Source organism: Aeromicrobium sp. JJY06 (genome assembly GCF_044069275.1).
GTDB classification, from domain to species: Bacteria; Actinomycetota; Actinomycetes; order Propionibacteriales; family Nocardioidaceae; genus Aeromicrobium; species Aeromicrobium tamlense.
The window spans coordinates 1,778,816-1,892,600 of sequence record NZ_JBIMRD010000001.1 but is presented as its reverse complement, the minus strand read 5'-3'; the positions used below and the strand labels follow the sequence as shown (position 1 = coordinate 1,892,600).

The 113,785-nt window shown below is 71.8% G+C and carries 101 protein-coding genes (1 of these 101 only partly in view); 33 read left to right on the top strand and 68 right to left on the bottom strand.

Features of this window, described 5'->3' with window-relative positions; genetic code table 11:
* The 3 genes in view from fabG to ACGWYL_RS09170 are tightly spaced (at most 20 nt apart) and all read left to right on the top strand, a layout consistent with a single transcriptional unit that may run on beyond the window.
* Positions 1–606, top strand: partial view of a 3-oxoacyl-ACP reductase FabG gene (gene fabG, locus ACGWYL_RS09180; protein WP_179426104.1) — the 3' portion only. It extends 150 nt beyond the left edge of the window; the window shows 606 of its 756 coding nt (coding positions 151–756); the start codon falls outside the window, past its left edge; its stop codon occupies positions 604–606.
* 1 nt (position 607) lies between these two features.
* Positions 608–1,645, top strand: a complete 1,038-nt coding sequence (locus ACGWYL_RS09175) for a phosphotransferase family protein (RefSeq protein WP_269305533.1) — start codon at positions 608–610, stop codon at positions 1,643–1,645.
* Between the two features lie 20 nt (positions 1,646–1,665).
* Positions 1,666–2,289 (top strand): TetR/AcrR family transcriptional regulator, encoded by a 624-nt coding sequence (locus ACGWYL_RS09170; RefSeq protein WP_269305531.1) that lies wholly within the window; start codon positions 1,666–1,668, stop codon positions 2,287–2,289.
* Between the two features lie 78 nt (positions 2,290–2,367).
* Here the strand turns inward: ACGWYL_RS09170 and ACGWYL_RS09165 are convergent, their stop codons facing one another.
* The 5 genes from ACGWYL_RS09165 to ACGWYL_RS09145 form a co-directional block, all read right to left on the bottom strand.
* Positions 2,368–3,333 carry an NAD-dependent epimerase/dehydratase family protein gene (locus ACGWYL_RS09165; protein WP_395487004.1) on the bottom strand — a complete coding sequence of 322 codons (966 nt, stop codon included), beginning with the start codon at positions 3,331–3,333 and terminating at the stop codon, positions 2,368–2,370.
* Positions 3,334–3,466: 133 nt separating this feature from the next.
* Positions 3,467–3,712, bottom strand: coding sequence for a hypothetical protein (locus tag ACGWYL_RS09160; RefSeq protein ID WP_395487245.1), 246 nt, complete (start codon positions 3,710–3,712; stop codon positions 3,467–3,469).
* Positions 3,713–3,848: 136 nt separating this feature from the next.
* Positions 3,849–12,833, bottom strand: coding sequence for a fatty acid synthase subunit beta domain-containing protein (locus tag ACGWYL_RS09155; RefSeq protein ID WP_395487003.1), 8,985 nt, complete (start codon positions 12,831–12,833; stop codon positions 3,849–3,851).
* A 272-nt stretch (positions 12,834–13,105) separates the two neighbouring features.
* Entirely contained in the window at positions 13,106–13,861 is a 756-nt protein-coding gene (locus ACGWYL_RS09150) for an SDR family oxidoreductase (RefSeq protein WP_269305525.1), read from the bottom strand.
* The gene (locus tag ACGWYL_RS09145; RefSeq protein ID WP_179426116.1) at positions 13,858–15,075 is read right to left on the bottom strand and encodes an acetyl-CoA C-acetyltransferase; all 1,218 of its coding nucleotides are present in this window, start codon (positions 15,073–15,075) and stop codon (positions 13,858–13,860) included. The genes ACGWYL_RS09150 and ACGWYL_RS09145 overlap by 4 nt, the downstream gene beginning before the upstream one ends.
* Before the next feature lie 89 nt (positions 15,076–15,164).
* Between ACGWYL_RS09145 and ACGWYL_RS09140 the strand changes: the two genes are divergently transcribed.
* Positions 15,165–15,767: a TetR/AcrR family transcriptional regulator gene (locus tag ACGWYL_RS09140; protein WP_179426118.1), complete on the top strand. Its 603-nt coding sequence runs from the start codon at positions 15,165–15,167 to the stop codon at positions 15,765–15,767.
* A gap of 12 nt (positions 15,768–15,779) precedes the next feature.
* On the opposite strand, the gene ACGWYL_RS09135 is transcribed toward ACGWYL_RS09140, so the two are convergent.
* Together ACGWYL_RS09135 and ACGWYL_RS09130 are read right to left on the bottom strand one after the other, a co-directional pair.
* Complete coding sequence (locus ACGWYL_RS09135) at positions 15,780–17,003, bottom strand: MFS transporter (protein WP_395487002.1); 1,224 nt, start codon at positions 17,001–17,003, stop codon at positions 15,780–15,782.
* 138 nt (positions 17,004–17,141) lie between these two features.
* On the bottom strand, positions 17,142–17,678 hold the full coding sequence (locus ACGWYL_RS09130; protein WP_179426122.1) for a YceI family protein: 537 nt from the start codon (positions 17,676–17,678) through the stop codon (positions 17,142–17,144).
* Positions 17,679–17,789: 111 nt separating this feature from the next.
* Between ACGWYL_RS09130 and ACGWYL_RS09125 the strand changes: the two genes are divergently transcribed.
* A complete protein-coding gene (locus tag ACGWYL_RS09125) occupies positions 17,790–18,278 on the top strand; it encodes a MarR family winged helix-turn-helix transcriptional regulator (RefSeq protein WP_179426124.1) in 489 nt (162 codons plus the stop codon).
* Between the two features lie 85 nt (positions 18,279–18,363).
* On the opposite strand, the gene ACGWYL_RS09120 is transcribed toward ACGWYL_RS09125, so the two are convergent.
* Positions 18,364–20,463, bottom strand: coding sequence for a TolB family protein (locus ACGWYL_RS09120; RefSeq protein WP_395487001.1), 2,100 nt, complete (start codon positions 20,461–20,463; stop codon positions 18,364–18,366).
* Positions 20,464–20,587: 124 nt separating this feature from the next.
* Between ACGWYL_RS09120 and ACGWYL_RS09115 the strand changes: the two genes are divergently transcribed.
* Positions 20,588–21,235, top strand: a complete 648-nt coding sequence (locus ACGWYL_RS09115) for a hypothetical protein (protein ID WP_395487000.1) — start codon at positions 20,588–20,590, stop codon at positions 21,233–21,235.
* A 78-nt stretch (positions 21,236–21,313) separates the two neighbouring features.
* Here the strand turns inward: ACGWYL_RS09115 and ettA are convergent, their stop codons facing one another.
* The 5 genes from ettA to ACGWYL_RS09090 all read right to left on the bottom strand — a co-directional run bounded on the left by ettA (position 21,314) and on the right by ACGWYL_RS09090 (position 27,059).
* Positions 21,314–22,996, bottom strand: a complete 1,683-nt coding sequence (ettA, locus tag ACGWYL_RS09110) for an energy-dependent translational throttle protein EttA (protein WP_179426130.1) — start codon at positions 22,994–22,996, stop codon at positions 21,314–21,316.
* 50 nt (positions 22,997–23,046) lie between these two features.
* Positions 23,047–24,645, bottom strand: a complete 1,599-nt coding sequence (locus ACGWYL_RS09105; protein ID WP_395486999.1) for a GTPase — start codon at positions 24,643–24,645, stop codon at positions 23,047–23,049.
* 79 nt (positions 24,646–24,724) lie between these two features.
* Positions 24,725–26,452, bottom strand: coding sequence for a dynamin family protein (locus ACGWYL_RS09100; protein ID WP_395486998.1), 1,728 nt, complete (start codon positions 26,450–26,452; stop codon positions 24,725–24,727).
* Between the two features lie 83 nt (positions 26,453–26,535).
* Positions 26,536–26,712, bottom strand: a complete 177-nt coding sequence (locus ACGWYL_RS09095) for a Trm112 family protein (protein WP_179426142.1) — start codon at positions 26,710–26,712, stop codon at positions 26,536–26,538.
* The gene (locus ACGWYL_RS09090) at positions 26,709–27,059 is read right to left on the bottom strand and encodes a DUF3499 domain-containing protein (protein WP_179426144.1); all 351 of its coding nucleotides are present in this window, start codon (positions 27,057–27,059) and stop codon (positions 26,709–26,711) included. Before ACGWYL_RS09090 ends, ACGWYL_RS09095 begins: the two co-directional genes overlap by 4 nt.
* Positions 27,060–27,107: 48 nt before the next feature.
* Here ACGWYL_RS09090 and ACGWYL_RS09085 point away from each other — a divergent pair, with 48 nt between their 5' ends.
* Positions 27,108–27,560, top strand: coding sequence for a metallopeptidase family protein (locus tag ACGWYL_RS09085; RefSeq protein WP_179426146.1), 453 nt, complete (start codon positions 27,108–27,110; stop codon positions 27,558–27,560).
* Positions 27,561–27,573: 13 nt separating this feature from the next.
* Here the strand turns inward: ACGWYL_RS09085 and ACGWYL_RS09080 are convergent, their stop codons facing one another.
* From ACGWYL_RS09080 to ACGWYL_RS09070, 3 genes are read right to left on the bottom strand one after another with little or no spacing between them, the layout of a single operon-like run.
* Complete coding sequence (locus tag ACGWYL_RS09080) at positions 27,574–28,896, bottom strand: DUF5719 family protein (RefSeq protein ID WP_179426148.1); 1,323 nt, start codon at positions 28,894–28,896, stop codon at positions 27,574–27,576.
* Positions 28,893–31,700 (bottom strand): glycosyltransferase, encoded by a 2,808-nt coding sequence (locus tag ACGWYL_RS09075; protein ID WP_395486997.1) that lies wholly within the window; start codon positions 31,698–31,700, stop codon positions 28,893–28,895. The genes ACGWYL_RS09080 and ACGWYL_RS09075 overlap by 4 nt, the downstream gene beginning before the upstream one ends.
* 55 nt (positions 31,701–31,755) lie before the next feature.
* A complete protein-coding gene (locus ACGWYL_RS09070; protein ID WP_179426152.1) occupies positions 31,756–32,007 on the bottom strand; it encodes a WhiB family transcriptional regulator in 252 nt (83 codons plus the stop codon).
* Positions 32,008–32,110: 103 nt separating this feature from the next.
* Between ACGWYL_RS09070 and ACGWYL_RS09065 the strand changes: the two genes are divergently transcribed.
* The 3 genes from ACGWYL_RS09065 (at position 32,111) to ACGWYL_RS09055 (ending at position 34,488) form a co-directional block, all read left to right on the top strand.
* Positions 32,111–32,779: a TIGR03089 family protein gene (locus ACGWYL_RS09065; RefSeq protein ID WP_395486996.1), complete on the top strand. Its 669-nt coding sequence runs from the start codon at positions 32,111–32,113 to the stop codon at positions 32,777–32,779.
* Between the two features lie 88 nt (positions 32,780–32,867).
* Positions 32,868–33,731, top strand: coding sequence for an ABC transporter permease (locus ACGWYL_RS09060; RefSeq protein WP_179426156.1), 864 nt, complete (start codon positions 32,868–32,870; stop codon positions 33,729–33,731).
* A gap of 4 nt (positions 33,732–33,735) precedes the next feature.
* Complete coding sequence (locus ACGWYL_RS09055) at positions 33,736–34,488, top strand: ABC transporter ATP-binding protein (RefSeq protein ID WP_269305503.1); 753 nt, start codon at positions 33,736–33,738, stop codon at positions 34,486–34,488.
* 57 nt (positions 34,489–34,545) lie between these two features.
* Here the strand turns inward: ACGWYL_RS09055 and ACGWYL_RS09050 are convergent, their stop codons facing one another.
* Both ACGWYL_RS09050 and ACGWYL_RS09045 read right to left on the bottom strand, forming a co-directional pair.
* On the bottom strand, positions 34,546–35,991 hold the full coding sequence (locus tag ACGWYL_RS09050; protein WP_269305501.1) for an LCP family protein: 1,446 nt from the start codon (positions 35,989–35,991) through the stop codon (positions 34,546–34,548).
* A 109-nt stretch (positions 35,992–36,100) separates the two neighbouring features.
* Positions 36,101–37,543 (bottom strand): LCP family protein, encoded by a 1,443-nt coding sequence (locus ACGWYL_RS09045; RefSeq protein WP_269305499.1) that lies wholly within the window; start codon positions 37,541–37,543, stop codon positions 36,101–36,103.
* 130 nt (positions 37,544–37,673) lie between these two features.
* Between ACGWYL_RS09045 and ACGWYL_RS09040 the strand changes: the two genes are divergently transcribed.
* Complete coding sequence (locus tag ACGWYL_RS09040) at positions 37,674–38,747, top strand: LCP family protein (RefSeq protein ID WP_179426164.1); 1,074 nt, start codon at positions 37,674–37,676, stop codon at positions 38,745–38,747.
* Positions 38,748–38,750: 3 nt separating this feature from the next.
* On the opposite strand, the gene ACGWYL_RS09035 is transcribed toward ACGWYL_RS09040, so the two are convergent.
* The 13 genes from ACGWYL_RS09035 to ACGWYL_RS08975 form a co-directional block, all read right to left on the bottom strand.
* Positions 38,751–39,941 carry a lipase family protein gene (locus ACGWYL_RS09035; RefSeq protein WP_395486995.1) on the bottom strand — a complete coding sequence of 397 codons (1,191 nt, stop codon included), beginning with the start codon at positions 39,939–39,941 and terminating at the stop codon, positions 38,751–38,753.
* Positions 39,942–40,050: 109 nt separating this feature from the next.
* Positions 40,051–40,245 (bottom strand): hypothetical protein, encoded by a 195-nt coding sequence (locus ACGWYL_RS09030; RefSeq protein WP_179426168.1) that lies wholly within the window; start codon positions 40,243–40,245, stop codon positions 40,051–40,053.
* Entirely contained in the window at positions 40,242–40,433 is a 192-nt protein-coding gene (locus ACGWYL_RS09025) for a hypothetical protein (RefSeq protein WP_395486994.1), read from the bottom strand. The genes ACGWYL_RS09030 and ACGWYL_RS09025 overlap by 4 nt, the downstream gene beginning before the upstream one ends.
* A gap of 91 nt (positions 40,434–40,524) precedes the next feature.
* Complete coding sequence (locus ACGWYL_RS09020) at positions 40,525–40,680, bottom strand: hypothetical protein (protein WP_395486993.1); 156 nt, start codon at positions 40,678–40,680, stop codon at positions 40,525–40,527.
* A 14-nt stretch (positions 40,681–40,694) separates the two neighbouring features.
* The gene (locus tag ACGWYL_RS09015; protein WP_395486992.1) at positions 40,695–41,594 is read right to left on the bottom strand and encodes a hypothetical protein; all 900 of its coding nucleotides are present in this window, start codon (positions 41,592–41,594) and stop codon (positions 40,695–40,697) included.
* A 108-nt stretch (positions 41,595–41,702) separates the two neighbouring features.
* Positions 41,703–42,452 (bottom strand): phosphatase PAP2 family protein, encoded by a 750-nt coding sequence (locus tag ACGWYL_RS09010; RefSeq protein ID WP_395486991.1) that lies wholly within the window; start codon positions 42,450–42,452, stop codon positions 41,703–41,705.
* A gap of 77 nt (positions 42,453–42,529) precedes the next feature.
* Complete coding sequence (locus ACGWYL_RS09005) at positions 42,530–43,735, bottom strand: acyl-CoA dehydrogenase family protein (protein WP_269305484.1); 1,206 nt, start codon at positions 43,733–43,735, stop codon at positions 42,530–42,532.
* A 59-nt stretch (positions 43,736–43,794) separates the two neighbouring features.
* Positions 43,795–44,496: an alpha/beta fold hydrolase gene (locus ACGWYL_RS09000; RefSeq protein WP_395486990.1), complete on the bottom strand. Its 702-nt coding sequence runs from the start codon at positions 44,494–44,496 to the stop codon at positions 43,795–43,797.
* A gap of 101 nt (positions 44,497–44,597) precedes the next feature.
* Positions 44,598–45,092: a 5-(carboxyamino)imidazole ribonucleotide mutase gene (gene purE / locus ACGWYL_RS08995; protein WP_395486989.1), complete on the bottom strand. Its 495-nt coding sequence runs from the start codon at positions 45,090–45,092 to the stop codon at positions 44,598–44,600.
* The gene (locus ACGWYL_RS08990) at positions 45,089–46,225 is read right to left on the bottom strand and encodes a 5-(carboxyamino)imidazole ribonucleotide synthase (RefSeq protein WP_179426184.1); all 1,137 of its coding nucleotides are present in this window, start codon (positions 46,223–46,225) and stop codon (positions 45,089–45,091) included. Before ACGWYL_RS08990 ends, purE begins: the two co-directional genes overlap by 4 nt.
* Before the next feature lie 46 nt (positions 46,226–46,271).
* The gene (locus ACGWYL_RS08985) at positions 46,272–47,258 is read right to left on the bottom strand and encodes an adenylate/guanylate cyclase domain-containing protein (protein WP_179426186.1); all 987 of its coding nucleotides are present in this window, start codon (positions 47,256–47,258) and stop codon (positions 46,272–46,274) included.
* Complete coding sequence (locus tag ACGWYL_RS08980) at positions 47,245–47,757, bottom strand: PH domain-containing protein (RefSeq protein WP_179426188.1); 513 nt, start codon at positions 47,755–47,757, stop codon at positions 47,245–47,247. Before ACGWYL_RS08980 ends, ACGWYL_RS08985 begins: the two co-directional genes overlap by 14 nt.
* Before the next feature lie 35 nt (positions 47,758–47,792).
* Positions 47,793–48,575 (bottom strand): biotin--[acetyl-CoA-carboxylase] ligase, encoded by a 783-nt coding sequence (locus ACGWYL_RS08975; RefSeq protein ID WP_395486988.1) that lies wholly within the window; start codon positions 48,573–48,575, stop codon positions 47,793–47,795.
* A gap of 77 nt (positions 48,576–48,652) precedes the next feature.
* Here ACGWYL_RS08975 and ACGWYL_RS08970 point away from each other — a divergent pair, with 77 nt between their 5' ends.
* The 5 genes from ACGWYL_RS08970 to ACGWYL_RS08950 are packed head-to-tail and all read left to right on the top strand — an operon-like array spanning position 48,653 to position 53,708.
* The gene (locus ACGWYL_RS08970; protein ID WP_269305473.1) at positions 48,653–50,257 is read left to right on the top strand and encodes an acyl-CoA carboxylase subunit beta; all 1,605 of its coding nucleotides are present in this window, start codon (positions 48,653–48,655) and stop codon (positions 50,255–50,257) included.
* On the top strand, positions 50,254–50,502 hold the full coding sequence (locus tag ACGWYL_RS08965) for an acyl-CoA carboxylase subunit epsilon (protein WP_218845867.1): 249 nt from the start codon (positions 50,254–50,256) through the stop codon (positions 50,500–50,502). The genes ACGWYL_RS08970 and ACGWYL_RS08965 overlap by 4 nt, the downstream gene beginning before the upstream one ends.
* 52 nt (positions 50,503–50,554) lie before the next feature.
* On the top strand, positions 50,555–51,214 hold the full coding sequence (locus ACGWYL_RS08960) for a hypothetical protein (RefSeq protein ID WP_269305472.1): 660 nt from the start codon (positions 50,555–50,557) through the stop codon (positions 51,212–51,214).
* Positions 51,211–51,789 carry a nucleoside triphosphate pyrophosphatase gene (locus ACGWYL_RS08955; protein WP_179426194.1) on the top strand — a complete coding sequence of 193 codons (579 nt, stop codon included), beginning with the start codon at positions 51,211–51,213 and terminating at the stop codon, positions 51,787–51,789. Before ACGWYL_RS08960 ends, ACGWYL_RS08955 begins: the two co-directional genes overlap by 4 nt.
* 47 nt (positions 51,790–51,836) lie before the next feature.
* Positions 51,837–53,708, top strand: coding sequence for a VWA domain-containing protein (locus ACGWYL_RS08950; protein ID WP_395486987.1), 1,872 nt, complete (start codon positions 51,837–51,839; stop codon positions 53,706–53,708).
* Here ACGWYL_RS08950 and ACGWYL_RS08945 read toward each other — a convergent pair whose 3' ends face one another.
* Entirely contained in the window at positions 53,709–54,650 is a 942-nt protein-coding gene (locus ACGWYL_RS08945) for an SPFH domain-containing protein (protein ID WP_395486986.1), read from the bottom strand.
* Positions 54,651–54,779: 129 nt separating this feature from the next.
* Here ACGWYL_RS08945 and ACGWYL_RS08940 point away from each other — a divergent pair, with 129 nt between their 5' ends.
* Positions 54,780–55,001, top strand: a complete 222-nt coding sequence (locus ACGWYL_RS08940) for a hypothetical protein (RefSeq protein ID WP_179426200.1) — start codon at positions 54,780–54,782, stop codon at positions 54,999–55,001.
* 6 nt (positions 55,002–55,007) lie between these two features.
* On the opposite strand, the gene ACGWYL_RS08935 is transcribed toward ACGWYL_RS08940, so the two are convergent.
* Positions 55,008–56,174, bottom strand: coding sequence for an acyl-CoA dehydrogenase family protein (locus tag ACGWYL_RS08935; protein WP_395486985.1), 1,167 nt, complete (start codon positions 56,172–56,174; stop codon positions 55,008–55,010).
* A 111-nt stretch (positions 56,175–56,285) separates the two neighbouring features.
* On the opposite strand from ACGWYL_RS08935, the gene ACGWYL_RS08930 reads away from it, so the two are divergent.
* Entirely contained in the window at positions 56,286–58,040 is a 1,755-nt protein-coding gene (locus tag ACGWYL_RS08930) for an acetyl/propionyl/methylcrotonyl-CoA carboxylase subunit alpha (RefSeq protein ID WP_395487244.1), read from the top strand.
* A 60-nt stretch (positions 58,041–58,100) separates the two neighbouring features.
* On the opposite strand, the gene ACGWYL_RS08925 is transcribed toward ACGWYL_RS08930, so the two are convergent.
* A complete protein-coding gene (locus ACGWYL_RS08925) occupies positions 58,101–58,262 on the bottom strand; it encodes a hypothetical protein (protein WP_269305467.1) in 162 nt (53 codons plus the stop codon).
* Positions 58,262–58,651 carry a carboxymuconolactone decarboxylase family protein gene (locus tag ACGWYL_RS08920; protein ID WP_395486984.1) on the bottom strand — a complete coding sequence of 130 codons (390 nt, stop codon included), beginning with the start codon at positions 58,649–58,651 and terminating at the stop codon, positions 58,262–58,264. Before ACGWYL_RS08920 ends, ACGWYL_RS08925 begins: the two co-directional genes overlap by 1 nt.
* A 94-nt stretch (positions 58,652–58,745) precedes the next feature.
* Here ACGWYL_RS08920 and ACGWYL_RS08915 point away from each other — a divergent pair, with 94 nt between their 5' ends.
* Together ACGWYL_RS08915 and ACGWYL_RS08910 are read left to right on the top strand one after the other, a co-directional pair.
* Positions 58,746–59,168, top strand: a complete 423-nt coding sequence (locus tag ACGWYL_RS08915) for a DUF302 domain-containing protein (RefSeq protein WP_395486983.1) — start codon at positions 58,746–58,748, stop codon at positions 59,166–59,168.
* Positions 59,152–59,412 (top strand): metal-sensitive transcriptional regulator, encoded by a 261-nt coding sequence (locus tag ACGWYL_RS08910; RefSeq protein ID WP_179426208.1) that lies wholly within the window; start codon positions 59,152–59,154, stop codon positions 59,410–59,412. The genes ACGWYL_RS08915 and ACGWYL_RS08910 overlap by 17 nt, the downstream gene beginning before the upstream one ends.
* 7 nt (positions 59,413–59,419) lie before the next feature.
* On the opposite strand, the gene ACGWYL_RS08905 is transcribed toward ACGWYL_RS08910, so the two are convergent.
* The 8 genes from ACGWYL_RS08905 to ACGWYL_RS08870 all read right to left on the bottom strand — a co-directional run bounded on the left by ACGWYL_RS08905 (position 59,420) and on the right by ACGWYL_RS08870 (position 70,945).
* A complete protein-coding gene (locus ACGWYL_RS08905) occupies positions 59,420–59,857 on the bottom strand; it encodes a phage holin family protein (protein WP_179426211.1) in 438 nt (145 codons plus the stop codon).
* A 26-nt stretch (positions 59,858–59,883) separates the two neighbouring features.
* Positions 59,884–62,847, bottom strand: a complete 2,964-nt coding sequence (locus ACGWYL_RS08900; RefSeq protein ID WP_395486982.1) for a SpoIID/LytB domain-containing protein — start codon at positions 62,845–62,847, stop codon at positions 59,884–59,886.
* Between the two features lie 162 nt (positions 62,848–63,009).
* Complete coding sequence (locus ACGWYL_RS08895) at positions 63,010–64,380, bottom strand: NAD(P)H-quinone dehydrogenase (RefSeq protein WP_395486981.1); 1,371 nt, start codon at positions 64,378–64,380, stop codon at positions 63,010–63,012.
* A gap of 46 nt (positions 64,381–64,426) precedes the next feature.
* Complete coding sequence (locus ACGWYL_RS08890; RefSeq protein WP_179426217.1) at positions 64,427–65,086, bottom strand: heme oxygenase (biliverdin-producing); 660 nt, start codon at positions 65,084–65,086, stop codon at positions 64,427–64,429.
* Between the two features lie 49 nt (positions 65,087–65,135).
* Entirely contained in the window at positions 65,136–65,927 is a 792-nt protein-coding gene (locus ACGWYL_RS08885) for a heme ABC transporter ATP-binding protein (protein ID WP_269305459.1), read from the bottom strand.
* Positions 65,924–66,964, bottom strand: coding sequence for an iron ABC transporter permease (locus ACGWYL_RS08880; RefSeq protein WP_269305457.1), 1,041 nt, complete (start codon positions 66,962–66,964; stop codon positions 65,924–65,926). The genes ACGWYL_RS08885 and ACGWYL_RS08880 overlap by 4 nt, the downstream gene beginning before the upstream one ends.
* Before the next feature lie 7 nt (positions 66,965–66,971).
* Positions 66,972–68,078 (bottom strand): hemin ABC transporter substrate-binding protein, encoded by a 1,107-nt coding sequence (locus ACGWYL_RS08875; RefSeq protein ID WP_395486980.1) that lies wholly within the window; start codon positions 68,076–68,078, stop codon positions 66,972–66,974.
* Positions 68,075–70,945 carry an HtaA domain-containing protein gene (locus tag ACGWYL_RS08870; RefSeq protein ID WP_395486979.1) on the bottom strand — a complete coding sequence of 957 codons (2,871 nt, stop codon included), beginning with the start codon at positions 70,943–70,945 and terminating at the stop codon, positions 68,075–68,077. Before ACGWYL_RS08870 ends, ACGWYL_RS08875 begins: the two co-directional genes overlap by 4 nt.
* A 125-nt stretch (positions 70,946–71,070) precedes the next feature.
* Between ACGWYL_RS08870 and ACGWYL_RS08865 the strand changes: the two genes are divergently transcribed.
* Positions 71,071–72,759, top strand: a complete 1,689-nt coding sequence (locus ACGWYL_RS08865; RefSeq protein ID WP_395486978.1) for a hypothetical protein — start codon at positions 71,071–71,073, stop codon at positions 72,757–72,759.
* 206 nt (positions 72,760–72,965) lie between these two features.
* Here ACGWYL_RS08865 and ACGWYL_RS08860 read toward each other — a convergent pair whose 3' ends face one another.
* Positions 72,966–73,529, bottom strand: coding sequence for a TetR/AcrR family transcriptional regulator (locus tag ACGWYL_RS08860; protein ID WP_395486977.1), 564 nt, complete (start codon positions 73,527–73,529; stop codon positions 72,966–72,968).
* Positions 73,530–73,659: 130 nt separating this feature from the next.
* On the opposite strand from ACGWYL_RS08860, the gene ACGWYL_RS08855 reads away from it, so the two are divergent.
* From ACGWYL_RS08855 to ACGWYL_RS08845, 3 genes are all read left to right on the top strand, one after another.
* The gene (locus ACGWYL_RS08855; protein ID WP_269305448.1) at positions 73,660–74,451 is read left to right on the top strand and encodes a purine-nucleoside phosphorylase; all 792 of its coding nucleotides are present in this window, start codon (positions 73,660–73,662) and stop codon (positions 74,449–74,451) included.
* A 105-nt stretch (positions 74,452–74,556) separates the two neighbouring features.
* Positions 74,557–75,813, top strand: a complete 1,257-nt coding sequence (locus tag ACGWYL_RS08850) for a DUF222 domain-containing protein (protein WP_395486976.1) — start codon at positions 74,557–74,559, stop codon at positions 75,811–75,813.
* Between the two features lie 35 nt (positions 75,814–75,848).
* Positions 75,849–77,465 (top strand): phospho-sugar mutase, encoded by a 1,617-nt coding sequence (locus ACGWYL_RS08845; RefSeq protein WP_179426234.1) that lies wholly within the window; start codon positions 75,849–75,851, stop codon positions 77,463–77,465.
* A 175-nt stretch (positions 77,466–77,640) separates the two neighbouring features.
* Here ACGWYL_RS08845 and ACGWYL_RS08840 read toward each other — a convergent pair whose 3' ends face one another.
* From ACGWYL_RS08840 to ACGWYL_RS08815, 6 genes are read right to left on the bottom strand one after another with little or no spacing between them, the layout of a single operon-like run.
* Positions 77,641–78,705 carry a Gfo/Idh/MocA family oxidoreductase gene (locus tag ACGWYL_RS08840; RefSeq protein ID WP_395486975.1) on the bottom strand — a complete coding sequence of 355 codons (1,065 nt, stop codon included), beginning with the start codon at positions 78,703–78,705 and terminating at the stop codon, positions 77,641–77,643.
* Positions 78,702–80,108 (bottom strand): xylulokinase, encoded by a 1,407-nt coding sequence (locus ACGWYL_RS08835; protein ID WP_395486974.1) that lies wholly within the window; start codon positions 80,106–80,108, stop codon positions 78,702–78,704. The genes ACGWYL_RS08840 and ACGWYL_RS08835 overlap by 4 nt, the downstream gene beginning before the upstream one ends.
* A gap of 10 nt (positions 80,109–80,118) precedes the next feature.
* The gene (locus ACGWYL_RS08830; protein ID WP_179426240.1) at positions 80,119–81,030 is read right to left on the bottom strand and encodes a sugar phosphate isomerase/epimerase; all 912 of its coding nucleotides are present in this window, start codon (positions 81,028–81,030) and stop codon (positions 80,119–80,121) included.
* Positions 81,027–81,809, bottom strand: coding sequence for an ATP-binding cassette domain-containing protein (locus ACGWYL_RS08825; protein WP_179426242.1), 783 nt, complete (start codon positions 81,807–81,809; stop codon positions 81,027–81,029). Before ACGWYL_RS08825 ends, ACGWYL_RS08830 begins: the two co-directional genes overlap by 4 nt.
* On the bottom strand, positions 81,806–82,783 hold the full coding sequence (locus ACGWYL_RS08820; protein ID WP_395486973.1) for an ABC transporter permease: 978 nt from the start codon (positions 82,781–82,783) through the stop codon (positions 81,806–81,808). Before ACGWYL_RS08820 ends, ACGWYL_RS08825 begins: the two co-directional genes overlap by 4 nt.
* 60 nt (positions 82,784–82,843) lie before the next feature.
* On the bottom strand, positions 82,844–83,890 hold the full coding sequence (locus tag ACGWYL_RS08815) for a substrate-binding domain-containing protein (protein WP_218845880.1): 1,047 nt from the start codon (positions 83,888–83,890) through the stop codon (positions 82,844–82,846).
* Between the two features lie 164 nt (positions 83,891–84,054).
* Here ACGWYL_RS08815 and ACGWYL_RS08810 point away from each other — a divergent pair, with 164 nt between their 5' ends.
* The 7 genes from ACGWYL_RS08810 (at position 84,055) to ACGWYL_RS08780 (ending at position 92,572) form a co-directional block, all read left to right on the top strand.
* A complete protein-coding gene (locus ACGWYL_RS08810) occupies positions 84,055–85,248 on the top strand; it encodes an ROK family transcriptional regulator (RefSeq protein WP_179426246.1) in 1,194 nt (397 codons plus the stop codon).
* Between the two features lie 50 nt (positions 85,249–85,298).
* Positions 85,299–86,450: an ROK family protein gene (locus tag ACGWYL_RS08805; protein WP_179426248.1), complete on the top strand. Its 1,152-nt coding sequence runs from the start codon at positions 85,299–85,301 to the stop codon at positions 86,448–86,450.
* Between the two features lie 68 nt (positions 86,451–86,518).
* Positions 86,519–88,627 (top strand): transketolase, encoded by a 2,109-nt coding sequence (tkt, locus tag ACGWYL_RS08800; RefSeq protein ID WP_179426250.1) that lies wholly within the window; start codon positions 86,519–86,521, stop codon positions 88,625–88,627.
* Positions 88,624–89,529 carry a deoxyribose-phosphate aldolase gene (deoC, locus tag ACGWYL_RS08795; RefSeq protein ID WP_395486972.1) on the top strand — a complete coding sequence of 302 codons (906 nt, stop codon included), beginning with the start codon at positions 88,624–88,626 and terminating at the stop codon, positions 89,527–89,529. Before tkt ends, deoC begins: the two co-directional genes overlap by 4 nt.
* A gap of 6 nt (positions 89,530–89,535) precedes the next feature.
* Complete coding sequence (locus ACGWYL_RS08790) at positions 89,536–90,975, top strand: aldehyde dehydrogenase family protein (protein ID WP_395486971.1); 1,440 nt, start codon at positions 89,536–89,538, stop codon at positions 90,973–90,975.
* Complete coding sequence (locus ACGWYL_RS08785; protein WP_179426256.1) at positions 90,972–91,826, top strand: aldehyde dehydrogenase family protein; 855 nt, start codon at positions 90,972–90,974, stop codon at positions 91,824–91,826. Before ACGWYL_RS08790 ends, ACGWYL_RS08785 begins: the two co-directional genes overlap by 4 nt.
* A 170-nt stretch (positions 91,827–91,996) precedes the next feature.
* A complete protein-coding gene (locus ACGWYL_RS08780; RefSeq protein ID WP_269305426.1) occupies positions 91,997–92,572 on the top strand; it encodes a uridine kinase in 576 nt (191 codons plus the stop codon).
* Positions 92,573–92,590: 18 nt separating this feature from the next.
* Here the strand turns inward: ACGWYL_RS08780 and ACGWYL_RS08775 are convergent, their stop codons facing one another.
* The 9 genes from ACGWYL_RS08775 to ACGWYL_RS08735 all read right to left on the bottom strand — a co-directional run bounded on the left by ACGWYL_RS08775 (position 92,591) and on the right by ACGWYL_RS08735 (position 102,141).
* Positions 92,591–93,676 carry an adenosine deaminase gene (locus ACGWYL_RS08775; RefSeq protein ID WP_269305424.1) on the bottom strand — a complete coding sequence of 362 codons (1,086 nt, stop codon included), beginning with the start codon at positions 93,674–93,676 and terminating at the stop codon, positions 92,591–92,593.
* A 1-nt stretch (position 93,677) separates the two neighbouring features.
* The gene (locus ACGWYL_RS08770) at positions 93,678–94,133 is read right to left on the bottom strand and encodes a MaoC family dehydratase (RefSeq protein WP_395486970.1); all 456 of its coding nucleotides are present in this window, start codon (positions 94,131–94,133) and stop codon (positions 93,678–93,680) included.
* A gap of 64 nt (positions 94,134–94,197) precedes the next feature.
* Entirely contained in the window at positions 94,198–95,487 is a 1,290-nt protein-coding gene (locus tag ACGWYL_RS08765) for a thymidine phosphorylase (RefSeq protein WP_395486969.1), read from the bottom strand.
* Complete coding sequence (locus tag ACGWYL_RS08760) at positions 95,484–96,662, bottom strand: cytochrome P450 (protein WP_179426266.1); 1,179 nt, start codon at positions 96,660–96,662, stop codon at positions 95,484–95,486. The genes ACGWYL_RS08765 and ACGWYL_RS08760 overlap by 4 nt, the downstream gene beginning before the upstream one ends.
* Positions 96,659–97,081 carry a cytidine deaminase gene (locus tag ACGWYL_RS08755; RefSeq protein ID WP_179426268.1) on the bottom strand — a complete coding sequence of 141 codons (423 nt, stop codon included), beginning with the start codon at positions 97,079–97,081 and terminating at the stop codon, positions 96,659–96,661. Before ACGWYL_RS08755 ends, ACGWYL_RS08760 begins: the two co-directional genes overlap by 4 nt.
* Positions 97,078–98,340: an ABC transporter permease gene (locus ACGWYL_RS08750; RefSeq protein WP_179426270.1), complete on the bottom strand. Its 1,263-nt coding sequence runs from the start codon at positions 98,338–98,340 to the stop codon at positions 97,078–97,080. Before ACGWYL_RS08750 ends, ACGWYL_RS08755 begins: the two co-directional genes overlap by 4 nt.
* The gene (locus ACGWYL_RS08745) at positions 98,337–99,437 is read right to left on the bottom strand and encodes an ABC transporter permease (protein WP_269305418.1); all 1,101 of its coding nucleotides are present in this window, start codon (positions 99,435–99,437) and stop codon (positions 98,337–98,339) included. The genes ACGWYL_RS08750 and ACGWYL_RS08745 overlap by 4 nt, the downstream gene beginning before the upstream one ends.
* Positions 99,434–100,996, bottom strand: coding sequence for an ABC transporter ATP-binding protein (locus ACGWYL_RS08740; RefSeq protein WP_269305416.1), 1,563 nt, complete (start codon positions 100,994–100,996; stop codon positions 99,434–99,436). Before ACGWYL_RS08740 ends, ACGWYL_RS08745 begins: the two co-directional genes overlap by 4 nt.
* 98 nt (positions 100,997–101,094) lie before the next feature.
* Entirely contained in the window at positions 101,095–102,141 is a 1,047-nt protein-coding gene (locus ACGWYL_RS08735) for a BMP family protein (RefSeq protein ID WP_269305414.1), read from the bottom strand.
* Between the two features lie 161 nt (positions 102,142–102,302).
* Here ACGWYL_RS08735 and ACGWYL_RS08730 point away from each other — a divergent pair, with 161 nt between their 5' ends.
* The gene (locus ACGWYL_RS08730) at positions 102,303–102,776 is read left to right on the top strand and encodes a universal stress protein (protein ID WP_179426274.1); all 474 of its coding nucleotides are present in this window, start codon (positions 102,303–102,305) and stop codon (positions 102,774–102,776) included.
* Between the two features lie 19 nt (positions 102,777–102,795).
* Here the strand turns inward: ACGWYL_RS08730 and ACGWYL_RS08725 are convergent, their stop codons facing one another.
* Positions 102,796–103,962 carry an amidohydrolase gene (locus ACGWYL_RS08725; RefSeq protein WP_179426276.1) on the bottom strand — a complete coding sequence of 389 codons (1,167 nt, stop codon included), beginning with the start codon at positions 103,960–103,962 and terminating at the stop codon, positions 102,796–102,798.
* A gap of 145 nt (positions 103,963–104,107) precedes the next feature.
* Complete coding sequence (locus ACGWYL_RS08720) at positions 104,108–104,620, bottom strand: CGNR zinc finger domain-containing protein (protein ID WP_395486968.1); 513 nt, start codon at positions 104,618–104,620, stop codon at positions 104,108–104,110.
* Between the two features lie 56 nt (positions 104,621–104,676).
* Here ACGWYL_RS08720 and ACGWYL_RS08715 point away from each other — a divergent pair, with 56 nt between their 5' ends.
* Positions 104,677–105,681, top strand: a complete 1,005-nt coding sequence (locus tag ACGWYL_RS08715) for a DMT family transporter (RefSeq protein WP_179426280.1) — start codon at positions 104,677–104,679, stop codon at positions 105,679–105,681.
* Here ACGWYL_RS08715 and ACGWYL_RS08710 read toward each other — a convergent pair.
* The 7 genes from ACGWYL_RS08710 to ACGWYL_RS08680 form a co-directional block, all read right to left on the bottom strand.
* The gene (locus ACGWYL_RS08710; RefSeq protein ID WP_395486967.1) at positions 105,613–106,911 is read right to left on the bottom strand and encodes an MFS transporter; all 1,299 of its coding nucleotides are present in this window, start codon (positions 106,909–106,911) and stop codon (positions 105,613–105,615) included. The two genes, ACGWYL_RS08715 and ACGWYL_RS08710, sit on opposite strands and share 69 nt — an antisense overlap.
* On the bottom strand, positions 106,908–107,324 hold the full coding sequence (locus ACGWYL_RS08705; protein WP_179426284.1) for a MarR family transcriptional regulator: 417 nt from the start codon (positions 107,322–107,324) through the stop codon (positions 106,908–106,910). Before ACGWYL_RS08705 ends, ACGWYL_RS08710 begins: the two co-directional genes overlap by 4 nt.
* A 103-nt stretch (positions 107,325–107,427) precedes the next feature.
* Positions 107,428–108,765: a hypothetical protein gene (locus tag ACGWYL_RS08700; RefSeq protein WP_395486966.1), complete on the bottom strand. Its 1,338-nt coding sequence runs from the start codon at positions 108,763–108,765 to the stop codon at positions 107,428–107,430.
* 18 nt (positions 108,766–108,783) lie between these two features.
* Positions 108,784–109,845 carry a hypothetical protein gene (locus tag ACGWYL_RS08695; RefSeq protein ID WP_395486965.1) on the bottom strand — a complete coding sequence of 354 codons (1,062 nt, stop codon included), beginning with the start codon at positions 109,843–109,845 and terminating at the stop codon, positions 108,784–108,786.
* Between the two features lie 15 nt (positions 109,846–109,860).
* Positions 109,861–111,198 (bottom strand): hypothetical protein, encoded by a 1,338-nt coding sequence (locus ACGWYL_RS08690; RefSeq protein WP_395486964.1) that lies wholly within the window; start codon positions 111,196–111,198, stop codon positions 109,861–109,863.
* A gap of 13 nt (positions 111,199–111,211) precedes the next feature.
* The gene (locus tag ACGWYL_RS08685; RefSeq protein WP_395486963.1) at positions 111,212–112,291 is read right to left on the bottom strand and encodes a hypothetical protein; all 1,080 of its coding nucleotides are present in this window, start codon (positions 112,289–112,291) and stop codon (positions 111,212–111,214) included.
* 72 nt (positions 112,292–112,363) lie between these two features.
* Positions 112,364–113,707: a hypothetical protein gene (locus ACGWYL_RS08680; protein WP_395486962.1), complete on the bottom strand. Its 1,344-nt coding sequence runs from the start codon at positions 113,705–113,707 to the stop codon at positions 112,364–112,366.
* Positions 113,708–113,785: the final 78 nt, after the last annotated feature.

Genomic DNA, 113,785 nt, shown 5'->3' with positions numbered 1-113,785 from the left:
AACGGTGGCCAGGCCCTCGCCGTCGGCGCCAACGTGGCCGACGCCGACGCCGTCGAGGCGGCCGTGAGCAAGGTCGCCGAGGAGCTCGGCGCGCCGACCGTGCTGGTCAACAACGCCGGTGTCATCCGCGACAACCTGCTGTTCAAGATGACCACCGACGACTGGGACCTGGTCATGGACGTGCACCTCAAGGGCTCGTTCCTCATGACGAAGGCCGTCCAGAAGCACATGACCGAGGCCAAGTACGGCCGCATCGTCAACCTGTCGAGCACGTCGGCGCTGGGCAACCGCGGCCAGGCCAACTACTCGGCCGCCAAGGCCGGCCTGCAGGGCTTCACCAAGACCCTCGCCATCGAGCTGGGCAAGTACGGCGTGACCGCCAACGCGATCGCCCCGGGCTTCATCCAGACCGACATGACCGCCGCGACCGCCGAGCGCATCGGCGTGCCGTTCGACGACTTCATCGAGTACGCCTCGAAGGAGATCCCGGTGCAGCGCGTCGGCCAGCCCGAGGACATCGCGAACACCGCGGCGTTCCTGTGTGGCGAGGCCGCCGGCTTCGTGTCGGGCCAGGTCATCTACGTCGCCGGCGGACCGAAGGACTGACGTGACCGCTCCTGACGTCGTCAAGGGCCTCGACCTCGAGGCACTGCGCACGTGGCTGGACGCCGAGGCCCCCGGGGAGCTCCCGGGGGCGCTCAGCGCCAGCCTGATCACCGGTGGCAAGTCCAACCTCACGTACGCCGTCACCAACGGCGAGCGTGACGTGATCGTGCGCCGTCCGCCGCTGGGCCACGTGCTGGCCACCGCCCACGACATGGGCCGTGAGCACCGCGTGATGGCGGCGCTGGCCGGCACCTCCGTGCCCGTCCCGCGGATGATCGCCGAGTGCACCGACGAGTCGGTCATCGGCGCCACGTTCTACGTCATGGAGCGCATGTCGGGCACCGCCTTCCAGCGGGCGTCCGACCTCGAGGTGATCGGAGCCGAGCGCACCCGCGCCGTCACCGAGCGCCTCGTCGACACCCTCGCCGACCTGCACGCGGTGGACTACCAGGCGGTCGGCCTGGGCGACTTCGGTCGCCCCGACGGCTACCTCACCCGCCAGGTCGCGCGGTGGAAGAAGCAGCTCGACTCCTCGCGATCGCGCCAGATCGACGGCATCGACGAGCTGGCCGACCGCCTGACCGCTTCGGTCCCCGAGACCGGCGAGAGCACGATCGTCCATGGCGACTACCGCCTCGACAACGTGCTGGTGGACACCGAGGACGGCGACCGCATCACCACGGTCCTGGACTGGGAGATGAGCACGCTCGGCGATCCGCTCACCGACGTGGCCGTGATGCTGGCCTACCAGCACCTGGCCCTGGACGCCGGACCGTCGAGCGGTCAGGTCACCGACGCCCCGCAGGCGCCCGGCTACCTCTCCCCCGACGAGTCGGTCGAGCGCTACGCGAAGCGCTCGGGCCGCGACGTCAGCGAGCTCGGGTTCCACCTGGGTCTGGCCTACTTCAAGCTGGCCGTGATCCTCGAGGGCATCCACTTCCGCCACTCGGCCGGCCAGACGGTCGGCTCGGGCTTCGACGGGATCGGCGCCATGATCGATCCGCTCGTCCAGCACGGACTTGCGGCTACTTCCAAGTAAGTAAGGGTAGTCTGGCGCGCGTGACGGCCCAGATCCTCGAACCTCGCCGGCGTCCCACGCAGGAGCGCAGCAAGGTCAAGTTCGACAGCCTGCTCCAGGCGTCGCGCGACGTGCTGCTCGAAGCAGGCTTCGAGTCGTTCACGTGCGAGGAGGTGGCTCAGCGCGCCGGACTGCCCATCGGCACCCTGTACCAGTTCTTCGCGAACAAGTACGTGATCGTGTGCGAGCTCGACCGCCAGAACGCCGTCGCGATCCAGTCCGAGCTGGACAAGCTGGCGTCCGAGCTGCCCACGCTCGACTGGCTCGTGCTGCTCGACCGACTGGTCGACCACATGGCTGCGCTGTGGCTGAACGACCCGTCACGCAGCGCCGTCTGGTACGCCGTGCAGTCCACGCCGATCACCCGCGCGACGGCCGAGGTCACCGAGCAGCAGCTTGCGGCCCGCGTCGCCCACGTGCTCGCGCCGCTGACCCCCGGCACCCCGCGCGAGCGCCGCAAGATCATGGCCGAGGTCCTCGTGCACATGTCCTACTCGATGCTCAACTTCTCGGTGCGCGACCTGCAGGAGCACGCCGAGGCCATCATCGAGCTCAAGCGCCTCCTGGGCACCTACCTGCTGGCCGCCGAGGCCGGCGCCACCTGAGCCGACCGCCCCTCCCGAGATGTGCTCCGGTTTCCACCTTTCAGCCGTGCTGAAAGGTGGAAACAGGAGCACATCTCGTCAGAGGGCGGCCAGGACGCGGCGCTCCTCGTCGTCGGTGAGGCCGCACCGGCGCGGCTCGGTGCGGGTCTCCTCCCACGCGAGCGTGTCGGCGAGCGTGTCCTCGAGCGGCCGGGTGACCAAGCCCTCGGCGCGGGCGCGCCGCGTGTCCAGGGTGGCGAAGCCGCGCCACTTCGGGTCGTCGATCCACAGCGGCAGCGACGCGGGCCCCATCCAGTGGCCGATCCCCAGCTCGCGCAGTCGCTCGACCGGCACGCGCCGCCGGGTCGCCGCCGAACCTGCCACGCGCGCCGCCACGTCGAGCACCGATCCCAGGTCGGTCGTCGGGCCCGTGGCGTTGAAGACGCCCCCGACCTGCCGCTCCGCGAGGTCGACGATCCAGACCGCGAGGTCGCGGACGTCGACCATCGCGCAGGGGAAGTCGAGCTCGTCCGGCACGACGACCTCCGGGCCGACGGGGTGCGCGAGCCTCCACGGCCAGTAGCCCGTGCGGCCCGACCAGTCCCCCGGTCCGGCGATGAGGCCCGAGCGCACCACGGCCGCCGGGCCCGCCGCCAGCACCGCCTGCTCGCAGGCCACCTTCGCGGCGCCGTAGTCCTCGTCCGAGGCCATCGTGTCGGCCTCGAGCGGCGGCAGCGTGGCGGCGTCCTCCGACTGCTCGATCGAGGAGAAGTCGGCGTACGCGTTGCCGCTGGAGACGAGGACGCGGTGGTCGGCCCCGACGTCGCGCACCGCACGCCGCACGTGCCCGGGCTGGCGCGCCACGTCGATCACGCCGTCCCAGCGACGGCCGGCGAGCGGCGCGAGGCCGTCCTCCTCGTCGCGGTCCACGCGGACGAAGGCGGCGCCGTCGGGAGGCGCGGACGAGCCTCGAGCCGCGCACGTGACGCGGTGCCCGCGCGCGAGCGCCGTCCGCGCGATCTCACGACCGAGGAACGCGGTACCGCCCAGCACGAGGAGCTCCATCGCCCCAGCCAACCCCCGCCGCCGGGCGGTGGGAAGCCCTGTTCGCCGACGGCACCATCCCCGCCGGCCCCGAGATGTGCTCCCTTATCGACGTCTCAGACGTGCTGAAAGGTGGAAATCGGAGCACATCTCGCTAGGGACGGGACAGCGTCACCATGGCGATCGCGGCCGGGCCGTCGTGGCTGAGGCTGACGTGCACCGTGACGTCCTCGAGGTGCTTCGCGACCTCGCCGAGGAGACGGATGCGGGGCCTACCCCAGGCATCGCGGATGATCTCGATCTGGTCGTGCACGTGCTCGCCGACCGGCGGCGGACTCCCCCACAGCGACTCCGACCAGGCCTTGATGAACGCCTCCTTGGGGGGCCAGAGGGCCGCCAGGGACGCCCGGAGCCAGAAGGAGAGCTCCGGGCGTCGCGGCGCTCGGCAGCAGTGAAGGCGCTGCCCGCGCGGGTACCCGGCTGCCGATGCTGCTCGGCGAATCCGGGCACGTCCACGAGGTCGATCCCCGTGCCGATCACCGGCACGCGTACACCCCGTCCTCGCCGAGGCGACCGCTGTCGTCGAGCAGCAGCGCGGCCTCGCGCTCCCGCACGCCCGAGTCGCCCAGGCGGCGGTCCGCCGGGCGCCGGTACAGCGCGTCGCCTCCGTACATCGCGTCCACCAGGCGCGTGCGACCCTCGATGCGGCGACGCTCCGCCGCCTCGAGGTAGCGGTCGCGCTCGTCGGCCGCGAGCGACTCCACGAACGCCTGCGCGTGCACCACGGCGATGAGGCCGGCCACGTGGCCGAAGCCGAGGCTGGTCAGCAGGCCCGCCTTGAGCGGACCGGTCGCCAGCGGCTCGCGCAGCCACACGAGGTGCTCGTGCTCGGCCAGATCGTCCATGACGCAGTCCAGGCTCCGGTTCGGCGGCACGACGCCGCCCTCCAGCACCTGGCACAGGCCGATGAGCTGGAACGCCGCGGCGCCGCCCTTCGCGTGGCCCGTGAGCGTCTTCTGGCTCATGACGTACAGCGGGTTGCCGTCGGAGCGACCCAGCGCCGCCGCGAGCCGCTCGTGCAGCTCGGACTCGTTGCGCTCGTTGACGCCCGTCGACGTGTCGTGCTTGGACAGCACGCCGATGTCGTCGGCTCCCACGCCCAGCGCGGACAGCGACCGGGCCAGCTGCGACTCGCGCCCACCGCGGCCCGCGGCCAGGGCACCGAGGCCCGGCGCCGGGATCGAGGTGTGCACGCCGTCGGCGAACGACGCCGCGTAGGCGACGACGCCCAGCACCGGCAGGCCCATCCGCGCGGCCAGGTCGCCGCGGGCCAGCAGGATCGTGCCGCCGCCCTGCGACTCGACGAACCCGCCGTAGCGGCGGTCGTTGGCCCGGCTGAAGTAGCGGTCCTCGAGGCCCTTGGCGGCCATCGCCGCGGAGTCCGCCGTGGCCGACATGTCGCCGAAGCCCACGATGCCCTCGACCGAGAGGTCGTCGAAGCCACCGGCCACGACGAACTCGGCCTTGTTCAGGCGGATCTTGTCGACGCCCTCCTCGACCGACACGGCGGTCGTGGCGCAGGCGGCCACCGGGTGCACCATCGCGCCGTAGCTGCCCACGTAGGACTGCACCACGTGCGCGGCGATGACGTTCGGCAACGCCTCCTGCAGGATGTCGTTCGGCTTCGCCTCGCCCAGCAGCGTGTCGATGTACAGCGAGTGCATCGACGTCATGCCGCCCATGCCGGTGCCCTGGGTGTTGGCGACCAGCGTCGGGTGGGTCCAGCGCATCAGCTCGGACGGGGTGAAGCCCGACGAGAGGAACGCGTCCACGGTGCAGACGAGGTTCCACAGCGCCACGCGGTCGACGGCCTCGACCATCTCGGCCGGCACGCCCCACACCGTCGGGTCGAAGCCCGTCGGGATCTGGCCGCCGACCGTGCGGGTCAGCTTCATCTTGCGCGGCACGCGGACCTGCGTGCCCGCCTTGCGGGTGACGGTCCACTCGCCCTCGGCGTCCTGCGCGATCACGGTGTGCTCGGGGTCGGCGTCGCGCATGGCCTGCGCCTCCGCCTGTCCCGAGACCGTGAAGGTCAGGTCCTGGTCGAGGTAGACCGACGCCAGCAGCGGGGCGCTGTTGTCGACCATGTCGCCGTCGTCGGCGTACCGGCGCACGCCGACCCGCTCACGGACGGCGTCCTCGTAGCGGTCGGCGATCTCGTGCTCGGGCACGGCCTCGCCGGACTCGGCGTCGTACCAGCCGCGGTTCGTCGCGTCCCAGCTGAGCAGGCCCGTGGACCACGCCAGCTCGAGCACGCCGGCGGCCGAGAGGGTGTCCTCCACCTCCATCTCGAAGCGCGTGCGCGCCGAGCCGTACGGGCCCAGCTCGCCGGCGCCGACGATGACCACGAGGTCCTCGGGGCGGGCGGTGACCTCGGCCCACTCGGGCGTCTCGACCCGGTCGAGGCGCGACGGCGGCGCGGGCAGCGCCGGGATCGTCGCGGTGTCGTCGGACGAGGGGTCGTCCTTCTCGAGCACGACCTGACCGGCGAGGGCCTTCATGTCGAGGTCGGCCTCGCCGAGACCGCCGGTGAGGTCGAGCGTCAGCGGACCCTCGGTCGCGCGGACGCGGGCCTCGGGCGTGCAGGCCTCGAGCAGCGCGGCGGCCATCTCGTCGGGCGACCAGGTGCGGACGCCGGCGGCCTCGACGGCCTCGACCAGCGGGTCGTTGCCGCCCATGAGGCCCGTGCCGCGGACCCAGCCGATGATGGCGTGGGCCAGCGTGACCTTGTCGGCCCAGCGCTTCTCCGAGCCCCACTTCGTGACGAGCGCGTCGAGCGCGGCCTTGGCCTCGCCGTAGGCACCGTCGCCGCCGAACATGCCGCGGTTGGGCGAGCCCGGCAGCAGCACGTGCAGGCGGGCGTCGAGGTTGCGGTCGGTGACCGACGACGACAGCGCGCCGACGAGTCGCTCGACCGACCACAGCAGGATGCGCATCTCGAGCTCGGCGCGCGGGCCGGCCTCGGTCGCGTCGCCCATGACCCGGCCGGCCGCGAACGGCACCAGCAGGGTCGGGGTCAGCGACGGCTTGGACACCGTCGTGACACCGGCGGCGGTGCGGGACTGCTCGGCCCCGATCCACTCGACCAGCGCGTCCACGTCGGCGAACGACGCCAGGTTGGCGGGGACGACCCACAGCGTCGCGCCGGCGCGGGCCGAGCGGCGGTAGAGGTCCTTGAAGAACGCGAGCTTCCGCGGCGCGAGCGACGAGGTGGTCGCCACGACCGTGGCGCCGCCGGCGAGCAGCTCGCCCACGACGGACCCCGCGATGGAGCCGTCGGCGGCACCGGTCACGACCGCGACCTCGCCGGCGAACGCTCCCGGCGTGGTGTCGCGGGCGTCCTCGGCGATGCGGGCGAAGCGCTCGTCGCCGGTCCGCGCGAGCCAGTGCTCGGCCTGCTTGGCGACGACCTCGCCGGTGCCCGCGAAGGAGCCCGTGACCTCGTCGCCGTGGGCCAGGCGCGCGAGGTCCTCGCGTGCCGACGCCCAGCGGTCGTCCAGGACGACGGCGTGCTCGGCGTCGAAGACGCCCGCCGTGGCCTTGATCCAGTCCGAGCCCAGCTCGGCCTCGACGCGCACGACGACCGCGGCCGCCTGCTCGTCGGGCTCGACGGCCTCGGGCACGTCGACCAGGTCGAGGTGCTCGAGCACGAGGCGCGCGGCCGAGGCGAGCACGCCGTCGCGACCGGTGATGGCCGCCGTGAACTCGCCGAGCGCCGCCGCGTCGATCGTGGCGCCGTCTCCGCCGCCGGCGGACGGCATCTGCACCGTCACGCCGTGGCGCGCGGCCACCGCCTGGACCGCGGCGTCGATCGCCGCGTCGACGTCGCCGGCCGAGGCGATGGTCGCCTCGCCGAACGCGCCACCGCGGACGCTCTGGCCCTCACGGGTGACCATGGCCAGCTCGGCCAGGACGTGCGACGCCCAGCCGGCGCCGAGCTGCCACGCACCCGTGACGCGCTCGGCGACCGCCGACTGCTTGCGACCCGTCGGGCCGAGCACCTTCTTGAGGTGGTCGCCGAAGGCCTCGCCCAGGACGGGGCCGAAGGGCTTGTAGGTGCGCGCGAGGGCGTCGACCTGGCCACCGAGGGTGGTGAGGTCGGCCTCCGCGGCGCCGTCGATCGCGCCGAGCGACAGCTCGCCGCCGAGGTCGATCAGCAGCTGGTTGCGGCGGCTGGAGGCGCCGTCGGTCAGCGACTCGATCGTGTCGGCCGCGCCGAGCTGGTCGAGACGCAGCTTCGTCCACCAGGCGATGAGCACGCGGGTCGCGTCGGCCGCCGAGAACGGCAGGTCGGCGGCGGTCTGCGTGGCCGGTCCGCCGGCGGGAGCCGCGGCCGGGGCGGCCGCCTGCGGGGCCGTCTCGGTGGCGGTCGCCTCGGGAGCCTCCGGGGCATCGTCCTCCACCGGCGCCGGGTCCTCGTCGGTCCCGTAGACGGCGGCGGCGTCGCGCTCGACGTTGAGCACCTCGACGCGCGGGTAGCCGGGCAGCTTGAGAGTGCCGGAGGCGAGGTTCGCGACGGTCGGGGCCGAGCCGACGCCGACCTCGACGAAGCGCTCGACGCCCAGTCCGCCCTCCTCGACGGGGGTGAACATGAGGTCCTGCGTCTCGATCCAGCGCACGGGGCTGGCGAACTGCCAGGCCAGCAGCTCGATCAGCAGGTCGCGGCACAGGCGGCCCGGGTCGTCCGACCGCGGGACCGTGGTGCCGACGTACTGCTCGACCTCGCGGATGAACTCCTCGTCGAGGCTGAACGGCCGCGGTACGAGGTTCGGCACGTAGCGGCCCTCGAGGATCGACGGGTCGATCGTGGGCGGCAGCAGGTCCTGCAGCTTGTGGCGGAAGTCCGGCACGCCGCCGTGCAGCACGCGGCTGTGGAACGGCACGTCGATGCCGGGCACGAGGATGAACGCGGCCTTGCCGCCGAAGCGGTCGCGGCGCTCGGCCACGTCCTTCTCCAGCGCCTCGAGTCCACGCACCGTGCCGGCGATCGCGTACTGCGAGCCGCGCAGGTTGTAGTTCACGATCTGCAGGAACTCGCCCGACGCCTCGCCCACACCCTCGACGTAGTCCTTGACCTCGTCGTCGGCCAGGCCGATCTGCGAGGGACGGATGGCCGCGAGACGGTAGTCGCTGCGGCCCTTCTCGTCGCGCGGGACCAGCGTGTGCATGACCGAGCCGCGCTGGAAGACGACCTCCACGACGGCCTCGAGGCTGATGACGCCCGAGACCGCGGCGAGCGCGTTGTACTCGCCCACCGAGTGGCCGGCCAGCACCGCGCCGTCGACGAACGCGCCGCCCTCGCGCAGCTCGGCCATCTGGGCGGCGCCCAGCACGGCCATCGCGACCTGCGTGAACTGCGTCAGGTAGAGCACGCCCTCGGGGTGGTGGTGCGTGACGCCGCGGACGGTCAACTCGGTCGGGTTGTCGCGCACGACCGTGAGGATCGAGAAGCCGAGCGCCGCCCGCGTGTGCTTGTCGGCGCGGTCCCAGACCTCGCGCGCCGCGGGGCAGCGCTGGTAGCCGGCCATGCCCATGCCGGGGCTCTGGATGCCCTGGCCGGGGAACGCGTACGCGGTGCGGGGCGCGTCGAGCACGGCCGAGGCGGCCATGACGATCTCACCATCGGCGCGCACGGTCACGTCGAGCACCTCGCGGCCGTGCGAGAGGCCCACGCGGTCGGCGCGGATCTCGACGTCGGCACCGGGGCGGACGGGCGCCATGAAGCGCGTCGTCCAGCCGGCGATGCGTCGGCCGGTCTCGTCGGCCACGGCGTGCTGCGCGGCGGCCGAGGTCCACATGCCGTGGACGATCGGCTCGCCCAGGCCCGCGAGGCGGGCGGCGGCGACGCTCGTGTGGATCGGGTTGTGGTCGCCCGTGACCGCGGCGAAGGCGCCGAGGTCGGACGGGGCGGTCACGGTCACCTTGGCACGCGTGCGACGCGGGGTGTCCTTGAGCTCGTCGTCGCCCAGGGCGCCGCCGGCGCGCGCCGGGTCGGCGAGGGCCGCCGCGCCCGTGCGGCCGCGGATGGCGAACCGCTCGCGCATCGTGGCGACGTCGCCGACGGTGACGTCGACGGTGACGACGCGACCGTACTGCGACTCCTCCACGTCCACGAGCGCGGCGCGGACCGCGAGCGGGGTGCGCTCGGTGGGGAGGACCTGCGTGGTGATCGCGTGGTCGAGGTGGACCAGGTCGAGCATGCCCTCGACGACCGGCAGGCCGTCGGCGTTGCGGGCGGCGCCGATGACGGCGAACACGGCCGGCCAGGCGAGCCCCACGAGCACGTCGGGCACGCGGTGGCGGCCCAGCACGAGCGGGCCCGCGCTGACGGCGGCGTGGTCGGCGGCGAGGTCCGGGTCCCAGTCGACGTCGAGGTGGGCGACGCCGTCGGAGACCTCGGGCAGCTCGCCGGCGACGGCGCCGCTGACGATCTGCGCCATGGCGGCGTCGGCGGCATCGGTGGAGACGACCGGGGCGTGGCCGCGCGAGGCACTGGACGGGACCTCGATGCGCAGGGTCAGGTCGCGGCCCTGGCCCAGCGGCACGGTCAGGTCGACGGCCGAGTCGCCCGCGGTGGACAGGCGCGCGCCGGTGGCGGCCTGCTCGGCGGTGTCGGCGTCGGTCAGCACCCACTCGGCGCCGAGGCGCTGGACGGGGTTCGTGACCGTGCGGCCGGCCCACGCCACGTCGGGCGCGGCCAGGACGACCGCGAGCGGCGAGGACAGGTGCGCGTCGCCCTCACGGCGACGGCCGGGCACCCGCTGGGGCGCGCGGCCCGAGGCGAGCAGGGCGTCGACGGCGGCGTCCTCGAAGCGCTGGAGCAGCTCGGCGACGGGCTCGTCCACCCGCGTGATGCCGGCGACGCTCGCGGTGCCGGGGATGATGCAGACCTCGTCGGCGCCGTAGCGCGGGTCGTGCGCCTGCCACAGCGAGTCCGAGCGCCACCAGCGGCGCACGTCGGCGTCGATGACGGGCACGAAGTTGACGGGCTTGCCGGCGCGGCGGCAGACCTCGACGAAGAAGGCCTCGTCGGCCGGGTGCAGCGTCACGGACGCGGCGTCGGCGTGCGCCTCGAGCAGGCGCGCGAGGGCGGCGGGGCCGTCCTCGACGTCGGAGGCCTCGGGGAACAGCGTCGCGATCTCGCCGCGGTCCTGCGTGGCCAGACGGGCCTCGGCCCGCTGGAGCATCGCGTGGAAACGGTCGCGCAGCGACACGTCCAGCCACTGCGCCGAGCCGTCGGCGGCGGTGCCGGAGAGCTCGACGAAGCGACCCAGCCACTGGGCGTACGTCATCGTGACGACGTCGCCGAAGTACGGCTTCGCGGTGCGGTCGAGCGCCTCGACGATCTCGTCACGGCGGGCGGCCACGGCCTCGGCGTCGCCGGCGACCTCGTCGAGGAGACGGCCGGTGCGCGAGGCGGTGTTGTCGATCTCGTGGATGTCGGCGCCGAGCTGGCTGCGGCCCGAGGCCATGCCGTTCTTCGCGGTGCCCGCGCCCACCCAGGCGCCGGTGCCGCGCGTCTCGACGAGCAGCTGCTTGACCTCGGGGGCCGTCGTGGCCTCCAGGGTCGCCATGGCGGCGGTGCCGACGAGGATGCCGTCGACGGGCATGTCGGGGAAGCCGTGGCGCTGGGCCCACGTGCCGGTCAGCCACGCGGCCGAGGCCTCGGCGGTGCCGATGCCGCCGCCGACGCACAGGACGACGTTCGACTGCGCGCGCAGCTCGCCGTAGGTGGCCAGGATCAGGTCGTCCAGGTCCTCCCACGAGTGGTGACCGCCGGCGCGGCCGCCCTCGACCTGCACGATCACGGTGCGGTCGACCTTCTTGGCGATCGCGAGGACCTCGCGGATCTGGCGGATCGTGCCGGGCTTGAACACGACGTGCTCGATGCCGGCCTCGGTCAGCTCGTCGACCAGCGCGACGGCCTCGTCGAGCTCGGGGATGCCGGCCGTGACGATGACGGCGTCGATGGGGGCTCCGGCGGCGCGGGCGCGCTGCACGAGGCGGTTCTGGCCCAGCTGCAGGCGCCACAGGTAGGGGTCGAGGAAGAGCGAGTTGAACTGGTAGGTCGCACCCTCGTCGAGCAGCTCGTCGAGCTCGGCGACGCGGGCCTCGAAGATCTCCTCGGTCACCTGACCGCCGCCGGCGAGCTCGGCCCAGAAGCCGGCATTGGCCGCCGCGGCGACGATCGGGGCGTCCACCGTCGTCGGCGTCATGCCGGCGAGCAGGATCGGCGACTTGCCGGTGGCACGGGTGAAGCCGGTCTCGACGGCGGTCGAGCCGTCGGGCAGGGTCACCAGGCGCGGCGCGAACGCCGACCAGGCCACGGGGCGCGCGGGCTTGGCGCCGGAGATGGTGAGCTCGCGGTGGCCGCGACGGGTCGTGGGGGCGACGAGTCCGGCACCGCGCACCTTCGTCTCGGTGGCGCTCAGGCGCGAGGCGAGGTCGGCGGGGCCGAGGTCGAGGACCCACTCGGCGCCGGCGTCCAGTGCGGAGGTGATCGAGGCGACCCAGTCGACCGGGTCGACGATCGCGCGCTGCGTGGCGCTGCGGGCGTGCTCGGCGTCGATGCCGATGCGGGCGGCCCAGCCGGCCACCAGCTCGGTGGTCTCGGCGAGGTCGGGGTGGTGGAACGCGAGCGAGGACTCGACCGGCTCGATCACGGGCGAGAACGGGGCGCCTCCGGTGACCTTGCGGTCGCGCTCGTCCTTCTCGCGGGCGGCCTCCTGCTCGAGGCGGGCGGTGGCCGCGTCGAGGGCGGCGGCAGGACCCGACAGGACCACGGCGCGACGGCCGTTGCGGATGTGGCAGACGGCGCCCGTACCCTCCACGAGCTCGGCGACGCGCTCGGGGACGACTCCCGAGACGGCGAGCATCGTGCGGCCGAGCAGGCCGCGGCGACGGCCGACGAGCTGGGCGGCGGTGCCGATGAGGCGGGCCAGCGCGAGCACCTCCACCTCGGGCACGCCGGCGAGCGCCTCGGCGGCGAGCACGCCCTGCGAGTGACCGGCGACGGCGACCGGCGGGTGCGCGGTGACGTCGAGGCCTTGGCGGGCGAGGGCGTGGAGGCCGGCCAGCTGGGCCAGCGTGATGCCGGGGACCGAGGCGGCCGGCGCGGCGACGTCGGCGCCCGCGGGAAGGCCGGGCGCGTCGTCGTCCTCGGCGGACTCCCCGACCGCCAGGACGTCGACCCACGCGACGGGATCGAAGGCGACGCCGGCCCGGGCGAGCTCGGCGGCGACGGGCGCGAGGAGGCCGTCGGAGCGGCGGACGAGGTCGGCGACCTCCGCGTCGAGCGCGAAGTCGCGGACGAGGTCGGCGAGCGGCGTCAGCCAGTCGCCGCCCTGCCCTCCGAGGACCAGGGCCCACGGCGTGCCGGAGCGGAGGTCGTCGAGGAGGCTGTCGGTGCGGCGGTCGCGCGTGGAGGGCGCGTGGAACACGGAGGTGTCGAGCGTCGTCATTCCCCTATCGTGACACAAACATGAGGCTTTCCTCATCTTTGACCCGAGGGTTTCCTCATGTTTTAGATCACATCGCGGCCCGTGGTTCGTGGCGGGTGTGGCGCGAGAGGTTCAGGGGACGTGTAACTGCTAGTTGCACACAGGATTGTTCACATGTGGGGACAAGATCTCCGCCAGACCGTCATCTGAGAGCGGTTATGTGCAGGATTTCGCAAATCGACGGCGAAGGGCCCCGGGACCGAAGTCCCGGGGCCCTTCGTCTCAATCGGTGGTCAGACGCCGCCGGTGAGCAGCAGTCCGCCGTCCACCGTGAGGCACTGGCCGGTCACCCAGGCCGCGTCCTGCGAGAGCAGGAACGTCGTGACGCCCGCGATGTCCTCGGGCAGGCCGAGGCGCTTGAGGGGGTACGCCGCGGCGACCTCCTCCTCGCGACCCTCGTAGAGCGCACCGGCGAACCGGGTCTTCACGACCGCGGGAGCGACCGCGTTCACGCGCACGTTCGGAGCCAGCTCGAGCGAGAGCTCCTGCGTGACGTGGATGACCGCGGCCTTCGACGCGCCGTACATGCCGATCATCGGCGCGGGCTTGAGACCGGCCACCGACGCGATGTTGACGATCGCGCCACCGTGGTCCTTCAGCGAGGCGTTGTACGCCTTCTGCGCCCACGACACCGCGGCGAGCACGTTGACCTCGAAGATCTTGCGACCCGCGTTGAGGTCCATCTCGATCATGGGGCCGTAGGTCGGGTTGATTCCGGTGTTGTTCACCAGGAAGTCCAGCCCGCCGAACTGCTCCACGGCCTTCGCGATGGTCTCGTCCTGGTGCGCGGCGTCGTCGGCCGCACCCGCGACGTACGCCGCATTGTCGGGACCGAGCTCGGCGACCGCGGCCTCGAGGGCCTCGGTCTTGCGCGCCGTGATGACGACCTTCGCGCCGTCGGCCACGAGGCGCTGCGCGACCCCGAGGCCGATGCCGCGCGACGCGCCCGTGACGATCGCGACCTTGCCGGCGAAGCGACCCTCGGTCACGAAAGACGCTCCAGCACCATGGCCATGCCCATGCCACCGCCGACGCACATGGACTCGACGCCGAACTGCTTGTCGTGCCACTGCAGCGAGTTGATCAGCGTGGACGTGATGCGGGCGCCGGTCATGCCGAACGGGTGGCCGACCGCGATGGCGCCGCCGTTGACGTTGAGCTTGTCCATCGGGATGCCGAGCTCACGCGCCGAGCCCCACGCCTGGACCGCGAAGGCCTCGTTGATCTCGTACAGGTCGATGTCGTCGATGCCCATGCCGGCGTGCTTCAGCGCGGCGGGGATCGCCTCGACCGGGCCGAGGCCCATGATCTCGGGCGACAGGCCGGTGACGGCCGTGGACACGATGCGCGCGAGCGGGGTCAGGCCCAGCTCCTTGGCCTTGGTGTCGGACATGATCACCACGGCGGCGGCGCCGTCGTTGAGCGGGCAGGCGTTGCCGGCGGTGACGGTGCCGTCGGGGCGGAACACCGGCTTGAGGCTGCTGACGGCCTCCAGCGTGGTGCCGGCGCGCGGGCCGTCGTCCTTGTTCACGGTCGTGCCGTCGGGCAGCGTGACCTCGGTGATGTCCTTGGCCCAGAAGCCCTCCTCGATGCGCTGCTCGGTGAGGTTCTGGCTGCGGACGGCGAACTCGTCCTGCTCCTGGCGGCTCATGCCCAGGTGCTGCGCGACGTTCTCGGCCGTCTGGCCCATCGCGATGTAGAGGTCGGGCAGCTCGCTGTTGCCGCGGGGGTCGACCCACGTGTCGGCGCCGCCCTCGGCGCGCTTGGCGGTGCGGGCGATGGCCTCGGCGAACAGCGGGTTCTCGGTGCCCGGAATGTCGGCGAAGCCGTTGCCGAAGCGGCTGACGGTCTCGACGCCGGCGGAGATGAACGCGTCGCCCTCGCCGGCCTTGATCGCGTGGAAGGCCATGCGGGTGGTCTGCAGCGAGGAGGAGCAGTAGCGGTTGACCGTCACGCCCGGCAGGTGGTCCATGCCCGACAGCACGGCGACGGCGCGCGCCAGGTTGTGGCCGGCCTCGCCCGCGGGCTGGCCGACACCGAGGTGCAGGTCGGTGATGTCACGACGGTCCAGGCCCGGCACCTTGGCCAGCGCGGCCTCGATCATCTGGACGGTCAGGTCGTCCGGACGCATGTCCTTGAGGGATCCCTTGCCGGCGCGGCCGATGGGAGAGCGCGCGGTGGAGACGATGACTGCTTCGGGCATGATGTAGGCCTTTCGAATGTGCCGACGGGGCGACCCGCCGATGACTAAGCGCTTGCTTAGTGTGACATTCCTGCGTCATGCTGTCCACCATGACCACCGACGCCGCGAACGGTCGCGATCGATCCGCCACGACGCGCGAGCGCCTCCTTGCGGCGGCCGTCGAGGCGTTCGCCACCTCGGGCTTCGCCGGCACCACGACTCGCGACATCGCGTCCCGTGCGGGCATGAGCCCGGCGGCGGTCTACGTGCACCACGCCACCAAGGAGGAGCTCCTCTTCGAGATCTCCCGGCGCGGCCACCGCAGCGCCGTCGAGATCATCGAGAAGGCCTCGCAGTCGGCGTCCGACCCGGCCGAGCGCACTCGCACGATGGTCGCCGAGTTCAGCCGCTGGCACGCGGTCAACAGCCGCGTCGGCCGAATCGTGCAGTACGAGTTCGACGCCCTGACCCCCGAGCACCGCGCCGAGATCGCCGAGTACCGCCGCGCGATCGAGGCGCTCATGCGCGAGGCCCTCGAGGCCGGCGTCGAGGCGGAGGTCATGACCGTGGCCGACCTCAAGGGCACGGCGCTCGCGCTGCTCTCCCTCAGCATCGACCTGGTGCGCTGGTATCACCCGGACGGGCCCACCACGCCCGACGAGATCGCGACCCTGCACGGCGAGCTGGCCCTGCGGATGGTCGGCGCCGCCTGAGCGTCGCCGACCTCAGCGACGCTCGACGCGCGTCAGCGGAGCCCGGCAGACGAGCGCGAACAGCGAGGCCAGACCCAGCACCGCCGCGCAGACGACGATGTTCCCGCGACTGCTGATCGCGTCGGCGAGGACACCGCCCGTCGCGGTGCCCAGTGCCACTCCGGCCATGCTGCCGGTCGAGCCCCAGGCGAAGACCTCCGTGACCCGGCCCTCGGGCGCCGACCTCCCCAGCAGCTCGTAGAACGCGGCGAACATCGGAGCCGCGGGCAGCCCCGCCAGGAGGAGGGTCAGACCCAGGACGAGCGACGTGGTCGCCGCCGCGACGATCAGATGGGTGAGTGCGAGCGCGGCGAGGAAGACGATCAGGCGACCGGCGAGTCGGCCCCGGCCCGCGGCTCGGAGGTTGACGAGCCCGCCCACCAGACTGCCCGTCGCCCAGAGCCCGTAGAAGACGCCGATCAGGTGGGACGCGTCGAGCTGGGCGGAGCGGCGCACCACCGCGACCTCGAGGATGCCGATCGCGATGCCGACGGTGGACGTCACGGCGACGAGGATCCAGACGGTCGCCGGGAATCGGCTCGGGGTCCCCATCACCGGGCGGCTCGACCGGCGCGAGGCCGTACGGGACTCCGGCGTCAGCGCGAACACCGTCGTGAGCACCAGGACGAGACCCGCCGCCAGGACCAGTGCCTCGTGAGTCCCCCGCACCGTCGCCCAGGACACCACGGTCAGGGGACCGAGGATGAACGTCACCTCCTGCAGTGACGCGTCCAGGGACAGCATCCGGCTGAGGTCCACCGGACCGAGCCGCTCGTTCCAGATCGCCCGCGCGCAGACCGCCAGCGGCGGCTGGGTCAGGCCCGTCACCGCGGCCAGGGCCACGGGCACGGCCGGAGCGATGCCGTGCGGCAGCGCGGACAGTCCGACCATCATGGCCGCAGCAACGACCGTGACGGCGAACAGCGGCGTCGTCTGGCCCCAGCGGTCGATGCCTCGACCGACGACGGGGGCCCCGACCGCGATGCCGAGGGCGTAGGCCGCCGCCATCAGCCCGCTGACGGTGTAGGTCTGCCCGAGCGTCAGTCCGTGCAGGACGATCACCAGGCCGAGGGCGCCCGCCGGGACCCTCGCGAGGAAGCCGAGGACCAGCGTCCTGACGGCCGTGGCCGGCAGGCCGAGGATCTGCCTCGTCTCCGGGCCGCGGACCTCCATCGGTCTCGATCCGGCGCGCTCCATCACCGCACCCTACTTGAGTTCGACTTCAACTTCACCGAACTCGTCGGGTCCGATCGCGCGGTCCGGACATGACGAAGGGGCCCGCGACGCCGGGGGGGGTGTGCGTCGCGAGCCCCTCCGAGACAGGGGGTGTGCGGGTCAGGCCTGCAGCACGGCCTCCGCGGTGATGAGCAGCGTGATCTTGTCGCCGATCATGACCTTGTCGCCCTCGAGGGGGATGTTGAAGTCGATGCCGAACTCCTTGCGGCTCAGCTGGCCCTTGGCCTCGACGCCCACGCGGGTGCCGCCCCACGGGTCCTTGCCCTCGCCCAGGAACTCGACGTCGAGCTCGATCGGCTTGGTGACGTCCTTGATGGTGAGGTCGCCGGTGACGACGAAGTCGGTGTCGCTCTTGCGGACGACGCCGGTGGACACGAAGGTCATGGTCGGCGTGCTCTCGACGTTGAAGAAGTCACCCGAGCGCAGGTGGTTGTCGCGGTCGGCGGTGCCGGTGTTGATCGAGGAGAGGTCGATCGTGGCGGTGGCGCTGGAGGCGGTGACGTCCTCGGCGGTGACGATCGTGCCCTCGAACTTCTCGAACTTGCCGCGCACCTTGCTCATGATGTGGCGGACGGTGAAGCCGATCTCGGTGTGCGTGGGATCGAGCTGCCAGGTACCGGGGGTGATGTCGCTCATTGCTGCTCCTGTGTGTCAGTCTGTGTCGTCGAGTCGTTGATCGTTCAACATGATCGACGATACACATGATTGAACTTTCAATCAAGTCGTTGAAGATGTAAACTAGTTCACATGACTGACCTGCCCATCGCTTCGGTGAACGACACCCGCTGGCTCGACGAGTCGCAGCAGCGCGCCTGGCGCGCGTTCCTGGGCGGATCCACCGTGCTGATGGACCGCCTCGACCGCGACCTGCGCAGCGAGCACGGCCTGTCGATGTCCGAGTACGAGATCCTGGTCCGCCTGTCCGAGGCGCCCGACCGGTCGATCCGCATGGCCGACCTCGCGGCCGCCCTCTCCCACTCCCGCAGCCGCATCACCCACACGATCGGCCGCCTGGAGCGCGACGGCATCGTGCTGCGCATGCAGTGCGACACCGACGGCCGCGGCGTCACCGCCGTGCTGACCGACAAGGGCTTCGCGCTGCTGGCCACCGCCGCCCACACCCACGTGCGCGGCGTCCGCGACTACCTCATCGACCAGTGCTCCGACGAGGACCTCGCCGCCGTGCGCCGCGTCATGGAGGCGGTCCAGGAGGCCATCGGCGGCCGCCGCTTCTGACCCGGCCCCGAGATGTGCTCCATCTTCGACCTTTCAGACGTGCTGAGAGGTCGAAAAGGGAGCAAATCTCGGGACGGGCGGGGGCTTAGCGGGACAGGTGCCTCAGGTACACGTCCTGCCCGCGATCGAGATCCTCGGCGTGGAGCCTCGCGAACGACGAGAACGCCACCGCGCGACCGTCTGCGGAGATGGCCGGCTCGTCCGAGCCGCCCGACGCCTCGCGGCCGTTGCGACCCACGCTCGCCCGCGTCACGGAGCCGGTCACGCGGTCACGCACGAAGACGTCGCGCGCGACGTTGGCGTCCCCCGCCACGAGCTCCGGGGAGTCGGAGGCAAAGGCGATGAACCGGCCGTCGGCCGACATCGTCGGCGCTCCTGCGACGCCCACGGCACCCTGGGGTGAACGGCTGATCACCTCGGTGAAGCCCGTCGCGAGGTCGTGCACCAGCACTTCGGGCAGCCCGTTCCCGTCGCCGGGGCCGTCGTCGCACGAGACGTACGCGATGAATCGCCCGCCGTCGGACACCGTCGGTGCCGCGACTCCACACGGCGCCACCCCCGTGTTGACGGTGGTGCCGAGCCGGACGTCGTGCAGGAGAAGCTGAGGGGCAGCACCCTCGGGCCGAACGGTGAAGGCGACGTGGCGACCATCGCTCGAGAGGGCCGGCGCCGTGGAAGGCGACGCCAGCTCCGAGCCGTCGGGCGCCTGACTCACGCGGGTCGTGCGACCGGAAGCGAGGTCCCGCACGAACACGTCGGTGACGCCGTTGGTGTCGCCCTGCACGAGATCGTCCGCACCGGAGGTGAACACGACGACGCTTCCGTCGGAGGCGAGACGGGGCCTGCCCGAGGGTCCCGAACCGGCGCCACCGCCCTCGGACGCGCTCACCAGCACGGTGGTCCCCCGGTCCAGGTCACGGAGATAGACGTCCTGGCGGCCGTTGAGATCCTCCGGAACGGCAGACGCCCCGGTCACGAACGCGACCCTCGAGCCGTCACCGGAGATCGATGACTGCGCGGACGACTCCGCCAGCTCCGCACCGTCAGACGCGAGCGACGCGCGGACCACCTGCCCCGATCCGACGTCGCGGACGAACACGTCGGCGGCGTCGTTCGCGTCGTCGACCGTGAGGTGGGGGACGAACGAGGAGAACGCCACGGACCCGCCGTCGGCGGACACGGAAGGTGCCCAGGACTCATGGTCCGTCGCCATGCCGTCCGCGGGACGGCTGATCAGCGTGGGCGGCGGGACGGGACCCTCGGTCACGACGACCGTGCGCGCCGGCGAGATCACGCTCAGTCCGCCGCCGGACGTGCGCAGCGCGACCGCACGTAGCCGCATCGAACCGAGACTCGACGCCTCGACCGAGAGCCTCGCCTGGCCTCGGGCGTCCTGCCAGCCCGATGCGACGGTCACCCACGCTCCGTTCACGAGGCTCTGCACGTCCACCCGGCGATCGGCACGCGCGGGCGTGAAGACCGCTGTCACGTGGACCCTCTCCTCGAGGTACGCGGTGTCCGGCGCCAGCACTTGCGCGGTCTGGGACCTCATCGCGGTACGAGACGGGCTGGACACGGCGCCGAGCCGACCCGATCGCGGCGCGTGGAGGCGGTACCGGCCCTCCCCGGCTGTCGCCATCACCCGCACCGGGAATCGTGCCAGCCCGTCCGCCCGGGAGGTGCCTCGATCGATCGTGCGCCACGCGGTGCCTGACCACTGCTGCAGCTGCACGGGGCGACGGCGGTGCCCCGGCACGATCCCCGAGAGAATCGCCCGCTCGCCGGGGATCACGGACGTGATGTCGAGGGCAGGGCGCACGCGGACCCGGACCGTGCGGGACGTGGCAGGCTTCAGACGCTCGTCACCGGCGAAGCGCACGCGCCAGCGGCGTTCGCCCACGGGTGGAACGAGGCTCAACCGGTAGGCCCGGCGCTTCGTCACGCGGCTCACGGCCTGCGTGTGCCAGCGGGAGCCGTTCCAGAACTGCAGGCGCACGCTCTCGCCCCCGCGGGCTCGAGCGAGCCTGCCCCGCATCACGATGGCGGTGCCGGAGTCGATCGTCGACCGCGTCGGCCCCTCGACGGTCAGCCGAGTCGCCGGTCGCGCCTGCGCCGGCGCGGTCAGACCCAGCAGGGACACGAGCACGGTCATCACCACGATGCGCGGCAACCCCCGAGAACGCATGGACCCTCCCGTGCCCGGACCGCCCGTCCGCGGTCGTCGCGACAGTCTCACACGTGTCGGCGACGTCACGGACCTGATTCGTCGATCCCGCCCGGACGCGAGCCCGGTGCCCTAGGTGTCATCCGTGTCCACACGCCTGCGCTGGTCGATCGCGATCGCCTTCGTCGTCCTCGTCGTCGGCGGCTACGCCGCGTGGGTCGGCGCCTCGGCCTGGCAGGCCTCGAAGGTGTCGATCACGGGTTCCGAGCTGGTCGAGTGCAAGGACCCGCGCTCGATCGTCCCCCTGCCCGAGGGGATCGAGGATCCGCTCGATCACACCGGTCCCCTCCGCGCGATCAGCGTCGATCGACGGCTCGACTGCGTCCTGCGCACCATGGTCGTCAGCGATGCCTCCGTGCCCGTCGAGGTCGAGTTCCTGGAGTGGCCGTACATGGGTCCGGCCACCGGCATGGGCGTCCGCGCCGAGTGGGCTGTCGGAGGCGGGCCCGGGCTCGTGAAGGACGCCGACAGCTTCAGCGCGAGGGACAGCATCGATGCGGTCTTCGACATGGACGGCTTCGGAGAGCTCTACGATGACGAGCGCACGCCCTTCACGATCCGAGCCGTGTTCAACGCCAGCTGCAACGACGCCGGGGTGTCGTCGGTGCCTGACTCGCCTCGAGCCACCATCAGGGTGCTCGGCCGCAGCCATGAGATCGCCGCCACCGGCGCAGGCATCGGCCTCGTGCATTCCGGTCCCATCGACTGCGACGAGGACCTCGGCGACTCCTGACACGAGAAATGCTCCGATTTCCACTTTTCAGCCGTGCTGAAAGGTGGAAATCGGAGCAAATCTTGCCCAAGCGGGAGTTCAGTCGCGGGTGAGGCGGCGGTGGGTGACGCGGTGCGGGCGAGCCGCCTCCTCGCCGAGGCGCTCGATCTTGTTGGCCTCGTAGGACGCGAAGTTGCCCTCGAACCAGAACCAGTTGCCCGGGTTCTCCTCGGTGCCCTCCCACGCCAGGATGTGCGTGGCGATGCGGTCGAGGAACCAGCGGTCGTGCGACGTGACGACGGCGCAGCCCGGGAAGTCCAGCAGCGCGTCCTCGAGCGAGGACAGGGTCTCGACGTCGAGGTCGTTGGTGGGCTCGTCGAGCAGCAGCATGTTGCCGCCCTGCTTGAGCGTCAGCGCCAGGTTGAGGCGGTTGCGCTCACCACCGGAGAGCACGCCGGCCTTCTTCTGCTGGTCCGAGCCCTTGAAGCCGAACGAGGCCACGTAGGCGCGGCTGTTCATCTCGAAGTTCGCGACCTTGATGAAGTCCAGGCCGTCGGAGACGACCTCCCAGACGTTCTTGTTCGGGTCGATGTTGGCGCGGTTCTGGTCGACGTAGCTGATCTTGACCGTCTTGCCGACCTCGAGCTCGCCGGAGTCCGGCTCCTCGTTGCCCGTGATCATGCGGAACAGCGTGGTCTTGCCGACGCCGTTCGGGCCGACGACGCCCACGATGCCGGCGCGCGGCAGCGAGAAGCTGATGTCGTCCCACAGCGTGCGGCCGTCGAACGCCTTCGTGAGGCTCTTCGCGTCGAGGACGACGTCGCCCAGGCGCGGACCGGCCGGGATGTTGATGTCGGTGGTGTCGATCTTGCGGGCCTTCTCGGCCTCGGCGGCGAGCTCCTCGTAGCGGGCCAGACGCGACTTGCTCTTGGTCTGGCGGCCCTTGGCGTTGGAGCGGACCCACTCGAGCTCGCGCTCGAGCATCTTGGCGCGCTTGGCGTCCTTCTGCCCCTCGATCTTGAGGCGCTCCTTCTTCGTCTCGAGGTACGTCGAGTAGTTGCCCTCGTAGCCGTGGATCTGGCCGCGGTCGACCTCGGCGATCCACTCGGCGACGTTGTCGAGGAAATAGCGGTCGTGGGTGACGGCCAGGACGGCGCCCGGGTAGCTCTTGAGGTGACCCTCGAGCCACTGCACGCTCTCGGCGTCCAGGTGGTTGGTGGGCTCGTCGAGCAGCAGCAGATCGGGCTGCTGGAGCAGCAGCTTGCACAGCGCGACGCGGCGGCGCTCACCACCGGAGAGGTTGTCGACGAGCGCGTCGGACGGCGGGCAGCGCAGCGCGTCCATCGCCTGCTCGAGACGGCTGTCGACGTCCCACGCGTTGGTGTTGTCCAGGTAGGTCTGCAGGTCGCCGGTCTCGGCCATGAGGGCGTCGTAGTCGGCGTCGGGCTCGCCCATCTCGGCGTAGGCCTCCTCGAGGCGCTTCATCTTGCCCTTGATCTCGGACACGGCCTCCTCGACGTTCTCGAGCACCGTCTTGCCCTCGGTCAGCGGCGGCTCCTGCTGCAGCATGCCGACCGACGCGTCGGGATCGCGGACGAGGTCGCCGTTGTTCGGCTGGTCGAGCCCGGCCATCAGCTTGAGCAGGGTGGACTTGCCCATGCCGTTCGGACCCACCACGCCGATCTTCGCCCCGTGCAGGAACGAGAGGGAGACGTTGTCGAGGACGACCTTGTCGCCGTGGGCCTTGCGGACGTTGCGCAGAGAGAGAACGTAGTCAGCCATGATGGCCCCAGCCTAGCGAGAACGCCGGAACGACGGCCGACCGGCAGCGCTCAGCGACCGGCGGTGGACAGGCCGTTGCGCCAGCGGTCGTAGCGGTCGAGCTCGCTGCGCAGGCGCGCCACCACGATCCGCTCGGTGGTGCGGTTGATCGCCTCGGTGAGCTTCTTCTCCGCCCTGGCCCCGGCCCGCCGCGCGCCGACCCCGCCGAGCCAGCGCGAGAACAGCGTGAGCGCGATGCCGAACAGCAGGCCTCCGGCGATCAGCACGAGCGGCAGGCTCATGCCGAGCGGCCGGGGCGCACCGGTCCAGGGATCGGGGTCCACGAGGCCGAAGGCGGCCGCGACGGCCCACGCGAGCCCGCCGACGACGGCCAGGAACGTGAGCCACTGCAGGGCACCGACGGCGGTCCACCACAGCGGACGCTGCTTGAGCCCGAGGTCGACGCCGGCGACGGCCTCGTCGAGCTCGTCGATGACGTCGCGCGCGCTCTCGCCGGCGACCGCGTCGACGACGGAGGCCCGCCACGGGCGGGACATGCCCTCGGTGGCGACCTCGGTGGCCTCGCGCAGCGCCAGGTCGGCGCGGGCGCGCTGCACGGACGGCGAGATCGGCATGACCTCGGCCACGGCGTCGCGCGCCGACCGGCCGAAGCCGAGCTCGCGCAGCGGGTCGTGGCGCAGCCGACCCACCCAGCCGATCAGCGGCCAGTCGGTGGCGACCACGGCGCGTCGGGCCATGGACTCCTCGACCGCGTCGGCGATCTGCGGCACGCCGGCGCACTGGACGAACGTCTCGACGAGGGCGTCGCGGACCGGGCGGTCGAGGCCCCGCACGGGCTCCACTCCCCCGGCGTCGGCGAGGCGGCGCGCCACCTGGCGCACGTCGGCGACCAGACGTGCCTGCGAGGCCCGCTTGGAGGTGATCCGGCGACCGATCTCGGCCCGCAGCTCGGGCAGTCCCTTGCCGCTGGTGGCGCTGGTGGCGATCACGGGCACGCCGCGGAAGCCCTCACGCTCGAGAATCAGCTCGAGGTCGTCGACCGCGATCTTGAGGTCGGTCTCGCTGAGCCGGTCGGCCAGGTTGAGCACCACGACCGACGACTCCGCGTGCGTCGCCAGCGGCTGGAGGTAGCGCGCGTGGATCGCGGCGTCGGCGTACTTCTGCGGGTCGAGCACCCACACGAACAGGTCGGCGTAGCGCGCGACGTGGTCGACGACCTCTTGGTTCTGGGTGACGACCGAGTCGTGGTCGGGCAGGTCGAGCAGCACGAGGCCCTCGAACGCGTCGTCCTGCGGCGCGTCGAGGATGCTGCGCCGGGCGATCTGGTCGCGGCGGGCGACGCCGATCCAGTCGAGCAGCTCGGTGGCGCCGGCGGGGCCCCACGCACACGCCAGCGGTGTGGAGGTGGTGGGCCGCAGGTAGCCGACCTCGGCCAGGTCCAGGCCCGCGAGGCGGTTGAACAGCGACGACTTGCCCGAGCCCGTGGCGCCCGCGAGCACCACGACCGTGTGCTGCGTGGAGAGCTCGAGGCGCTCCTGCGCGTGGCTGAAGGTGGCCTCGGCAGGCGCGACGACGTCGGGGTCGATGACGTCGCCCGCGGCCTCGATCGCCGACTGCAGGGCTGTGACCCGCTCGTCCAATGCACTCATCGCGTCACCGCCTGAGGAAGGGCACGGTAGGACGGTGCCGCGATTCGATGCGTGGAATCGTTCGCTCGCTGGCGCTCGCTCATCGCGACCGCCTCCCGCGCGGAGGGGCGACGGACGCGATCGCGGCCTCGAGCTGCCAGTGCGCGGACTCGAGGGTCACCTCGTCGGGCAGCAGGTCGAGATAGCGCTCGGCCTCGGACTCCAGCAGGTCCTCGAGACGGCGCGCGAGGTCCTTGCCGGCCTGGTCGGCGAGGTCGCGGACGGCCTGGTCGCCGAAGACGGCGTTGAGGACGGCCTGACCCGCGGCGGCGGTGCCGCCGGCGATGCCGAGCTCGGCGCCCGTGAGACCGGCCGTGCCGGCGAACACCACGACCATGAGGGTGACGCCCGCAGCGTTGACGCCCAGCGACAGCGCACGGGCCTTGGTCTTCTTGTCGGAGCCCTGCTCGGCGACGAGCTCGAACACGGCCTCGCGCCACTCGCGCGCGATGCGCTCGGCGCGCACCCGGACGTCGCGCGAGGCACGGTCCAGCCCTCGCTGGCTGTCGAGCAGGGTGCGACCGGCCTGCGTGGAGTCCCAGGCGCGGGCGACCTCCTCGGCGGCGCGCTCGGCGCGGTCGAGGATCAGCAGGTGCAGGCCCGAGACGGCGGCCTCCTCGACCTCCTCCGGCGTGGTGGGCTTGCGACGGAACAGCTTGTCGCGCCACGAGCCCACGGTGCGCTCGAGCTTGCGGAAGATCTCACCCGAGCCCACGAAGTCCTGCCAGCGCGCGAGCACCTCGCCGCGCAGCATGGTGCCGTCGGTGGCGGCGGTCATGAGGTCGGCGTGCGCGCTCAGGTAGACCGACGCGACGTCCTGGCGCAGCTGCGCCGCGGCGTCGACCTGGCGGGTCAGCGCGCTCTCGAGCCGGCGCGACTCCTGCACGTCGTGCGTGATGGCGCCCTGCAGCGTGCGCAGCACGATCTCGCGGCGCTGGGCCTCGTCGTCGGCGAGGTGCCGCAGCCACGACACGACCTGCGCGACGTCGCCCGTCGGCAGGACGCCCTCGGAGTCGGGCGTGGACTCGGGCACCGAGAACAGCGCCACGTCGGAGAGGCCGTGCTCACTGAGCATCCGGGCCAGGTGGCGCCGGACCTCGCCCAGGGCCTCGGGCGAGGTGCGGTCGAGCACCACGGCGATCGAGGCGTTGCGGTCGGCGGCACGACGCAGGTAGTCCCACGGCACCTGGTCGGCGTAGCGCGCGGCCGAGGTGACGAACAGCCACAGGTCGGCGGCCCCGAGCAGCTGCTCGGCCATCTCACGGTTGGTCTCGTCGATCGAGTCGAAGTCGGGGGCGTCGAGCACGGCCACGCCCGGCCACAGCGTGGAGCAGGCCACCTGGCGGATCGTGTTGGCGCGCCGGCTGTTGGAGCCGGTGCGGACGACGTCGGGCAGGACACGGCCCGAGCGGAACCACTCGGTGTCGGCGGGGTGGTGGACCAGCACCGGGGTGCGCGTGGTGGGTCGCAGCACTCCTGTGGCCGACACACGGCGGCCGACGATCGAGTTCACCAGCGTGGACTTGCCCGCGCCGGTGGAGCCGCCGACCACGACCAGCAGCGGGGCGCCGAGATTCTCGAGTCGGGGGACGACGTAGTCCCCCAGCTGCTCGGCGATCTCGCGCTGGAGCGCGCGGTCCTGCTCGACCCCGGGTATGTCGAGTTCCAAGGGCATGGCGACGACCGCTGCCGCCAGTCCTGACAGGCCCTGGAGCAGACCGTCCTCGACCATGGCCTCGCGCTGGGGAATTGCGGCAGGCTCAGTCATCTCAGATCACTACGAATGGTAGTGCAGTGGACACACCCCGGAGTCCCATTCGTCACACCAGCCCCAGATCCGCAGAAGTGGGGTCAGGAGGCGTCGAGCGAGCGGGCCTCGTCGACCAGCATGACCGGGATGTCGCGGCGGACGGGGTACGCGAGGGCGCAGCCGTTGCACACGAGCTCGTCGGCCTCGGCGTCCACGAACAGGCCGGAGCGGCACTGGGGGCACACCAGGATCTCGACGAGGGCTGGATCGAGGTTCACGGCACCACCGTAGCCGAGTCGTCGCGCACGAGCCGCAGCACCGGCGAGCCGTCGTCGGAGGGCTGCTCGGGCGCCGGACGGCCCGCCTCGCGGACGGCCTCGGCCAGTGCCACGAGGTCGTCGTGCGTGGGCTCGGGCTCGGTGAACTCCGGGGCCAGTCGCACCACGCTCCAGCCCTGCGGCGCCGACAGGCGCTCGGCGTGACGCGAGCACAGGTCGTACGCGTGGGGCTCGGCGTAGGTGGCCAGCGGGCCCAGGACGGCGACCGAGTCGGCGTACACGTACGTCAGCGTGGCCACCGCGGAGTTCGGGCAGCCTGCGCGCGAGCATCGACGTTGCAGTCCCACGGGGCGAGGTTAGCCCGCGACCCCAGCGCTCCGCAGTAGGCTCACCGGATGGCCAGCGAACCGGGATCCCGCATCGGCGTCCACGGTCCGCGTCCGGGCTCCGCCCGCGACCGTCGCGGGCGCGGACCGCGCGGCGTGATGTCGCTCCCGGGGCCCCTCTCGCCGCAGGGCGCTCCGGTCCACCGCACCCCGCGCGAGGCGTTCGACGACCTCGTCGCCGAGATCCTCACGCGGCTCGACCACCACTTCGCGCGCGAGCCCGACCACGTCGAGGTCGCCGTCGAGGAGGCGCCGATGCTGCCGCCCGGCTGGGACGAGCCGGTGCCCCGCAGCATCGTCAACCCGGCGCCGGGCGGGTACCGGATCGTGGTCTACCGCCTGCCGATCGTGGGACGGGCACGCTCGGCCGTCGACCTCGAGGAGCTGGTCTGGACCGTGCTGCTCACGCGGCTCGGCGAGGTCTGGCACCACGACCCCGAGGACCTCGACCCGCGCGCCTGAGCAGCGGCACCGGTCAGCGCACGGAGACGCCGGGAGCGACCACCGAGACGGGCGCGGGACGCACCGCCGTGGCGGCGATCCTGCCTCCCCCGGACTTCCAGAGACCGGCCATCACGCGACGGCCCTCCTGCGGGGTCAGCACGAGATAGGCGGCGCCGTCCTTCGGCGCGGGGACGAGGGCCGAGGCCCCTGCACCGACGCTCACCCGGCTCGTGCCGAGCGACTCCATCGACGCCGAGAAGGACTCGACCTCGACCACGGCGGCCTCCTTGGCCGTGACGACCGTGCGCACGGCGCCGCCGGCGAGCCGGACGGGCACGACCGCGGGACCCTCGATGGCGGCCGACGGCGTCACTCGGGCGACGTCGTCGTCGGTCTCGATCGAGGCGGAGGCCACGACGGGCAGGTCGGACGTGATCGCGAGGGACGCGCGTCGCAGGTCGACCGAACCCGGGACCGCGACGACCCGCGTGGACTCGGGCTCGACCGAGACGTCCTCGAGGCCCTCGGCGGCGAAGGCGCCACCCGGACCGCGGACCGACACCGCGACGTGCGCGGTGGACGTGCCCGGGTTCGCCAGCGCGAGGCGCGTGCCGTCGCCCTCGGGCAGGCCGGCCAGCACCTGCTCGGTGGCGGGGCCCGGCGCGGGGGCGAGCAGGTCGGCACCGCCGGTGCCGGCGTCGAGCGCGATCGCCGTGAGCGAGCCGCGGCGGCGCGAGACGTGGGCCGAGACGGCTCCCTCCCCCGCGGCGACGTCGTCGACCGAGATCTGGCGCCGCTGACCCGGCTCCACCACGAGGCCCGACGTGTCCAGCGACTGGATTGGGCCGTTGGCGCCCCACCAGCTGAGGTCGGCCACGGCGCGGTTCTCGCCAAGGTTGACCAGGGTGATCGTGGCGTCGGAGCGGCCGCGGTCGCCCAGGCCCGCGAACCAGGCCTCGTCGACGACGGGCGGGCACGCCGCGAGCACGGCGTCGCCCTTCAGTCGGCCGGCGACGTAGCCGACCGATCCGGAGCCCTCGCCGGACTGCTCGAGCACGAGGGCGTCGCCGCCCGGCTCGGCGGTGCGCCAGCGGTCGGCCCGCGCCCACACCGGGTCGGCCGCCGCCTCCTCGGGGATGGGGCGAGCCACGGCCTCGTCGCCCGGCGCCACCTGACCCGCCGCGACGGTCCACCCGGACTCGACGGGGCAGGCCCACGTGGTCTGGCGGACCTCGACGGTCTGGCTGCCTCCGGCCACGACGGGCGGCTCGGGCTCGGGCACGAACGAGATCGCGGCGACGAGCAGCGCCGCCACGAGGGGGAGGACGTAACGGGCGGGGAACCGGCTGCTCATGCGTCGTCCTCCTCGTCCGGATCCGGCCCGGGGGCCGCGTTGCGGCGCACCGGCAGGGCACCCACGAACGCGCCGACCCAGGCCAGCACCCACACGCCTGCGATCCAGGGGCGGGCGGGTCCGGCCTCGGGCGCGGGCTCGGCCTCGACCTCGGAGGTCACCGACCAGACGCGCGAGTCGGGCGAGTCGCTGCCCTTCTGGGCCAGCCCGGGCGCCGCGTCGATCCGTCGCGCGAGGTCGAGGTCGACGTCGGGCGCGTAGATGCTGTCGACGCCGAGTCGCGCCAGCTCGTCGACGTCGTCGCGTGTGGGCGTGGTGACCAGCGAGGTGACGGTGTCGCGCAGGCGGTCCTCGCGCTCGGCAGTGGTGCGCAGCGCCTCGGCCCCGAGGTAGGGGCCGGGGCCCACGACGGCGTCGGCGACGATGCCGGACTCGGAGTCGCCGGTCAGCACGACGGTGGTGCCGGGTCGGGCCGCGAGGAAGGCGGGTACGACGCGGGCGTCACCGGACTCGAGCGGGTCGTCGATGCCGCGCACGACGAGCCAGCCGCCGGCGAGGATCGGGAACGCTGCCAGCAGGGCGATCGCCGGGCGTCGCCAGCGGCGGTGCTTGCGCGTGCGCAGGGCGGGCCAGGCGAACAGCACCGCGGTCAGCAGGCCGCCGAGCCAGATGCCCGCGCCGAGCCCGGACCACGCCCTGACCTCCGGAGCGCCGGGGAACGGCACGTAGGTCGAGATCGAGGCCAGCAGGCCCGTGGCCAGACCGGCGACCGCGACGATCCAGGCGCCGGCGACGGCGCGACGGGTCGCCTCGGGGACGAGGGCCGCGGCGGCGAGCACGATGAGCGGGACCGCGATCCACCACGGCGCCGATCCGGGCCCGCCGCCGGTGCCGGTGACCACGTCCCAGGCGGAGGCGGGCGCGTCGACGGGGTTGCCGACCTCCCACCAGATCCGCCCGGACAGGACACGGTCGAGCAGCCACGGACCCAGCAGCACCGTGCCGATCACGCCGCTGAGCGCGAGGTAGCGCGCGGACGACCGCACCAGCAGCGCGCTGACGACGAGCGCGACGATGCCCAGCGCCCAGGCGACCGGCGCGAACGCCGCGACCAGCGCGATCCACAGGCCGACGAGGGCGGCACGGGTCCACGTGGGCTCGAGCACGAGGCGCAGGAGGACGTTGGCGAACAGGGGCGCCACGACGAGGGTGACCACCGTGCCCAGGCGGCCGCCGGCGATCGCGCCGGTGACGCCGACGACGAGGCCGTACGACACGGCCCACGTCATCCGGACGGCACGGTCGTCGCTGACGAGGCGGCCGAAGCGGTGGGCGGTGAGCGCCGCGAACGGCACCGCCAGCACCGTGAGGATCCAGGAGATGAGTCCCGGCGCGAACCACACCAGCAGCCCGACGAACGCGAGCGGGACCACGTAGGCCGGCGCGACGTCGGCGCTGCCGAGGCCGACCGCGTGCGACCGCTCGAACAGCAGCCGCCACCACGACGAGACCGCGTCGGGCGACGCGGGCAGGACCGGGCTGAACAGGTGACCCGCAGCCACGGAGCGCGCCGCGACGAGCGAGCCCACGAGCAGCACCAGCACCCAGGTCAGCCACGGACGACGGCGCCACCACGGCGGCTGGTCGACGACGACCGGGTCCTCCTCGTCCTCCTCCGCGACGCCGATCGACCGCAGGCCGAGTGAGTCCACCGACTCGGGGCGGACGACGGCCTGCACGGTGGTGGCGGCGACGTCGAGTCCGTGCTGGTACGGCATCCAGAACGGGGCGAACAGGTCCTTCAGCTCGCGGTTGCGGCGCACGACGTTCGGCTTGCGTCGGCGGCGCGCCGCGATCATCGGCCCGGGATTGGCGAAGACCGTGACCATCGCCATGATCTCGCCGCGGGCCGACCGCAGGTCCTTGCCGAAAAGGAAGCCGACGAACCTCAGCAGCGAGCCCACGAACAGACGGATGCTCAGCGGCAGGAACCGCAGCGGGTCGCTGTTGGCCAGCATCGTGTGCAGCGCGGCGGCACGGCGCTCGCCCGCGTGCTCGCGGACGCCCTTGCGGCGCACGCGACGCCGGTTGGCCGTGGCCTCGGCGTGGAACACGATCGAGCGCGGCGCCGTGCGCACGCGGTAGCCGGCGCGGTTGGCGCGCCAGCCGAGGTCGATGTCGTCGAAGAACAGCGGCAGCCGCGGATCGGTGCCGCCGAGGCGCTCCCACACGTCGCGGCGGACCAGCATGCCGGCGGAGCCGACCGCCAGGACGTCCTGCGGCCGGTCGTGCTGGCCGGCGTCGGGCTCGCCGGACTCCAGCATCGTCTCGCGCTGGCCCGTGCCGGTGACCGTGAGGCCGACCTCGAGGAGCCGCCGGAGCGACGGCCACTCGCGGACCTTGGGGCCGACGATGCCGATGTCGGGGTCGCGCGTGGCCTCGTCGAGGAGGCCGGAGAGCGCGTCGGGGTCGCAGATCTGGTCGTCGTGGAGCAGCCAGATCCAGTCGTAGGCCTCGGTCTGCGACTCCACCGCCACCGCGACCTGGCCGCCGAACCCGCGACGGGCGGGGGCGGTGACGATGCGCGAGGCGTGCGCATGTCCCTCGAGGAGGTCGCGCGTGGCCGGGTCGCTGTCGTCGTGGACGAGCACGAGGTGGTCGGGCCGGTGGTGCAGCCGGTCGAGGGCCGCGAGGGTCTGGGGCAGCCATCGCGATCCGCGATGGGCGACGAGAACGGCGAGGACGGAGGGAGGGCTGGCACGCCACGCCGGGACGGATTCGTCCTCGAGGTCGTCGTCGTGCATGATCGCCACCTTAGGCGGTTGCGACCAACCGTCAGGTGTCAGCGGCGCGGGGAGGTCAGGCGCGCTTCTTGAGCTTGCGACGCTCTCGCTCGGACAGGCCACCCCAGATGCCGAAGCGCTCGTCGTGGGCCAGTGCGTACTCGAGGCACTCGGTCTTGACGTCGCAGCTCAGGCACACGCGCTTGGCTTCGCGCGTGGAGCCGCCCTTCTCGGGGAAGAACGACTCGGGGTCGGTCTGAGCGCACAGAGCACGCTCCTGCCACATGAGCTCGGGGTCGTCGCCCTCGATCCAACCGACTAATGACATGCCTGTAATTACAGTCGGATGCCTGCCAAACGTCAAGCCGAATAGCAAATGTCCGGCGATCCTCGGCGTGTCGCGCCTCCGGGCTCCGCGCTAGCGTCGAGGCGTGACCACCACCCTTGCCACCGTCCTGACCCCCACGCCCTCCCCCGTCGTCACGTACTACGACGTCGCGACCGGCGAGCGCGTCGAGCTCAGCGGCGTGACGCTGGCGAACTGGGTGGCGAAGGTCGCGAACTTCCTCGTCGACGAGCTCGACGCCGAGCGTGGCACCCGCGTGCGGATCGGCCTGCCCAGCCACTGGCTGCGCTACGTGTGGATCCTGGGCGCCTGGCGCGTCGGGGCCGTGGTGGCCGACTCCGACGCGCAGATCGGCCTGTCGGGCCCCGAGCTCGAGGCCGCCGAGCCGATCCGGCTGGCGGCGTCGCTGCGTCCTCTCGGGGGCCGCTTCCCCGCCGAGCCCGAGGGCTTCCATGACATCGCGGTGCACGTGCCCGCGAGCCCGGACGTGTTCATCGACCTCGATCCCCCGGCGCCGGACGACCTCGCCCTCGACGTCGCGGGGCGCCGCGCCACGCACGCCGAGCTGCTCGCCGCGCCCGCCCTGACCGACCGGGTCGTGCGCGAGCCGGGGTCCGTGGCCGACGACGCCGCCGACCTCGCGGCGGCCCTCACCGGTGGTGGCTCGCTGGTGATGGTCGCCGGCGGCGGACCCGACGACCTCGTGCGCATCGCCGCGCAGGAGCACGCACGGCTCGACGGGCCGGGACGTTGAGCCGATCCGCGATGGTGGGTGCCCTAGACTCGACGGGGCATCCGGGCCGACGGCCGATGCCCCCGAGACATCACGACAGGAACCACGCATGACCCCAACGGTCGACGACCCGCAGGCCCACGGCCTGACCCGGGTGGGCGGCCGACCCCCGCTGACGGAATACCTGCGGGGAGTCGCGCAACGCAAGGACTTCATCGTCTCGCTGGCGAAGTTCCGCATCGAGGCCGAGAACCAGCGTCAGCGCCTGGGCATGCTGTGGATCGTCCTCAAGCCCATCCTCAACGCCGCGGTGTTCGGCATCGTCTTCGGCATCCTCATGGCCAGCACGAAGTCGGTCCCCGACTTCGTGCCGTTCCTGATCATCGGCGTGTTCATGTTCGAGTTCTTCTCGGCGTGCATGGGCAGCGGCTCGAAGTCGATCACGTCGAACCAGGCGCTCGTGCAGAGTCTGGCTTTCCCCCGCATGTCGCTGCCGATCTCGGTGGTCGTGCAGAAGTTCATGCAGCTGATCCCCACGGTCGGCCTGCTCATGGTCTTCCTTCTCCTCATGGGGCACGTGCCGAACTGGAACTGGCTGCTGATGGTGCCCCTGATCGGCCTGTACTTCCTGTTCTGCATGGGCGTCGCGTTCATCACCGCGCGCCTCACGGTGCATCTGCCCGACCTCACGAACCTGCTGCCGTTCATCACCCGGTTCTTCTTCTACACGACCGGCATCTTCTTCAGCTTCGACATCCGCTTCGAGGGCAACCCGAAGCTGCTCGAGATCGTCCAGTACCAGCCGGTCTACGCCTTCCTGAGCCTGTCGCGCGAGCTGCTGCTCGACTCCGACCCGCTCTACGACGTGCGCCTGCAGTTCTGGCCCATCATCGCCGTCTGGTCGATCGGGCTGTTCCTGATCGGCGTCGTGTTCTTCTGGGCCGCGGAGGAGCGTTATGGTCGCGTCGACTGAGTCCGTGGAGACGGCGGACACCGAGCAGCGCCGACCCGTCGTCGTCGTGCAGGACCTGCACGTCGAGTACCGCGTCTTCGCCACCGGCAAGCGCGCCACCGAGGCCGACCGCGGCGGCGTGCTGCGCCGCGCCAAGCGCACCCGCACGGTGCACGCCCTCAAGGGCATCTCGTTCACCGCGTACGAGAACGACAGCATCGGCGTCATCGGCTCCAACGGCTCGGGCAAGTCCACCCTGATGCGCGCCATCACGGGTCTGACCCCCGCCACCCGCGGCTCGATCTACGCCAGCTCGCGGCCCAGCATGCTCGGTGTGGGCGCGGCCCTCATCAAGCAGCTGTCCGGCCAGCGCAACGTCATCCTCGGTGGCCTGGCCCTGGGCTTCTCCAAGGCCGAGATCGAGGAGCGCTACGACGAGATCGTCGACTTCGCCGGGATCCGCCCGTTCATCGACCTGCCGATGCGCACGTACTCCTCGGGCATGACCGCCCGCCTGAAGTTCGCGATCGCCACGATCCGCGACCACGAGATCCTCATCGTCGACGAGGCCCTGGCCGTCGGCGACCGCAAGTTCCGCAAGCGCTCGGAGAAGCGCATCCGCGAGATCCGCGACAACGCCGGAACGGTGTTCCTGGTGAGCCACTCGATGCAGTCGATCCGCGACACGTGCAATCGCGTCATCTGGATCGAGAAGGGCGAGCTCATGATGGACGGCGATCCCGACGAGGTCATCGCGGCCTACGAGGAGAGCCGCTGACCCCAGCGCTCCCCGCCCCGCCACCGCTTCCCGGTCGGCTCGGCGCCGGGGCCGGGATCAGCAGGTGGCGGCGAGGTCGTCCGTGTTGTTCGCGGCTGACGGCGACTCGGTCTTCGGCGCCTCGGGCGTCTGCTGCGTCTCGGGGGCCTGCGTGGTCGCCGTGGAGTCCGTGGGCTTCGGCTGCGCGGCCTTCTTCTGCTGACGCTCGCTCTTCTTGACCAGGGCCGCGACGTCGGCGCGGATCTGCTCGAAGTTCGGCGTGACGGTGCTGTACTCCGGCGGCACGACCGACAGCGTCGCGATCTGCTGGTCCTTGGCCTTGAGGGCCAGGTCGCCGAACGCGCCCAGCTCGGAGGCGGGGATGTCGGTGCTGAGCATCTGCGCCGAGCTCTTGGCGATCTTGCCCGCGTTCAGCACGACCTGCTCGGGGCTGAGCTGCTGGAGCATGGCCTGCATGAGGCACTTCTGGCGGCCCATGCGCGTGTAGTCGTCGGACTGCACGCGGCTGCGCCCGTACCAGAGCGCCTCCTTGCCGTTGAGCTTCTGCTTGCCCGGCTGGATGTACACCTGCTTCCAGGCGTCGTCCTTGCCGAACATCGCGATGGGCTCCTTGATGTCCATCGTCACGCCGCCGGTGGCGTCGACGAGGCTGGAGAAGCCCTTCATGTTCACGAGGACGTAGTAGTTGACCTTCAGGCCGGTGACGCCCTCGACGGCCTCGAGCGTGGCGTCCAGGCCCGGGTCCTTGCTCTTCGGGTAGAGGTCGGACCGGTCGGCCGCGGCGGTGTGCACCGCGTTCAGCAGGCACTCGGAGCCGCAGTTGTAGCCGTAGGGGTAGACCGTCCGCATCGGCGAGTCCTCGGGGAACGGCACGTTCTGCAGGTTGCGCGGCAGCGACACCATGATCGGCACGCCGGTCTCGGCGTCGATGCTGACGAGGTTGATCGAGTCGGGGCGCAGGCCGGTGCGGTCGTCGGCGGAGTCGGCGCCGAGCAGCAGGATGTTGTAGCGGCCCTGAAGCGGCGACTTGACCTCGGTCTCGTGGAAGACCTGCTCCACGACCTCCTTGGAGGCCGAGACGGTGTTCCAGCTCAGGTACGTCGTGGAGGTGACCAGCGCGACGATCGTGACGTTGACGACCGAGATGATGCCGAGTCGCCACCAGCCCAGGCTGCGCACGAGGGCGAGCCGCCAGGCGTCGACGAACAGCAGCATCCAGCCGATCGCCAGGACGAGGGCGGCGACGCGCGCGGTCTGGAGCACGGACGGGTCGGTGAGCCAGTCGATGACCTGGGCGCGATCGGGGCGGAAGCGGAACCAGACCACCAGCAGGGCCGTCAGCACGGCCACCCAGGCGACCATGACGACCGCGCCGAGGCGGCGCGCGCCGGCCAGGAACTGCGCGATGCCGGGCCAGACGACCGTGCCGAGGATCAGCACCAGTGCACGGCGCAGCCCACCGCGCTGCGCGACCCGCGTGGGTCGGGCTCCCAGACCGCTCACCCCGCCACCTCTCCTGCCTGCCGTGGCCGATCGTCCGTGCGCGACCGACGCCCCATTAAACCCTCCGGTTCCCAACGCCGACGAACCAGCGCCGGTCGGGCGGGTCGGCTCAGCAGCTCTCGTTGAGGTCGGCGCTGCGGTTGGCCTTGCGCGGGTCCTTCTTCTGCGCCTCCCCGCCGAGCTCGAGCAGCGGGAGCTTCGCGGTGACGAGGGCGGACTTCTGGACCTCCTCGCGGGCCTCGGAGCTGCCGACGGCGCTGGAGACCAGGCGGCGCACCTTGTCGAAGTCCGGGTTGCCCGTGTAGATCACCGGCGGCACGAGCGAGACCGACGAGATCGGCTGCGACTTCGTCTTGAGCGCGAGGTCCATGAAGACGTTGAGGTCCTGGCGCGGGATGCTCGTGTGCAGCATCGCCGAGCTCGAGTTCGCGATGTCCTGCATGTTCATGAGGACCTTCTGCGGGTTGAGCTGGCGCACCATCGCGTTCATCACGCACTTCTGGCGGCCCATGCGCGACCAGTCGTCGTTCTCCACGCGTGAGCGGGCGTACCAGAGGGCCTTGTCGCCCGAGAGCTTCTGCTCGCCGGCCTCGATGTAGCCGCGGATCGGCGAGCCGATGCCGCCGATCGCGGTGCGCTCGCGCACGTTGAGGCGAACGCCGCCGACCGCGTCGATGAGCTTCGAGAAGCCCTTCATGTTGACCAGCGCGTAGTAGTTGAGCTTCAGCCCCGTGATCTCCTCGACCGCGTCCATCGTGGCGTCGATGCCGGGCTCCTTGGCGTCGAAGAGCTGCGCGTGGTCGTTCGCCCAGGTGTTCACGGCGTTGAGGTAGCAGCCGTCGCAGTCGAAGCCGTTCGGGAACTGCTCGCGCATGACCGAGCCCTTCGGGAAGGGCACGTTCTCCAGGTTGCGCGGCAGGCCGATGATGACGGCCTTGCCGGTCTCGGCGTCGATGCTGGCGACGTTGATCGAGTCGGGGCGCATGCCGCTGCGGTCCTTGCCGGAGTCGGTGCCCAGGAGCAGCACGTTGTAGCGACCCTCGTGCGGCTTGGAGACCGTGTTGGAGGCGAAGACCGTGTCGGTGAAGCCGTTCATCACCGAGACGGTGTGCGCGGCGAAGAACAGGACCGCGGCCGTGGCGACGACGAGACCGGCGTGCAGCGCGGTGGAGATCGCCAGGTGCGGACGGGCGAGCTCGCGCGGGCGGCCGAGCCGCCAGGCGTCGACGATGAGGGCGACCCAGCCGATCGCGAGGCCCACGAGGACCCAGCGGCCGAGGGTCAGCAGGGCGGCGTTGGTGGCCAGGCCGAAGACGAGCTGGCGGTCGAGCAGCGCCAGCAGGACGAGGGCGGCGACGAGCGCGAGCACGCCCAGCCAGATCCGGATCGCGATGCGACCCACGCGCTTGTTGCCCTGGACCAGCTGGGCGGAGCCCGGCATCACGAGGGTCATGGCGGCCAGGGTCAGGGCGCGCCGGAAGCGGATCCGGGCGGTGGCGCTGGCCGGGTCGGCGTAGGTGCCGCCCAGAGCGCTCGTGCGGTCGTCGTGCATCGCTGTCCTCACGGTGGGGAAGAGTCCGAAGGTTCCCTCAGTATCGAGCGCCGCTCCCGATCCCTCGGGATGACGCGCCGGAGGCCGGGCAAGGGAATCGGAGCGAGGTCCGACGGGGTACCTTCACCCCATGCCCCCCTCAGGTCCCAAGGATCCGGACGGATACGACTGGCTGTACGACGATCAGCCCGGTCGGTCCTCGGCGCGCCCCGCGGCGTCCGGCTCCTCGATCCCGCCGCCGAACCTGCCCCCGCCGGGGTCCGGCAAGCGCGGCGCGAAGCCGCCGAAGGAGCGCAAGCCGCGCGGTCGACTGCGGCTGCTGTGGCTGGTCCTCGTGGCCTGGATCGCGTTCCTCGTGCTCGTGCCGGTGGTCGCCTGGTCGAAGATCACCAAGGTCGACGCCACGCCCGACGGCGAACGCCCCCAGGACGAGACCACCACGTGGGTCCTCGCCGGCACCGACAAGCGCCCCAAGGACAAGTCCCGGGGCCGCACCGACACCATCCTGCTGCTGACGTACGGCGGTGGAGGCCCCTCGGTGCTGACGTCGATCCCGCGCGACTCGATCGTCGACATCCCCGGCAACGGCCGGACCAAGATCAACGCCGCGTACGCGTTCGGCGGCCCGCCGCTGCTCGTCGAGACGATCGAGAGCGAGACCGGCCTGGGCGTCGACGGCTACGTCGAGATCGGCTTCACCGGGCTCGAGGACGTCGTCGACGCGCTCGGCGGCATCGAGGTCTGCCCGAAGGACGACATCAAGGACAAGGACGCGAAGCTGAACATCAAGGAGGGCTGCCAGGAGGTCGACGGCAAGACCGCCCTGGCGTACTCGCGCTCCCGCAAGGCGTTCGCCAGCGGCGACATCGCGCGCGGCCAGAACCAGCGCGAGGTCATCGGCGCGATCGGCGACGCGGCCCTGTCCCCCTCCACCGTCCTCAACCCGTGGAAGTTCACGCGTGTGGCCACGACGACCGCGGAGTCCCTCGCCGTCGGCGACGACGTCTCGATGTTCTCGTTCGGCCGCTTCGCGTGGAAGCTCGGCAAGGCGATGGGCGGCGACGGTCGGTCCTGCACCGTGCCGATCGCGGACATGTCGGTGCAGTGGGACCGCGAGCGCGCGGTCGAGTACTTCAAGCACCTCAAGGACGGCACGACCGATGAGCTCGGCGACCTGTGCACCCAGGACGGGCTGCGGAAGTAGCCGTCAGCCGCCGAACGCCTCGGCCGTGAAGGCCGCGACCTGCTTGGCCGAGCGGTCGAGCACGTCGGTGTGCTCGGCGCCGCGGTACGTCGTGTAGGTGAGGTCGAGCCCGCGCGCCCGGTAGGCCTTGGCGAGCGAGTCGGTGAGGACCTGCGGCACCACGCTGTCGGCGGTGCCCTGCACGACCAGGATCGGGCCGCGCACCTCGGGGAAGCTGGGGTCGTTCGCGTCCAGCGGACCACGCACGAGGTCGGCGTCGGCGTTCTTGACCGCGAACCGGTTCATCGGCGCCAGCCCGAAGCGGTCGGGGCCGAGCAGGTCCATGAGGCACTCCTCGCGCACCTGCGGGTAGAGCTTCACGCCCTTCGCGTTGAGCAGCTCGTCGACCGGGATCTTGCCCGGGTAGGCGACCTCGAGGCCGCGCAGGATCATCGCGACCAGCGCGGCGGGGACGGCGACCTCGCCGGACAGGCCGACCTCGGCCGCGAGCGACATGTGCGAGGGCGGGGCGAAGGCGACCGTGCCCACGACGTCGAGCTCGCGCGTGTAGTGCGGTGCCATCGAGGTGGCCCACAGCGCCGCGTGACCGCCCTGCGAGTGGCCGGCGGTCATCACCCGATCGCTGAGGTCGGGATCGAGCTGGCGGGCGGCGCGCACGATGTCGAGCACGGCCCGGCCCTGCGAGGCGCCGATCAGGTACGGGTGGTCGCCGGGGGTGCCGAGGCCCTCGTAGTCGGTGGCCACCACCGCGTGGCCGCTGTCGATCCAACGCTGGAGGCGGGTGCTGGTGGTGCCGATCGCGGCCGGGTCGGCGATCGTCGCGTCGGCGCGGGTGGGGGCGCACTGGTCGGCAATGCCGGTGGTGCCGTGCGCCCAGGTGACAACCGGCCAGCCGCCGTCGGGAGCGGTTCCGTCGGGGACGGCGACGAAGCCGGAGGTGGCGACCGTGTCGCCGCCCACGCCCTGCTGCGCGTAGAGGACGAGGCTGACGTCGGCCTGCTCCAGCCCCATCGCGCCCTCGAGCTCGCGCGACCAGATGAGGTCGCCGTGCGCGTACTCCGAGAGGTCCGCGGGCGGCGTGTAGAACGCGGTGCCCTGCGGGGCGGAACGGGGCTCGTCCTCCTCGGCCGTGCAGGCCGCGACGGACAGCACGAGCGCGGCGCTCGCGAGCACCGGGACCAGTCGACGGATCACCGCGTCATCGTACGGCCGCGGACCCGCCCGCCGAGCCGAAACCGACGACCGCGGCGGGTGGGTGCCGCCTCCCCGGCGCCCACCCGCCGCGAGCACCCTCCGGCGTGGATCAACCCCGCGACCGCTGGCGCGACCTGAGCGATCGGACCAGGTCGATGGCCAGGAATCCCACCGCGACGATGCCGCCCGCGACCCAGTCGGGCTCTCCGCTCACCGCCCAGGAGGCGATGACGACCGCTGCCCCGCACGTACCGATCGACAGCGCCTCCCAAGCGATCGCCCCGCCGACGGATCGGCTGCTCATGTCGCGGGCGGGGTCGCGCGTCGGGCGCGCCATCGGCGTGCGACGAGCTCCCATGCCACGGCTGCCACCGTCAGGACGACGGCCAGGGTCCAGAAGTCGCGGACGATCCCGCCAGGCGCCTCCGCGCCTTGGTTGAGACCCATCCAGTAGAGGCCAAGCGCGGCGACCAGCGCGACAGGTGTCCTCATCAGCACTTCTCCCTTCCCACGTCTACTCGGACTCGCACCGTAGGCCCGGCAGCCACCACCAGCAGCAGCGTTTTCCACATCGGCTCCTCCGTCAACGGCGGGACCGGCGGCGGATCGCGCGCAGAGTCAGATCGCCCGCGAGCACCCCGACGAAGCAGGCACCGGCCAGAGCCCAGGCGAACACACCGCGATCGCTGAGGAGAAGGACCATCGCGACGAGCGCCACCGCGAGGACGAGATATGCCACGAGATCGATCCGGCTCAACACTTGACGACCTTCCCACCCACGACCGCCACCGCGACGATCCTGAACTTCAGCTCGACGCACCTTCCCGCCTTCTTGGCCTTCTTGAACACCCCTCGCAGCTTGTAGAAGTAGGCGCTCACGGCGGCGGCGCAGACCGCTTTCACCGCGACCCCTGCCGGGTTCTTCGCAGGGATCAGTCCGCACAGCGTGCTCACCCCCGCCCCGAGCGAGACGAACATCGCGTCGTGCACCTTCTTGGTCTCCTTCTTGCTCAGCTTCACGCACACGGCCGTGCCCAGGTCGCAGAACTTCACCTTCGGGTCGGCGACGACGGGGTAGGCGACGCCGCGGGCGCGGTGGTCGACGACCTGGCGGATCGTGCTCCCCCTCAGCTCGTAGCGGGTGGGCACCTGGCGCCCGGCCGCGTCGACGGCCCATGGGGCCTCGACCTGGGCGACAACGGCGCCGTCCGGTCCGACGAGGTCGACTCCTCCGTCGGGCGCCGGCCGCGGGGAGACGTCGCCGCGGAGCCCGAAGTCGTAGGTGGCCGGGGCCTCCGCCGAGTCGATCCCGACCAGCACCTGCGTGCCGGTGCTGGTCGGCGTGACGGCGAGCGACGATCCCTTGCGCCCCGGCAGGTGGTACCGCCCGTCGGCCTTCTTCGCGGTGACACCCCTCGCCGGCAGGTCGAGTGCGAGCGAGGCGCCTCCAGCCGTCTCGATCGGAACGGCTCCCTTCCTGACGGCGCCCGTCGGCGAGGCGCTCAGCGGGACGGCCGACTCGACCTGGGCGAGCTCGCCGAGGCGGTCGCCGAAGGTGGCGCGCGGCGTGCCGGCCTGTGTCGGTGGCAGGGCCGAGAGTGTGAGCGCGGCCGAGGTGGCCAGGACCGCGAAGGCCCGTGTGACGATGTGCATGAATCCCCCGATTCGGTGATGGGCGAGGCCCGTGACGAACGAACTGACGCACAACTTATTGTGCTTCAGGGGACGCGTCAAGCACCCATTCCCCCGGGTGTGGAGACGTCAGGTGAGTCGCTGCAGCTGCGGGATCCGTGAGACTCCCGGCGCCGGGAAGAGGCGCATCGCGACGAGCAGGATCGCGCAGGCGACGATCCCGTCCATGAACCAGTGGTTCGCCGTGACGGTGACGACCACGATCGTGATCGCCGCGTGCCAGACCGCCAGCTGGCGCACCAGGCCGTTCGCGGTCCGCACCACCACGACGGCGATCAGCACCGCCCAGCCCACGTGCAGGCTCGGCATGGCGGCGTACTGGTTGGCCACCGCACCGCTCGCGCCGTCATACGCCGAAGGGCCGTACTCGGTCATCGAGTCGACGAACCCCCACTGCGGGAACATGCGCGGCGGGGCCAGCGGGAACGCCATGTGCAGCATCACCGCGCAGGTCGTCTGGATGATGATGAGGTTCCGCGCCCAGCGGTACTCGGCCCGGGGGCGCCGCACGAATCCCCACACGAGGAACGCCACCGTGGCCGGGAAGTGCACCCCGACGTAGTAGACGTTGGCTGCCTGCAGCAGGTCGACCGACGGGACGAGGTCCTGGATGAAGGCCTCGTGCGACAGCCGCAGGGCGCGCTCCAGCCCGCGCACCGCGGCGGCGTTCGCGTACGCGGTCCGCTCCGCGTCGATCGTCACCAGACGACCGACGCGGTACAGCACGTAGACGAGCGCCAGCAGCGTCAGCTCGAACACCGCAGGCAGGATCCCGTCGCGCAAGCGAACGACGACCTCGGACCGCCGCGGGAGGGCCATTGCACCAGACTCTCAAACCACTCCCGGTAGCAACACCCTTGGACGACCCCGAGATCACCCTGAGGGCCGCGAGTGGATCAGAGGGTGGACTGGATGCCGGCGAGCAGCTGGCGCGCCATGACGATCCGCTGGACCTGGTTCGTGCCCTCGTAGATCTGGGTGATCTTGGCGTCGCGCATCATCCGCTCGACCGGGTAGTCGCGGGTGAAGCCGTAGCCGCCGAGCAGCTGCACGGCGTCGGTGGTCACCTGCATCGCGACGTCGGACGCAAAGGCCTTCGCGGCGGCGCCGAAGAACGTGAGGTCCTTGTCGCCGCGCTCGGAGCGACCGGCGGCCGCGTAGGTGAGCTGGCGCGCGGCCTCGATCTTCATGCCCATGTCGGCGATCATGAACTGCAGGCCCTGGAAGTCCGAGACGGGCTTGCCGAACTGCTTGCGCTCCTGGACGTAGCCCAGCGCGTAGTCGAGGGCGCCCTGCGCCACGCCGACCGCCTGCGCGGCGATGGTGACGCGGGTGTGGTCGAGGGTCTTCATCGCGATCGCGAAGCCCTCGCCGACGTCGCCGATGATGCGGTCGCCCGGGATGCGCACGTTGTCGAAGTAGACCTCGCGCGTCGGCGAGCCCTTGATGCCGAGCTTCTTCTCCGGCGCGCCGAACGAGACGCCCTCGTCGGACTTCTCCACGACGAACGCGGTGATGCCCTTCGTCCGCTTCTCGAAGTCGGTCTGCGTCAGGACGGTGTAGTACTCCGACTCGCCCGCGTTGGTGATCCAGCGCTTCGTGCCGTTGATGACCCAGTCGTCACCGTCGCGCTTGGCAGTGGTCCGCTGGTTGGCGGCGTCGGAGCCGGCCTCGGGCTCGGAGAGGCAGTAGCTGAAGCCGCCCTCGCCGCGCGCGAGCTTGCCCAGGTACTTCGCCTTGATCTCCTCGCCGCCGCCGATCTGCACCGGCAGCGAGCCGAGCTTGTTGACCGCGGGGATGAGCGAGCTGGAGACGCACACGCGGGCGACCTCCTCGATCACCAGCACGGTGGCGAGCGCGTCGGCGCCGGCTCCCCCGTACTGCTCGGGCACGTGCGGCGCGTGGAAGTCGGCCGCGATGAGCGCCTGGTTCGCCTCGCTCGGGAAGCGCGCCTCCTCGTCCACGGCGGCGGCGTGCGGGGCGATCTTCGCCTCGGCCACGGCGCGCACCGCCTCGCGGATCGCCTGATGCTCCTCGGACAACGCGAAGAAATCGGACACGCTCGAACTCCCGGGGGTTGAAAAGGTAGGAACTCCGCGCATTCTACGCCGCGGGCTGCCGCGCCCCTCCCGGGGTGACCCGCCGCAGACACCCGGCGGCGTCAGTGACGCTCGAGCGCCTCGACGATCAGCCGAGCCAGCTCACGCGGCTTCGTGAACTGCGGCCAGTGCCCGGTGGGCAGGTCGACGTACTCGACCTCGCGCAGACGGCCGACCTCGGCGGCCCACGCATCGCCGGCCTCGATCGCGTCGCGCAGCACCTGGGACGGGAACTCGCAGCAGATGATCGTCGCCGGCACGTCGAGGCGGCGATCATCGGCGTAGGAGATTCCGTCGGTCGCGACGCGGATCGGCTGCGGCACGGCCCGCGCCTCGAAGTCGGCCCGGATCGCCTCGTCCATGTCGACGAGGTCCATCTCGGTGAACGTGTCCCACGGCGGCAGCGGGATCTCGTCGCCGTCGGGCGGCAGCTCGTCGTTGATCGGCTCGCCCTCGGGCTGCGGACCCGAGTCGACGTAGATCGCGCGCGCGATCCGGTCGGGGCGCAGGTCGGCGACGCCGTGGATGACCGCACCGCCACCGGAGTGCCCGACCAGCACGACGTCACCATCGAGCGCGTCGACCCGCGCCGCGACGAACTCGACGTGGTCGCGCAGCCCGATGTCCGCGCGGGGCGCGTCGCGCGACTCGAGGCCGGGCAGCGTCAGCGGGTGCACGCGGTGTCCGGCCTCGACGATCAGCGGCGTGACCTCGTCCCACGACGAGGCGTCCAGCCAGAATCCGGGAACCAGGATGATGTCCATGTCTCGGACGCTACTCCTGCGACTGGACGAGGTTTCCCGTCACTTGACGAGGTTTGCGAACCTCGCGAAGTGACGGTTTCCCCGGTTAAGCGGGGAAACCGTCACTCACCGCGGACCACGGCGCCCTTGGCGCGGGCGGCGTCGGCGAGGGTGGCCTGGAAGTCGACCATGGCCCGCGTGAGGGCGGGGTCGCCTGCGGCGAGGATCCGCACGGCCAGCAGACCGGCGTTGCGGGCGTTGCCGATCGCGACCGTGGCCACCGGCACGCCGGCCGGCATCTGCACGATCGAGAGCAGCGAGTCCATCCCGTCGAGGTACTTCAGCGGCACGGGCACGCCGATGACCGGCAGCGGCGTGACCGCGGCGAGCATGCCGGGCAGGTGGGCGGCTCCGCCGGCGCCGGCGATGATGACCTCGATGCCGCGCTCGTGGGCGCGGCGTCCGTACTCGAGCATCTCGTCGGGCATCCGGTGCGCCGAGACGACGTCGGCCTCGTACGCGATCCCGAACTCGGCCACGGCCTGCGCGGCGGCCTCCATCGTGGGCCAGTCCGAGTCGGACCCCATCACGATCCCGACGCGTGCGCGCTCGCTCATCCTTCGACTCCGTCCGTCAGCAGGCTCGCGCTGCGCCGGGCCCGGCGGAGCACGTCTTCGAGGTCGTCGCCCACGGCGGTGACGTGGCCGACCTTGCGGCCGGGCTTCACCGCCTTGCCGTAGAGGTGGACCTTCACGTCGGGCTCGGCCGCGAGGGCGACCGCGCGCTGGGCCTCGAGGTCCTCCACGGCGCCGCCGAGGATGTTGACCATGACCGCCCACGGCTGGCGCGGGGTCGTCGAGCCGAGCGGCAGGCCGGTGACGGCGCGCAGGTGGTTCTCGAACTGACTCGTCACGGCGCCGTCGATCGACCAGTGACCCGTGTTGTGCGGGCGCATCGCGAGCTCGTTGACGAGCACGCGGTCGTCGTCGGTCTCGAACAGCTCGACGGCCAGCATGCCGACCACGCCGAGCTCCTCGGCGACCGTGCGGGCGATGCCGCGGGCCCGCGCCTCGAGGGCGGGGTCGAGATTCGGGGCCGGCGCGATCACCTCGGAGCAGACACCGTTGACCTGGCGCGACTCCACGACCGGGTAGTCGACCATCTCGCCGGTCGCGCTGCGGGCGACCTGCGCCGACAGCTCGCGGCGGAACGGCACGAGCTCCTCCACCAGCAGCTCGCCCTCGGCGCGGAACGGCTCCTCGAGGTCGGCCTCGGACTCGGCCTTCCAGACCCCCTTGCCGTCGTAGCCGCCGCGCGCGGTCTTGACGATCGCCGGGAACCCGAACGTGACGACGTCGGAAGGCTCGCCCACCTCGGCCCAGCGCGGGCACGGGACGCCCAGCTCGGTGAGACGGCGACGCATGACCAGCTTGTCCTGCGCGTGGATCAGCGCGTCGGGTCCGGGACGGCACTCGTGGCCCTCGGCGGCGAGGGTGCGCAGGTGCTCCGGCGGCACGTGCTCGTGGTCGAACGTCACCACGGGGGCGTCGCCGACCGCGGCACGGAGGTCGTCGAGGTCGGTGTGCGAGCCCACGCGGTGGGCACCGATCACCTGGGCGGCGGAGACGTCGGGACCCTCGGCCAGCAGCGCCAGCCGCAGGCCGAGCGCGATCGCCGGGGGCTGCATCATCCGCGCCAGCTGGCCTCCGCCGATCACGGCGACGTCAGGGGCGGGAGCTTCGTGCGTCACGGCGCCAGCCTAGAGCGAACCGGCCCGGGACCGCGGCGGAGGTCGCTCAGCGGGCGCGGAAGGAGCGACGCTCGGTGACGGTGATCGGCGAGAGGGTGCCGAAGCCCTTGATCGGGCGCGGCGGCAGCGCCCGGGTCTCGAACCTGTCGCCGAGCGCGTCGGCGGTGGACTGGTCGACGAGCACGCGGTTGGCGCGCGCCACCTGCGAGAGCCGCGCGGCGAGGTTCACCGGAGGGCCGAACACGTCGCCGAGCCGGCTCAGCACCGACCCCGTGGCCAGACCGACCCGGACGTCGGGCAGCTTCGGCCGGGCGCCGATCGTCGTGATGATGTCGAGCGAGATCCGCGTGGTGTGCACCGGGTCGTGGTGCACGAAGAGCATCGCGTCGCCGAGCGTCTTGATGACGCGCGCGCCGGCCGCCGTGATGAGGTCGCCGCAGCGCGTCTCGAACTCCTCGACCACCGACGCCAGGGCGGTCTCGTCGAGACGGTTCGACAGTGCGGTGAAGCGCGTCATGTCGGCGAACCCGACGGTCATGTCGGTGGTCAGCAGCGCCTGGTCGTTCTCGCCGAGAGCCGTGAGGCGCGCCGCGGCGGCGGCCAGGTGGCGGCGCCAGACGTGCACCATGAGGCGCTCGAAGCCGGGCACCGAGCTCTGCGCGAGCTCGAGGGCGGCCTCGGCGCGGCTCTGCGACTTGCCCCGCACGATGTCGGCCTCCAGCTGGTCGACGAGGATCGTCACCTGCCAGTCGGCCAGGCGCGACATCGTCTGGCCCAGCGCGCGGGTGAGACGGAAGACGGTCTCCTCGTCGAGGATCTCGTGCTCCATCGCGGTGGCCACGATCGCGACCGCGGAGACGTCGGCGTCGCCGAACGCCATCTCCTCGCCCGGATCCGGGAAGCCGAGGTTGCGCCACAGACGGGCGGCCTGCTCGGGGGTGAGTCCGCCCCGCTCGGCCGTCTCGGCGTTCGTGTAGTGCAGCTGCTCGGCGAGGATGACGTCGACCAGCTGCTGGTCGTCAGGACTGCTCATCGCGGCGCGCCTCGGGTGCGTGGGAGGCCAGCACGAGCCGCGAGATGCGGCGGTGGAAGTCCTCGATGTGGGGGATGTCGTGCAGCTGCAGGCCGGCCTGCTGGCTGGCGTCGTGGATGATCAGCGTGCCGCAGCGCAGGACCCGGTCGATCAGGCCCTTCTCGTAGGCGACGTCGTTGATGCGGGCGAGCGGGATGATCCGGCCGCTGCGCGTCAGGATGCCCTTCTGCTCGATCAGGCGCCGGTTCGTGAGGGTGTAGGTCCAGGTGAGCCAGCGCAGGAACGGCAGCAGCGTGCCCCAGACGAACAGCACCGCCAGGACGACGATCCCGGCCAGTCGCGGAGTGCCTCCGCCCGAGTCGCCGACCGCACCGGCGAAGTACCCGCCGACCAGCATGATCGCCAGGCCGACGAGGAAGGGCACGATCAGCACCTTGAGGTGGGTGCGGGTCTCGGCCTCGACCACCTCGTCGTCGAGCAGCAGCTTCTCGGACAGCATGCCGCCATGATCCCACGACGGACCGACGGCGGGGATCACGCCGGGCGCAGGTGCGTCACGTCACCGGCCGACCACGGCACGCCGTCGACGACGAGGCAGCCCGACGCGTCGATACCGGTCGCCTCGCCCACCACGTCGGAGCCGTCGGCGCGCTCGATCCGCACCTGCCGCCCGATCGTGGAGCACGTGGCCGCGTAGGCGTCGGCCAGCTCGGCGGCGCTCGCGGGGTCGCGCCAGAGCTCGAGCCGCTCGCGCAGGCGGCGCAGCAGCACCGGAAGGATCTCGGTGCGGTCGGTGGTGCTCGCGCCCTCCAGCAGCAGCGAGGTCGCCCGCTCCACCGGCAGGTCCTCGGCGGAGAGGCCGACGTTGAGGCCGACTCCCACCACCGCCGCCGCGCCGATCGAGGTCTCGACGCGCTCGACGAGGATCCCGCAGAGCTTGCGACGGTCCTCGACGAGGACGTCGTTGGGCCACTTGAGCGCGGCGTCGACGCCCAGCTCGCGCACGGTGTCGACGACGGCCAGGCCCGTGACGAGCGGCAGCCACGGCCAGCGCGTCGGCGGCACCTCGGTGGGACGGACCAGCACCGAGACGGCGATGCCCGTGTACCGCGGCATCGTGAAGGTGCGGTCGAGGCGACCCCGGCCCGCGGCCTGGTGGTCGGTGGTGTGCACGGTCCACTCGGGCGCGCCGTCGTGAGCGGCCTGCGCGAGGTCGGCGTTCGTGCTGGCGGTCTCGTCGGTGATGTGGACCTCGAACCCGACGGCGTCGGCTCGCAGGCGGTCGCGGTCGAGGGGGGCCAGGTGGGGCTGCTGCACGGGCCCACCCTCGCACAGTCGACGGTGCGCCCAGTCCCTTGATGAGGCTCGGATCACTGCCGGTTAGGGTGTTCGCCATGACCGACGCCCTGCCCGACACCCCGCTGGAGGAGCACCCCGAGCTCCACACCACCGCCGGCAAGCTGGCCGACTACGAACGCCGTCACCACGAGGCGACCGTGGAGGTGGCCGAGCGTGCCGCCGAGAAGCAGCACGCCCGCGACCGCAAGAGCGCCCGTGAGCGGATCGAGCAGCTGCTCGACGAGGGCTCGTTCGTCGAGCTCGACGCGCTGGCCCGCCACCGCGCCACGTCGTTCGGCCTGGACAAGAACCGTCCGCTCGGCGACGGCGTCATCACCGGCTACGGCACGATCGACGGCCGCCAGGTGTGCGTCTTCAGCCAGGACTTCAGCATCTTCGGCGGCAGCCTCGGCGAGGTCTACGGCGAGAAGATCACCAAGGTCATGGACCTGGCGATCAAGTCCGGCTGCCCCATCATCGGCATCAACGAGGGCGCCGGCGCGCGCATCCAGGAGGGCGTCGTCTCGCTCGGCCTGTACGGCGAGATCTTCCGCCGCAACGTGCACGCCTCGGGCGTCATCCCGCAGATCTCGCTCATCATGGGCAACTGCGCCGGCGGTCACGTCTACTCCCCCGCGGTCACCGACTTCACGGTCATGGTCGACGGCACCTCGGGCATGTTCATCACCGGACCCGACATCATCAAGACGGTCACCGGCGAGGACGTCACGATGGAGGAGCTGGGCGGCGGTCGCACGCACAACACCAAGAGCGGCAACTCGCACTATCTGGCCTCCGACGAGGACGACGCGCTCGAGTACGTCAAGGCGCTCATCTCCTACATGCCGCAGAACAACATGGAGGAGCCCGAGGCGTTCCCCGAGGTCGTCGACCTCGAGCCGACCGACCTCGACGTCGCGCTCGACACGCTCATCCCCGACTCGGCGAACCAGCCCTACGACATCCGCACCGTCATCGAGACCGTGCTGGACGACCAGGAGTTCCTCGAGGTCCAGGCGCTCTTCGCGCCGAACCTGGTCATCGGCTTCGGCCGCGTGGAGGGCAAGAGCGTCGGCGTCGTGGCCAATCAGCCGATGCAGTTCGCCGGCTGCCTGGACATCGACGCGTCCGAGAAGGCCGCGCGCTTCGTGCGCACGTGCGACGCGTTCAACATCCCGGTCCTGACCTTCGTCGACGTGCCCGGCTTCCTGCCCGGCACCGACCAGGAGTGGAACGGCATCATCCGCCGCGGCGCGAAGCTGATCTACGCCTACGCCGAGGCCACCGTCCCGCTCGTCACGATCATCACGCGCAAGGCCTACGGCGGCGCCTACGACGTCATGGGCTCGAAGCACCTCGGCGCCGACATCAACCTGTCGTGGCCCACGGGCCAGATCGCCGTCGTCGGCGCGTCGGGTGCGGTCAACATCCTGTACCGCCGCGAGATCGCCGCGGCCGACGATCCCGAGGCGCTGCGCGCGGACCTGATGACCGAGTACGAGGACACGCTCTGCAACCCGTACGTGGCGGCCGAGCGTGGCTACATCGACGGCGTCATCAAGCCCAGCCAGACCCGCGCCGAGATCGTCAAGGCGCTGCGCCTGCTGGCGACCAAGCGCGAGACGCTGCCGCCCAAGAAGCACGGGAACATCCCGCTGTGAGCGACGCCGTGGACGAGACCACCGAGACCCCGGAGAGCAAGCCCGTGCTCCGGGTGGTCAAGGGCGACCCGACCGCCGAGGAGCTGGCGGCGCTCGTCGCGGTCGTCGCCGCGCGCAACGCCGCCGCGGCCGCCGCGGCTGCCGACTCGAAGCCGAGGCCGCGCAGCCAGTGGGGTCACCCCACGCGCCAGCACCGCACGCCGCACCGCTTCGGCCCCGGCCAGTGGCGCGCCTCCGCCTTCTGACGCACGACCGACGGGGAACGTGTTCTCCGGGCACGTGTGGAACGATCGAGGCATGACCCTGCGCCCCGAGCCCGACGTGTCGCACGCCGACTGGTTCACCGGTGCGGCCGAGGGCTGGCCGATCCTCGCCATGCAGGGCCCTCCGGGGTTCGAGGCCTACGCGACCGTCCCGTACGACGACGGCGAGTCCGAGACCTACCGCAGCGACGATGCGATCATGGCGATCGTCGTCGAGATCGCCGCCCGGCACACGCGCACCCCGGACGACGTCTTCTTCGGCCTCTGGGACGGCTGGGGCGAGCTGACCGACGCCGGCCGCGCCTACACGACCCTGCGCGGCAACTGGCTGCGCGACCTGTGGTTCCGCCCCACCCCGCCGCGCATCAGGCCCGCGTTCGACGACGACGTCCTCGACGCCCCGAAGATCGACCTCGAGGGCGAGCGCTCCTACCTGCTGTTCCGCGGCCCCGCTTCGGACGTGGGCGACTGGGGCGCGCGCCCGTACGGCACCGACGTCGAGCGCACCCTGCCGCCCGCCTCGCTGACGTGGCCCGCCGATCGCGCCTGGTTCGTCGCCGCCGACGTCGACCCCACGTGGCTGTGCGTCGGCGGGTCGCAGCGACTGATCGACGAGGTGCTGGCCCACCCCGACCTGAGCGCCGAGGTCGCCACCCACGGCGCCGTGCCCGCCCTCGACCCGGAGGACCGATGAGATTCGTCCTGGCCTCGCAGTCCCCCGCCCGACTCAGCACGCTGCAGCGGGCCGGCATCGACCCCGAGGTCGTCGTGTCGGGCGTGGACGAGGACGGCATCGCCGCCACCACCCCGGCCGAGCTGTCCACCGAGCTCGCGCGCCTGAAGTGCCGAGCCGTCGCGCCCGACCACCCCGACGCCCTCGTGCTCGGCTGCGACTCGGTGCTGGAGTTCGACGGGCGAGTCCTCGGCAAGCCCCACGACCCCGAGGTCGCCCGGCGCCGCTGGTACGAGATGCGCGGCAACGTGGGTGTCCTGCACACCGGGCACTGCCTGCGCCTGGGCGACGACGAGGTCGTGCGTCACGCCGCCACGCGCGTGCACTTCGCTCACGTCACCGACGAGGAGATCGAGGCCTACGTCGCCACCGGCGAGCCGCTGCACGTCGCCGGCGCCTTCACGATCGACGGCCTCGGCGCGGCGTTCGTGACCCGGATCGAGGGCGACCACCACAACGTGGTCGGCGTCAGCGTCCCCGCGGTCCGCGAGATGGCCCGGGACCTCGGAGTGGAGTGGACCGACCTCTGGCGCTGAGCATGGCACGATGGCGGCGTCACGCCGCTCGTCTCGGGGAGAGAACGTTGATCAAGATCGTCGCCTGCGCCGGCTCCGTCCTGCTCGCCATCACGGCCCTCAGCTGGCCCTCCACTGCCGAGGCGCCCGCGGCCGACACCGCGATGATGCTCGTCATGGACGCCTCGGGCTCGATGGCCGAGCGCACCGGCGGCGGGACCACACGGATCCAGGCCGCGAAGGATGGCCTCGAGGCAGTGATCGACGGCCTGCCGGACGAGCAGCGGGTGGGCTTTCGCGTGTACGGTGCCAGCGACGTCGCCGAGGACGACCCGGCGGCGTGCACCGACTCCGAGCGCATCGTCGACCTCGGCACCGACAACCGCGACGACCTGCGACGGGCCGTGGCCGACTACGAGCCCGTCGGCTGGACGCCCACGAGCCATGCGCTCCGCGAGGCGGCGAAGGACCTCGGCGACACCGGCCAGCGCACGATCGTGCTGGTCTCGGACGGGGAGCCCACGTGCGACCCCGACCCGTGCGTGGTCGCTCGCGAGATCGCCGCGAACGGGATCGACATCCGCATCGACGTCGTGGGCTTCGACGTCTCCGGCAGGGCCAAGAAGACGCTCCAGTGCGTCGCGGACGAGGGCAACGGCACGTACTACGACGCCGACGACGCCGAGAGCCTGACCGACAGCCTGCGCGTCTCCTCCGTGCGGGCGGCACGCCCCTTCGACCTCACCGGCACGCCCGTACAGGGGACGCCCGGCGAGGACGGCGCGCCGCTGCTCGAGCGCGGCCAGTACACCGACACGATCGCGGCCGACGGCGCGGCGCACTACCGCCTCGCGCGCACGGCCCCGGACTCGACCCTCCACGTCGGCGCGGTGATCCGCGGCATCAGCGGCGACCTCGGCGCCGCCGCCACGCTGCGCGTCCAGCGCATCGCCGGACTCATGTGCGCAGCGTCCACCACCTACGGCCTCGACATGGCCAGCCGGGCTCCGGTCTACTACGGCGGCGTCGCGAGCTGGGTCAAGGACCCGGAGTCGCAGTGCCGCACGGACGAGGAGCTCGGCCTCCAGGTCGACCGCACCGTCGGCAACCTCGAGGGCCGCCCGATCGAGCTGTCGGTCTACGAGGAGCCGCCCATCACGTCCGACCTGGCCGCGGGGACCGCCGGCGACGAGCCCGGCTGGAAGGCACCGACCCCCGGCACCCCCACCGAGGCCGTCCCCGGCACGAGCATCGCCAACGCCCCCGAGGTCGGACCCGGCACGTACCAGCTCGACATCAGTGCGGGTGAGACCCAGGTCCTGGCCGTCCCCGTCGACTGGGGCGAGCAGGTCCGTGCGCAGGTCGACGCCCAGCTCACCGACGAGGTCCGCGACGCAGCCAGCATCGGCAGCGGCCTGGAGGTCACGGTCATCAATCCGCTGCGCCGCGACGTCACGATCAGCCAGTACGCCAAGTGGCCCGGCGACTGGACGCGCGACCCGTGGGCGAACCTGCGGGAGAACGTCGCGTTCCGCACCGGCGCGATGTCGTGGCCGCTGCACCCGGCCAACCGCGCGCAGAACGACCCTCGCCGCCAGGCGGCGTCGCTCGCCGGGATGCACTACGTCCTGGTGAGCCTCAAGCTCCGCGGCGACGAGACGAACCTTCCGTACACGCTGACCCTCGGCCGCGAGAACGTGCTCGGCGACGTGGCGCCCACCTACGCCGAGGTCGACGGCCTCACCGCGCCGGAGGCCGGCTCGCGACTCGTCGACTCGCCCGTGACGGCAGCCGACGACGAGCCCGCGGACGGAGCGGACGACGCACCGGACACGGCGTCCGACGAGTCGGGCTCGATCATCGGGTGGGTCGTCGGCGGAGCGGTCGCCCTCGGCGTGCTCGCCGCGGCGGTCGCGCTGGTCGCGCGTCGCCGCCGCTGATCAGCGGTCGTCGCTCGCGGTGGCCCTCCCGGCCTGCGGCAGGACCACCGAGGTGCCGGCGGATCCCGGCCAGCAGGAGAAGCCGATCGGCACCTCCTGGCCGGCCTTGACCATCTCCTCGAGCGTGTCGAGGCACTTCGAGACGAGCACGTTGGGATCGCGCGAGACCGAGCCGGCCAGGTTCTTGTTGGCCTGGGCCTGCGCCTTCGCGGTCGCCTCCCGCTGCTCGGCGATGCGCGTGTTGGCGACCTCGGCCTGGTAGGCGTTGATCTTCTCCTGCGTCTGCTGGTCGAAGCGCACGATCGGCAGGATCACGGACTTGACCTCCACGTCGTCGCCGACGCGCTTCGCGAGCGCCTCCTGCACGAGCCGGGAGAACGCGTTGAGGTCCACGCCGGCCGAGGTCGTGGTGCCGTCGGCCGACGTCCCCTGCTTGACCGAGGCCAGCGGGTCGTAGTCGCCGAGCACCTCGTTCAGCGCGGCCTTGAGCTCACGCGTGACGAGCGAGTCGCGGATGTTCTCCATCTGTCGGTAGTCCTGGTAGAGCTCCTTGCCGGCGTCGAGCTTGATGCGCCACCGGATCGTCGCGTCGACCCCGGCCGTGGACCCGTTGCCGATGCGCACGTCGATCGCGTGGTCCTGACCGGTGAAGTTGTCGGTCTGGATCGTCCCGTCGAGCTTGTTGACCTTCTCCCACGGCGCCTTGAGGTGCAGGCCGTTCGACAGGACGTCGACCGGGCGGCCGAACGAGGTGACGACGCCGATCTCACGAGTCGGGACGATCGCGGTCATCGACACGAACGCCACGACGAGCGCCAGCAGGCCGAGGCCGAGCGCGGTCCACGTGGCGGGAGCCGCGGACCTCCCGGACGACCGCAGCTGGCGACGCACCAGCAACGACACCACGAATCCCACGACCAGGACCACCAGCACGAACACCATGAACACCGCGAGACCTCCCGAGACGGCACGAGACAGGGCGCCCCACCCTATCCACGACGGGCCGCCGACCGGGCGAGGGACGGTCAAGTGGCCCACAGGTCATGGTCGACGTGGGACCATGGAGACATCATGGCTACGTCACAGCGTCCTCGACGCCACCTCGCAAGCAGCCCGTTCGCGCCCAAGCCGGTCGTCGTCGACGAGGTCTACGAGGCGGGCGCCCGCGTCTCCCACGACTCGTTCGGACTCGGCCGCGTGGTCAGCGTCCAGGGGTCCTCGTCGGTCCAGGTCGACTTCGGCTCCGGCGCCAAGCACGTGCCGCTGCCGTGCCGCTCGATGACCGCCCTCTGACGGTCCCTACTCCACCGGCAGGCCGAGCGAGCGTGCGATGAGCATGCGCTGCACCTCGCTCGTGCCCTCGCCGATCTCGAGGATCTTCGCGTCCCGGTAGAACCGGGCCACGGGGTACTCCTCCATGAAGCCGTAGCCGCCGAACACCTGGGTGGCCACGCGGGTCGCCGTGACGGCGGCCTCCGAGCTGTAGAGCTTCGCCACCGACGCCGCCTGCTTGAAGCGCTGGCCGGTGATGCCCGCGTCCTTCATCGCCGCGGCCTGGTAGGTCAGCGCGCGCGACGCGTCCGCCATCACCTTGAGGTCGGCGATCTGGAACGCCACGCCCTGCTTGCGGCCGATGGGCCCGCCGAACGTCTGCCGCTCCCCCGCGTACCGCACGCACTGCTCGAGGCACGCCTCGATGAGGCCCACCGCGAGGGCCGCGATCGCGACGCGACCGTCGTCGAGCGTCGCGAGGAACTGCGCGTAGCCGCGGCCCCGGTCGCCGAGCAGGTGGTCGGCCGGCACGCGCACGCCGCTGAAGCTGAGCGCGTGGGTGTCGCTGATGTGCCAGCCGAGCTTGTCGTAGCCGGCCTCCGCCACGAACCCGGGCGTGCCCGCCGGCACGACGATCGCCGAGATCTCCGGACGGCCGTCCTCGCGGGTGCCCGTGCGGGCCGTGACCGTGACGAGCGAGGTGATCTCGCTGCCGGAGTTCGTGATGAACTGCTTCGCGCCGTCGACGACCCACGTGTCGCCGTCGAGCACGGCCTTCGTCGCGGTGGCGCCGGCGTCCGACCCGGCCCCGGGCTCGGTGAGGCCGAAGCCGGCGAGCGCGCGGCCGGCGACGAGGTCGGGCAGCCACCGCTCCTTCTGCTCGGTCGTGCCGAAGGTCTGGATCGGGTTGATGCCCAGGCCGACGCCGGCCTCGAGGGTGATGCCGATCGACTGGTCCACCCGGCCGAGCTCCTCGATCGCCAGGCACAGGCTGGTGAAGTCGGCGCCGGAGCCGCCGTACTCCTCGGGCGCTGTCAGGCCGAACAGGCCGAGGTCGCCCATCGCGCGCACGACGTCGACCGGGAAGTGGTGGTCCTTGTCCCACTGCGCGACGTGGGGAGCGATCCGCTCGGCGGCGAAGTCCCGGACGACGCGACGGAAGTCCTCGTGCTCGCGTGACAGTTCGAAGTCCATGACCGAAGGTTAACAGGCGTTAACCTCGCTGGGGCGACGAAATGGCCTGCACCACACTCCCTTAGACTCGCGACTGCCGTTCAGACGCGAGGAGTATTCGTGAGCAAGCCCCTGCAGAAGGTCCTGGTCGCCAACCGTGGTGAGATCGCGGTCCGTGTGATTCGAGCCGCGAAGGATTCCGGCATCGGGAGCGTGGCGGTCTACGCCGAGCCCGACCGCGACGCGCTCTTCGTGCGTCTCGCCGACGAGGCCTACTCGCTCGAGGGTTCCACCCCGGGCGACTCGTACCTGTCGATCGAGAAGATCATCGCCATCGCGCAGCGCAGCGGCGCCGACAGCGTGCACCCCGGCTACGGCTTCCTGGCCGAGAACGCCGACTTCGCCCAGGCCGTCATCGACGCCGGGCTGATCTGGATCGGCCCGCCGCCGGCCGCCATCGAGAGCCTCGGCGACAAGGCCAAGGCCAAGCACATCGCGCAGATCGCCGACGCGCCGCTCGCGCCCGGCACCAAGGACCCGGTCAAGGACGCCGACGAGATCGTCGAGTTCGCCAAGGAGAACGGCCTGCCGGTCGCCATCAAGGCGGTCTTCGGCGGCGGCGGTCGCGGCCTCAAGGTCGCCCGCACGCTCGAGGAGATCCCCGAGCTCTACGACTCCGCCGTCCGTGAGGCCGTCAGCGCCTTCGGCCGCGGCGAGTGCCTCGTCGAGAAGTTCCTCGACAAGCCGCGCCACGTCGAGACCCAGTGCCTCGCCGACAGCCACGGCAACGTCGTGGTCGTGTCGACCCGCGACTGCTCGCTGCAGCGTCGCCACCAGAAGCTCGTCGAGGAGGCCCCCGCGCCGTTCCTGAGCGAGGACCAGCTGGCGCGCCTCTACTCGTCCTCCAAGGCGATCCTCAAGGAGGCCGGCTACGTCGGCGCCGGAACCTGCGAGTTCCTCGTCGCCCGCGACGGCACCATCAGCTTCCTCGAGGTGAACACCCGCCTCCAGGTCGAGCACCCGGTCTCCGAGGAGGTCACCGGCATCGACCTCGTCCGCGAGATGTTCCGCATCGCCGCCGGCGAGGAGCTGGGCTACGACGACCCCGAGATCATCGGCCACTCGATCGAGTTCCGCATCAACGCCGAGGACGGCGGCCGCGGCTTCCTGCCCGCGCCCGGCACCCTCACCAAGTGGGCTCCCCCGTCCGGCCCCGGCGTCCGCCTCGACGGCGGCTACGAGGAGGGCGAGACCGTCCCCGGCGCGTTCGACTCCCTCGTCGCCAAGCTGATCGTCACCGGCCGCACGCGTGAGCAGGCCATCGAGCGCTCGCGCCGCGCGCTGGACGAGTTCGTGGTCGAGGGCATGCCCACGGTCATCCCGTTCCACCGCGACGTGCTCGACAACGTGGCGTACAACGCCTCCGAGGGCTCGTTCGACGTCTACACGACGTGGATCGAGACCGACTACGACAACCAGCTCGAGCCGTACTCCGGCCCGCTGGCCGACACCGACGAGCCCGCCGAGCGCGAGCGCGTCACCGTCGAGGTCGGCGGCAAGCGCGTCGAGGTCGTCCTGCCGGGCGGCCTGGGCGCCAGCGCGGCGGCTGCGGGCGGCGCGAAGAAGGCCAAGCGCAAGGGCGGCAAGTCCGCCGGCGCGGCCGCCAGCGGCGACTCGCTGACCTCGCCGATGCAGGGCACCGTCGTCAAGCTCGCCGTCGAGGAGGGCCAGGAGATCGCCGAGGGCGACCTGGTCGTCGTCATCGAGGCGATGAAGATGGAGCAGCCCATCAACGCGCACAAGGCGGGCACCGTCACCGGCCTGTCGGCCGCGATCGGCGAGACCATCGGCGCCGGTGCGGTCATCTGCGACCTCAAGGACGCCTGAGTCCCCACCACCGCATCGCGACGCCCCGGCCCTCGGCCGGGGCGTCGTGGCGTTCCGGGGTCAGCGGCCGAGGATGCGACGCAGCCAACCGTCGTTGTTCGGGTCGTCGTGGCCTCCGCACCACTGGCCCGGGGGCGTCGCCGCCTTGACCGCGGCGACGTGCTGGCCGCATCCGGCCCAGGTGGTCTTGCCGCAGGTCCGGCATCGCGTCGGTCGGCACATCAGGACGCCGCCTCCCCCGCCTCGAGCGCGTCGGCGAAGTCGCACACCGCGCCGTAGGCGCGCGCGCCGTGGATCGTCGCCGGACCACCGTGCATGAGGAAGGTGACGCCGATGGCCTCAGCCGCCTCCTGGCGCGTCGCACCGGCCCGGACGGCCGCCTGCGCGTGCGAGGCGATGCAGCCGTCGCACCCTTCGACGACGCCGATCGCCAGCGCGATCAGCTCCTTCGCCCTGCGATCCATGGCGCCGTCGGCGAAGGCGGCGCCCGACAGCTCGCCGAAGCCTCGGTAGACGTCGGGGATCGCCCGGCGCAGCTGACGGTGCAGTGGCGACAGCTCCTTCAGGACGGCCGGGCCGTGCTGGCCGGGCTCGGGGGCGGGGTGGGTCATGTCGGTCCTCTCATGGGTTTGGCTCGATCCCCCCAGGGGGTTACGATGAAGCGTAATCACATCCCCCCAGGGGGTTCAAGCGAGAGGCCGCGACATGACGGACTTCACGATCGGCACACGCGTGCCGACGCCCTACGAGCAGACGGTCGAGCGCGTCCGCTCCCTGCTTGCCGACGCCGGCTTCGGGGTGCTCACCGAGATCGATCTCCGCGCGACGCTGATCGCCAGGCTGGGCGTCGAGACCCCGCCCCGCGTGATCCTCGGTGCGTGCAGGCCCGAGCTCGCCCACCGCGCCCTCGCGACCGACCCGCGGATCGCGACGCTGCTGCCGTGCAACGTCGTCGTGGCGCAGGACGGCGACGGCAGTCGGGTCGACGTCTTCGACCCGGCCGTCATGACCGAGCTGGGATCGTCACCCGAGCTGGCCGCGGTGGCCGCCGAGGCGCGCCGCCGCCTGACCGGCATGATGGACGCACTGGTCCACCACGAGGAGGTCGACGATGCAGCTCGAGCCTGACGAGGTCAAGGCGATCGCCACGCGCCTGAAGCGCGCGAACGGTCACCTCGCGTCGGTGATCCGGATGCTCGAGGAGGGCGCCGAGTGCGAGGACGCACTCACCCAGCTCGCCGCGGTCAACAAGGCGATCGCGCGCGGCGGCTACGCCCTCGTGGCGACCGGGCTGCAGAAGTGCCTCGCCGAGGAGGGTCCCGACAGCGTGGACGCCAAGAAGCTGGAGAAGCTCTTCCTCGCGATGGCCTGACCCGGGATCAGGAGGCGCGGCGGTCGCCCTCGCGCGCCGCGGCGCGGATGTCGGGCGACAGGCCCGGCGTGGCCGCCGGTGCGTGGTGGTCGACCTCGCCGAACGCGACGCCGGTGGCCCAAACGATGAGCGTGACCACGACCCACGTTCCCCAGCCGTCGATCTCGAAGCCGGAGTCCGGCACGATCAGGTCGGTCAGCACGAGGGCGATCGCGGTGAGCGCCAGTCCCCCGGTGATCGTGTAGACGCGCAGCCACTTCGCGCCCATCATGCGCAGCGCCAGGGTGCGCAGCACGACGCTCAGCACCGTGAAGAGCGCGACCGCCGCGACCCACCAGCCGACCGTGAGGTCGAAGCCGTCGAACAGCCACGCCGCGACCCCGAGGGAGACGGCGTTGGCCAGGGCGGCCGAGACGATCGTGAGCCAGAGACGGGGGCTGCGCATGGGACCGATCATCCCATCCGCGACCCTCAGAAGCCGAACCAGTCCGACTTGAGTCCGAACGCCCAGCGCGCGTCGACGCCGGTGATGGTCCTGTTCGCCTTCGAGCCCTTGAGGGTGAGCGAGACGACGCGACCGCCCTGCGTGCCGTGACCGTTGCGCTTCGTGATCGAGATCGACTTCAGCGTGCCGATGTTCGGGTACTTCTTCTGGATCGCCGAGGCGGTGACGGTCTGGCTCCAGGCGTGGTTCTTGTTGCCCGACCAGTTGTCCCACGGATCGCTGACGGCCTTGAGGTAGGCCGTGGAGCCCTGGTTGGTGAAGCCGCCCGACGAGCTCGAGAACTGCGTCAGCGCGGGCGCGCCCTGGTAGGTCAGGATCTTGCCCTTCGTGCCCAGGATCGCGTCGTTCGTCCGCTTGGTCTCGTCGGCGTAGCCGCCGTAGACCTGGCACGAGACGGTGTCGCAGATGTCGTAGTGACGCGACGAGCCGAGGTAGCGCGAGCCGAACGTGCGGGCCGCGACGGACTGCGCCTTGAGCGCCTCCATGCTCCAGCTGGACGGCATCTCGCGTGCGACGACGCCGCGCGTGTAGGCCTCGAGACTCAGGACGTTCACGGTGTCACGCGTGGTCGTCGACGGCTTCGTCGAGCGCAGGGCACCTCGATAGGCCCGCGTGCTGCCGTTCGGCATGACGAGGCGGATCGTGGCCGGGCCCTCGAACTGGGCGTCGGTCTTGAAGGTGCGGAACGCGTACCACTTCGACCCCGACTTGTACGAGACCTGGTTGAGGCCGCGGTTGCTCGGCGAGGTGTCGATGGTCCAGTCCGAGACCGTGCGGCCGCTGACGCTGTTCGGCAGCGTCTGGACGGCGTTGTTCGCCAGCGTGCGCAGCTTGAGCCCGCTCTGGTGCTTCACCTGGACCGAGTTCGTCGTGTCGGCCGAGATCTGCACGCGGATCGTGGCGGACTTGAAGCTGAGCTTCGTGCCCGGGTAGTACTTCTTCAGGATCGCGTCGTACTTCGCGCCGGCGCGGGCGCCGCCCTCGGCGCCGTACTGGCTCATGCCGATGCCGTGGCCGTAGCCGTGGCCCTTGAACGTCACCTTGCCCGCCGAGGGCGTGACGGCGTTCTTCGCGCTCGGCGCGGGCGCCGGCTTGGGGGCGGGCTTGGGCGCGGACGGCTTCGGCGCCGGGGCGGGCGCCGAGGCGCCCTTGTAGCCCACGGTGGCACCGGCAGCGTACGGCTTGCCCGAGTAGGCGCTCACGCGCTCACGGGTCGGCGTCGACCACACCGAGACGCGCACCTGGTACATCGTGCCGCGCTTGAGGCCCTTGATCGCGACGGCGTTCTTGTAGGCCGTGACGTAGCGCTTCTTGCTGCTGCCGGACTCCCAGTACATGATCCGGTAGGCCGGAGCGCCCGACTGCGCCTTCCAGGCGAACCGCAGGCCGGTGGCCGTGCGCGTGGTCAGCTTGACGCCCGTGGGGGCCGTGAACGCGCGGGTGCGGGCCGTGGGCATGGGCTTGCCCGTGTAGGGGCTGACGCGCTGCTTCACGGTCGGGTTCCACACGGACACGCGGAAGACGTAGGTCCGGCGCGAGTTCAGGCCGTAGACGACGGCCTTGGTGCCCGAGACGTTGTAGTACTTCGCACCGGCCGAGCTGCCCGTGGGCGAGACCATGACGCGGTAGCCGGGGGCACCAGAGACCGCGCTCCAGCTGATCGTGGCCGCCGTCGTCGCGGGGGCGACGCGAACGTTCTTCGGGGTCGCGAACTGCTGCGGGGCGGTCGGCGTGGGTGCGCCCGCCGCCGAGGTCGCCTTCGAGATGTAGGTGGCCACGCGGTCGCGCAGGCCTCCCACGGCGCCGATCCAGGCGTAGCCGTACTTGCCCGGGCACGCGGTGGACTTCACGTCGCGGTGGCCGTTGATGACCGAGTACTTCTTGCCGCCGGCGGAGTAGGTGCCCTTCGGGTTCGCGCCGAAGTACTTCACGCGCCAGCCGACCAGCCGCACGACGGCGCTCTTCATGGCGTCGCTGGGCTTCACGTAGTCGAAGTGGCCCATCATCGAGACGCCCGTGGCGTACTGGTTCACGGCGTCGACGCCGGAGTGCGCGGCTCGGACCTGCTTGGTCATGCCACCCTTGCGACCCTCGAAGATCTGGCCGAAGCGGTCGACGAGGAAGTTGTAGCCGATGTCGCACCAGCCGTGGCCCTTGACGTGGTACGTCTGGTAGCTGCGCACGAGGCCCGCCGACTCGGACTTGCTGTAGGTGTTGGAGCCCGCCGTGTGGTGGATGACCACGCCGAGCGCCTTGGGGCGCGTGACCGGGGCGCTGCAGCTGGTGCCGGCGCCGGCCTTCCACTGCGCGCGCGTGATGATCGACGGCATCGGCACGACCTTGGGCGTGCCGTCGGCGGCGACGCTCTCGGTGGTGGCGTCGTCCTCCTCGCCCTCGAACAGCGCCGGGCTGACGGGCGTGACGACCTCGGGCTTGCCCGGGTCGATCGTGGTGACCTTGACGTCCTGCGCGGCGCCCGAGGCGGCCTTCACCTCGACGGCGACGCCGTCGGAGGGCGCCGAGGTCCACAGGGGCGAGGTGCCGGGGCGGCCGCCCTCGACGCTGTCCTCGACGTCGAGCGTCTCCCAGTCGCTCCACTTCCCGTCCGTGCGCACCTGCACGCGCACGGTGACGTCGCTGGCGTCGGAGTCGGCGCTCCAGGTGACCCCGACCATCCGGAAGGGGTCGACCGACGTGCGCTCGACCGCGTCTCCGCCGGCCTCGGGGTCGGGCTCGACCGCGGTCTGCTCGACCTCGACCTCCTCGGACACCGGAGCCGTCGTCGCGGCCTCCTCGGTGGCGGCGGAGGCATTCGGACGCGTCTCGACGATGTCGGTGCCCGCGGCCTGCGCGGGGGCAGGCAGCAGGAGAGCGCCGGCGACGGCGAGTGTGGTCAGACCAATGCTGCAGCGGGTCAGCCAGGAATGCATGGGGGAAGTCCATTCTGTGGCGTTGTACATCTGTTGCTCATGTTGCTGGGGAGCACAGGCATCAGAACACATATCTCGAGGCCGTTCCAGCAGTTCCGGTCTGACCTGCGAAACAACACGCGTGTGATTACAGCCGTGACGACCCGAAATTCAAGTACTGCTTCAGACTTGGCGGTGCAGCCGCCGCGCGACCTCGCCGACCGTGCCCGACATCGACGGGTAGACGCTGAACGCGTCGGCCACGTGGTCGACGGTGAGCGACGCCGAGACGGCGACCGACACGGTATGGATCAGCTCGCTCGCTCGCGGGCCCACGACGACGCCGCCGATGAGCGCGCCGATGCCCTGACGGGCGTACAGCTTCACGAAGCCGTCGTGCACGCCCTGCATCTTCGCGCGCGGGTTCGCCGCGATCGGCAGGATCGCCGTGTCGACCAGCAGGCCCTGCTCGTCGATCTCGCGCTGGCCCACGCCGACGGTGGCGATCTCGGGCGACGTGAAGATGTTGCTCGAGACCTTGCGCAGGTCGAGCGGGTGCACGGCGTCGCCCAGCAGGTGCGCCATCGCGATGCGGCCCTGCTGGGCGGCGACCGAGGCCAGCATGAAGACGCCCGTGCAGTCGCCCGCCGCGTAGACGCCGGGGATGTTCGTCCGGGAGACCTTGTCGACCGCGATGAAGCCGCCGTCGTCGGTGTCGATGCCGACCTCCTCCAGGCCGAGGTCGGCCGTGTTGGGGATCGAGCCGAGGGCCAGCAGGCAGTGCGAGCCGGTGACCGTGCGCCCGTCGGTGAGCGTCACCACGACCTGGTCGCCCTCGCGGCGAGTGGACGCCATGCGGGACTTCCCGAGCACGTTCATGCCGCGGCGGGTGAAGACGTCCTCGATGAGGTTCGCCGCGTCGGGGTCCTCCCCCGGCAGCACGCGGTCGCGGCTGGACACGAGCGTGACCTCGGCGCCGAGGCCGTTGTAGGCGCTGGCGAACTCCGCGCCGGTGACGCCGGAGCCGACGACGATCATGTGCTCGGGCAGCTCGCGCAGCGCGTAGACCTGCTCCCACGTGAGGATGCGCTCGCCGTCGGGCTGGGCGTCGGCGCTGACCCGCGGGTGCGCACCGGTGGCGACGAGGATGCCGTCGGCCGCCAGCCGCACCTCGCCGTCGGGCGTCTGCGCGATGACCGTGCGCGCGTCGGCGATGCGAGCGATGCCCGAGAGCACGGTGACGCCGGCCGAGACGACGCGCTCGGCGATGTCGTCGGACTGCGCCGACGCGAGCCGCAGGACACGGTCGTTGACCGCGGCCAGGTCGGCGCGCGGCGCCTTCGGGACCTCGACGCCCAGCTCGGCCGAACGGCTGACCTCGTGCAGCAGGTCGGACGTGGCGATGAGCGTCTTGCTGGGCACGCAGTCGGTGAGGACCGTGGAGCCGCCGAGCCCGTCGCGCTCGACGAGCGTGACCTCGGCGCCCAGTCGCCGGGCGACCAGCGCCGCCTCGTAGCCGCCGGGTCCGCCACCGATGATCACGACATGGGTCATGACCCGATTGTCCCGCATGCGGGCGTCACCGCCCGCGGCGAGGGTCTCAGCGGGCGAAGCGCGGGAGCTGCGTGGACAGCTCCTCGAACAGGGCGCCGTTGAGGCCGAAGACCACCTTGACCTCGTCGACGACGCGCTGCTGGTCGCGCGGGGTCAGCGGGAGGGAGTCGAGACGGGCACGGTACGCGTCCTTGTACGGCTTGGGCTTCGGCACGGCGTCGAACTGGTAGAACGCGATGCCCTGGCCCTCGGGCAGCTCGAAGGTGCGCGCCAGGATCCGGCCGATGGCCTGACCACCCGACAGGTCGCCGAGGTAGCGCGTGTAGTGGTGCGCGACGAACAGTGCGGGATCGGCGGCCGAGGCCTCGATGCGCGCGACGTAGCGGTCGACGGCGGCACTCTGCACCGGCGGCACGCCCGCGCCGCCGGACCAGTACGCGAGGTCCCGGTCGATCGCGTCGAGGCGGTTGATCGCCGGGTCGATCACGGCGCCGGCGATCGGGTCGTCGGCCAGGCGCGCACCCACGGACTCGAGCGCGGCGTAGATCGGTCGCAGCATCGCCAGGTACTCGGTGTAGCCGGTCTCGTTCACCTGGCCGTCGAGCAGGCAGGACATGAAGCTCGAGCCCTCGGCGTCCTTGTGCTCGGCCTGGGAGCCGTCGCGCATCTGGACGGACAGTCCGGTCTCGGTCGGCAGCACGGTCATGGTCGCGCCTCTCTGTGGGGATGGGTCAATGATATGACACGTTGTCAGATCAAGGTGACACAGTGTCTGAAAGACCACGATGTGGGACGACGATCAGGTGGCCGTCGGGCGCCGGCAGCACGTGCACGCCGATCCCGTAGACCTCCTCGACCCGCTCGGGGGTCAGCACCTCGGCCGGTGTGCCGACGCTGACGATGCGGCCGTCGTGCACCATCGCGATGCGGTCGGCGCGGGCCGCGGCCAGCGAGAGGTCGTGCAGCACGACGACGACGGCACGGCCGGTGGCGGCCAGGTCGCGGGCGACGACCATGACCTCCTCCTGGTGGCGCAGGTCGAGCGCGGCGGTGGGCTCGTCGAGCAGCACCACGTCGGTGCGCTGGGCCAGCACGCGCGCGAGCGACGCCCGCGCCTTCTCGCCACCCGAGAGCGCCGTGAACGGCCGGTCGAGGAGGTGGGCGACGTCGCTGCGGTCGATGGCCTCGGCGATGGCCGCGTCGTCGTCCGCGGCCGAGGCGTGTCCGGTCCACGGGTTGCGGCCCATCTCGACGACCTCGCGGACCGTGAACGGGAAGCTGACCTGGTTGGCCTGCAGCAGCACCGCACGGGTGCGGGCGAGGTCGCCGGCGGACCAGTCGCCCAGCGGACGGCCGTCGAGGCGCACCTCCCCCTCGGCGATGGGCACGTCGCCCGTCAGCGCGCCGAGCAACGTGGACTTGCCGGCGCCGTTCGGGCCGACGAGCGCCAGCACCTCGCCGTGCCGGACGTCGAGGTCGACCCCGCGGACGATGGCACGCCCGCCGAGCCGGCAGACCAGGCCCCGGACCTCGTACGCCGCCGTCATGCCCAGCCTCCGGCCTTCGAGCGCGTGGCGCGCACCAGGTAGAAGAAGAACGGACCACCGATGAGCGACGTCAGCAGACCGATCGGGAGGTCGGACCCGGACACGAGGGTGCGGGCGAGCAGGTCGGCCCACACCAGCAGGGCGGCGCCGCCGATCACGCTGGCGAGCAGCAGGGTGCGGTGCGACGGTCCCAGCAGCATGCGCACGAGGTGCGGCACCACGAGGCCGACGAACGAGATGATGCCGGCGAACGCCACGGCCACGCCGGTGAGCAGCGCCACCAGCAGGATCGAGCCGATGCGCAGCCGCTCCACCCGCAGGCCGAGGTGGGCCGCGGTGCGCTCCCCCAGCGACAGCAGGTCGTAGCGACGCGCGAGCAGGCAGGCGACGACGCAGGCCGGAAGGCCCACGGCGGCGACGATGAGGACCTCGCTCCAGCGCGAGCCGTTCATCGAGCCGAGCTGCCAGAAGACGATTTGCTCCCGCGAGCCGGTGTCGGACGCGAACATCACGAGCGCCAGGCCCGCCCCCGCGAACGCGTTGACGGCGATGCCGGTGAGCAGCAGGGTGACGACCTCGGTGCGCCCGCCCACGCGCGCGGTGGCGTAGACGAGGACCGTGGCCGCGAAGCCGCCGACGAACGCGAGGACCGCGACGCCCCAGCCCGCGAAGGCGGTGATGCCGAACGCGATCGCGATGGACGCGCCGAGGGCGGCACCGGCCGAGACGCCGACCACGCCGGGCTCCGCCAGCGGGTTGCCGAAGATCGCCTGCATGACGGCACCCGCGACGGCCAGCGTGGCACCCACGAGGATGCTCATCGCCACGCGCGGGAAGCGGATCTGCAGGAGCGTCTGCTCGATGATCGTGTCGTCGGGACGCCACGAGGTGTCGATCCCGATGCCGTGCAGCATCGCCCCGGCCACGTCGCGCGGCCCGACGGGCAGCTGGCCGACCGAGGCCGAGACGAACGTGCCGACCACGAGGAGGACGGCGAACCCGGCCAGGACCAGGGTCCGCCGGCCGGTGCTCACCACGCCCGGATCACTGGTCCGCCTCCGGCACGTAGATCGCGCGGGCGAGCGCCTCGACGACACCGGCGGAGCGCGGGCCGAACGACAGGACGTCGCCGTCGGACATGTCGACGAAGCGCTTCGACTGGCCCGCGGGCGTCAGCGCGATCGCGGGCTTCTCGGCGAGCAGGCCGTCGACGCCACCGGTGGACTCCAGGCCGTGCGTCATCACCATGATGAGGTCGGGCTTGGCCTTCACGAGCGCCTCGTCGGTGAGCGGCTGCATGCCCTTCCAGCCCATCTCGCGCGCCACGTTGACGCCGCCGAGCGACTCGACGAGGTCGCCCACGCCCGAGTCGTCGGCGAACAGGTAGTACACGCCGGAGTTGCCGCGCAGGTAGAGGAAGACCATCCGGAGCCGGTCGGACTCCCGCTCTGGGACGAACCGCTTCACCTCGGCCTGCGCGGCCGCGACATCGGAGGTGATGCGCTCGGCCAGCGCCTCGCCGGACTTCGGCAGGCCGACCGCGGCGCCCACGTCGCGGGCGAGCTGGGCGGCTCCCTCGAAGCTCGAGTCGTTGTCCAGGAAGACGACGGGCACGCCGGTGTCGGCGAGCTGCTCGACCACGTCGCGCGGGCCCATCGAGCCGTCGGTGATGATCACCGTGGGCTTCTGCGCCATGACGGCCTCGGCGTTCACGGCGTGGCCCTCCGACGTGATGAGCGGCAGGTCCTCGGCGCCCGGGAAGTCGGTGGACACGTCACGCGCGACGAGGCGGTCGCCCAGGCCCAGGCCCCACAGCGACGCCGCGATCGAGCCGGACATGTCGAACGCGACGATGCGCGAGGTGTCGGTGACGGTGACCTTCGTGTCGCCCGAGCGCACGCGCGAGACGACCGTGGCGGGCAGGCTGGCCTGCTCGTCGACGTCGACCGGCTCGATGTGGCGGTTGGTGAGCTTCGCCGTGCTGGGTCCGGTGATCGCCTTCGGGGCCTGCGAGGCCTCGAGCTCGGACAGGGGCGGCAGGTCGGCGCCGGAGCCGGGGTCGCTGCCCTCGCTGCCGGAGCCGCACGCGGCCAGGAGGGTCAGGCACAGGGCGGTCAGCAGCGCGGCGGCGCCGCGGGCGGGCCGCCTCATGCGTCGACCCCGGACGTCCGGCGGCGCATGACGAGCACCGTGCCGCCGATGGAGACGAGCACCGCCAGCACCGTGCCCGCGAGCCACGGCAGCCACGTGGTGGCCTCGGTGGGCGTGATCGGGTCGAGCACCACGGCGGCGGCATCGTCGGCACTCGCCGCGGGCGCGGCGGCGGGCGCCGCGCAGTCGCTGGCCACTGCGTAGGTGAGCGTCACGGGGTCGAGCGCGGCACCGGTCTCGTAGTTGGGGAACGCGGCGCTGCCGGCGCTGGTCAGGGTGGTCGGGACGTCGGAGATGGTGACCGTCTGACCCTCCTTCGAGACCGTGCCCGCGCTCAGGTCGAGATCCGCGAACGGCACGGCCGCGATCGTGCGGCGGTCGTCCTTGCCGGCCATCGCGGCGTCCATCGTGCCGCCGGTGTAGTCCACCGCGAGCGTGGCCTTGCTCTCGTCGACGATCGTCACGACGGGGTTCGCGATCGTCGTGTCTAGGGCGCCGTCGTGGCCCGTGAACTCGACGCCGCCCTCGAAGGAGAGCTCGCCGGCACCCGACTCCTCGTCGAGCACGCCCGTGCCCTGCGACCAGGAGAACTGCGGGGTCTCGTAGCCCGCGTTGCCCGTGGTGGTCCAGTCGCCGTTGGCGATCGAGCCGGAGACGTAGGCGCGGAACGACTCCTTGAAGCCCCAGTCGAGGCGGGCGTCGCTCAGCTCGCAGCCGACGATCGCGTCGGCGGCGGCGACGTCGATGACGACACCCCGGTCGACCGATCCCTGGAACGTGAGCGTGTGCTCGCCGGGCGCGATCGTGGGCGGGATGGCGCCCTTCCACGTGGCACGGCCGGTCGCGTCGGCCGTGACGTTCTCGGCCAGGACCAGCGGGGTCGAGTAGAGCACGACGCGGATGCCGGACTCGTTCGGCAGGAAGCCCGTGCCCGAGGCGGTGACCTCGTCGCCCGCCTTGACCTCGTCCTGCTCGAGCACGAGGCCGGTCGTCGCGGGCGGGGCGGTCGGCGGGGTCCACGCCGTCGTCGGCGTCGTCGAGCCGGCGACGGACGTGGCGCCCGAGCCCGAGCCGGCGGCGGCCGTGGAGCCGACCGAGAACGTGACGGGGTCGACGACCGTGCCGGCCGGGTAGAAGGCGTTGCCGTTGTAGGAGAACATCCCGGCGCCGGCCGACGTCAGCGCGGCGGGCGCGTTCGCGTACTGCACCCAGCCCGTGTCGGTCGACCGGGAGGCGCGGCCGAGGTCGATGACGGCGACGTCGATGCGCCCGCGGCCCGTGACCTGGGCCGAAAGCGTGGCCGTCGTCGCCGAGGTCACGCGCACCGAGGGCGCGGTGAGGGACATGTCGAGCTGGCCGTGATGCCCGTGGAAGCGGACGGTGCCGCGGTAGCCGGTGGTCCCCTGCGCGCTGGGCGGCGTGGCCGACGTGGTGCTCTGGCCGAAGCGGTAGCCGCCCGACACGGCGGTGGCGCCGCCGGAGACGCTGACGGATCCCTGCGCGATCGGGCCGGTGATGTACGACCGGAAGCTGGCCTTGACGCCCCACGTCAGGTCACCGGCGCGGCCGGTGGTGGTCGAGGACTTCGCCGGCTTCGGGTCCTTCGGCGTCTTCGTGGGCTTCGTCGTCGGCTTCGGCGTGGGCTTCGTGGCCGGGGGCGTCGTGGGCACGACCGCACCCTCGACGGAGAGAGTCGCGCTGACGGGGTCGAGCTCGGTGCCCGCGGGGTACATGGCGCTGCCGCTGTAGGAGAACAGCGCGGTGCCCGCCGAGGTGAGCGTGGCCGGAGCGTTCGCGATCGTCACCTTGCCGCTGCCCGCGCTGATGCGGCCGGACAGGTCGAGGGTGGCGACGGCCAGGCCCGAGTGGGTGCGGCCGTCGCTGGTCCTCGCGTCGACGAGCAGGCGCGCGCCCGAGGCGTTGAGGACGACCCGCGGCGACGAGATCGTCAGGTTGAGCTCACCGTGGTGCCCGGTGAAGTTCACGCCGCCCGAGGCGCGCACGTCGGCGGCCTTGTCCGACCACGTGCCCTTCGCGCGGGCGAAGGTGGTGCGGGTGCCGTTGTCGGTGGCCGGAGCGGTCGTCGTGATCCTGCCGCCCGCGATCGGGCCGCGGATGTACGTGCGGAACGAGGTCTTCAGGCCCCAGGAGATCGAGCCGCCCGTGATCTGCGACGGGTCGGTCGTCGGCTCCGTGGTCGGCTCGGTCGTCGGCTCCGTCGTCGGCTCCGTCGTGGGCTCGGTCGTCGGCTCGGTGGTCGGCTCCGTGGCGGGCGTCTCGACCTGCAGGCTCGCGTCGAGCGGGTCGACCTCCTGACCCGCGCTGTAGGAGCCGCCCATGAACCCGGCTCCCGCGGCCGTCAGCGTGACCGGCGCCTTGTCGATCGTGACCGTGGTGCCGCTCCAGTCGAAGCGACCGTCCAGCGCGACGTCGGCGAAGTGCACGCCGCTCGTGGTGCCCGACGCGTCGGTGACGTCGAGGACGAGGCGACCGCTGGTCCCGCTGACCTCGAGCCGCGGGTCCGCCAGCGTCAGGTCGAGAGCGCCGTGGTGACCCGTGAAGTTCACCGAGCCGCGGGCCGCGACGGTGGACGACTCGCTCCACTCCCCCGCCGCCTGCGGGAACGTGGTCCGGGTGCCGTCGTCGGTGGCCGGCGCGGCCGGCGTGACCTTGCCGCCGGCGATCGGACCGGTGAGGTACGACCGGAACGAGGCCTTGAGGCCCCACGAGATGGTGCCGCCGGTGACTTTTGTTCCAGCCGGTGCAGCATCCGCACGGACGTTCGGCACCGCGAGAGCAGCCAGCGCGGCCACCATCAGCAGGACGAGGACACGCACGGGCATCGAGCGGTGGGCGTGGTCGATCACGGAGACTCCCGTCGGGATTCGGTCAGGATGCGGACCCGGTCAGGGCACCCTTACTCGCCGAGTATAAGGTGTGCCTTACCTACCGAGGTCGCCGGGTCGGCGACTTCTTTTCCGAAAGGATCTGCATGTCTCCCCAGACCCTGGTTCGCGGGCGTCGCCTGCTCGCCGGGACGACCGCCGCGGCCCTGTCCGCGGGCGTCCTCGCCCTGACCCCCACCACCGCACAGGCGGCCGACGACGTCGTCGCCCCCACACTGCAGTGGAAGATCTCCGACCAGTTCGCGGCGCACTTCACGCCGAACCCCGCGTTCTCGCCCTTCACCACGCTCGAGGCCGCCGACGGCGCGACGATCGACCCCACCACGAAGGTCACGACCTTCGGCGGCGGCGTCGGCACGTTCGACTCCGGCAACGGCGCCACGTCGGTGGCCTACGAGGGCTCCATCACCGGCTCCTTCATCACCGGCACCACGGCTCCGGGCACGCTGCAGTACTCGCTGACCATCGCCGATCCCACCGTCACGGTGAACGCGGCCGGCGAGGGCAAGATCACCGCCGACGTCGCGTGGAACGTGCCGACCGCGACCACCACCACCGGCAGCACCGACGACGTCACCGTGGTGGAGTTCGACGCGACCGCGTCGGACTGGAGCACCGACGGCTCCGTCGCCTCCCTGACCGAGACGCCCGACTTCCTCGGCGTCCTCCAGCCGGGCTCGGCCGAGGCGCTCGACCTGGGCCTGCCCGCCGGCCGTCCCACCGACGGCGGCTCGTTCCACCCCGACTTCCTGCGGGCGCTGGACTCGGGCCTGCGCGCGCACTTCTTCCTGTCGGGCTCGGCCAGCGGCGATCCCCGCAAGCCCGCCTCGCCGTTCACCGCCACCGCCCCCCGTCCCCGCGTGACGGTCGACTCCCGTGAGGGCGCCACCGTCAAGGTCTCGGGCACCGGCTTCACGTGCCTCACCAACACCGGTGACGCCGGCATCTACGTGGGCGTCGCGCCGTCCGGCGAGCTGCCCGACGTCTCGTCGCCGACCGGCACCGCGAACTTCGTGGGCGTCGCGGCCAAGTTCTGCTTCCCGCCGACCCCGTCCATCTCCGGCCCGGCCGGCACGTGGGACGCCACACTGAACCTCGACCTCGACCAGGTCACGCCGGGCACCAGCTACTCGGTCTACACGTGGCGTGCGCACACGCACTCCACCACCAGCCAGGACACCGAGACCCCGCTGGGCGTGCTGAAGGAGAAGGCGGTCGCCCCGGCCGTCACCGTCAAGAGCCTGTCGACGAAGTACGGCAAGGGCGGCACGGTCGGCGTGACCTCGCCGACCGCCGGCTCGGTCACGGTCGCCGGCCTCGGCACCAAGACGGTCGCCGCGCGCGGCACCGCCTCGTTCGCGATCTCGAAGCGCCACGCCGTCGGCACGAAGTCGTACCGCGTGACGTTCGCCCCCTCGGACACGGCGGTCACGGCCCCGGCCGCCACCGCCGTGACGGTGAAGGTCGCCAAAACCGCCGCCTCGAAGGGCCGCGTGAAGGTCACCCGCAAGCCGACCTCGAAGAAGAAGGGTCTCGCGGCCGTCTCCGTCAAGGGCGCCTCGGGCGCCGCCGCGCCCACCGGCAAGGTGAAGATCAAGCTCACCCAGGGCAAGAAGAGCAAGTACGTCACCGCCAACCTGTCCGCGGGCAAGCGCACGGTGAAGCTGCCGAAGCTGGCCAAGGGCACGTGGGTCGTCCGCGTGGCCTACTACGGCAACGCCAACTACACGAAGCGCGGCTACGTGAAGACGGGATCCCTCAAGGTCGCCAAGTGACCTGAGCTCCGGCCACGGCCCCCGTCACCTCGGTGACGGGGGCCGTGGCGTTCCGGGGCGCGCCTCGTCGCCGCCTCCGCACCACTCCTCGGGACGCCGACTGGCGCAAGCCCGAGTCGCGAGTGGCGCGAAAACGCCCGCCACTCCTCGAGTGGCGGGCCGCTTTGCGCCACTCGCGAACAGGGAGGCGGCGGTGCAGTTGCGGGTCAGGAGGGCGAGACGGCGGCGAGGACGAAGCGGGTCGTCGTGTCGGCCGAGGCGTGACGGGCCGAGAGGGTGGCGTGCAGCAGGGAGACGGTGGCGTCGACGTCGTCCACCGTGAACTCGCCGGAGGCGGCCCCGTCGACCAGGATCTGCCGCAGCACCTGCTCCACCGCGACGACGTGCTCGCGCATCGCGGTGACGGACTCCGGCGACAGCATCGCGCGCAGCTCGGGGCCCAGGCCGATGTGGAAGTCCTTCGACGTGTCCACGTGGTGCCGCACGTAGGTCTCGAGGCGCTCGGTCGGCGTGGTCCGGTCGGCGAGAGAGGCGTTCAGCTGGTCGAGGTAGCGCGAGGTCTCGTCCGTCGCGAAGGCGACGACGACGGCCTCCTTGTCCTTGAAGTGGTTGTACAGCGAGGACCGGCCCACCCCGGCGTGCGTGGCCAGGTCGGCCATCGTGATGAGGTCGAACGGGCGCTCGCGCAGCAGCTCGACGAGCGCGTCGAAGACCCGGCGACGCATCGTCGCGCGGTGCTCCTCCAGGGAGTCCCCGATGATCTTCGGCACGTCCGTAGAGTACGCGCCCTCCCCCGCGGGCGCCCTCCGCGGCGCAGCGCGCGAGCGGCCGCCGAATCGCAACCATTTCGTCATCGTCGGGCGTCTCCTGCGCCCGAACGCCGTCGGTAGGGTGACTCGGGTGAACGCCTACGACCTCGCCCGCGAAGCCGCCGACGCCCTGCGTGACCGCACCGGAGGCGGCGACCACGACGTCGCCCTCGTGATGGGGTCGGGCTGGCTGCCTGCCGCCGACGCGCTCGGCGAGCCCGAGTACGAGGTCCCCACCGAGGAGCTGCCCGGCTTCAGCAAGCCGGCCGTCGCCGGTCACGGCGGCACGATCCGCTCGGTCCGCGTGGGCGACCTGCGCGCCCTGGTCTTCCTCGGCCGCACCCACTACTACGAGGGCAAGGGCGTCGAGGCCGTCGTGCACGGCGTTCGCACCGCGGCGGCCGCCGGCGTGCGCACGATGGTGCTGACGAACGGCTGCGGCGGCCTCAACCCGGCGTGGACCCCCGGCACCCCCGTGCTCATCCGCGACCACATCAACCTCACGGCCACGTCGCCGATCGTCGGCGCGAACTTCGTCGACCTCACCGACCTGTACGCGCAGCGCCTGCGCGACCTCGTGCGCGAGGTCGACCCGTCGATCGACGAGGGCGTGTACGTGCAGTTCCCCGGTCCTCACTACGAGACGCCGGCCGAGGTGAGGATGGCCGGTGTCATGGGCGGCGACCTCGTGGGCATGTCCACCACGCTCGAGGCGATCGCCGCGCGCGAGGCCGGCATGGAGGTGCTCGGCATCTCGCTCGTCACCAACCTCGCCGCCGGCATCTCGGACGAGCCGCTCAACCACGAGGAGGTCCTCGAGGCCGGCAAGTCCGCCGCCACGCGCATGGGCGCACTGCTCGCCGACCTGCTCCCCCGCGTCTGATCCGGATCCGTCCCACATCCCGAAACGGCGCTCCTCAGGGCCCACTGCGCATGGCCCAATACGGTAGACTTCGAACAGCGGTTCGGAGGGGTTCGGGGGGATCTGGTGGACGTCGTCGGTGGGCTCAGGTCGGGGCAGCGGTTCCTGGCCGACGCGCGCTCGCGCGACCTGTCCGCCCTGTCGCGTGAGCAGCTCGCCGCTGAGTCTGCCGCGCTGCACGCGTTGGAGCGCGAGGCCGCGGCGTTGAAGATGGCGCTGCTCGCCGCCGCTGACCGGAACGACGCCCACCGCGCGACCGATGCCGCGAGCCTGACCGCGCTGGTCGCCACGGAGTCCGGGGTGACGCGGCGCGACGCCGCGAAGGAGATCCGCCTGGCGCACCGGATCGAGGCTGCCCCGCGGGTGCGGGAGGCGCTGGCCGAACCGGGCATGTCCACCACCAAGGCCGCGATCGTCACCGACGCGCTCGACACGCTCCCGACCAACCTGACGACCGAGCAGCGCGATCTGGTCGAGGCCGACATGGTCGCGGCGGCGCGGGTGATGACGGCCGATCAGCTGCGCCGCAAGGCCCGCCGGGCAGTCGAGGTCGTCGACGTCCACCGGGCGGATCGGATCGAGAACGACCAGCTCACCCGCGAGGAAGCCGCCCAGCGGCAGCAGCGTGAGTTCTGGATCGGACGTCCCGACCAGACCACCGGGCTGGTGCCGTTCGGCGGCAAGACCGACGCCCTCACCGCCGACATGCTGCGTGCCGTCGTGGAGTCCAAGACCGCCCCGCGCGCCACCACGGATGAGAACGCAGGCTTGCGGCCGCAGGAGAAGGCGGGCGAGGCGTTCGCCGAGATCGTCCGCCACCTGCCGCGTGATGGGTACGGCAACCACGGCGGCGTCGCGGCCACCCTGGTCGTCACCGTCGACGAGCAGACCCTCCGAGGCCAGACCGACCGCGCCGGCGTCACCGAGCACGGCACGCCGGTCTCGGCGGGACAGTTGAGGAAGCTGGCCTGCAACGCCGGCATCCTCCCCCTCGTGATGAACGGCCCGTCCCAGGTCCTCGACGAAGGCCGCGCCAAACGCCACCACACCGCCGCGCAACGCATCGCGCTCGCCCAACGCGACCAGGGCTGTGCCTTCCCCGACTGCGACCGACCACCCGGCTGGACCGAAGTCCACCACGTCATCCCGTGGAGCCACGGCGGACCCACGAACCTCACATCAGGGGTCCTGCTCTGCGCGCATCACCACCACCGCGTCCACGACGCCCACATCGCCATCCGGTTCGGTCACGACGGCACGCCCGAGTTCCGCCTCCGCGACCAATGGCGCCGCAACCACCGCTACCGACCCGAGGCCGCCTGATGGGCGTCGATCCATCCCCCCGCTACGGTGGGCGGATGGACCCGATCCTTGCTGCCCGGGACTGGATCTCGCAGGATCCTGATGCACAGACCCGGAACGAGCTGACCGCCCTGATCGACGCCGGAGACGAGGCCGAGATCGCGGCCCGCTTCGCCGGCCGCCTGCAGTTCGGCACGGCCGGACTGCGCGGCGAGCTGGGCGCCGGCCCCATGCGCATGAACCGCGTGACCGTGGCGCGTGCCGCCGCCGGACTCGCCCGCCACCTGCTCTCCGAGGACCCCCATCCCAGCGTGGTGATCGGCTACGACGCCCGCACGAACTCCGACGTCTTCGCCCGCGACACCGCCGAGATCATGCAGGCCGCCGGCGTGCGGGCCATGCTGCTGCCCGAGCACCTGCCCACGCCCGTGCTGGCGTTCGCGATCGGTCACCTGAGCGCCTCCGCCGGCGTCATGGTCACCGCGTCGCACAACCCGCCCCGCGACAACGGCTACAAGGTGTACCTCGCGGACACGAGCCAGATCGTGCCGCCGGCCGACGCGGACATCGCGGCGCAGATCGACGCCGTCGGCCGGGTCGACGAACTGGCGCGCGACACCGACTACACGGTCCTGGGCACCGACGTGGCCGAGGCGTACCTCGACGCCGTCGCCGACCTCGTGCCGCCGGGCCCGCGCGAGCTGACGGTGGCGTACACGCCGATGCACGGGGTGGGCGGCCAGCTGCTGACCCATGCCGCCGAGCGCGCCGGCTTCCCCGCGCCCCACGTGGTCGAGGCCCAGGCCGACCCCGACCCTGCCTTCCCCACCGTCGCCTTCCCGAACCCCGAGGAGCCCGGCGCGATGGACCTGGCCCTCGCACTGGCGAAGGACCTGGACGCCGACATCGTCATCGCGAACGACCCCGACGCCGACCGGTGCGCAGTGGGAGTCCGCACCGTCGGCGGCCACCGGATGCTCACCGGCGACCAGGTCGGCGCGCTGCTGGCCGAGGCGCTGCTGCGCCAGGGCGTCGAGGGCACGTACGCCTCCTCGATCGTGTCGTCCGACCTGCTGGGGCGCCAGGCCGCCGCGCACGGCCAGCCGTGGCAGCAGACGCTCACCGGCTTCAAGTGGATCGGCAAGGTCGACGGGCTGGTCTACGGCTACGAGGAGGCGCTCGGCTACTGCGTGGCACCGCACATCGCGCGTGACAAGGACGGCATCTCGGCGGCGCTGCTGATCATGTCGCTGGCGTCCACCCTCCAGGCCGAGGGCCGCACGCTGCTGGACCTGCTCGACGACATCTACCGCCAGCACGGCTGGCACGCCACCGGCCAGCTCGCCGTGCGGGTCGAGGACCTCGCGATCATCGCCGAGGCGATGGAGCGGCTGCGGTCCGAGCCGCCCACGTGGCTCGCGGAGACCGAGGTCACCACGGTGGACGACCTCGCGAAGGGCTATCAGGGCCTGCCGCCCACGGACGGCATCCGCCTCGGGCTGGAGGGCGGCAGCCGGGTCATCTGCCGTCCGTCGGGCACCGAGCCCAAGCTCAAGTGCTACGTCGAGGCCGTCGTCCCGGTGGGCTCGTCACTCGAGGACGCGCGCACCCGTGCGGCCGACACCGTGCGAGCGATCATCGGCGACCTCAGGAGCTACCTCGGCGTGGAGTGAGCACGGAACCGCCGCCGAGGCGTCGGAGCCGGCGGCAGAGGAGCCGAGGGAGTGCGACTTTGCCGCGCTCACGACGAGGGAGTCCCCGGCGGCGGCGTCCATGGGCGAGCCGTGCGGCCCGCTGGGCGAAACGTCGTCGCCTTCCCATCCAGCGTCAGCGCCAACCACCGACCTGTCAATTCGAAATCGCCGTCGCCACGTCGATCCAGCGACCCTCCTCGGCGCTGCGTCGGGCCGCGTCGAAGATCTCCGCGACGTGCACGGCGTCCGCCGGCGGGACGGGCGGTGGCGTCCCCGTGCGGACCGCGGCGGCCACCGCCGGGTAGAACGTGTCCCATCGCCCACGAGCCAGGGGGCGGCGTGCAGGGCCCTCGCCCTCCCAGTGCGCCGTGCGGGCGGGATCGTCGCTCCCCCAGCGCTCGCCGAGGCTCGTCGGGGTCGCCCCGGCGAAGAGGTCCGCCTCCTGGGGGTCGAAGCCCTCGATGCGCAGCCCGCCCCGGGTTCCGGACACCCGGAACCGCGGTCCCTCCGCGGCGGCGTGCACCGACGCGACGATCGTGGACCGGCTGCCGCTCGCGTGCCGCAGCATGACGACCGCGTCGTCCTCGCTGCGCCGGTCGTCGCCCAGGACCGCGAGGTCGGCGAAGACCTGCTGCACGGGTCCGAGCAGGTGCACGGCCTGGTCGATGAGGTGGGGGCCGAGGTCGACCAGGACGCCTCCGCCGTGGACCGAGTCGCGGTCCCGGGTCCAGCGCGGGAGGTCGGGTCGGAAGCGCTCGATCCGCGACTCGAGGCGGTCGACGCGGCCCAGCTCGCCGGACTCCACGAGCCCTTGGATCGTCAGGAAGTCGCCGTCCCAGCGGCGGTTCTGGTAGACGGTCAGCACGGTGCCGGGCGAGGCCGCGGCCACGATGCGGCGGGCGTCCTCCGCGGTGGTCGCGAAGGGCTTGTCGACCACGACGTGCAGGCCGAGCCCGAGCGCCTCGACGGCGAGGTCGGCATGGGTGCCGGCCGGGGTCGTGAGGGTGACGCCCTCGACGCCGGCGTCGCGCAGGCTCTCGAGGTCCGGCAGCGCCTCGAGTCCGGCCGACCTGGCGTCGCGGGCCCGGTCGGGGTTGGTCGAGACGACCGCCACCAGGTCGAGTCCGTCGGCGGCGGCGATCATCGGCGCGTGGAAGACGCGTCCACCGGCGCCCCATCCCGCGACGGCCCACCGCACGGGCTCGAACGGCGCCGTCATCGGTCGACCTCGTCGAGGAAGCGGGCGTAGCGCTGTTCCAGGGGTCCGGAGTCCCCTGGACGCACGCCCACGCCACGCCGCGGCGGTGGCTCGGGCAGGTCGAGTCCGGCACCGCGGAACGCCAGCAGGGCCGCGCCCACCGCGGTCGCGTCCTCGAGGTCAACGCGGCACAGCTCGCGGCCGAGCACGTCGGCGAGCAGCTGGGCGAACACGGGCGACCGGGTGCCGCCGCCCGCCACGTCGATCGCCGTGTCGGCGAGCTCGGGCATCGACTCGACGCCGCGGCGGATCGTGAAGCACAGGCCCTCCAGCGCGGCCGCGAACAGGTCGGCGCGCTCGGTCTCGAGGCCCAGGCCGAACCAGCGCCCGGAGTTCGGCGCCGCGGCCGTCGGCAGCCGCTCACCCGAGAGGAAGGGCACGAATCCCGGGACCGGCCGCTGCCGGTCGTAGTCGTGGTAGAGGTCGTCCCACGAGCCACCGAGCAGGCTGACGACCCGCGTCAGCGCGATGCCCGCGTTCATGACGGCGACCATCGCGTAGGCGCCACCGGTCGCGGCCCGATAGGTGTGGTGCGTGATCGGCCCGTCGAACGTCGGCGTGATCCCCGGCAGCACGACCTGGGCGCCCGAGCCGACGGTCACGACGAGGCGCCCCGGCGCGGAGGAGGAGCCCACGAGCGTCGCGGCGGCGTCGGCGCACCCCGCGACCACGGGGATGCCCGCGGGCAGGCCCCAGGCAGCCGCCTCGGTCGCGTCGAGCGTGCCGACGACCTCGTCCGACGGCACGACCTCGGGCAGCAGGTCCGCCCGGATGCCGGTGGCCGCGAGGACGTCCCGGCTCCACTCGTCGCGCTCGAGGTCCCACAGCAGCGTCGCCGAGGCGTCGGAGTGGTCGGTGACGAGCGCGCCCGGGACGAGCCGCGTGCGCAGCCAGTCCTTCGGCAGCAGCACCCGGTGGGCGCGCGCGACGACGTCGGGTTCGTGACGGGTGAGCCAGGCCAGCACCGGGCCGGTCATGCCCGGCGCCAGCGGGTTCGCCAGGGCGCGCAGCCGCTCGGGCGCCAGGGCCTGCCAGCGCGCCAGCTCGTCGCCCGCGCGGCCGTCGGGCCACAGGACCGCGGGTCGCACCGGCTCACCGGAGGCGTCGACGAGGACGGTGCCGTGCATCTGCCCGTCGAGGCCGATCGCGACGACGTCGGCGTCGACGTCGGCCAGGACGGAGGCCACGGCGTCACGCGCCGCCGCCTCCCACTGCGCCGGGTCGGTCTCGGCCCAGCGCGGGTGCGGCGACGCGACGGCGTAGCCGCGGTCCGCGCGGGCCAGGACCGAGCCGTCGGTCGCCACGAGGACGGCCTTGACGCCGCTCGTCCCGAGGTCGAGGCCCAGGACGCACCGACGGCTCATGCCCGTGCCGTCACGCGTCGATCGAGGCGGACGCGGCGAGGTGCGTGTCGATGAAGCCGCGGGCCCGGCGGGCGAGGTCGTCGCCGTCGGTCCACAGCGAGCGCCACACCGCGAGGTCGTTCGACAGCGTGGGGCTGACGACGGCCGAGGAGAAGCTCTCGAACGTGATCGGGCCCGTGAAGCCCACCCGCGACAGCGCGTGGAAGAACGCCGGGAAGTCGATCGAGCCCGAGCCGAGGTAGCCGCGGTGGTTCTCGCCGATGTGCACGTAGCCGAGGCGGTCGGCGACGTCGAGGACGGGCGTCACGAAGTCCGACTCCTCGATGTTCATGTGGTACGTGTCGAGGTGGATGAAGACGTTGTCCTCGCCGATGTCGTCGGCGAGGCGCAGCGCGTCCCGCGCCGTGTTGACGACGTTCGTCTCGTAGCGGTTGCAGATCTCCAGACCGAGGCTCACGCCGCGACCCGCGGCCTCCTGCGCGAGGCTGCGCAGGACCGACACGACGTTGGCGCGGCCCGCGTCGCTCAGGGGACGGCCGTACTTGCCGAGGGCGCTGTAGAGGGCGCCGGTCAGGATCGTGCTGCCCAGGCCCGACACGACGTCGAGGGACTGGTGCAGGATCTTCTCGCCGCGCGCAACGACCTCGGGGTCGTCGCTCGAGACGTCGGCGTCGAACGCGAGGCCACGCGAGCAGGCGAGCGCGAGCCCCGCCTCCTCGGCGGCCGCGCGGGTGCCCTCGAGGTCGAGGGTCTCCATCTCGTGCAGCGACAGCTCGAGCAGGTCGAAGCCGGCGTCCTTGGTGCGCTGCACGGCCTGGGCGATCTCGTCGGGGCGGGTGCCGCCGACCCAGACGAGGGCGTGCACGCCGATGGGGTTGCGCTGGTCCACGGTGGGGGTCTCCTTGGGGTGGGTGGTGGTCATCCGGCGATCGCGCCCGTGATGAGGCCGACGATCTCCTCGCCGCTGGTCTCGGCGGTCCGGCGTCCTGCGACGCACCGTCCGGCGCGCATGACCCAGACCTGGTCGGACAGGCGCATGACCTGGTCGAAGTTGTGGCTGATGAGCAGGACCGCGTGGCCCTCGTCGCGCAGGCGCAGGATGAGCTCCTCGACGCGTGCGGTCTCCTGGACGCCGAGCGCCGCGGTGGGCTCGTCCATGATCACGAGCTTGGAGCTGAAGCCGGCGGCGCGGCAGATCGCGACGGCCTGGCGCTGGCCACCCGACAGGCGGCGAACGGTGGACGTCACGGCGGGCACGTTGACGGCGAGCTTGGACACCATCTCCTGGGCGCCCGCGCGCATCGTGCGCTTCTTCAGGTAGCTGAACGGGCCGACGCCGCCGGTGATCTCGCGGTTGAGGTAGAGGTTCTGCCACACCGTGAGGTCCTCGACGAGCGCGAGGTTCTGGTGCACGGTCTCGATCCCGGCGTCGCGCGCCTGGTCAGGCGCGTGGAACGCGACGGTCTGGCCGTCGAACCGGATCGTGCCCTCGTCGGCGGTGTGGACGCCGGCGACGACCCGGACGAGGGTCGACTTCCCGGCGCCGTTGTCCCCCACGAGCGCGGTGATCTCGCCGGCACGCACCTGGACCGAGACGTCGGCCAGCGCGCGGACGGAGCCGAAGGACAGCGAGAGTCCGTCGACCTCGAGCAGCACGTCGCCCATCGGGCGCGCCTGCTGTTCGGTGCTGTGGGTCGTCATTTCTCGAACCTCGTGAGGAAGGCCGCGCCGACGACGACGATGCCGACGGCGAGCGGTTGGTAGAACTGGGAGACGCCGAGCAGCGTGAGGCCGTTGGCCAGGGCGGTCAGCAGCAGCGCACCGAAGACCGGGCCCTTGATGGAGCCCTTGCCGCCGAACAGGCTGACGCCGCCGAGGACGACCGCGGCCACCGAGTTCAGCAGGAACGTGGTGTTCGCGGCGGGCTCGGCCGAGCCGACGCGGGCCACCAGCAGGATCGCCGCGAGTCCAGCCAGGACGCCGGCGATCAGGTAGACGGCCATCTTGATCCGGGCCGTGCGCACGCCGGTCGCCTGCGCCGCGTCGACCGATCCGCCGGTCGCCAGGACGTGCGTGCCGAACGGCGTCGAGAACAGCACGAGGTGGGCCAGCACGGCCACCGCGACAGCGATGAGGAACGTGTACGGGATCATCCCGAAGCCGCCGGCCGACAGCTTGAACAGCGGCGCGCTGATCACGGTGATCGGGCGCCCGTCCGAGAGGATCAGCGCGAGTCCGGAGGCCGCCGAGAGCGCGCCGAGCGTGACGATGAAGTCGGTGATGCCGCCCTTGGCGATGAGGAAGCCGTTCACCAGGCCGACGGCCGCGCCGGCGGCCACGGCGACGAGGCACGACAGGGCGAGGCCCTTGCCGCTCGTCATGGCCATGCCGAAGGTGACGGCGGCGAACGTCATCGTGGAGGCGATCGAGAGGTCGATGCCGGCGGTCAGGATGACGAAGGACTGGCCGACGGCCAGGATCGTGAGGATCGCCGAGGCCAGCAGCATCGCCTTGATGTTGCCCGAGCTGAGGAACCGCGGGTCGAGGGCCGTGAAGATCGCCACGAGGACGACGAGTCCGATCACGGACGCCCACTCGACCCAGAACGACGGCTGGCGCAGGTGGTCGGCGAGTGCCGATCCGCGGGTCGCCGGGGGTGCCGTGGTGGTGGTCATGTGTTGTCTCCGGGTTGAGGCGGTGGGGTGCGGGCGACCGGGGCCGCCCGCACCGTCACGTCAGCGGCCGAGCATCTCCGCGAACGGGTTGTCGTACTCGTTCGGGGGCTCAGGGAACGCGTCCTGCGCGTCCTTGGCGTTGTCGGGGGTGATCAGCGCGATCGGGGTGTCGACCTTCTCCGGCAGCTTCTCGCCGAGCGCGGCCGCCTCGCACGCCTGCAGGCCCATCTTGCCCACGACGAACGGGTACTGGGCCACGGCGGCGTCGATGTCGCCCGAGGCGACGCCGTCGATGCCGTCGACCGAGACCACGAGGGTCTTGCCCTTCTTGTCCGCGGCGGCCACGGCGCGGGCGACGCCCATCGCCATGTCGTCGTTCGCGACGAAGAACGCGGCCAGGTCCGGGTTGGCCTGCAGGATCGTCTCGGCCTGCGTCTGGGCCTCCTGGCGGTCCCAGTTCGCGGCGACCTCCTGGACGACCTCGAAGTTGTCCGCGAGGCCCTCCTTGAAGCCGTCGATGCGCTGCGCGCTGGTGACGTCGCCGGCGATGCCGCCCACGGTGGCGACGTCGCCGCCGTCGGAGTCGAGCTTCGCGAGCTGGTCGGCGACCATCTTGCCGGCGGCGACGTTGTCGGTGCCGATGTACGTCGCGATCTCGGCGCCCGCGGCGTCAGCGGCCTTGGCCTCGACCGGGTTGTCGATGTTGACGATCGGCGTGCCCTTGGCCGCGATCTGCGCGATGCCCTGGATCAGGTTCGTGCCGCTGATCGGGTTCACCAGGTAGCAGTCGAACTCCTGGTTCGCGAGGTTCGTCAGCTTGTCGGCCTGGCCGGAGGTGTCCGTGATCGAGGCCGCGGCCTGGATCTCGATGTCCGCGCCGGACTCCTTCTGCTCGGCGTTGATGCCGTCCTCCATGTGCTGGAAGAACGGGTTGTCGAGGCCCTTGATGACGATGCCGATGTTCGTGTCGGCGGCGTCCTTGCCGCCGCCGGAGCCGCCGTTGTCGCCGTCGTCCGACGATCCGCACGCGGCCAGCAGCAGACCCGCGCTGACGGCGACGACGCCGAGCGAGAGCCGCATCCTCTTCCTGGACTGGAAGGTGCTCATGTTGGTTCCTCTCACCATCGCGCGCCGGGCGACGCGGCTTTTGATCTTGAGTGTTGTTAATACGACACTTTCTGTCGTGTAATGTACGACACACCGTAGAACACGCGCAAGCAGCATCCGAAATCAGCCTCGGCCCGCTGCCGAGAACGCCAGAATGGGGGGCCATGGCCACCTTCGATGAGGGGATCAGCGAGACGCTGTCCCTGCTGCGACGCAAGGGCGGCATGACCCGCGCGGAGATCGTGGCCGAGACCGGCCTGTCCCGCAGCGGGGTCAACCTGCGGATCGACGCGCTCCTGGAGGGGCGCCTGGTCACCGGCTCGGCGCGTGAGGTGGCCACGAAGGGCCGGCCCGCCGAGGTCTTCTCCTTCAACAGCGAGCGCGGCAAGCTGCTCGCCGCCGACGTCGGCGCCACGAAGTTCCGCGCCGGCCTGTGCAACCTCGGCGGCGACGTCGAGTCCGAGATCGAGCGGCCGTCCGACGTCACGGCGGGGCCCGAGGTGCTGCTCGCCTCGATCCTCGAGTGCTTCGAGTCCTTCCTGCGCGACACCGGCACCGACGCCGACGAGATCCTCGGCATCGGCCTGAGCCTGCCCGCGCCGGTCAAGCGCGGCTCCGGCATGTCGGTGAACCCGCCGATCATGCCGCTGTGGAACCGCTTCGACGTCCCGGCCTGGTTCCACGAGCGCTTCGCCTCCTCCCCCGTCTTCCTCGAGAAGGACGCGAACGCGATGGCGTACGGGGAGGCGCGCTTCTCCCACCCCGAGGCCGACGACCTGCTGCTCGTGAAGATCGGCACCGGCATCGGCAGCGGCCTCATCCGCGAGGGCAGCCTCTACCGCGGCGCCGACGGGGCCGCCGGCGACCTCGGACACATCCCGATGACCCTGCCGGGCGACGACGAGGGCCCGCTGTGCAAGTGCGGCAACCACGGCTGCCTCGAGGCCCGCGCCGGCGGCTGGGCGATCCTGCGCGACCTGCAGGAGACCGGCTCCACGGCGACGTCCCAGGACGACCTCATCGCGGCACTCGCCTCCGGCGACCCCACCGCGGTCCAGCTGGCGCGCCGGGCCGGCCAGGTGATCGGCACCGCCGTCGCCACCGCCGTCAACCTGCTCAACCCCCGCGTGGTCGTGCTGGCCGGACACCTCGTCGCGGCCGGGGGCGACCACCTGCTGCCGGCGATCCGCGAGCGCGTGTACAGCCGGTCCCTGCCGCTGGCCACCTCCGAGCTCTCCATCGTCGCCAGCAGCCTGCACCCGCGGGAAGGGCTGGTGGGGCTGGCGCACCTGGTGAGCGACGGAATACTCGAGCCGGCCGAGATCGGACGGCTGGTCGACCGCGGCGGCTCCGCCTGACGTACTACGGTGTCGGCCAGAGATCACGAGGAACGACGAGAGGCGACGGGGTGTCCGGTCATGGTGGGGTCCTGGCACTGTTCCGCGCCCACGGGCCCCTGACCCGCGCACAGGTCGTCGAGCTGTCCGGCCTCTCGCGCGCCACGGCCACGCACCGACTGGAGGGCCTCGTGCGCTCCGGACTGATCCACGCGCGGGAGGACGACCGCACCACGGGCGGCCGCCCCGCCGGCGTCTTCGACCTCGCCGAGACCCGCGGCGCGCTGCTCGTCGCCGACATCGGCAGCAGCCACGCGCGCTACGGCATCGCCGACCTGACGGGCCGCGTCCTCACTGCACTCGACGAGGACATCGCGATCGACGACGGCCCCGACGTGGTCCTGGCCGGTGTCGCGCGCGCCTTCGAGCAGCTCGAGGTCGAGGCCACCTCCCCCGTGCTGGGCGTCGCGATCGGCGTGCCCGGGCCCGTCGACCAGCGCACCGGGCGGCTCGTGAGCCCGCCGACGATGCGCGGCTGGGACGGCGCCGACGTGGCCGCGCGCCTCGGTCCGCTCGTCAACGCGCCGATCGTGGTCGACAAGGACGCCAACCTCGTCGCGCTCGGCGTCCACCGCGCCCTGCGGGCCGACGCCGTGCCCGGCGCGGACGACCTGCTCGTCGTGAAGGTGGGCATGGGCATCGGTGCCGGCATCATCTCGCGCGGCAGCGTGCTGCACGGCGCGCGCGGCGGCGCCGGCGACCTCGGGCACATCCCCCACGACGACGGGCCCCGCTGCCGCTGCGGACAGCGCGGCTGCGCCGAGGCCTCGGCGGGGGCCTGGGCCATCGCGGCCCGCCTGCGCGAGCTCGGGCACCCGGTCCGCACGTCGGCCGACGTCGTGGCCCTGGCCACGAACGGCGACCGGGATGCCACCTCGGCCCTGCGCGCCGCGGGACGGCGGATCGGCGACGTCGTCGTCGAGGCCGTCGGGGTGCTCAACCCGGCGATGGTCGTGGTCGGCGGCGACCTCGCGGAGTCCGGTGACCTGCTGGTCGACGGTGTTCGCGAGCGCGTCTTCGAGCGCTCGCACCCGCTCGCGACGACCGACCTCAGCGTGATCGCGTCGCCCCTCGGCGCGGACGCGGGCCTGCTCGGCGCGGCCCAGATGGCGGCCGACGCGGCACTGGCGCCCGAGCGCGTGGACGCGCTCGTCGACGCCTGAAGCCCGGCGCCCTCGGGACTTTTGCGCAACGTTAGACAAAAGCCCGCCGGACCTCTACGGTTGACCCCGTGGCCCCTACCGAGAACACCTCCCCGACCGGCTGGCGCGACCCCCTCGACCTCGAGGCGGTGCGGCACGCACGTGTCCTGCCCCTCGACGTGGTCCAGGCGAAGGGCAACGGGCACGCCGGCACCGCCGTCAGCCTGACCCCCGCCCTGTACGTCCTGTTCCAGGAGTACCTGCGTCACGATCCCGCCCACCCCGACTGGGAGGGCCGTGACCGGTTCGTCCTGTCGGCCGGGCACACCAGCCTCTCGCTGTACCTGCAGCACTACCTCAGCGGCTACGGCCTCGAGCTCGACGACCTGAAGAAGGCCCGCGCGCTCGGCAGCCTCACCCCCGGGCACCCCGAGTGGGGTCACACGCCCGGCGTCGAGACCACCACCGGTCCGCTGGGCCAGGGCGTCGGCAACGCGGTCGGCCTGGCGATGTCGGCCCGCCGCGTGCACGCGCTGCTCGAGCCCGAGACCACCCCCGACGAGGGCCTGTTCCGCTACCGCACGTGGTGCGTCGCGGGCGACGGATGCCTGTCCGAGGGCGTCTCGCAGGAGGCCTCCTCCCTCGCCGGCACGCTCGGCCTGGACGGGCTGATCCTCGTCTGGGACGACAACCGCATCTCCATCGAGGGCGACACCGCCATCGCGTTCACCGAGGACGTCGTCGCTCGCTACCGCGCCTACGGCTGGGCGATCGTGGAGATCGAGGACGCCGAGGACCCGGACGCGATCCGCGCCGGCTTCGACGCGGCGGTCGCCGTGACCGGCCAGCCCGTCTTCGTCCGCCTGCGCACCCGCATCGGCCACCCGATGCCCACCGTCGGCGGCACCGCCGGCGCCCACTCCGGCGCGCCCGGCGACGCCGAGGTGGCCGCCACCAAGGAGGCGCTGGGCCTGGATCCCGAGCAGTTCTTCGCGATGCCCGCCGAGGCCCTCGCCCACGCCCGCCGCGTGCGTGAGCGCGGCGCGGCCGCCCGGGAGGACTGGCAGACGCGGTACGACGCGTGGCGCAGCGCCGACCCCGAGCGCGCGGCCCTGCACGACCGCATGCGCGAGCGCGACGTCACCCCCGCCGCCCGCGAGAAGCTCTCCGCCCTGCGCGCCGAGCCGCAGAAGGTGGCCACCCGCATCGCCAGCGGCGCGGTCCTCAACACGGTGGCGGCCGAGCTGCCGTGGCTGTGGGGCGGCTCCGCCGACCTCGCCGAGACCAACAACGTGGTGATCTCCGGCGCCCGCAGCTTCACGCCCACCGACTACGCGGGCGACGAGTGGCCCGGCGGCCCCGACGGCAGCCTCGTCCACTTCGGCATCCGCGAGCACGCCATGGGCGCGGTCCTCAACGGCATCGCGCTCGCCGGGTACTCGCACCCGTTCGGCGCCACGTTCTTCGTCTTCTCCGACTACATGCGCCCGTCGGTGCGCCTGGCCGCGCTCATGGGCCTGCCCGTCACCTACGTCTGGACGCACGACTCGGTCGGCGTGGGCGAGGACGGGCCGACGCACCAGCCGGTCGAGCATCTCTGGTCGCACCGCGCCATCCCCGGCCTCGACGTCGTCCGCCCGGCCGACTGGACCGAGACCGTGGACGCGTGGACGCGGATCCTCACCGCCGACCGCCCGACCGCCCTCGTGCTGAGCCGCCAGGGCGTGCCGGTCGTGAGCGCGGACGTGCCGGCCGGCGAGGGCGCCCACCGCGGTGCCTACGTGCTGGCCGACGCCGACGCCACGCCCGACCTCATCATCGTCGCCACCGGCTCCGAGGTGGGCCTGGCGATGCAGGCGCGCGACCTCCTCACCGCGGAGGGCATCGGCGTCCGCGTCGTCTCGGCCCCGTGCCTCGAGTGGTTCGAGGAGCAGGACCTCGCCTACCGCGAGTCGGTCCTCCCCCGCGCCATCGCCGCACGTGTCAGCGTGGAGGCCGGAACCGGCACCGGTTGGCATCGCTACGTGGGCACCCACGGTGAGATAGTGAGTGTCGAGGAGTTCGGTGCCAGCGGAGCCGGCGATCTCGTGCTCGCCGAGCGCGGCATCACCGTCGACGCCGTCGTCGCAGCGGCCCGCCGCAGCCTCGACGCCACGCGACCCGAACAGAACCCGCTCTCCGAAGGGACCAACCGATGAGCACCAGCCTGAAGGCGGGACTCGACCGCCTCCCGGGCGTCGACCAGGTCGGCCTCGAGGCACGGGCCGCCCAGCTGGGCACGCGCTCGATCAAGACGACGTCCAAGCAGTGGGCGATCGACCTCGCCATCTCGATGGTCGACCTCACCACGCTCGAGGGTGCGGACACCCCCGGCAAGGTGCGGGCGCTGGCCATCAAGGCGCTGCGCCCCGACCCCACCGATCCCTCGTGCCCCGCTGCCGCGGCCGTCTGCGTCTACCCCGACATGGTCCCGTTCGTGCGCGAGGTCGTCGGCGACCGCCTGCACGTCGCGGCCGTCGCCACCGCGTTCCCGTCGGGCCGCGCGCCCATCGAGGTCAAGCTGGCCGACACCGCCGCCGCCGTGGCCGCGGGCGCCGACGAGATCGACATGGTCATCGACCGTGGCGCGTTCCTGTCGGGCGACCTCGAGAAGGTCCACGAGCAGATCGTGGCCGTCAAGGAGGCCTCCGGCAGCGCCCACCTCAAGGTGATCCTCGAGACCGGCGAGCTGCAGACCTACGACAACATCCGCCGCGCCTCCTGGCTGGCGATGGACGCCGGCGCGGACTTCATCAAGACCAGCACCGGCAAGGTGCAGCCCGCCGCGACGCTGCCGACCACGCTGCTCATGCTCGAGGCCGTGCGCGACTACCGCATCGCCACCGGCCGCCAGGTGGGCGTCAAGCCCGCGGGCGGCATCCGCACCTCGAAGGACGCGATCAAGTACCTGGTCGTCGTCAACGAGGTCGCGGGCGAGGACTGGCTGGACCCCGACTGGTTCCGGTTCGGCGCCTCCTCGCTGCTCAACGACCTGCTCATGCAGCGCCAGAAGATGCTCACCGGCCGCTACTCCGGCCCCGACTACGTGACCCTGGACTGATCAGACATGCCCAAGTTCGAATACGCCCCCGCGCCGGAGTCGCGCTCCATCGTCGACCTCCAGGCCAGCTACGGCCTCTTCGTCGACGGTGAGTTCACCGACGGCGGCGGCACGGCGTTCAAGACCGTCAACCCCGCCACCGAGGAGGTCCTCGCCGAGGTCGCCGAGGCCAATGAGGACGACGTCGACCGCGCCGTCCGCGCCGCCCGTCGCGCCTACGACCGCGTGTGGGGCCCCATGCCCGGCCGCGAGCGCGCCAAGTACCTGTTCCGGATCGCCCGCATCCTGGCCGAGCGCAGCCGCGAGTTCGCCGTCCTGGAGACGCTCGACAACGGCAAGCCGATCAAGGAGTCGCGCGACGTCGACGTGCCCCTGGTCTCGCAGTGGTTCTTCTACCACGCGGGCTGGGCGGACAAGCTCGATCACGCGGGCCTCGGCGCGAACCCGCAGCCGCTCGGCGTCGCCGCGCAGGTCATCCCGTGGAACTTCCCGCTGCTGATGCTGGCGTGGAAGGTCGCGCCCGCCCTCGCGGCCGGCAACACGGTCGTCCTCAAGCCGGCCGAGACCACGCCGCTGACGGCCCTGCTGTTCGCCGACGTGTGCCGCCAGGCGGAGCTGCCCGCGGGTGTCGTCAACATCGTCACGGGCGCCGGCGAGACCGGTCGCCACCTCGTGTCGCACCCGGACGTGAACAAGGTCGCGTTCACCGGCTCCACCCCGGTGGGCCGCGAGATCGCCCGCGCCGTCGCCGGCACGGACAAGCGCCTCACCCTCGAGCTCGGCGGCAAGGCCGCGAACATCGTGTTCGACGACGCGCCGATGGACCAGGCCGTCGAGGGCATCGTCCGCGGCATCTTCTTCAACCAGGGCCACGTGTGCTGCGCCGGCTCGCGCCTGCTCGTGCAGGAGAGCGTCGCCGAGGAGGTCCTCGACCGCCTCAAGACCCGCATGGCCACGCTGCGCCTGGGCGACCCGCTCGACAAGAACACCGACGTCGGCGCGATCAACTCGGCCGAGCAGCTGGGCCGCATCCGCGACCTCGCCGCCACCGGCGACGACGAGGGCGCCGACCGCTGGAGCGCTCCGTGCGAGCTGCCCGAGCGCGGCTACTGGTACGCCCCGACGATCTTCACCGGCGTCACGCAGGCGCACCGGATCGCGCGCGAGGAGATCTTCGGCCCGGTCCTGTCGGTGCTGACCTTCCGCACGCCCGCCGAGGCGATCGAGAAGGCCAACAACACGCCCTACGGCCTGTCGGCCGGCGTGTGGACCGAGAAGGGCTCGCGCATTCTCGCGATGGCCGACCAGCTGCGCGCCGGCGTGGTCTGGGCCAACACGTTCAACCAGTTCGATCCCGCCTCTCCGTTCGGCGGGTACAAGGAGTCCGGCTACGGCCGCGAGGGCGGCCGCCACGGACTCTCCAGCTACCTGGAGGCCACCCGATGAGCGAGCGCGTCGACGTCCGCAAGACCTACAAGCTGTTCATCGGCGGGGCGTTCCCCCGCTCGGAGTCCGGCCGCACGTACGAGGTCGCGTCCTCGCGCGGGAAGTTCCTGGCCAACGCCGCGAAGGCGTCGCGCAAGGACGCCCGCGACGCGGTCGGCGCCGCCCGCAAGGCCTTCGGTGGCTGGTCGAAGCGCACGCCCTACAACCGGGGCCAGATCCTCTACCGCGTGGCCGAGGTCCTCGAGGGCCGCCGCGACCAGCTGGTCGCCGAGGTCCGCGCCGCCGAAGGCGTCAACGAGCGTCGTGCCAACGCGATCGTCGACGCCGCCGTCGACACGTGGGTCTGGTACGCCGGCTGGGCCGACAAGCTCTCGCAGGTCACCGGCAACGCCAACCAGGTGAACGGGCCGTTCTTCAACCTCACCTCGCCCGAGCCCACGGGCGTCGTGGCGATCGCCGCGCCGCAGCAGTCGTCGCTGCTGGGCCTGGTCGAGGTGCTCGCCCCGGTGCTGCTGTCGGGCAACACGGCGGTCGTCGTGTCGTCCTACGAGCGTCCGCTGCCCGCCATCACGCTCTCGGAGATCCTCTCGACCTCCGACGTGCCCGGCGGCGTGGTCAACGTGCTGACCGGCGACATCGCGGAGATCGGCCCGTGGCTGGCCACGCACCTCGACGTCAACGCGCTCGACCTGACCGGCGTCGACGACGCCGACGTCGCGCGCGACCTGGAGGCCGAGGCCGCGGTGAACCTCAAGCGCGTCGTGCGCCCCGGCACCTCCACGGCCCAGGCGCTCACCCGCATCACGCCGTTCCTCGAGCACAAGACCGTCTGGCACCCGATCGGCGTCTGACGTCCCGCTGGAGCGGTGAGCTGTCAACCCTTCCCTCGGCGTGGCGGTGAGCCGTCAACCTCTTCGCACCTGATGCGGTTGATCGCTGACCGATACCCGAGTCGAGAGGTTGACAGCTCACCGCTCCCCGGGGCGACCGGACGCCGACGCGTCTCGATACGCTCGCACCCATGCCGCACGTCGTGATCCTGGCCGGCCCGTCCGGGTCGGGGAAGTCCCACCTGGCCGAGCGGCTCGGCTGGACCGTGCTGCGGCTCGACGACTTCTACCACGACCACGACCACCCCGGCCTCCCGCTGAGCACGCTCGGGATCGTCGACTGGGACGACGTCCGCTCGTGGAACCTCGAGGCAGCCATGACGGCCATCGAGGAGCTGTGCCGCCACGGCCGCACGCAGGTGCCGGTCTACGACATCTCGGTCAGCCAGGCCGTCGGCACGCACGAGGTCGTGCTGAACGGCGACCGCTTCATCGCCGAGGGCCTCTTCGCCACCGACATGGTCGCGCCGTGCCGCGAGGCCGGTGTGCTCGACGCGGCGATCTGCCTCACCCGTCCGCGGCCCGTCGTCTTCTGGCTGCGGCTCGTGCGCGACCTGCGCGAGTCACGCAAGCCGCCGATGACCTTGGTGCGCCGCGGCTGGCGCCTCATGAGGGACCAGCCGCGCGTCATCGCCGAGGCCGTCGCCGCGGGCTGCGTCACGATGCACCCGCGCCGCGCCTACCGCTTCCTGACCTCACGCCGCTAGCGAGAGACGGGCGGGCGGTCAGTGGCCGAGGGCCGCGTAGCCGGGCTTGATGACCTCGTTGATGAGCGTGAGGCGTTCGTCGAACGGGGCGAAGGCGCTCTTCATGGCGTTGACGGTGAACCAGCGCAGGTCGCCCAGGCTGTAGCCGAAGGCGTCGGTCAGCAGGTTCATCTCGCGGCCGATCGAGGTGCCGCTCATGAGCCGGTTGTCGCTGTTGATCGTGACGCGGAAGCCCAGCTCGGCCAGCGGGCCGATCGGGTGGTCGACGATCGACGTCATCCCGGCGACGGCCCCGGTCTGCAGATTCGACGACGGGCACATCTCCAAGGGGATGCGCCGGTCGCGGATGTACGCCGCGAGACGGCCGAGGTGCGCAGTCGGCGAGGCCGAGAAGTCGATGTCGTCGACGATCCGCACGCCGTGGCCGAGGCGGTCGGCGCCGCAGCGCTGCACCGCCTGCCAGATCGAGGGCAGGCCGAACGCCTCGCCGGCGTGGATCGTGAAGTGGGCGTTCTCGCGGCGCAGGTACTCGAACGCCTCGAGGTGCAGGATCGGCGGGAAGCCGTCCTCGGCGCCCGCGATGTCGAAGCCGAGCACGCCCCGGTCGCGGTACTCCACCGCGACCTTCGCGATCTCGAGCCCGCGCGACGCGTGCCGCATGGCGGTGAGCAGCTGGCCGACGACCATCGCCCGGCCCTGCTCGCGCACGAGCGCGACGCCCTCGTCGATGCCGGCCTGGACGGCCTCGACGGCCTCCTCGATCGACAGTCCGGCGTTCTGGTGCTGCTCGGGGGCCCAGCGCAGCTCGGCGTAGACCACGCCGTCGGCGGCGAGGTCGAGCACGGCCTCGCGCGCGACGCGGGCCAGGTCCTCGGGGCGCTGCATGACGCCCACGGTGTGCTGGAAGGTCTCGAGGTAGCGCACGAGCGAGCCCGACGAGGACGCCTCCTCGAACCAGGCGCCGAGGTCCTCGGGCGCGGCCGGCAGGTCGTGACCGATCTCGAGGGCGATCTCGGCGACCGTCTCGGGGCGCACTCCCCCGTCGAGGTGCTCGTGCAGGGCGACCTTGGGGGCGGCGGCGATCTGCTCCGGCGTGGCCCTCATGTCAGGCGTCCATCAGCAGGGTGACGGTCTCGGCGATGCACGCCGGCTTCTCGCTGCCCTCGATCTCGACGGTGTGCTGCAGCGTCACCTGCTGTCCCTTCTCGATGTCGCGGACGTCGAGGACCTCCACACGGTTGCGGACCTTCGAGCCGACCTTCACGGGCGCCATGAAGCGCACGCGGTTGAGGCCGTAGTTGACGCGGGCGCGGTCGCCGGCGAACGCGTAGACCTGGGCGCCGAGGAACGGCAGCAGCGAGAGCGTGAGGTAGCCGTGGGCGATCGTGGCGCCGAACGGGCCGTCGGCCGCGCGCTCGGGATCGACGTGGATCCACTGCCGGTCACCGGTCGCATCGGCGAACATGTCGATGCGGTCCTGGTGGACCTCGATCCATGAGCTGACGCCCAGCTCGGTCCCGGAGGACGCGGCGATCTCGGCTCTGTCGTTCAGGATGCGCATGGGTCCGAACCTACCGTGTCCCGCGCCACACCATGGGCCCCGGATGTCCCACGGGACGCTGCCGTCAGCCGCCGATGCGGTCGATGACGATCGGCGTCGCCCGGGGCGCCGAGGCACCGATCGACCAGCCGCCCTCGAGCGCCTCGCGTGCCCGCTCGAACCGCTCGGGCGTGTCGGTGTGCAGGGTCAGCAGCGGCTGCCCGGCCCGGACGGTGTCGCCGGGCTTGGCGTGCAGCTCGACGCCGGCACCGGCCTGGACGGCCTCGCCCGGACGCGAGCGGCCCGCGCCGAGTCGCCACGCGGCCACGCCCACGGCGTAGGCGTCGAGCGAGGTGAGCACGCCGTCGGCGTCGGCCGTGACGGTCTCGGTCTCGCGCGCGACGGGCAGCTTCGCATCGGGATCGCCGTCCTGCGCGCGGATCATGGCCTTCCAGGCGTCCATCGCGCGGCCGTCGGCGAGTGCGTCGGCCGGGTCGACGTCGGTGACGCCGGCCGCCTGGAGCATCTCCCGGGCCAGCGCGACGGTGAGCTCGACGACGTCGGACGGGCCGCCTCCGGCCAGCACCTCCACCGACTCGCGCACCTCGAGGGCATTGCCCGCCGTGAGGCCGAGCGGGATCGACATGTCCGTCAGCAGGGCCACGGTGCGCACGCCCGCGTCGGTGCCGAGCGCGACCATCGTCTCGGCGAGCTCGCGGGCGTCCGCCTCGTGCTTCATGAACGCGCCCGAGCCGACCTTCACGTCCAGCACGAGCGCGCCCGTGCCCTCGGCGATCTTCTTGCTCATGATCGAGCTGGCGATGAGCGGGATCGCCTCCACCGTGCCGGTGATGTCGCGCAGGGCGTAGAGCTTCTTGTCCGCCGGCGCCAGGCCCGAGCCCGCGGCGCAGATGACCGCGCCGAGGTCCTCGAGCTGGGTCATCATCTCGTCGTTCGACAGCGCCGCGCGCCAGCCGGGGATCGACTCGAGCTTGTCGAGCGTGCCGCCCGTGTGGCCGAGACCGCGGCCCGACAGCTGCGGCACGGCGACGCCGCACGCGGCCACGAGGGGCGCGAGCGGCAGCGTGATCTTGTCGCCCACGCCACCGGTGCTGTGCTTGTCGGCCGTCGGCCGCGACAGCGAGGAGAAGTCCATCCGCTCGCCCGTGGCGATCATCGCCGCGGTCCAGCGGGCGATCTCGCGACGGTTCATGCCGTTCAGCAGGATCGCCATCGCGAGCGCCGACATCTGCTCGTCGGCCACGACGCCGCGCGTGTACGCGTCGACGACCCAGTCGATCTGGTCGTCGGTCAGCTCGTGGCCGTCGCGCTTGGCGACGATGACGTCGGTGGGGGCGAACTTCTCTGTCGTCATGCAGACACCTGGATGCTCTCGTAGCCGCGCAGGACCCACGTGGGCCGACGCGGGGACTCGCCCGCGAGGACGAGATCGGGGAAACGGTCGAGCAGGGCACGCAGGGTGATGCCGAGCTCGAGGCGCGCCAGCGGCGCGCCGAGGCAGAAGTGGATGCCCAGCCCGAAGCCGACGTGAGGGTTCGGGTCGCGACCCACGTCGAACGTGTCGGCGTCCTCGAACACCGCGGCGTCGCGGTTGGCCGAGCCCATCAGGCACGCCACCTTCTGCCCGGCGGTGACGAGCTGGCCGGCGACCTCGACGTCCTTCGTGGCGGTGCGCTCGAAGAGCTGCAGCGGCGCGTCGAAGCGGATGAGCTCCTCCAGCGCGAGATCGATCGGCACCTCGCCGCTCGTGACGCGGGCGAGCTGGTCGCGGTGCGTCAGCAGGGCGTGGAAGCCGTTGCCGAACGTGTTGACGCTGGCCTCGTGGCCGGCGTTGAGCAGCAGCACCACCGTGGCGACGAGCTCGTCGTCGGTGAAGCCCTTGCCCGCGTCGGTCTCGGCGATGAGGTCGCTGACCAGGTCCTCGCCGGGCTGCGCACGACGCATCGCGATGACCTCGCGCACGTAGTCGGCGAACGCCGTGCTGGCCTCGATGGCCTCGGCCTTCGTGGCCTCGTCGATGTCCTTCTCGTACATGTGCACGATCGCCTGGCTCCAGCGGCGCAGGTCCTCGTGGTCCTCGCGCGGGACGCCCAGCAGGTCGCAGATGACGTAGACGGGCATCGGCTCGGCGTAGTCGGCCAGCACGTCGAACTGCTCGGGCAGCGCGGCGACCATGTCGGCGGCGAGCGACTCGATGCGCGGACGCATGCGCTCGACGTGGCCGCGGCCGAACGCGCCGGCCAGCAGGCGCCGCATGCGGGTGTGCGCGGGCGGCTCGTTCTCCATGAGCTGGTTGCGGTGCAGCGTGTTGAACGGCTCCATCTCCTCCACCGGCTCCCAGTCGTGCCACAGCCGCCCGAAGGCGCGGTTCTTCAGCACCGCGCCGACGGTGGCGTGATCGGTGGCCAACCACGTCGACCACGGCTCGTGCCAGACCAGGGATCCCTGCCTGCGCAGATCGGCCAGGGCCGGGTAGGGATCGCGCAGGAAGTCGGCGTCGGTGGGGTCGAAGGTGGTCAGCGTGCTCATGAGTCGTCCAGGTCCGTCACGTCGAAGGCGTCGGGGAGCACCTCGGCCATCGTCTTGACGCCCGAGGCGGTCAACAGCTGGCACTCGGGGCCGCCGTTCTCCCACAGCAATTGTCGGCAACGGCCGCACGGCATGACCGGGCGCCCCTGTCCCTCGACGCACACGACCGCACGGAGCTTGCCGCCACCGGTGGAGTGCAGGGCCGAGACCATGCCGCACTCGGCGCACAGGGCCACGCCGTAGGCCGCGTTCTCGACGTTGCAGCCCAGCACGACCCGCCCGTCCTCGACGAGGCCGGCGGCGCCGACCTTGTACTTCGAGTAGGGCGCGTAGGCGCGCTGCATGACCTCGACGGCGTACTTCGTGAGGGCGTCCCAGTCGACGGGCGCCTCGGCCGGGGTGAAACCGAATCCGCTCATCCGACACTGCCCTTCCGGTAGACCTTGCCGTCCGCCGCGGGCATCCTCAGGTTCTGGCTGAACACCGCGAGGACGAGCAGCGTGGTGACGTACGGCGTCATGGTGGCCAGCTCGTTGGGGATCTGGTCGGTGGTGAGGTAGATGCCCGCGACGATGACGCCCAGCACCGCGGCGATGAGCGCCGAGCGCTGGCCGTGCTGACGCCACTGCCAGACGGCCAGCATCACCAGGAAGACGGCCACGAGCAGCAGCAGCGCGTGCACGGTCTCGCCGCCGCCGCGCAGGCGCAGCGTGTCGGTGTAGCCGAACAGCGTGGCGCCGGCGAACAGGCCGCCGGGACGCCAGTTGCCGAAGATCATGGCGGCGAGGCCGATGTAGCCGCGGCCTCCGGTCTGTCCGTCGCGGAAGGCGTTCGCGGCCACCAGCGCCAGGAAGCCGCCGGCGAGGCCCGCGAGGCCGCCCGAGGCGATCACGGCGATGAACTTGTAGCGGTAGACGTTGACGCCGAGCGACTCCGCGGCCGCCGGTGACTCGCCGACCGAGCGCAGACGCAGGCCGAAGCCGGTGCGCCACAGCACCCACCAGGTCAGCACGAACAGGGCGATCGCGATGAGCGTCAGCGACGACACGTTGGTGACGAACGCGCGCAGCACCGCGGCGACCTCGGAGACGAAGAACCAGTTCTCCTGCTCGATCTCGCCCAACGGCTCGGACAGGCCCGAGATCGTGATGCTCGGCAGTCGCTCGATCGGCGGCGACTGCGTCTGGCCGCCACCGGGGACGCCCGAGAAGGCCATGCCCGCGAGGTACTGGACGGCACCCGCGGCGATGATGTTGATCGCGACGCCGGAGACGATGTGGTCGACGCCGAAGTAGACCGTGGCGACGGCGTGCAGCAGGCCGCCGGCGGCGCCCAACAGGATCGCGCCCACCACGCCCTGCCACGGGCCGTAGAAGTAGCCGAAGTAGCCGGCGCCGAACGTGCCGAGGATCATCATGCCCTCGAGGCCGATGTTGACCACGCCCGCACGCTCGGACCACAGGCCGCCGAGGCCGGCCAGGCCGATCGGGACGGCGGCGATCAGGGTGGCGCGGATCGTGCCCGACGAGCTGAGGTCGTCGACGCCGGTGATGATGCGCAGCAGCGACATGATCACGAGGACGCCGGCGATGCCGATGAGGATCCATGGCCAGCTCAGGCGGAAGCGGCCCTGCGGAGTGCCGTGGACGTTCGTCACGGGGTCGGTCGCCACGCTCATCGGGCCACCTCCTTCTCCTGAGGCTGGGAGTCCAGGGCGGCCGCCACCTGACGCTGCTCGAGCCGGACGCCGTAGCGGCGGACGACCTCGTAGGCGATGACGACGGCGAGCACGATGACGCCCTGGGTGACCTTGACGATGTCGGGCGAGACGTCGAGCAGGATCTGCAGCGGGTTGGACTGCTGGTCGAGGAACGCGAACAGGAGCGCGCCGATCGCGATGCCGACCGGGTGGTTGCGGCCCAGCAGCGCGATGGCGATGCCCGCGAAGCCCAGTCCGGACTGGAACGTGGAGCCGTAGGCGTAGTCCTGGCCGAACAGCAGCGGCATGCCCACGAGGCCGGCCACCGCACCCGAGAGCAGCATCGTCACCAGGATCATCTTCTTGACGTTGATGCCCGACGCGACGGCCGCGCTCTCGGACTGGCCCGCGGCGCGCAGGTCGAAGCCGAAGCGCGTGCGGTTGATGAGCAGCCAGTAGGCGATGCCCACGATGATCGCCACGACGATGAAGCCGTAGACCTCGCCACCGAGGAACGGGATGCCGGGGATCCGGCTCCCCTCGGGCACCGGCTTGGTCGAGATGATGTTGCTGCCCTCCTCGCGGACGGCCACCTTGCGCAGCAGGTAGGCCACCACGGCGGTCGCGATCGCGTTGAGCATGATCGTCGAGATGACCTCGGAGACGCCGCGGGTGACGCGCAGCAGGCCCGCGATGCCGGCCCACATGGCGCCGACGAGCATGCCGGCCACGAGGGCGAGGGCGATGTTCAGGAAGCCCGGCAGCCAGGCCTCGCCGGCCACCCACGCGGCCGCGAAGGACGCGATCCGGTACTGCCCGTCGACGCCGATGTTGAACAGGTTCATCCGGAAGCCGATGGCCACCGCGACCGCCGACAGGTAGTACACCGTGGCGGCGTTGAGGATGTTGACCATCGTGCGGTTGCTGGGCCAGCTGAGGATCTGGCTCCACACGCCGATCCAGTCGTCGCCGGCCAGGATCAGCACGAGGCTGGTGACCACGAACGCCACGACCAGGGCGAGCGCCGGAGCGGCCAGCGCCAGCCCGATCCGGGTCAGCCGCGACTCTGTCCTCATGCGGACTCCTCCTCGTCGGTGGCGCCGGTCATGGCCGAGCCGAGTTGCTGGGGCGTGACCTCGCCCGGGTCGAAGGTGCCGACCAGCTGGCCGCGCAGCAGCACGGCGATCGTGTCGGACAGGCCGATGAGCTCGTCGAGGTCGGCCGAGATCAGCAGCACCGCCAGGCCGTTGCGGCGGGCGCGCTTGATGTGGTCCCAGATGGCGGCCTGGGCGCCGACGTCGACGCCGCGCGTGGGGTGCGCGGCGATCAGCAGGCTCGGGTCGCTGCTCATCTCGCGGCCGACGATCAGCTTCTGCTGGTTGCCGCCGGAGAGGGCGCGGGCGAGCGTGTCGATGCTCGGCGTGCGGACGTCGTACTCCGCGACGATGCGGTCCGTGTCCTTGCGGGCCCCGTTGCGGTCGATGAAGGGCCCGGCGACGTTGGGCTCGCGGGTCTGGTGGCCCAGGACGCGGTTCTCCCACAGCGGGGCGTCCAGCAGCAGGCCCTGGCGGTGGCGGTCCTCGGGGATGTAGCCGATGCCGGCCTCGCGGCGACGGCGCGTGGACCAGTCGGCGATGTCGGCGTCGTCGAGCTCGACCCGGCCGGTGGCCTCGGGTCGCATGCCCATGATGGCCTCGACGAGCTCGGCCTGGCCGTTGCCCTCGACGCCGGCGATGCCCAGGATCTCGCCGCGGTGGATCCTGAAGGAGATGCCGTCCAGCAGGGGGCGGCCACCGCGCGGGTCGGGCAGGCCGAGGTCGACGACCTCGAGCACCTCGACGTCGGTGACGGTGGACAGCTCGGTGCTGGGGCTCGGCAGCTCGGAGCCGACCATCAGCTCGGCCAGCTGGCGCGAGGTGACGCTGTCGGCGGCCACGGTCTCGACCGTGGTGCCGCGGCGGACGACGGTGACGCTGTCGGCGACCGACAGCACCTCGTCGAGCTTGTGGGAGATGAAGATGACGGCGAGGCCCTCGGACTTGAGCTCGCGCAGGTTGTCGAACAGCTCGTCGACCTCCTGGGGCACCAGGACCGCGGTGGGCTCGTCGAGGATGATGATGCGCGCGCCGCGGTAGAGGACCTTGAGGATCTCGATGCGCTGGCGGGCGCCGACGCCGAGGTCGGCGACGAGGTCGTCGGGGCGGATGTCGAGGCCGTAGGTCTCCGACAGGCTGCGGATCTGCTCGCGGGCGCGGTCGCCGATGCCGTGCAGCTTCTCGGCGCCCAGCACGACGTTCTCCAGGACGGTGAGGTTGTCGGCGAGCATGAAGTGCTGGAAGACCATGCCGACGCCGTGCCCGATCGCGTCGGACGGCGAAGAGAACGAGACGTCGCTGCCGTCGATCTGGATCGTGCCCGAGTCGGGCTTCTGCACGCCGTACAGGATCTTCATCAGCGTGGACTTGCCGGCGCCGTTCTCCCCCACGATCGCGTGGATGGTGCCGCGGCGGACGTCGATGTCGATGTCGTGGTTGGCGATGACGCCGGGGAACGTCTTGCCGATGCCCCGGAGCCGGACCACGACGTCCGAGCCGCTGCTCGCGTTGGTGCCGGTTTCGGCCGATGTGATGCTCACGATGTCACCTTCTGGTGGTCGGCGGACCCAAAGGGGCGGCCCGGCCCCACGCTATCGCGCAGGGCCGGGCCGCGGGCCTCAGTGCTTCGAGGACACGCTCACTTCGAGGGCACCGTGATGGTGCCGTCGATGATCTGCTGCTTGTACTCGTCCAGCTTCTCCTTGATGTCGTCGACGTGACCACCGGTGGTGGAGTAGCCGACGCCGTCGACCTTGAGGTCGTAGACCTGCGGGCCGGTCTTGATGTCGCCCGCCTCGACGCCCTTGAGGAAGTCGAAGACCGCGACGTCGATGTTCTTCGTCATCGAGGTCAGGATGCTGTCGCGCACCGACTCGTCGGCGGTCTTGGCCTGGTCGGAGTCGACGCCGATGGCCCACTTGCCCGCGTCGGTGGCCGCCTGGAAGACGCCGCCGCCCGAGCCGCCGGCGGCGTGGTAGACGACGTCGGCCTCCTTCTCGAACATGCCGGTGGCGGCCGTGTTGCCCTTGGCCGGGTCACCGAAGCCGCTGAAGTCCGGCGGCGTGGTCAGGTAGACCGACTGGACCTTGATGTCGGGGTTGACGGCCTTGGCGCCGGCCTTGTAGCCCGCCTCGAACTTGTGGATCAGCTCGGTGTCGACACCGCCGACGAAGCCGACCGTGCCGGTCTCGGACTTGAGCGCGGCAGCCGCGCCGACCAGGAACGAGCCCTGCTCCTCGGCGAACAGCAGGTTGGTGACGTTGTCAGCGGCGACGGCGTCGTCGACGATCGCGAAGTTCACGTCGGGGTTGGCCTTGGAGATCTTGCCCACGGCGGCGGAGTAGGCGAAGCCCACGGCGACGACCGGGTTGTAGCCGGCATCGACCAGCTGCTGGAGACGCTCCTCGCGAGCCGACTCGGGCTCGCCGTCCTGCGCCTCGGCGTCCTTGACCTCGAAGCCCAGCTCGCACGCGGCCTTGTCGAGGCCCTTGGCGGCCGAGTCGTTGAAGGACTGGTCACCACGACCACCGACGTCGAAGGCCATGCCGACCTTGATGTCGCCCTTCTCGACGCAGTCCTCGCCAGCGGCACTCTCGTCGTCGGTGCTCTTCTTCGAGCAGCCGGCTCCGGCGAAGACCAGGGCGGTCACGGCGGCCGCTGCGGTCAGCTTGTTCAATCGACGCACTTTTCCTCCTCAAGGGCTGCGCCCGACACGAGGGGCGCACGCGATGTCAGGACGACCCTAAGTGCTCGGAGGGCGACCTCGGACCGAGTCGGGTCCGACGAGGGCAACTGTCACCGAACCGTAATCAAAAGCCCGGCCCCCGAGGGTCCTAGGATCAGGACATGCCCTTCTCCGGACCCATCGTCGTCGGCCACGACGGCTCCTCCTTCGCCGACCAGGCCCTGCGCTGGGCGCTCGTGCTGGCCGAGCGCGCCCACATGCCGGTCACGATCGTGCGCGCGTGGACGATGCGCACCGCACCCAAGCCCAAGACGCACGAGTTCGGCTACGTGCCGCCGGCGTCGGACTACGCCGACGCGGTGCGCGAGCGCCTCGAGGAGCAGACCCGCGAGCTGCTGGCGGAGCACCCGGACGTCGAGGTGACGCTGAAGGTCGAGCGCGGCCAGCCCGCCACCGTGGTGGTCGAGGCCAGCGAGGGCGCGTCGCTGCTCGTCGTGGGTCCGCGAGGCCTCGGCGGCTTCAAGGGCCTCATGCTCGGCTCGGTCAGCGAGCACGCCGTGGGCTCGGCCCCGTGCCCCGTGGTGGTCGTGCGCGGCGCCGACGAGGACCCGGCGCAGTCCGAGCCCGAGGCCTGACCGCTCCCCCGCCGACGGGTCAGGCGATCGCGGCGTTGGCGAGCACGAGGGCGCCGACCGCGATCGCGCGCTCGTCGACGCGCAGGTTGCCCTGGTGCAGGTCGTACGTGGGACCACCCGGCGTGCGGGTGCCCAGGCGCGCCATCGTGCCGGGCAGCGTCTCGACGTACCAGGCGAAGTCCTCGCCGCCGAGGCTCTGCGCCGTGGTGGCCACGCCCTCGGGACCGAGCGCGGCGGTCACGGCGTGGCGCAGGCGCTCGGTGACGGCGAAGTCGTTGACCACCGGCGGCACGCCGCGCGTGTAGGTGAGGTCGACGCCCACGCCGAACGGCTCGACGATGTCGGCGATGATGCCGCGCACGAGGTGCTCGGCGTCGTGCCAGGCGGCGGCGTCGAGCATCCGCAGGGTGCCCTTGAGCTCGCCGACGGCGGGGATGACGTTGGCCGCGTTGCCGGCGCTGACCTGACCCCAGACGAGGCTCGCGCCCGCACGCGGGTCGAAGCGGCGCGAGAGCACGGCGGGCAGCTGGGTGATGAGGCTGCCGAGCGCGAACGTGAGGTCCTCGGTGAGGTGCGGGCGCGACGTGTGGCCGCCGCGGCCGTTGAGGACGACGTGGATCTGGTCGGACGCGCCGGTGATCGCGCCCTCGCGGATGCCCACGCGGCCCACGTCGAGCGACGGGTCGCAGTGCAGGGCGAAGATGCGGCTCACGCCGGCCAGGACGCCGTCGGACAGCAGTCGCAGTGCGCCGCCGGGCATGACCTCCTCGGCGGGCTGGAAGATCAGGCGGACGCGGTAGGGCAGGCCGATCGCGCGGTCCGCGGCGGCGAGCGCGGTGGCCGCGCCGATGAGCGCCGAGACGTGGACGTCGTGGCCGCAGGCGTGCGCGACGCCCGGGTTCTTCGACCGCCAGGGGTCCTGCGTGGTGTCGAGGATCGGCAGCGCGTCGAGGTCGGCGCGCAGGGCCACGATGGGGCCGCCGCTCGGGCCGATGTCGACCGACAGGCCGGTGCCGTCGAAGCGCTGGGGGCTCAGGCCGAGCTTGTCCATCCACGCGTACACGAGGTCGGTGGTGCGCTCCTCCTGCCAGGACAGCTCGGGAAACGCATGGAGGTCACGCCTCAGCTCGATGAGGTCGGGGGTCGCCGTCTCCACGGCGCGTGCGATGTGTTCCTGGAGCGTCATGACCTGTCCACTCTACGCCGCTCGACCCACCGGGGCCGGGCATCTCAGATCGAGGACACCGCGCGACTTCGCGAGGTTTCCTGTCACTTCACGAGGGTTGCAAACCTCGCGAAGTGACAGTTTCCCCGGTTAACCGGGGAAACTGTCACCCCTGCCGAGCCCGGTAGGCGGCCTGCGCCTCGCGGTTGCCGCAGGTGGTGCTGCAGAACTTGCGGGAGCGGTTGCGGGAGAAGTCGACGACGACGCCGTCGCAGTCGGAGGCGGCGCAGACGCTCAGGCGCTCCATCTCGTCGGCGCGGATGACGTCGATCATCGCCATCGCCGTCTCGACGAGCACGCGCTCGTGCAGCGGTCGGTCGTCGGCGATGGCGTGGACGTGCCAGTCGAGCCGGTCGTGACGGACCAGCCGCGGGACGGCGTGCTGCTCGGCCAGGATCGCGTTGACGAGGTCGACGGCAGCGGCACGGTCGGCGCGCAGCAGCTCGCGCAGCCGGGGACGGATGTCGCGCACCGCCTCGAGGTCGGCCCGCGTGCGCGGCCGGGCGCCGGTGTAGCCCCAACGGTCGAAGAACTCGGTGAGGTCGGACGGGGTCTCGAGCGTGTCGGGCTCCAGGGCCGAGTTGGCCAGCTCGGAGGCTGCGCCGAGGGCGTCGCTCACGTCAGGAGTGAAGACCATGTTGACACCTTACGACATGCGGTCTAGCGTCATGACCCATGAGCGTGGACACTCCTGACGCGGCCGTCGTCCGCCACACCCCCACCGGACTGCTCCTCGCGGTCACCTCGGCCCTGTCGTTCGGCACCTCCGGCACGATGGCCCGCGGCCTGATGGACGCCGGCTGGTCGCCCGGCGCCGCCTTCGCGGTGCGCGTCAGCCTCGCCGCACTCGTCCTCGCGATCCCGGGCCTGCTCGCGGTTCGCGGCCGCTACGGCCTGCTGCTCACGCACGCCCGCACGATCGTGCTCTACGGCCTGTCGGCGGTGGTCTGCGCGCAGCTCTTCTACTTCATGGCCGTGCAGCGGCTCGACGTCGGCATCGCCCTGCTGATCGAGTACACCGCGCCCGTCGCGGTGGTCCTGTGGATGTGGCTCGCGCACGGCCAGCGCCCGGGGCGGTTCACCCTGATCGGCGCCGTCGTGGCCGCCGTCGGCCTGGCGCTGCTGCTCGACGTCTTCGGTGGCGCCGAGCTCGACCTGATCGGCGTGATGCTCGCGCTCGTCGCCATGGCGGGCGCCGCCGCATACTTCGTGATGTCCGCCGACGACTCCAGCGGCCTGCCGCCGCTGACGCTCGCCGCGGGCGGCCTCGTCGTCGCGTCGGTGACGTTCTGGATCGTCGCGGCCACGGGCCTGCTGCCCCTCACGATGACCAAGGAGCAGGTCACGTTCGCAACCGGCTCGGTTCCGTGGTGGGTGCCGGTGCTCGTGCTGGGCTTCGTCGCCGCCGCCCTCGCCTACGGCACCGGCATCGCCGCGGCCCGCCACCTCGGCGGGCGGCTCGCGTCCTTCGTGGCCCTCACCGAGGTCGCGGCCGGCCTGGGGTTCGCCTGGGTCCTGCTCGACCAGGTGCCCAAGCCCCTCCAGCTGGTCGGCGCGCTGCTGATCCTCGGCGGCATCGTGGTGGTCAAGCTCGGCGAGCGTGAGGTGGTCTCAGTCGGCGGCGACCAGGACCTCCTCGTCGAGCCGCTGCCGGCGCAGGAGCCTCCGCACCGCGGGTGAGACCCGGCCGCGGGCCGACAGGTGGTGCGTGCGGGCGTAGAGCGCCGCGGCGACGCCCACGCCGAGCGCGGACAGCGCACCGCCCACGATCATCGTCCAGCGCGCGCCGAACGCCTCGCCGATCCAGCCGATCAGCGGCGCCCCGAGCGGCGTGCCGCCCATGAACACCATGAGGTAGAGCGCCGCCACGCGGCCGCGCATCTGCGGGGTGGACGTCAGCTGGATGAGGCCGTTGGCCGACGTGACCATCGTCAGCGACGACAGTCCGAGCAGGGGCAGGACGAGCGCGAACGTGAGGTAGCTCGGCATGAGGCCGGCGAGGATCTCGCCGATGCCGAAGGTCATGCCGGCGACCACGACGAACAGCAGTCGCGGCCGCGTGCGGCGAGCCGCCAGCAGCGCACCCGCCAGCGAGCCGATCGCCAGGACCGAGCCGAGGATGCCGTACTCGCTGGCGCCCTTGCCGTAGACCTCGGTGGCCATCAGTGCGGACGTCATCTGGAAGTTCATCCCGAACGTGCCGACGAAGAACACGCAGGTCAGCAGCAGCACGAGGTCGGGTCGGGAGCGGACGTACCGCACGCCCTCGCGCACGGCGCCCTTGCGGCTGCCGGACACGGGCGAGGGTCGCAGCCGTCGCGTGTCGAGCGAGCTCAGCGACGCGATCACCGCGAGGTAGCTGGCAGCGTTCACGAGGATGACCCAGCCGGTGGCCTCGGCACCGCTGCCGAGCCATGCGATCAGCAGGCCGGCCAGCGCGGGGCCGATCATGCGGGCGGTGTTGAAGGAGGCCGAGTTCAGGCCGACGGCGTTGGGCAGGTCCTCCTGCCCGACCATCTCGGCCACGAACGACTGCCGCGCGGGCGCGTCGAAGGCCGTGCCCACGCCGAAGACGAACGCGATGACGTAGACGTGCCATGCCTCCACCGTCCCGGTGACGGCGAGCACGCCGAGCACCGCCGCGGGGATCGCCATCGCGAGCTGCGTGCACTTGAGCACCTGCTGCTTCGGGAAACGGTCGGCGACGACGCCGGCGACGGGACTGAACAGCAGGGCGGGCAGCAGCTGCAGACCCGTGGTGATGCCCAGGGCCGTGCCGCTGCCGGTGAGGACGAGGATGAGCCAGTCCTGCGCGACGCGCTGCATCCAGGTGCCGACGTTGGACACCAACGCGCCCATGGCATAGACGCGGTAGTTGCGGATCGAGAGGCTGCGGAAGGTGGGGCTCACGCGTCGTCCTCCGCGAGCCTGACCAGAAGGTCGGTGGCATCCCGGAGACGTGCGCGCTCGTCGGAGGTGAGGGAGGTCAGGCGGCTGTCGAGCCACAGGTCGCGGCGCTGGCGCTCCTCGGCGAGGACCTTCTCGCCGAGGTCGGACATCGAGATCAGGACCTGCCGGCCGTCGTCGGGGTGAGGGTTCTTCAGGACGTAGGCGTCCTCGAGCAGGCACTTCAGGGTCCGGGCGACCGAGGGCTGGGACACGCGCTCGCGCGCGGCGATCTGGCTGGGCGTCGCGGATCCGAGGACGCGCACGGACCCCAGCACGGAGAGCTGGGTGGCGGTCAGGTCGGACTGGCGCTCCTGGCGCAGCCTCCGGTTGAGTCGGGCCACCGCCTGGGCGAGTCGCTGGGAGTCGGTGGGCATGTCCTTAGCATAGTTCATTAACCATGCTAAGGAAAGAGAGCGCGGTCACCCCCCGGGCACGACGAAGGGGCCCGCCGCAGTGGCGGGCCCCTTCGTCTCGAGCTCAGCGGATGGCGATCCTGATCGACCGCTGCGACGGTGTCGTGATCCAGCTGCCGGAGTAGCGGACCGTGTAGGTGCGCTTGCCCTTCTTCTGCTTCGCGATCGCGATCGTGGCCTGACCGCGGCGGACCGTGACCGTCTTGATGCGCTTGCCCTTGGCGTAGATCGAGACCCGGCCGTTGAGGCTGGTCGATCGGTGCTCAGGCGACGTGATCGTCACGGCGACGGTGGCCTTGCGCTTGCCGGCCTTCGCCTTCAGCCCGACCCGGCTCGGGCTCTTGATCCGCTCCTGCGTGGACAGCGCAGGAGCCTCGTAGCCTGCACGGCTCGGACGGACGATGACGCGGACCGCGTGGTTCGCGAAGCCGGCGGGGACGCGGAAGGTGCGCCCTGTCCCGACGACCTTGAAGCTGGCGTTGCCGCGCAGGTGAGCCGCCATCCACGTGTAGGCCACGGCCGTCGGAGCCGGGGAGTAGGTGCCGGGCTGCGCGGTCAGGACCTGCCCCGGCACGAGGCTGCCGGTGATCGTGGGCTCCTTCGTGAAGCGCATCTGCTGCGAGCGCCGCATCGAGACGTCCCGGCCGACGACCGAGCCGGCCGACACGTCGATGTCCACGGCGGCGTCCACGGTCGACGCGCCACGGGTGGTGCCGTCCCAGAAGGTCGTCACCACCTCGGGCGCGAGTCCGAGGCCGCACGACAGCTGCTCGGAGAGCTCACCGCAGTGCGGCTGCACGAACTTGAGGCGCACGACCGGGTGCGGTCCCTCGACCGCGAGCGCGAAGGTGCCGTCACGGTGGATGCGCAGCGCAGGATCGCCGTAGGTCAGCCGGTCGACCGAGCCGACCGGCTTCCACTCCCCCGCGACCCTGGCCAGCGCCACGACGTACAGGGGTCGGCCCTCCTGGAGCGTGTCGAGTTCGAAGTCCTCCATCGTGATCCGTCCCGACACCCGGGGCTGGGGGTCCAGCACGACGTCGGCGCCGGTCACGGCCGCTCCCTGACCGACCGTCACGGTGGCGGGGGCGCGCATCGCGACGCCCCACTCGTCGAGGTGGACCTCGACGCGGTACGTGCCTGCCGACTGCGCAGGCACCGTGTAGCGCTGTCCGACGACCCGCGTGTAGGCGTTCTCAAGTCGGAACACGCCCTGCGCGTCCCTCCGGTACACGCGGACCGACGCCTCGAGCACGTCGGACGGGAGGTCCGCGGACGAGGTGATGGTGCCCGAGATGGATCCGGCCGGCGCGGCCGCTGCGAGAGGCGCGGCAGGAGCCATCAGCAGGCTCGCGACGAGGGCGAGCACCGCGACGAGCGCGGCGCGGGACATCTTCTTCATGGTGGTGTCCTTCCCGCGTCAGCGGATGGCGATCTTCAGGGACGTGGTCGAGGAGCTGATGATCCGGTTCCCGGAGTAGCGCACCGTGTAGGTCCGCTTGCCCTTCTGCTGCTTGCCGATCGTGAGCGTGGCCTTCCCGTTCTTCACGGTGACCGTCGTGATGCGCTTGCCCTTCGCGTAGACCGAGGCCTTTCCGTGGACGCGCGACGTCGCCACCCCGGGCGCCTTGATGGTGATCGTGACGGTCGCCTTGCGCTTGGCGGGCTTGGCCTTCGCCGCGATCGAGCTGCGACTCGTGACCCTGACGTAGTCGGAGATGACGGTCGGGGCCTCGTGACCGAGCCGCGCGGGCAGGACCTCCAGCCTGAGGGAGCCGCCGAGCATCGCCGAGGTCGGACGGAACGTGGGACCGGTGCCGACCTGCCGGTCGTACTCGCTGTCCCCGCTCCCGTCGTGGCTCCCGTACCACCACACGTTCGTGGCCGAAGTGGCGCCGGGCGCGTAGGTCCCGGGGCGGGCGGTCAGGACCCGCCCGGGCGAGGCGACGCCCGCGATGGACGGGCTCACCTCGAGGCGGAGCTTCGGCGCGCGACGCAGCGTGATGTCCGCGTCGGCGACCGGCCCCGAGTCCAGGGCGATGTCGCGGGCGTCGGCCAGCGTGAGCGCTCCGGACGCCGTGCCGTTCCAGTAGGACGTGAGCACGTCCGGGGCGTCGTGGTAGCAATCGTCGTACTGGTCCTCGCAGCGCCGCTGCGCGAACTTCAGCCGGACCACCGGGTGGCCGGCTGCCACACGCAGCACGAAGGAGCCGTCGAGCTCGATCCCGTCGGCAGGGCCGTAGGCCGATCGCGTGGCGGCGTAGCCGACCGTCTCCCACGCGCTGCCGACCTTCGCCAGGGCGCGCACCTCGATCGGCGACCGCATCGCGAACGACTCGAGGTCGAAGGCCTGGGGGGTGATCCGGCCCGAGATGGTCACGGGGTCTGCCGCCGCGCGCGGCGCCGCGCCGGCGGGCGCCATCAGCAGGCTCGCGACGAGTGCGATGACCGCGACGAGCGCGGCACGGGTCATGCTCTTCATGGGGTCCTTCCCGCGTCAGCGGATGGCGATCTTCATCGAGCGCTCCGACGGGGTCGTGATCCAGCTGCCCGAGAAGCGCACCGTGTACGTGCGCTTGCCCTTCTTCTGCTTCGCGATCTTGATCGTGGCCTTGCCGCCTCGGACGTTGACGGTCTTGATCCGCTTGCCCTTGGCGTAGATCGAGGCCTTGCCATGGACGCGGGACTGCGAGATCGCCAGCGCCTTCACCGTGACCGCCACGGTCGCCGTGCCCTTGCCGGCCTTCGCCCTCAGCCCGATCCGGCTCGTGCTCTTGATGCGCACTCCGGGCCGGGAGATCGGCGCCTCGTACCCGAGGCGCGTCGGCACGACGGTGACGGTCACACCCCACTCGGAGTACGAGCTGGGTACGCGGAAGGTTCGTCCCGTCCCGACCACCCGCCTCGGAGCGCTGCCGTCGATCGGCGCTGCCACCCACTCATAGGTCACGCTGGTCGGCGCGACGGAGTACGTTCCCGGCTGCGCCGTGAGGACCTGGCCGGGCCACGGATTGCCCGTCACCCGCGCCTTGGACGTCACGCTGAGCTGCGGCGCCGGACGGATGGTGATGTCCCTGCCGGTCGCGGGGCCGCCGGACACGTTGACGTCGGCAGCGTCCTCGACCGTCAGCGAGCCGGCCGGCGTGCCGTCCCAGTACGTCGTCAGCACCTGCGGTGCGGCGCCCTCGACACAGGCGTGCCCGAACTGCGGGCAGTGCGGCTGCGAGAAGCGCAGTCGCACGGACGTGTGCGGGTGCGGGACCGCGAGGGTGAACGTGCCGTCGGGACGGATCTTCAGACGAGGGCTGCCCCAGGTGCGGCGGGCGACCGTGGCCACCACGGTCCAGCTGCCGCCGACGTTCGCCAGCGCCTCGACCCGGAAGGGCTGCTGCTCGTTCGGCGAGTCGAGGTTGAAGCCGTCGGTGGCGATCGTGCCGGAGATCGTCGGGTCGGCCTCGAACAGGAAGTCCACACCGGTGACCGTCTGCCCCTGGGCGACCGTGACCACCGGATCGGCGGCGCGCACGGAGACGCCCCACCCCTCGACCTCGGCGTGGACACGGTACGTCCCGGCCGACGACACCGGCAGGACGTAGGGACGCCCCATCGGCTCCTCGAATGACGCCTCCTTCACGAAGGTCCCGCTGGAAGCGCGCTTGCTGACGGTGAATCGCACGTCCACCGTCTCGGGGATGCCGGCCGTGTTCGTGACGCTGCCCGAGATCCGTCCGGCGGGCGCGGCGGTCGCGAGCTGGACGGCGCCGGCAGGCGCGACCAGCACGCTGGCGACCAGGCCGAGAACCGCGACCAGGGCGGCACGCATCAGATGCTTCATCAGGTCCTCCCGGTCAGCGGATGGCGATCTTCAGGGACTTCGTCGAGGGCAGGATCCGCCAGGTGCCGGAGTAGCGCACCGTGTACGTGCGCTTGCCCTTCTTCTGCTTGGCGATCTTGATCGTGGCCTTGCCGTTCCTGACGTTCACGGTCTTGATCCGCTTGCCCTTGGCGTAGATGGAGGCCTTGCCCTGCATCTGCGCCTTCGAGGCGCCCGGGGCCTTGACCGCGAGCGTCACCGTCGCCGTGCGCTTGCCCGCCTTGGCCTTCACCGCGAGCGCGCTCCGGGCTCGCACGATCAGGTAGGGCGTCTGCAGGATGGGCGACTCGAAGCCGAAGACGTTCGGCTCGGCCTGCAAGGCGATCGAGGCGCCCACGTGGTCCGTGGTGAGCCGGAGCGTGCGTCCCGTCCCCGCGGGCATGTCGTACTCGCCCAGCGTGGAGCCCGATCCGACGAGCCACGTCAGGCCGACGGACGTGGCGGCCGGCGACCAGGTGCCCGGCTGCGCGGTGAGCACCTGTCCGGGCACGGCACTGCCGGTGATGGTCGGCCGCACGGTGGCCCTGACCTTCTTCGACCGCGTGAGCGTGATGTCCCTGTTGGTGACGTTCCCATCGGTGACGTCGATCGCGGTGGCGTCCTCCACCCGCGGCGTGCCGAGCGGGCTGCCGTCCCAGTACGTCGTCTGGACCATCGACGCCGGGATGTCGACACCCCCGCCGACCTCGGGGCAGGCGTGCCCGAACTCGTCGATGCAGCGGGCCTGGTGAAACTTGAGACGCACCGACCCGAGCTCCTGGTCGACCGTGAGGTTGAACGTGCCCTCGGGCTCGGCGGGCGCCGGGTGCTCGGCGAATCGGACGGTGCCGTGCCCGACCCGCTCCCACGTGCCGCCCACGAGCGCGAGCGCGTCTACTCGAAGAGGCTCCACGGACGCGAACGTGGCGAGGTCGAAGTCACCGCCCGTGACGTTCCCCGAGATGCTCACGGGCGCCGCCGCGGCCGCCCGCGGCGCGGCGTTCGCGGGCGCGATCAAGAGACTCGCGGTGAGCGCGAGCAGTGCGACGACGATGCGCCGAGTGGCGGTGTTCATGGATCTCCCCGAAATTCGCAGACTTGTACCGCTTTGCACACCCTAGGTCACGAGAGTGACATCGGACGACCCTCAGCGAATGGCGATCCGCAGTGAGGTGGTCGGCGACGTCACCAGGCGGTTTCCGGAGTACCGGATCGTGTACGTGCGCTTGCCCCGTGCCTGACGTGTGATCCTGATCGTGGCCTTGCCGTTCCTCACCTTCACCGTCTTGATCCGCTTGCCCTTGGCGTAGATCGAGGCCTTGCCGTGCAGCTGGGTCTTCGAGACGGCCGGCGCCGTGATCCGGAGCCTCACCGTCGCTCGTCCCTTGCCGGGCTTGGTCGTGACCGCGAGCCGGGCCTCGCTCTTCACCAGGTAGTAGCGGCTCTGCTGGACGGGCGCCTCGAAGCCGGAGCGGGCCGGCCACTCCTGGAGGGCGAGCCGGTGACCCAGCAGGCTCGCCGGCACGCGGTAGGTGCGTCCGCGGGCGAGGAGGCGGTCGGACCCGCGAACCTGGCCGATCCACTTGTAGTCGCGGGTCGTGGGTCCCGGGGCGTAGCTGCCGACGCGGGCCCTGACGACCTCGCCCACCCCGACCGTCCCGGCGATCCGAGGCTCCGCGACGGCACGCAGCTTCGTGGCGGCCTTCAGCGTGATGTTCTTGTCGACGACGGGTCCGGAGCGGACGTCGAGGTCGGCCGCGCCGGCGAAGGTCGGCCCTCCGTCCGGGGTGCCGTCCCAGTACGTCCGCGCGACCTCGGGCGCCAGACCGAAGCGGCGGCACGGTGCCCACGCGTCGCACACCGATTGGTAGAACTGGACGCGGACGGCCTCGTAGAAGCCCGGCACCGAGAATGAGTACCGACCGTCGTCTGCCACGAGCACGGGCGCGCCCTCGAAGGTGCCGAGTCGCGTACGGTCCCCGACGCGCTCCCAGTGGCCGTCGATGCGCCCCCACACATGGGCGTTCAGACCACGATCGTCGGCGTCCCCGCCGGGCTGCAGCAGCGCGAGGTCGAAGCCGTCGGCCGTGATCGTGCCCGAGACGGTCGGATCGGGGCGGATCGCGAGGTCGACTCCCGTCACGCGGGTGCCCTTCGAGACGGTGATCCGGCGGCTCGGCGTCGCGGAGTCGGAGAACGTCATCCCGGCGCGGACCTGGTAGGTGCCCGCGGTCGGGGCGCCCAGCGTGTAGGTCGAGCCCGCGCCCACGAGCGAGCTGGCGACCTCGACCCACGCCCCCTCGGCGCTCAGCCGTCGCAGCGAGACGTCGATGACCTTCCCGCCCGGGTAGCCCGCGGGAGCCGTGACCCGTCCGGAGATCGTGCCCACCGCCGCCGGGCTCGACGCCTGGGCCGTGCCGGACGGAGCGATGAGCAGGCTCGCGACGACGGCGAGCACGGCGACCACTGCGGCTCGGGTGGCGTTCTTCATCTCGGCTCTCCTCGTGTCAGCGGATGGCGATCTTGAGCGACTTCGCCGACGACGTGATGATCCGGTTGCCCGAATAGC

Coding starts and splice junctions, on each gene's coding strand:
- ACGWYL_RS09165 (WP_395487004.1), bottom strand. CDS start 3,333: ATGGAGCTCCTCGTGCTGGGCGGTACCGCGTTCCTCGGTCGTGAGATC.
- ACGWYL_RS09155 (WP_395487003.1), bottom strand. CDS start 12,833: ATGACGACGCTCGACACCTCCGTGTTCCACGCGCCCTCCACGCGCGAC.
- ACGWYL_RS09145 (WP_179426116.1), bottom strand. CDS start 15,075: ATGCCCGAAGCAGTCATCGTCTCCACCGCGCGCTCTCCCATCGGCCGC.
- ACGWYL_RS09140 (WP_179426118.1), top strand. CDS start 15,165: ATGACCACCGACGCCGCGAACGGTCGCGATCGATCCGCCACGACGCGC.
- ACGWYL_RS09135 (WP_395487002.1), bottom strand. CDS start 17,003: ATGGAGCGCGCCGGATCGAGACCGATGGAGGTCCGCGGCCCGGAGACG.
- ACGWYL_RS09130 (WP_179426122.1), bottom strand. CDS start 17,678: ATGAGCGACATCACCCCCGGTACCTGGCAGCTCGATCCCACGCACACC.
- ACGWYL_RS09125 (WP_179426124.1), top strand. CDS start 17,790: ATGACTGACCTGCCCATCGCTTCGGTGAACGACACCCGCTGGCTCGAC.
- ACGWYL_RS09120 (WP_395487001.1), bottom strand. CDS start 20,463: ATGCGTTCTCGGGGGTTGCCGCGCATCGTGGTGATGACCGTGCTCGTG.
- ettA (WP_179426130.1), bottom strand. CDS start 22,996: ATGGCTGACTACGTTCTCTCTCTGCGCAACGTCCGCAAGGCCCACGGC.
- ACGWYL_RS09105 (WP_395486999.1), bottom strand. CDS start 24,645: ATGAGTGCATTGGACGAGCGGGTCACAGCCCTGCAGTCGGCGATCGAG.
- ACGWYL_RS09100 (WP_395486998.1), bottom strand. CDS start 26,452: ATGACTGAGCCTGCCGCAATTCCCCAGCGCGAGGCCATGGTCGAGGAC.
- ACGWYL_RS09085 (WP_179426146.1), top strand. CDS start 27,108: ATGGCCAGCGAACCGGGATCCCGCATCGGCGTCCACGGTCCGCGTCCG.
- ACGWYL_RS09080 (WP_179426148.1), bottom strand. CDS start 28,896: ATGAGCAGCCGGTTCCCCGCCCGTTACGTCCTCCCCCTCGTGGCGGCG.
- ACGWYL_RS09075 (WP_395486997.1), bottom strand. CDS start 31,700: ATGCACGACGACGACCTCGAGGACGAATCCGTCCCGGCGTGGCGTGCC.
- ACGWYL_RS09070 (WP_179426152.1), bottom strand. CDS start 32,007: ATGTCATTAGTCGGTTGGATCGAGGGCGACGACCCCGAGCTCATGTGG.
- ACGWYL_RS09060 (WP_179426156.1), top strand. CDS start 32,868: ATGACCCCAACGGTCGACGACCCGCAGGCCCACGGCCTGACCCGGGTG.
- ACGWYL_RS09045 (WP_269305499.1), bottom strand. CDS start 37,543: ATGCACGACGACCGCACGAGCGCTCTGGGCGGCACCTACGCCGACCCG.
- ACGWYL_RS09040 (WP_179426164.1), top strand. CDS start 37,674: ATGCCCCCCTCAGGTCCCAAGGATCCGGACGGATACGACTGGCTGTAC.
- ACGWYL_RS09030 (WP_179426168.1), bottom strand. CDS start 40,245: ATGAGCAGCCGATCCGTCGGCGGGGCGATCGCTTGGGAGGCGCTGTCG.
- ACGWYL_RS09025 (WP_395486994.1), bottom strand. CDS start 40,433: ATGAGGACACCTGTCGCGCTGGTCGCCGCGCTTGGCCTCTACTGGATG.
- ACGWYL_RS09015 (WP_395486992.1), bottom strand. CDS start 41,594: ATGCACATCGTCACACGGGCCTTCGCGGTCCTGGCCACCTCGGCCGCG.
- ACGWYL_RS09010 (WP_395486991.1), bottom strand. CDS start 42,452: ATGGCCCTCCCGCGGCGGTCCGAGGTCGTCGTTCGCTTGCGCGACGGG.
- ACGWYL_RS09005 (WP_269305484.1), bottom strand. CDS start 43,735: ATGCGCGGAGTTCCTACCTTTTCAACCCCCGGGAGTTCGAGCGTGTCC.
- ACGWYL_RS09000 (WP_395486990.1), bottom strand. CDS start 44,496: ATGGACATCATCCTGGTTCCCGGATTCTGGCTGGACGCCTCGTCGTGG.
- purE (WP_395486989.1), bottom strand. CDS start 45,092: ATGAGCGAGCGCGCACGCGTCGGGATCGTGATGGGGTCCGACTCGGAC.
- ACGWYL_RS08985 (WP_179426186.1), bottom strand. CDS start 47,258: ATGAGCAGTCCTGACGACCAGCAGCTGGTCGACGTCATCCTCGCCGAG.
- ACGWYL_RS08980 (WP_179426188.1), bottom strand. CDS start 47,757: ATGCTGTCCGAGAAGCTGCTGCTCGACGACGAGGTGGTCGAGGCCGAG.
- ACGWYL_RS08970 (WP_269305473.1), top strand. CDS start 48,653: ATGACCGACGCCCTGCCCGACACCCCGCTGGAGGAGCACCCCGAGCTC.
- ACGWYL_RS08960 (WP_269305472.1), top strand. CDS start 50,555: ATGACCCTGCGCCCCGAGCCCGACGTGTCGCACGCCGACTGGTTCACC.
- ACGWYL_RS08955 (WP_179426194.1), top strand. CDS start 51,211: ATGAGATTCGTCCTGGCCTCGCAGTCCCCCGCCCGACTCAGCACGCTG.
- ACGWYL_RS08945 (WP_395486986.1), bottom strand. CDS start 54,650: ATGGTGTTCGTGCTGGTGGTCCTGGTCGTGGGATTCGTGGTGTCGTTG.
- ACGWYL_RS08940 (WP_179426200.1), top strand. CDS start 54,780: ATGGCTACGTCACAGCGTCCTCGACGCCACCTCGCAAGCAGCCCGTTC.
- ACGWYL_RS08935 (WP_395486985.1), bottom strand. CDS start 56,174: ATGGACTTCGAACTGTCACGCGAGCACGAGGACTTCCGTCGCGTCGTC.
- ACGWYL_RS08925 (WP_269305467.1), bottom strand. CDS start 58,262: ATGTGCCGACCGACGCGATGCCGGACCTGCGGCAAGACCACCTGGGCC.
- ACGWYL_RS08920 (WP_395486984.1), bottom strand. CDS start 58,651: ATGACCCACCCCGCCCCCGAGCCCGGCCAGCACGGCCCGGCCGTCCTG.
- ACGWYL_RS08915 (WP_395486983.1), top strand. CDS start 58,746: ATGACGGACTTCACGATCGGCACACGCGTGCCGACGCCCTACGAGCAG.
- ACGWYL_RS08910 (WP_179426208.1), top strand. CDS start 59,152: ATGCAGCTCGAGCCTGACGAGGTCAAGGCGATCGCCACGCGCCTGAAG.
- ACGWYL_RS08905 (WP_179426211.1), bottom strand. CDS start 59,857: ATGCGCAGCCCCCGTCTCTGGCTCACGATCGTCTCGGCCGCCCTGGCC.
- ACGWYL_RS08900 (WP_395486982.1), bottom strand. CDS start 62,847: ATGCATTCCTGGCTGACCCGCTGCAGCATTGGTCTGACCACACTCGCC.
- ACGWYL_RS08895 (WP_395486981.1), bottom strand. CDS start 64,380: ATGACCCATGTCGTGATCATCGGTGGCGGACCCGGCGGCTACGAGGCG.
- ACGWYL_RS08890 (WP_179426217.1), bottom strand. CDS start 65,086: ATGACCGTGCTGCCGACCGAGACCGGACTGTCCGTCCAGATGCGCGAC.
- ACGWYL_RS08885 (WP_269305459.1), bottom strand. CDS start 65,927: ATGACGGCGGCGTACGAGGTCCGGGGCCTGGTCTGCCGGCTCGGCGGG.
- ACGWYL_RS08875 (WP_395486980.1), bottom strand. CDS start 68,078: ATGAGGCGGCCCGCCCGCGGCGCCGCCGCGCTGCTGACCGCCCTGTGC.
- ACGWYL_RS08865 (WP_395486978.1), top strand. CDS start 71,071: ATGTCTCCCCAGACCCTGGTTCGCGGGCGTCGCCTGCTCGCCGGGACG.
- ACGWYL_RS08845 (WP_179426234.1), top strand. CDS start 75,849: ATGGACCCGATCCTTGCTGCCCGGGACTGGATCTCGCAGGATCCTGAT.
- ACGWYL_RS08840 (WP_395486975.1), bottom strand. CDS start 78,705: ATGACGGCGCCGTTCGAGCCCGTGCGGTGGGCCGTCGCGGGATGGGGC.
- ACGWYL_RS08835 (WP_395486974.1), bottom strand. CDS start 80,108: ATGAGCCGTCGGTGCGTCCTGGGCCTCGACCTCGGGACGAGCGGCGTC.
- ACGWYL_RS08830 (WP_179426240.1), bottom strand. CDS start 81,030: ATGACCACCACCCACCCCAAGGAGACCCCCACCGTGGACCAGCGCAAC.
- ACGWYL_RS08825 (WP_179426242.1), bottom strand. CDS start 81,809: ATGACGACCCACAGCACCGAACAGCAGGCGCGCCCGATGGGCGACGTG.
- ACGWYL_RS08820 (WP_395486973.1), bottom strand. CDS start 82,783: ATGACCACCACCACGGCACCCCCGGCGACCCGCGGATCGGCACTCGCC.
- ACGWYL_RS08815 (WP_218845880.1), bottom strand. CDS start 83,890: ATGAGCACCTTCCAGTCCAGGAAGAGGATGCGGCTCTCGCTCGGCGTC.
- ACGWYL_RS08810 (WP_179426246.1), top strand. CDS start 84,055: ATGGCCACCTTCGATGAGGGGATCAGCGAGACGCTGTCCCTGCTGCGA.
- deoC (WP_395486972.1), top strand. CDS start 88,624: ATGAGCACCAGCCTGAAGGCGGGACTCGACCGCCTCCCGGGCGTCGAC.
- ACGWYL_RS08790 (WP_395486971.1), top strand. CDS start 89,536: ATGCCCAAGTTCGAATACGCCCCCGCGCCGGAGTCGCGCTCCATCGTC.
- ACGWYL_RS08785 (WP_179426256.1), top strand. CDS start 90,972: ATGAGCGAGCGCGTCGACGTCCGCAAGACCTACAAGCTGTTCATCGGC.
- ACGWYL_RS08780 (WP_269305426.1), top strand. CDS start 91,997: ATGCCGCACGTCGTGATCCTGGCCGGCCCGTCCGGGTCGGGGAAGTCC.
- ACGWYL_RS08775 (WP_269305424.1), bottom strand. CDS start 93,676: ATGAGGGCCACGCCGGAGCAGATCGCCGCCGCCCCCAAGGTCGCCCTG.
- ACGWYL_RS08770 (WP_395486970.1), bottom strand. CDS start 94,133: ATGCGCATCCTGAACGACAGAGCCGAGATCGCCGCGTCCTCCGGGACC.
- ACGWYL_RS08765 (WP_395486969.1), bottom strand. CDS start 95,487: ATGACGACAGAGAAGTTCGCCCCCACCGACGTCATCGTCGCCAAGCGC.
- ACGWYL_RS08760 (WP_179426266.1), bottom strand. CDS start 96,662: ATGAGCACGCTGACCACCTTCGACCCCACCGACGCCGACTTCCTGCGC.
- ACGWYL_RS08755 (WP_179426268.1), bottom strand. CDS start 97,081: ATGAGCGGATTCGGTTTCACCCCGGCCGAGGCGCCCGTCGACTGGGAC.
- ACGWYL_RS08750 (WP_179426270.1), bottom strand. CDS start 98,340: ATGAGCGTGGCGACCGACCCCGTGACGAACGTCCACGGCACTCCGCAG.
- ACGWYL_RS08745 (WP_269305418.1), bottom strand. CDS start 99,437: ATGAGGACAGAGTCGCGGCTGACCCGGATCGGGCTGGCGCTGGCCGCT.
- ACGWYL_RS08730 (WP_179426274.1), top strand. CDS start 102,303: ATGCCCTTCTCCGGACCCATCGTCGTCGGCCACGACGGCTCCTCCTTC.
- ACGWYL_RS08725 (WP_179426276.1), bottom strand. CDS start 103,962: ATGACGCTCCAGGAACACATCGCACGCGCCGTGGAGACGGCGACCCCC.
- ACGWYL_RS08715 (WP_179426280.1), top strand. CDS start 104,677: ATGAGCGTGGACACTCCTGACGCGGCCGTCGTCCGCCACACCCCCACC.
- ACGWYL_RS08705 (WP_179426284.1), bottom strand. CDS start 107,324: ATGCCCACCGACTCCCAGCGACTCGCCCAGGCGGTGGCCCGACTCAAC.
- ACGWYL_RS08700 (WP_395486966.1), bottom strand. CDS start 108,765: ATGAAGAAGATGTCCCGCGCCGCGCTCGTCGCGGTGCTCGCCCTCGTC.
- ACGWYL_RS08695 (WP_395486965.1), bottom strand. CDS start 109,845: ATGAAGAGCATGACCCGTGCCGCGCTCGTCGCGGTCATCGCACTCGTC.
- ACGWYL_RS08690 (WP_395486964.1), bottom strand. CDS start 111,198: ATGAAGCATCTGATGCGTGCCGCCCTGGTCGCGGTTCTCGGCCTGGTC.
- ACGWYL_RS08685 (WP_395486963.1), bottom strand. CDS start 112,291: ATGAACACCGCCACTCGGCGCATCGTCGTCGCACTGCTCGCGCTCACC.
- ACGWYL_RS08680 (WP_395486962.1), bottom strand. CDS start 113,707: ATGAAGAACGCCACCCGAGCCGCAGTGGTCGCCGTGCTCGCCGTCGTC.